Origin of the sequence: Streptomyces sp. NPDC001381 (assembly GCF_042895685.1) — a bacterium.
Lineage (GTDB): Bacteria > Actinomycetota > Actinomycetes > Streptomycetales > Streptomycetaceae > Streptomyces.
In genome coordinates this window covers 113360-225204 of sequence record NZ_JBIAWO010000008.1, presented here as the reverse complement: position 1 = coordinate 225204, position 111845 = coordinate 113360, and the positions used below count along the sequence as shown (strand labels likewise).

The following is a 111845-nucleotide window of genomic DNA, read 5'->3' as shown; positions in this document are numbered from 1 at the left end:
GGGGGGGTGCGGGGGGGGGTGGGGGGGCGGGTGTGGGGGGGGGGGTGGGGCCCCACACCGCGCCGCCCCGCCCCCCCCCCCCCCCGGGCCCCCCCGCCCCCCCCCCCCGGGGGGGGGGGGCCGCGGCTGGACCTGGTGGCGTACCCGTCGCCGAACTCCCCCGCGTCGATCACCGCAGTCACGGAGTTCCCCTCCCCCGCGCCCCCTCGTCCCCTCGCCCCCACCCCCTCACCGCGACGACGCGCGGGATCCGCGGCTAGCGCCCGCCCTCGTCGAGAAGCCCCGCGTCGTACGCGAGAAGGGCGATCTGCACACGGTTGTTGAGGCCGAGCCGGGCCAGGACGCGGGAGACGTGGGCCTTGACGGTGGCGACGCTCATGAAGAGCGTGGCGGCGATCTCGGCGTTGGTCAGGCCCCGGCCGACGGCGACGGCGACCTCGCGTTCGCGCTCCCCCAGGGCGGCGAGCAGCTCGCGCGCGCGGGTGCGCCGGGTGTCGGCGGCCGAGCCCGCCGCGTGATCCATCAGCTGCCGGGTGACGGCGGGCGACAGTACGGGGTCGCCCGCCGCGACCCTGCGCACCGCGTCCAGGATCTCGGCGGGCGGGGTGTCCTTGAGGACGAATCCGGCGGCGCCCGCGCGCAGGGCGCGCAGCACCTGCTCGTCGGCGTGGAAGGTGGTGAGGACCACGACCTGGGGGGCGTCCTGGCGGCGGCGCAGCCGCTCGGTGGCGGTCAGGCCGTCCACGGCCGGCATCCGGATGTCCATGAGGACGACGTCGGGGCGGGTGCGGTCGACGAGTGTCTCGGCCTCCGAGCCGTCGGCGGCCTCTCCGACGATCTCGATGTCGTCGGCGCCGCCCATCATGAGGGACAGACCGGCGCGCACCAGGGGATCGTCGTCGACGAGGAGGAGTCTGATCGCAGTCATGGCCTTACGTAATCACGGTCGGCGGCAAGGGAGTTGTCCGAGGGGCGGCAGGGGGTGCCGCCCGGCCGGCGGCTCGGGGGCCGGCCGCCGTCAGGCCGTCGCGGGCCACGGCAGCCACCCCCGCACCTCGAACCCCCCGTCGCCCCGGGGACCGTGCTCCAGCCGTCCGCCGGCCAGGGACGCCCGTTCGGTCAGGCCGATGAGTCCCTGGCCGGAGCCGGGGACGGGCGGGACGTCACCCTCGGGGGCGGGGTTGCGCACGATCACGGTGAGGCCCTCGCCGGGGCCGCCGGCGACGGTCACCCCGGCCTCGGCGCCGGGTGCGTGCTTGCGGGCGTTGGTGAGGCACTCCTGGGTGATGCGGTAGGCGGTGCGGCCGACGGAGGCGGGCACGGCGCCCGGGTCGGTGACGCGCAGGTCGAGGGTCACCTTCATGCCGGCCTCGCGGGACTCGGCGACCAGCGTGTCCAGGGCGGCCAGCGTCGGCTGCGGGCGGCCGTCGTCGGGTTCGCCGGCCCGCAGGACACCGATGATCTCGCGCAGGTCCTGAAGAGCCTCGTGGGCGCTCTCCCGGATGACCCCGGCCGCCCGCGCGATCTCCTCGCGGGGGGCGTCCGGGCGGAACTCCAGTGCGCCGGCGTGCACGCTGAGCAGGGTCAGCCGGTGCGCGAGCACGTCGTGCATCTCGCGCGCGATGGCCTCGCGGGCCAGCCGCTGCGCCTGCTCGGCCCGCAGCCGCGCCTCCGTCTCGGCCCGCCGGGCCCGGTCGCGCAGGCTGAGCATCAGCTGCCGCTTGGACCGCACGAACATGCCCCAGCCGATGACCGCGAGGGTGAGCAGCACGGTGAACAGCACGGCGGCCGGGTAGTCCAGGTCGGGTTCCGGGCGCAGCCAGAAGAACACGGGGACCAGTGCGAGGCCGGTGCCGCCGGTCCAGGCCACGTAGCGGAAGGGCCGGTGCACGGCGAGGGTGAACACGGCGACCAGGCCGGCCCCGCCCGCCGTGTTCGACAGGAAGCCGACGGGGATCATCGCCACGGCGAGCCCGAGCGGCCAGCGGCGGCGCAGCCAGACCGCGGCACAGGCGAGCGCGCCGAGGAACTGGTCGGCGACGGCGACCACGTGCGGGAGGTCGGGGTCGTCGCCGAGGCCGTCGGCGGCCACCAGACCGGTGACGACGGCCAGCAGGAAGCAGGTGAAGTCGACGGCCCAGTCGCGCGCGGTGCGCCGGGGCCGTCCGGACCGCTCGGTGTCCGGGTCGAGTCCGGCGGCCAGCGCGGACGGCAGCAGCCATCGGCGGCGCACGACCCCGGGCGCGGTGTGGAGCGCGTCCGGTGTCCGTACCGCGCCGTCGTCTGCCCTCATGACCGGTCAATCTACGCAGCGCGGGAGGGGGCCGTCGCGTCCCGGGCGGGATCGGCTGCCGACGGACCGGAACGACCTACGAAAGTGACGTCGCCGTCGACTTTCGGCCCCGCCCGGCCGGGCGGGGCCGAGCCTTCGGTCGGACGTGCCTCGCCCCGCGGCCGATGTGCGTGGGGGGTCCGCGGGGCGAGGGTCCTCATCATGAAGGAACTGCTGGAGGTACTCGGATTCCTCGCCCTCGTGCAGGGCGTGCTGGGCCTGGTGCACGAGTTCGCCCACTGGCGGGTGGGACTCGTGCAGCGGATCGGCTTCCTCGACGGCTACGAGGTCTACGCGAGCGTCGCACTGGTGGTGCTGGCGTTCGCGCTGTTCGCCGCCGCGGAGGGCCGGAAGTCCGGCTGAGCGCGGGCCGGACCTCCGGCCGGTCGCACCTTTCCTCGGTCGACCTGAACGTCGTGGGGGGACGACTCAGCAGTCGTAGTCGATCAGGTCGAAGGTGGCGTAGTGGTCGGCCGTGTAGTAGTCCTCGTCGGTCTGCCGGCCGGTGACGACACGGCGGGCGCCGCGCGTGGAGGAGCCCGGCGTCTTCACGGTGTACTCGTGGTAGTAGCCCGTGGACCGAGCGGGCAGGACGCCTTCCCGGTTCTGGAAGACGGCCCCGTCCTGCGAGTACGGGAACGGCCCGCCCTGCTCGATGAGGTCGAGCGTGTCGTACGCCTGGGAGGGCAGATCGCCGTAGCAGATGCTGCCGACCGCGGCGTGCGCCGTCGTGGCGGAGACGGTGCCGCCCACGAGCAGGGCGGACAGGACGGCGGCCGAGGCGCCGATGCGGGTGATCCGTGGGGGGAATCTCATGCCCTCATGATGACGCGCGTAGACCATGGCATGTCAATGACAAGTCCGAGGATTTTCCCGTCAAGTCCGTTGAGTTTTCGGGAATTTAACCCGCCGCTAGCCGTTGTCCGGGAGCTCGTACGAGCCGTAGCGCGGACGGCCTTCCAGGTCGTACGTCTGGAGGGAGACGCCGGCTGCGGTGACCCGGCCGCCCGTGTGACGGAAGGCGGTCGGCACGGCGCCGTCGGCGAAGAAGCGGCGGCCGGTGCCGAGCACCACAGGGAAGCTCAGCAGGTGGAGCGTGTCGACGAGGTCGAGGGCCAGCAGGGACTGGGCGAGAACGCCACTGCCGTGCATCTGGAGCTCGCCGTCGGTGCTCTCCTTCAGGGCGGTGACCTCCTTGGCGAGGTCACCGCCGACGACCGTGGTGCCGGCCCAGCCCGGGTCGGTGAGGGTCGTGGAGGCGACGTACTTCGGCAGCGCGTTCAGCCGGCCGGCGACCGGGTCGCCGGGGTCGGTCACCTTCGGCCAGTACGAGGCGAAGATGTCGTACGTCCGGCGGCCGAGGAGGAACGCGCCGGCCCGGTCGAAGACCTCGGTGATGAAGGCGCCGAAGTCGTCGTCGCCGTACGGAAAGCTCCAGCCGCCGTGCTCGAAGCCGTCGCGGGTGTCCTCCTGGGGACCGCCGGGCGCCTGGTAGACGCCGTCGAGGGTGACGAAGATCGTGGAGACGAGCTTGCCCATGGCGGGTGCCTGCTTTCTTGCGCGGGGTCCGTTGTCATCACCTCAGACCCCGTCGGCACCCGCAACTCATCGGTGCGCCCGCCTCAGCCTGCGTTCGTCGAGAACAGTCCGCCCGTCGGGCCCTGCTTGTCGCCGCCCTGGGCCTTCTTCAGGGCGTTGGCGAGGCTCTCGATGGTGAGCGACTGCAGGATGACCCGGCCGTGGCCCTCCAGGGTGGCCAGGGACAGACCCTCGCCGCCGAACACGGCGTTCATGATCCCCTGGCGGTTGAGGCCGCCGACCCGCTGGACGCCGTACCGGATGCCCTCCTCGAAGGCGACCACGCAGCCGGTGTCGACCTCGATGCGGCCGCCGAAGTCCGCCGGGTCGAGGTCGATGAAGTTGCCGGCGCCGGCGATGATCACCGTGCCGTGCCCGGTGAACTTCTCCAGGATGAAGCCCTCGCCGCCCTTCATGCCGGTGCGGCCGCCCTGGAAGGCGATGCCGAACTCGACGGTGGACTCCGCGGCCACGAAGGCGTCCTTCTCGGCGAACCACGCGCGCGTGCCGTCCAGCTCCAGGGCGCGCATCTCGCCCGGGAGCACGCCCGCGAAGCCGACCGTGCCCTCGCCGCCCTGCGCGGTGAAGTACTGGAACGCCAGCGACTCGCCCGCGAGGGCGCGCTGGCCGACCTGCATGGCGGTGCCCATGGCCTGGCGCAGCATGCCGCCCATGCCGCCGCCACCGCCCTGGGGCTGCCGGCCGCCGCCGTCCGACGGGCCGCCCAGCCGGGTCTCCATGGTCACGTTCGTCGTCTTGAACAGGAACTTCCCCGCCTCGCAGTACACGGTCTGGCCGGGGCCCAGGTTGACGACCGCCATCTGCATGGCGTTGCCGACGATTTCTTGCTGAAGGGTCACACGGGGAGAACGCGGGAGGTGGAGCGAAGAGTTCCGCCCGCCGGGCACGGGTCCGACGGGCCGGTCGCGGCTCGCCTAGGGGGTGTTTCGAAAGTCCTGTGCGGTGCCCGCGGTGTTCTTTCGAAACACCCCCTAGCCGCCCAGTTCCTGGTGGCGGGCCGCCAGCCTCCTCGCCCCTTCGTCCGTCAGGGAGCCGTGCAGACGCACGCGCGAGACGCCGCCGTCCGGGTAGATGTCCACGCGCGCGTGGGTTCCGACGGCCGGGGCGGGGAGGACGAAGCGGTGGTTGGTGTCGGGCTGGAGGCGGGTGCGCGGGAGGACCTCGGTCCACTCGCCCTCCTCGCCGTCCCGCACGGAGACCGAGGCCCAGCCCGCGCTGTTGCCCTTCAGGTACGCCGTGTCGATCTCCAGGGCGCGGATGCGGGACTGGGCCACCAGCCGGTAGCGGATCCAGTCGTTGCCCCGGTCACGGCGCCGGCGGGTCTCCCAGCCGTCGTCCATCTTGCGGGACCGGCCGGGCCGAAGGGTGTTCGACGGCGGTGAGTAGAAGCGGTTCGAGGCGTCCTCGGCCCGGCCGCCGTTCTCCAGGGCGACGACGTCGAAGGTGCCGAGCGCCTCCAGCCAGCGCGGGTCCGGCACGACCTCGCCGTACACGCGCAGACGGGCGATCCCGCCGTCGGGGTGCTGGTTGAGGCGCAGGTGGGTGAAGCGCTGTTCGACGGCTATGGAGAAACCGTTCGCCGCGTGACCGCCGACCGGGGTGCGCGGAACCAGCGTCGTCCACTTCACGTCGTCGCCCAGCAGTTCCTCAGGGGACGGGGTGCCCGGGACGGACGTGCCCTCGACCGAGACGGCCTGCGGGTAGTTGCCCCGGAAGTGGGCGGTGTCGACCACGATCCCGCGGATCACGCCGGGCGCACCGAGGCGGACCAGCGCCCAGTCGTGGTCGTCGGCGGCCGGCCAGGGGTGGTGGGCGGAGACCCCGCGGCGGCGGCGGGTCTCCCAGCCGTCCATGATCTTGCCCTTGTGCCCGAAGTGCTCGGGGTCGAACTCGGCGCGGTGGGGCAGCAGCAGGTTCTCGCGCTCGGCGAAGAACTCGTCGTTGGCGGCGATGACGGCGGCACCGAGCTGCCGGTCGGCGAGGTCGGCGTGGTGCGTGAACGGGAAGTCGGCGGTGCGGTAGTCCGCGTACGGGTCGCCGCCGCCGTAGGGGTTCGCGTCGCCGGTGAAGCCAGGTGTCGCTGCCACGGTGATCAGGTCTTCCTCTCGGGAGTCGGCCGGTGCGGGTGCGCGGGGATCAGGGGGTGCGCGTGAGGAGCGCGCCCTTCGGTCCGGTGAACTCGCCGTCCGCGACGATGCGTTCGCCGCGCAGCCAGGTGGACTTCACGACGCCGTGGAGGGTCCGGCCGGCGTAGGCGGTGACGCGGTTGCGGTGCTGGAGGGCCGCCGGGTCGACGGTGAAGGTCTCGTCGGGGGCCAGGACGGCGAAGTCGGCGTCGCGGCCCGCCGCGATGGCGCCCTTGCGGGCGTCGAGGCCGACGAGTCGCGCCGTGTGCGTGGACATCCAGCGGACCACGTCCTCCAGGCCGTGGCCACGCCTGCGGGCCTCCGTCCAGACCGCCGCCAGGCTCAGCTGGAGGCCGGAGATGCCGCCCCAGGCGGTGGCGAAGTCGCCGGTCTTCAGGTCCGCGGTCGACGGGGAGTGGTCGGTCACCACGCAGTCGATGGTGCCGTCGGCCAGCGCCTGCCAGAGCAGGTCCTGGTTGGCGGCCTCGCGGATGGGCGGGCAGCACTTGAACTCGCTGGCGCCGTCCGGGACCTCCTCGGCGGTGAGGGTGAGGTAGTGGGGGCAGGTCTCGACGGTGATGCGGACGCCCTCCGCCTTGGCCGCCGCGATCAGGGGCAGCGCGTCGCCGGAGGAGAGGTGCAGGACGTGCACGCGCGCGTGGAGCCGCTTCGCCTGGGCGACGAGCGCGGCGACGGCCGTGTCCTCGGCCCGGCGCGGACGGCTGGCGAGGAAGTCGGCGTACCGGGGGCCGCCCCGCTGCGGGGCGGCGTCGAGGTGGTGCGGGTCCTCGGCGTGCACGATCAGCAGCCCGTCGAAGCCGGCGATCTCCGCCAGTGACCGGGCCAGTCCGTCCTGGTCCAGGTGCGGGAACTCGTCCACGCCGGACGGGGAGAGGAACGCCTTGAAGCCGAAGACGCCGGCGTCGTGCAGCGGGCGCAGGTCCTTGACGTTGTCGGGCAGGGCGCCGCCCCAGAAGCCGACGTCGATGTGCGCCTTGCCGGCGGCGGCCTCCTGTTTCGTCCTCAGGTGCGCGACGGTCGTGGTCGGCGGAAGGGAGTTGAGGGGCATGTCGACGAGGGTGGTGATGCCGCCGGCCGCCGCCGCGCGCGTGGCGGTCCAGAAGCCCTCCCAGTGGGTCCGGCCGGGGTCGTTGACGTGCACATGGGTGTCGACCAGGCCGGGCAGCAGGACGTGATCACCGAGGTCCTCCAGCCGGGCGCCCGCGGGGACGGGGGCGTCGTGCGGCAGGACGGCGGTGATCCTCCCGGCGGACACGGCGACCGAGGCGGCGCGTGTCCCTTCGGGAGTGATGACGCGCGTCGAGCGCAGCACCAGTTCAGCGTCGGACACCCGGACCCCTCTCTCGCCGTTCACTTCCGCGCAACGGGATTCGCTGCCGTGAAACTTCCACGTAACGGAATTCAACGTTCTGTTGAAGGAGTCTCACTCTCCCGGCTGACGTCCGTCAAGGGCACACCCCCAAGGATGCGCCACCACCCGGCACTCTGGATGTTTCCACAGTGCGGAATCCGAATTCCGCAGATCAGAACGTAGCTACGTACAAGCGAGGAGTCAACCGACCCCCGGTAGGCTTCAGCTCTTCCCGCCGGTTTCGAAAGGAACGCGCCGTGCCGACGTCGAGCGCCAGCACCCCCGACTCCGCCAAGTCCGCAGGCGGCGGGGTCCAGTCCCTCGAGCGCGCCTTCGACCTGCTCGAGCGGATGGCGGACGCGGGCGGCGAGGTCGGCCTCAGCGAGCTGTCCGCGAGCAGCGGGCTGCCGCTGCCCACCATCCACCGCCTGATGCGCACCCTGGTGGCCTGCGGGTACGTCCGTCAGCAGGCCAACCGCCGCTACGCGCTGGGCCCGCGGCTGATCCGGCTCGGCGAGTCCGCGTCCCGCCTGCTGGGCACCTGGGCGCGGCCGTACCTGGCCCGGCTGGTCGAGGAGACCGGCGAGACGGCGAACATGGCGCTGCTCGACGGGGACGAGGTCGTGTACGTGGCGCAGGTGCCGTCCAAGCACTCGATGCGGATGTTCACCGAGGTGGGCCGACGGGTGCTGCCGCACTCCACGGGCGTGGGCAAGGCACTGCTCGCGGGCTTCCCGGACGCCGAGGTGCGCGCCCTGCTGGCGCGTACCGGCATGCCGGCCGCCACCGACAAGACCATCACCACGCCGGAGGGTTTCCTCGCGGCGCTGGCGGACGTGCGGCGCGCGGGCTACGCCGTCGACGACAACGAGCAGGAGATCGGGGTGCGCTGCCTCGCGGTCTCCGTCCCCGGCTCCCCCACCGCGGCGGCCATCTCCATCTCCGGCCCGGCCGGCCGTGTCACCGATACGGCGACGGAGAAGATCGTGCCCGTGCTCCAGCAGGTGGCGGACGAACTGTCGGAGGCCCTGACCAGCTCGGGTCCGGCGGCCTAGCCGGTCGCCCGCGAGGGCGGTACGACCCGAACGGACCCCGGCCCGAGGCGGAGACCGCCGCCGAACGGCCCGTCGGCCCGCCCGGCACCCCCGGACGACTCGGTCAGGCGGGGCACGCCCGCGGCGTGTGCTTCGGAGGGCCGCCCGCCCCGCGCGACGGCGAGTGGCGCCGGGTCCACGAACCGGTGCCCGACGACCGAGATCACGGACCACTCGGGGCGGGCCCGAGGCCGAGAGGCCTGCCGCCCCCGGAGATCATGGGCCGGCCCATGCCTCCGAGACCGGCCGTCGGCCTGCGACAGACATCCCGGAGACGAGACGACCCGCGGGCCCGAGGCCGGGAGTCGGCCGCTCCCGGCGCGCAACGAGCGGTGGAGAAGGGGGCCGCGGCGTGCGCGCGGGCGTATCTCAGCGGTGCGGCGGTTCGCCGAACAGGTCCACTGCCTCGCGCACCTGCGACAGCCCTCGTGCCAGTGCGCTGACCGAGCCGATCGCCCCCGCGATCAGCAGCAGGGAGCGGCGCAGACGCGGTGTCTCGGGCGTGCCCGCGGCGGCCATGGCGGCCAGGGCGGCCAGTTCCTCCTCCGCGATGTCCCGGTCCGGGAACTCCGCGGGGTGTGCGGCGAGTTCCCGCCGCAGACGGGACACGGCGGAGCGCAGCTCCACCACCCGCGGGTCCTTGTCGCTGCCGGTCACAGCCCTCTGCTCCACGCTCCGCAACACAGTCCTCCCCCTCGCACCCCGTTGTGCGCGTGCACGTTCCCGCGCCGGGCGTCGGCCGGGCGCCCGGTCGGCGCGGGCGCCCAGTTAACGCCACCTCGGCCCGTGCGCGCCAGTCCGCTGCGTCACCGAGTTGCTGCGCAGCGTGATCCGGTCACTGTCGGCGCCATGCGGTATGCAGGATCCATGACGCACAGGGAGGACGAGGTGATCGGCCTGCTGCTCGCGGCCGGCGGCGGACGGCGGCTCGGCGGGCGGCCGAAGGCGCTGCTGACGCACCGGGGACGGCCGCTGGTGGAGCACGCGGTGGGGGTGCTGCAGACGGCGGGCTGCACGCGCGTGCACGTGGTCCTGGGGGCCGCCGCCGACGCCGTACGGGAGCGGGCGCGGCTCGAGGGGTGCGTGGTCGTGGAGAACCCGGACTGGGAGGAGGGCATGGGCACCTCGCTGCGGGCCGGACTCGCCTCGCTCGCCGGGACGGGGGCGCGGGCGGCACTCGTTTCGCTGGTCGACCAGCCGGGCATCGGCCCGGAGGCGGCGGCCCGCACGCGCGCCGCCTTCGAGGACGAGGGGACGCTCGCGGCCGCCTCCTACGACGGTGTCCGCGGGCATCCCGTCCTGTTCGGCGCCGCCCACTGGGCGGGCGTCGCGGCGAGCGCGAGCGGCGACCAGGGGGCACGCGCCTATCTGAAGGCGCACGCGGCCGTGCTCACCCTCGTCGAGTGCGGCGACGTGGCCCGGCCCTACGACATCGACACGGAGGCCGATCTGAGACATCTGGAGTGAGGGAGCGGCAGCGCGCCCCCGCACCGCCGCCCGCGCCCCTCCCGCGCCCCCGCGCCCCCGCGCCTCCCCTGCGACTCCCCCGCGACTGCCTCGACCCCGGAGCATCTCGACATCAACAAAACATTGAACTTCCACGATGAGGAAACTAGTATCCAATTCCGCAAGGGCACCCGGTGCCACGCTCGCTGAAGGAAGTGACAGCTGATGTCCGCACCAGCGCCGTCCCCGCTGGCCATCGTCGACGCCGAGCCCCTGCCGCGGCAGGAGGAGGTCCTCACCGAGGCCGCCCTCGCCTTCGTGGCCGAGCTGCACCGCCGGTTCACCCCCCGGCGTGACGAACTCCTCGCCCGCCGCGCGGAGCGCCGCGCCGAGATCGCCCGCACCTCCTCGCTCGACTTCCTCCCGGAGACCGCCGCGATCCGCGCCGACGACTCCTGGCGGGTGGCCCCCTCCCCCGCGGCCCTGGACGACCGCCGGGTGGAGATCACCGGCCCCACCGACCGCAAGATGACCATCAACGCCCTCAACTCGGGCGCGAAGGTCTGGCTCGCGGACTTCGAGGACGCCTCGGCACCGACCTGGGAGAACGTGGTCCTCGGTCAGCTCAACCTCATCGACGCGTACACCCGCACCATCGACTTCACCGACCCGGGGTCCGGCAAGTCCTACGCCCTGCGCCCCGACGAGGAGCTGGCGACGGTCGTCATGCGGCCGCGCGGCTGGCACCTGAACGAGCGGCATCTGGTCGACGCCGACGGCACCCCCGTCCCGGGCGCCTTCGTCGACTTCGGCCTGTACTTCTTCCACAACGCCCGGCGGCTGCTGGAGCTCGGCAAGGGCCCGTACTTCTACCTCCCGAAGACGGAGTCGCACCTCGAGGCCCGCCTGTGGAACGACGTGTTCGTCTTCGCGCAGGACCACGTCGGCATCCCCCAGGGCACCGTCCGGGCGACCGTCCTGATCGAGACGATCACGGCCGCGTACGAGATGGAGGAGATCCTCTACGAACTCCGCGACCACGCCTCGGGGTTGAACGCGGGCCGCTGGGACTACCTGTTCTCCATCGTGAAGAACTTCCGTGACGGCGGCCCCCGTTTCGTGCTGCCGGACCGCAACGCCGTGACGATGACCGCCCCGTTCATGCGCGCGTACACCGAACTCCTCGTCCGCACCTGCCACAAGCGCGGCGCGCACGCCATCGGCGGCATGGCGGCGTTCATCCCCTCCCGGCGGGACGCGGAGGTCAACAAGGTCGCCTTCGAGAAGGTCCGCGCCGACAAGGACCGGGAGGCGGGCGACGGCTTCGACGGCTCCTGGGTCGCCCACCCCGACCTGGTCCCCATCGCGATGGAGTCCTTCGACAAGGTGCTCGGCGACCGGCCGAACCAGAAGGACCGCCTCCGCGAGGACGTCCACGTCGAGGCGGCCGACCTGATCGCCGTCGACTCGCTGGACGCCAGGCCGACGTACCAGGGACTCGTCAACGCCGTGCAGGTCGGCATCCGCTACATCGAGGCCTGGCTGCGCGGGCTCGGCGCCGTCGCCATCTTCAACCTGATGGAGGACGCGGCCACCGCCGAGATCTCCCGCTCGCAGATCTGGCAGTGGATCAACGCCGGCGTCGAGTTCGAGAACGGCGAGAAGGCGACCCCGGAACTGACCCGCAGGATCGCCGCCGAGGAGCTGCGGAACATCCGCGCCGAGCTGGGCGAGGAGGCGTTCGCCGCCGGCCACTGGCAGCAGGCCCACGACCTGCTGCTGGAGGTCGCGCTCGACGAGGACTACGCCGACTTCCTCACCCTGCCCGCCTACGAGCAGCTCAGGGGCTGACGCTCACTCAGGCCGGTCCGAGTGGCCCAGGGACTTCCCCGGGGCCACTCGGTCGCGTACGAGGCGCTTGACCGCCGTCGGTTCCGGGAAGCCCTGCTCGCGACGGTCCCAGACCACCTCGTCGCCCACCCGGACGACGAACACCCCGCCCCTGCCTGGCTTCAGCGACAGCTCCGTCAGCTCGGCCTCGAAGGTCGTGAGCAGCTCCTGCGCCAGCCAGGCGGCACGCGGCAGCCAGCGGCACTGGGTGCAGTACTCGATCTCGACCCGCCGCGGGTCGCGCGGGCCGGCCGCCGAAGAGGGCTCCGTCATCCGAGGTGCACCGACCAATCCTGTTCCGCGGCCGGCTTGCCGTGCAGGTCGGGGACCCGCTTGAGCCAGCTCGGCCGTCCTTGTTCCGTCCTCGCCGCGCGCCGGGCCTCCTCGGCGGCGAGCTCCTCCCGGCTGGGGAAGTCGGTGGGCAGCCAGGCCGCGGAGGCCCCCGCGCGCGCGTGGAGGTGGTCGACGTACATCTCGCGGACCGCGTCCGGCGTCGCGAACCCCTCCTCGCCGGCCAGCCACGCGTCCGGGACCTCGGCCACGATGTCCCGCAGCAGTTCCCGTGTCACCCTCGGCGCCAGTTCCGCGTCGGCGGCGCGCACGTCCGGGCCGTAGTGGCCGAGGGCGTGGTGGCGGAAGTCGTAGGCCCTGGCGGGGTCGGCGCCGTCCCAGCGGTGGTGGAAGACGAGCGCGGCGCCGTGGTCGATGAGCCACAGCCGCGGGGGCACGGTCCCGAGGGTGGGCCAGATCATCAGGTTGGAGCTGTGGACCGTGCGGTCGACGTTCACGGTCAGGGCGTCCAGCCAGACGATCCTTCCGGCCTCCAGCGGGTCCACCCGGAAGGACTTGGCCACCTCGGGCGTGAAGTCCTTCGCCCCCGGCAGATGGTCCATGCCGAGGTTGAGGCCCGCGCTCGCGCTGTGCAGGTCCCGCACCTCCTGGTGCGGCTCGTGGTCGGCGACGGCCGGGTCGAAGTGCACGAACACCAGCTCGGGGAACCTCAGTCCGAGGGCACGGGCCAGCTCGCCGACGATCACCTCGGCGACCAGCGCCTTGCGCCCCTGCGCGGAGCCGGTGAACTTCACGACGTACGTGCCCAGGTCGTCGGCCTCGACGACCCCGGGGACGGAGCCGCCGGACCGCAGCGGGTTCACGTATCGGACGGCAGTCACTTCGCGCAGCACACCGGCCAGCGTAATTCAGATCATGTACGTGCGGATCGCGCCCGGACGGATCACGCCGGGGCGTCCCGTCCGCGGGCCAGCGGGTTCGGCAGCGGCAGGTAGCGGGCGTCGGCGCCGTCCGCGCCGGTCCAGCGCAGCAGCAGGTTGGTCTTGCCGGGCAGGGTGGGCGCCGCGAGCAGACCGCGCACCTCGGGCAGGTCGTGGCGGGCCAGTTCGCGGCGGGCGGCCGGCCAGGGGTCGAAGCCGGGGTGCCGTTCGGCGAGGACGGCGGCGATCTCGGTGAGATGGTTGACGACCAGGCAGTACACCAGCCGCTCCCAGCCCGCGGCCCGCTCCACGTCCGCCGTGAGCTTCACGCCCTCGGCGTCCCGGAACACGGCCTGCACCGGCATGCCGTCCTCGTCGACGGCGACCAGTGTGTTCTGCAGATGCGCCTCCAGCACGACGCCGTGGTCGGCGAACACCGCGAGCACCGGAGGCACGACCACCCTCAGATACGCCTCCCACCAGACAGCCGGATCCACCGGACCCCCGGCCGCCGGACCCACCGGACCCCCGGCCGCCGCACCACCCGTCGAGCGGACCGCCATGCCACCCGTCGAGCGGCCCGCCGCGCCACTGGTCGCCCGGGCCGCCGCACCGCCCCCCGCCGGTCGCGCGGCCCCGCCGAGCGGGCCGGCCTCGTCGAACGGCCCGGCCCCGTGGAGCGGGCCGGCACCGCCGAGCGGGCTGCCCTCGAAGCCCTCCACCAGACCCGCGGCGAGCAGCGGGGTGGCGCCGGGCAGGACATGGCCGTCGAGGCCGTCGCGGACCAGGACGGCCAGTTCCTCGAACGCGAAGGACGCGGTGCGGTAGCCGCGGTCGCTGAGCCAGGCCGCCGGGCTGTCGAGCGCGGCGAAGGCCCGGGTGGCCGCCGCGTCGGTGCGGCGCAGTTTCAGCAGGTCGTGGCGCCACAGCCGGCGGACGTCGTTGGTGATGCGCACATCGAGGCTGAACTTGAGGAACAGATCGCGCCCGGGCGCGTACAGGGTGCGCACGGCCGCCGTCGGCCAGGCCGTGAAGCCCGCCGTGCCGAGCCGGACGAGACGGCCGTCGGCGAACGCCGGGGCCAGCGCCGGGGCCGCCAGGTCGAGCTGCCAGGGGTGGGCGGGCAGCAGCCGGTAGCCCGGCGGGGCCGCGCCCAGCGCGTCCAGCGCGGAGGTGTCGCCCTCCTCGACGACCAGGTCCTCGCGCACGCCCAGCAGAGCCGGCGGGAACGCGGCGTACGCCTCGGGGGCGTACGGCAGCCAGCCGGCGACCGGGCCGCCGCCGCGCGCCTTGGGGGCGGGGTGGTGCGGGTGGCCGGTGACGAGGGACTGCTCGGAGCGCCGGTAGCGGCCGGGGGGCGGGGTCGCACGCGCGCGTGCCGCGAGCAGCGCGGCGACCGCGTCCCTGCTGTCGATCATCTCGGCGGGCAGTTCGTGGTTGGACAGGCCGGTGTGGCGGCGCAACTCCTCCGCGACCAGCTTGACCAGTTCGGTGTGGCCGAGCGGCTGCCAGACGCCGGCCGAGCGGACCTCGGGCCCGGCGGGCCGCCGGGTGCCGCGCACCCGCAGCAGCCGGCCGGTGCCGGGCAGCCGGTACAGCGCCCGCCCGTCCGTCGCGGAGGCCCCCGGCAGCGGCTCGGCCACCTCCCGCAGGAGACAGTTGAGCAACGGCGCGACCGCGCGGGCGTCGGCCATGGCGTCGTCCACGGCTGCGTCGGCGGGCGCCGCGGTCTCGGCGGGCGGGGGGATGAGATCCACGCGATCCACTCGTTCCCTACGGTTTCTTCTGGGCGGAGACGATCAGTATCGCTGTCGTCACGGCCCCTCCGTGACTGACGTACCCGCACCCCGAGGAGCCCACCCGTGCACCGACCCCCCACCGCCGAGTCCGAGGTGGCGGCCGAACTGGCCGTGCTGCGCCCCGCTCTCGGACCCCGGTTCGCCGCCGCGCTGCCCGGCGCCCGGGCGGCCGTGCTGACCCGGCTGTGGCGGGCCCTCGCCCACGAACCGCTGCCCTGGATCGCCCGCCGCGAGTCCGGCCGGCAGGGTCTCACCCTGCGGCTGCCGGACGGCCGCCGGCTGCACGGCCCGCGGGCGGACCCGTACGCGACCGCGGGGTACGTGACCGAGGTACGGCTGGACCGGGTGGCGTACGACGATCCGGCGCGGCTGATGACGGAGCTCGCGGTGCCGCACGGCGGGGGTTTCGCCGCCGAACTCGGGCACAGCGCCGCCTCGCTGGCGCTCTCCCGGGCCGCGCAGGAGCCGGTGTCCCCGGACCAGGCGTGGCCGGTGCACGACTGGGAGTGGGAGCAGCGGGTCGTCGACGGGCACCCGTATCACCCCAACTGCCGTTCCCGGCCCGGCTTCTCGGTCGCCGAGCAGCTGGCGTACGGGCCGGAGCACCGCCCGTCGGTGCGGCTGGGGCTGCTTCCGGTGCCGGCCGGGGAGTGCCTGGTGTCGGGCGCGTGGCCCGAGGACCTGCGGGACGGGGACCGGCTGCTGATCCCGGTGCATCCGTGGCAGGCGGCGCACGTGCTCAAGCGGTCGTGCGAGCGGGGGGTGACGGCGCATCCGCTGATGTCGCTGCGCACGCTGGCGATTCCCGGCGGACCGCATGTGAAGACCGCGCTGAGTGCCCGGCTGACGTCCTCGGTGCGGGACATCTCCGTGGCGTCCGTCGCCTCCTCGGCGGCCCTGTCGGCCTTCGCGGAGACCCTCGCCGCGCGCACGGACGGCCTGCTGCACGTCACCCGCACCCTGGGCGCGGCGACCCCCGACTCGCCGGATCTGGCGGCGGTGCTGCGGGAGTCGCCCGCGGTGTACGCGGGCCCGGGCGAGCACGTGGTCCCGGTGGCCGCCCTCGCCGGCACCGGCCTGCCCGACTCCCCCGCATGGTCGGCCGGGTTCGCGCGGCTGGCCCTGACCGTCGGCCTGCGCCTGCTGGAGCTGGGGGTGGCCCTGGAGGCGCACGGTCAGAACCTCCTCGTCGTCCTGTCGGCGTCGGGCACCCCGCTGCGGCTGGTCTACCGCGACCTCGCCGACATCCGTGTCGCCCCGTCCCGTCTGGCCCGGCACGGCGTGCCGCTGCCGGACGGCCTGCCGGCGCGCATCCTCACGGACGACGTGACGGCACTGCGGCGCAAGCTGTACGGCTCCCTGGTCGCGGGATCGCTGGCGGCCACCACGGGGAGCCGTACGGCGCTGCGGGCGGCGCTGGAGACGGCCGTACGGGAGCTGCCGCGCACCGCCGATCTGGCGGCGCTGTGCGAGCGGCCGTTGCCGGCGAAGGCGCTGACGCTGATGCGGCTGTCACCCGGCGTGACCGGGGACCAGTGGGCCGAACTGCCCAACCCGCTGGCCCCGGACACGGACTGACGTCGCTTCGGGTGCTCCGGTCGGCCGGTTTCCTTGACCAGACGCTCGGCGCCGCCTTCTCCCTTGTCTGCCTCACCGGCGCTGTCCGCGACACGGGCACCGAATGCCGTCAATTGCCGCGGCCGCCCTCACTCCGGAACCGAGGGAAAGCCAACTGCGGCAGCGCGCCGACAAGTTGGCCGGGCCCGAAGAGCGGTGGAGCGCGGACAAGGTCAGTAGCGAAATATTGAGCACTGTTCGCCGCAATCCGGGTACGGCCGACATGGCAGGGAAACAGGGCACCCGACCTCAAGAGGCTTATTCCCGTCGGGAATCAATGAGCCCAGGGGGAAATTCGGGGCAGCAATTCACAGACTCAAGGGCTGGGGTATTCGCGAATACCCCAGCCCTCGCTGCTTGCTCGTCAAGCAGGGGCGGGCGCGACCGAGAGAGGACAGCCTGCCCCAATGGCGCGGTCCATCAAGAAGATCATTTCTGGACCGGCCGTGCCGGCGGACAGGACTTCGCCAATCGGTCGACACCTCACATGACGAGGAGCCCCGACTCCATGGCCCGAACAACCGCAAGAGTCCGATTTGGACAGTTGAGCTTGGCCAGAATGATGCCGACCGTGCGCTTGACCCCATGTTCAGACACACTCAGCGATCGAGCGACTTGTCGGTTGCTCAGCCCCTCGGCAATCAGGCGCAGCACCTGGTGTTCACGTGCCGTCAGTGAAATCATCGACGCGCGCTTCGAGGTGGTGTCATCACCGGCCTGGTCGGACGCGGTCACGGACCGTCGCGCCAGGGTCGCCGACACATGAAATCGTCCGGCCTGCACGTCGACGATCGCTTCACGCAGGGACACGGGGCAGAGATCTTCCCAGTCCAGGAAACCACTTGCATGGTCGGCCCACGATTGCTCGACAACGTCTGCCGAATCCACCAGGATCAGTACCCGCGTGTTCTGCATACGCAGCTTTTCAGCGATGTCGCCGGGTACGGACTCCAAAGCATTGATGTCCGAAATGACCAGCCGGCCGTTGCAGAAAGCCGAGAGATCTTCGGCATCCGTGACGGATTTAACCGTCAACTGGATGTCGAGCGAACGGAGCATTCCCTCGATACTGTATCGACGAATGCCGTCTTCGATGATCAGCGCTATCCCAGTCTGTGACGGGGATCGTCCAACCTGCAGGGAAGCTCGTCCGCCAGACATGGCAGGCGCCAAGTCGAGTGTCCGACTGCCATAGTTTTCGTGACTTTCACCACTAGAAATCGGTTGCCAAAATAACCTGTTCTTCACGCTGCCCATGCCAGCGATCCCCCGTTACCCATATCAGTGCCCCCCATTTCGTCACGTTGAAACCTGGAAGGTCCGCCCCCTGATAGATGAGCATGGCACGGAGTGACGGGAACTGTCCACCCCGGACTAGACACCACGCCCGGTCGACGAGGCATCTCTGAAGAAAAATTTCAAGTAAAAATTCCGCACAGGCCCGCGGAACTGTTTGCCGCGTTCGATGGCCCCGACCTGATCGCGTATGCCGGGTTCATCCCGGCGATCCGGTTGGCCGAGCGGTGCACGGGGACGAGTGTCCGGGAATGGTGGTCGACTTCGTACGCCGTACAGTCGAACTTCCGGAGGGCACAACCTGTCGTACGCGACGGGGCGTACTGATCTGTGAGGGCGGGGCTGCGATGTTTCGGTCGGTCCGCCCTCGGGCAACGGCCCGAAGCCCGACGCCGACTTCACCCCGCTGCGCGAAGGGGGTCTGAACATCGTCGGCTTGGACCAGGCCGCGTGATGCCGGCGGCGCCCGCGGTGACGACGCGGGCGCCGAGTCGTCAGGCGGGCTGGACGGTGATGGTGCAGAGGCGCTTGGTGGCCCGGGTCAGGGCTACGTACAAGTCCCGTTCCCCACCGGGGCGGGCTGTGATGATTTCCTCGGGGTTCACGACGACGACCCCGTCGAATTCCAGACCTCGTGCTTCGGACGCCGGCAGGATGCGTGCGCGGTGAGCGATGCCCTGGGCCGTCAGCTCGCTCACCCTGGTGTCCGCGCAGATCACCCCCAGAAGCTCGCCCGGGTGCGCGGTGCTCTGGGCGCGGAGTTCCTGGACGACGGCGGTGACCAACCCGTCCGAAGGTGTGGTCACGGTGCGGGGGCTCTCACCGCTTCGCAGCGACCGTGTGGGCTTCTGGTCCGGAGCGATCCGCGTGAGCAGGTCCCGGACGCTCTCCAGGATCTCCTGCGTGGTGCGGTAACTGACGGTCAGGTTGTGCAGTCTGAACCGCGGTCCGACGTGAGGGCTCAGTGCTTCCTTCCAGTCGCGTGCGGTCGCGACCGGGCCTGACTGGGCGAAGTCACCCACCAGCGTCATCGCCCTTGCCGGGCAGCGGCGGACGATCATCCGCCACTGCATGGCGGTCAGTTCCTGCGCCTCGTCGACGACGACGTGCCCGTACGTGCGCCGAGGGGGGCCGTCGACCAGGCTCGCCGCCTCGTCCAGCAACGGCACATCGGCATCGGTCCACGGGTCGTCCGGACCGCGCAGCAGAAGGGAACGCTCCTGATCGGTCAGGCGGGGCAGGCGCTCGGCGAGAGCGCCGGCGTCCGTCAGGAGCGCCTTCAGGAGGTCACCGGGTACCAGCCGCGGCCACAACGCCTCGACGGCTCGGTCGACGCCGGCGTCGTCGAGGAGATCGGCTCGGATGGCGTCCAGGTCCAGCTCGTGGACCGGCCCCGGGTCGGCCGCACCTTCGGCACGGCGCTGGGCGACTCCCGTGAACCGGTCGAGGTTCAGGCCCGTCATCCTTTCGGCATCGGCGTCGATCTGCTCCAGGAGGTCGCCCATGTCCCGTTGCATCGCGTCGGTGACGGCGTCGACCAGGAGCTCCTTGAACACCTGGCGCGCGGGGTTGTGCCCCGATACGGCTGCCAGGGCGGCATCGCGTGCCGTGGCGACTTCCTCGCCGGAAAGGTGAACGAGTTCCTGTCCGACCCTCACGGTGAAGTCACCGGCGGGGGCTTGGTGGACGCGCACCAGGCCGGCCAGGGCGTCGGCGAGGTCGGACCTTCCCTTGAGACGCGCCGTGTCGAACGGGCTGACCGTGTCCGTGGACACTCCGGCCAGTTCCTGGCAGGTCGCCAGAACGACGTCGTTCTCTCCGAGCGAGGGAAGGACCTGGGAGATGTAGTCGAGGAAGCGGGCGTTCGGGCCCACCACCAGGACACCCTCCTCCATGGCGCGCGGGAACGCGTACAGGACATAAGCCGCCCGGTGCAGGGCGACCACCGTCTTGCCGGTGCCGGGCCCGCCCTGTACCACGGTCACCCCGCGGTGGGCGGAGCGGACGATCTCGTCCTGCTCGGCCTGCAGGGTCGCGACGGCCGCGTGCATCCTGCCCGTACGCCGTGCCGACAGAGCCTCGGTCAACGGGCCGTCCCCCACGACGTCCTCGTCGGTCGGCGCGGTCCCGTCCAGCAGTTCGTCGCTCACCGAGACGACCGTGCGCTCCTCGAGGCGCAGGTGCCGGCGCCGCCGCAGGTCCATCGGGTGGACCGGTGTCGCCTCGTAGAAGGGCCGCGCCGCGTTCGCGCGCCAGTCCACGAGCAGAGGCAGGTCGTCCTCCTCCGTGTGCAGTCCGATCCGCCCGATGCGCAGGGCCGTGCCGTCCGTCCAGTCGATGCGCCCGAAGACCAGCCCCTTTTCGGCGCTCTCCAGCCGGCCGATTTCCTTGGCCAGACGCTCGGCGGCGTTTTCTCTCTCGTATGCCTCACCGGCGCTGTCCGCCGGGGCCTTCAGCACACTCGCCCGGTCTGCTCGCGCCTCCGAAAGCCGTTCGGCGAGCAGTTCGTACAAGGAGGAAACATAATCCCGCTCCAATTCAACCGCACGCACCGCGGGATCATTGGTTTTCGACAACAGGGGTCTCCTTCCTTATGGGCGAGCCCGCCCTTGGATGCCGGCGGCGATGTTTTGCCACGCGCGGAAAAATGGGGAAGATCAGGCGAGGCGAGCCGCGGGGGCCTCTTCGTGGTCCGGCTCCGGTGTCGGGCTCTTCTTCTTTCCGGCAGCAGGCGAGGTGATCAGCAGCACGGCTGCTCCGAGGAGTGCGATGGCCGCGATCCAGCCCGCGCCGACGTGCATGGCATGGATGAACGCGTTGTCGGCGGCCTGCGCAAGAGAGGGCCGGTGGATGGTGGTGGCGACATGGCGAGCCTGTTCGGCGGAGACGCGCGCCTGATCCTGCACCGGACCGGGTGCACCCTCCAGCGACGGTTCGATCGCGTGCCGGTACGTGATCGACATGATCGTGCCGCCTACTGCGATTCCGATCACGCTGCCGGTCTGTCGCACGGTGTTGGTGACGGCCGATCCGGCACCCGCCTGTTCCAACGGCAGGTCGCCGATCAATGCGGCCGTGACGGGGCCGATCACCATGCCGACCGAGAAACCCTGTATCAACAACAGGATCTCGATCCACACGAGAGGGGTGTCGAGTCCGAGCAACCCGTACCCGCCCATGGTCAGCGCAGCCACGGTCAGCGCCGGTACGGTGACGAGGCGCAGCGGCAGACGGCGGACCAGGCGCGCGGCGAGGGGCGCCCCCGCGAGCGCGCCGACCGCGGTCGGGATATTGGCCAGACCCGCCTTCATCGGCGAAAAGCCGAGCGCTCCTTGCAGGTAGAACGCGTTATAGAAGGTGATGGCGGCCACGCCGAAGAGGAGCAGTCCGAGCGCCACGTTGCCGCCACCGAACGTGCGTTGCGCGAACAGTCGCGGATCAAAGCTGGGTGCCTTGAGCCGGAGTTCGACGAGTACGAAAACGGCCAGCAGAGCCAGACCGACGACGATCGGCGCCCACACGTCGGTACGACCCCACTCCGCCACCTGCCCCGCCCGGATCAGCCCGTAGGCCAACGCCACGAGCCCACTGATCGACAGCAGCATTCCAGCAGGGTCCAGCGGTCGCCGGGTGGGGCTGCGGAAATTCGGAACCAGCACGGCGAGCCCGATCAGCGCCAATGCCGCGACCGGAACATTGATCAGGAAGACCGAGCCCCACCAGAAATGATCGAGCAGGGACCCCGCCAGCACCGGGCCGGCAGCCATTCCGACACCGGCCGACGTCGAGAAGATGCCGATCGCGGCAGCCCGCGCGGGGCCGGTGAAGGTCCACATGAGGATGGCCATCATGGCGGGCGTGATCAGCGCGCTGCCCACCCCCATCGCAGCTCGAGCTGCGATCAGCCGGCCCGCGTCGCTTGCGTACGCCGCCCACAGCGAGGACCCCGCGAAGATCACCAACCCGCTGGAGAACACGGTCCGGTGACCGAACCGATCGCCCAGCGCTCCTGCGGTGAACATCAATGTGGCGAAGGCCAGAGTGTACGCACCGGTCGCCCATTGCAGCTGACCGGGATCGGCCCCCAGACCACGGACCGGGTCCGCGAGGGTCTCCAGCGTGGTACTGAGGACGGTATTTTCAATCCAGATCAGCAGTGAACACAGCATAAGAATGGCAAGAATCAACTGCTGCCTGGACTTCGGCAGCGTTGGGGGCGCGGTCATGAACACCTTCGGATATCGACGGGCGGGACCTTGACCGAGTGGAATATAAGCAAGCCCCACAACACTGTCAAGCTCGGAGTTTCTTGCCAAGGCTATTGCGGCCGAACGAACTATATGCCTCTGCCGGATTTGCAGACTGAGCAATTTTGTGCCTCCGGCAGATTTGTGATTCGACGGAATTTACTTCCGGGGGGTTGCGGCTGAGTGGATTTCCTGCCTCCAGTGAGCTGTCGCACCGCGTCGCCCGTGGAATCAATGTCCGCCGAGCGCATCGAGCCAGCGCCGGAGGTGCGCGGCGGTCTCTGCCGCCCGTTCCTCGATGATCGAGAAGTGATCTGCCTCGATGTACTCGGCCGGTCCACGGTGTTGCCAGTCGGGGACGGGGGCGACGTCGCCGAAGCTGCTCAGCGTCACGGTGGCCCGCAGATCCAGCGTCGGCGCGGCGATCGGCTCGGCCTCGCGCTCGGCATATGTCCGCACGTAGCCGCCCATGGAGACCAGGCCGTGGTCGTCGACGGGGGTCAGCGCGTTGTCCCGGGACAGGATCTGCCCCAGCGCGTCGGTGAGCACGAGGCGGTTGAGTTCGTGCTCTTCCGGGGAGTAGGTGTCGATCATCGCGACGCCCGCGAGCTCGCCGCCGTCGGCTTCGATCCGCCGGGCGACCGCATGGGCGAGCGCACCACCGGCCGAATAGCCGATGAGCGCCACCGGGCCTCGCTCGAGTTCCGTCGCGACGGCCGCGGCGAGGCTCTCGATCGCCGCCGCCCATGTCGCCGGCAGGTCCTCGCCTGCGCGCATGCCGGGCAGCCGCAACGCACTGACCCGCCGCTCGCCGCCCAGTTCGCGGGCCAGGCGGGCGAACTGGTGCGGGCCCGATCCCGCCAGGAACGAGGGGATGCACACCAGTGCCGGTGCCGCGGCGCCGCGCGCCAGGAGCTGCGCGTCCGGGCGGTGTTCGGCGGCCTCGCCGACGGAGTACGTGGTCATCAGAGCCGAGCTCGCGGTCAGCAGGGGCATCGCCCCTTCCAGCTCGCCGCGGCGATGCGCCGCCGACACCAGGTCGGTGATCGTGCCGCGCACGCCGGCCGGTGTCCGCTCGGCCACGCCGGTGTCGGATTCCTCGATCAGCGATCGCACCAGTTTCGCCACGTCGGCGGCGGTCGGGTGGTCGAAGATCAGCGTCGACGGCAGCGTCAGCCCGGTCAGCTGGGCGAGCCGGTTGCGGAATTCGACGGCACCGAGGGAGTCGAAACCGAGCTCGGTGAACGGCGCGTCCGGATCGATCGCGTCGCCGGACAGGTGGCCGAGGACCGCAGAGGCGACGTTGCGCACCTCGCGCAGGATCGCACCGCCGCGGTCGGCGTCGGGCAGTGCGGCCAGCCGCCGCGCCAGGCTGACACCGGCACTCGCGGCGGCCGGGGGAACCCGGATCATGCCGCGCAGTACCGCGGGCAGTGTGCCGCCGCGCGCGAGGTCGGTGAGCGCCGCCGTGTCCAGCAGGGCCGTCGTCGGTGTCGCCCGGTCGGTGGCGAGCGCGTTGTCGAACAGCGCCATCCCGGACTCCGGGTCGATCGGGATCAGGCCCAGCCTGGCCCGGATCTGGCGGGCGTACTGCTCGGCGCCGTCCCCGCCGAGTATCCCTGCCATGCCGACGGTCCACAGTCCCCAGGCCAATGAGTGCGCGGGCAGGCCCCCGCTGCGCCGCACGCGCGCCAGCGCGTCCAGGACGCCGTTCGCTGCGGCGTAGTTGCCCTGCCCTTGTCCGCCGAGCAACGGTGCCGCGGACGAGAACAGCACGAACGCCGACAGATCCAGATCGCGGGTCAGCTCGTGCAGGTGCAGCGCCGCATCGACCTTCGGGGCCAGCACCCGGGTCGTCTGCGCGGCGGTGAGGGTGTCGAGCGTGCCGTCGTCCAGGACGCCCGCCGCGTGGATGACGGCGGTCAGCGGGGCGTCGGTGTCGATGTCGGCCAGCAGGACCTGGACCGCGGTGCGCTCGGTGACGTCGCACGCCACGACCCGGACGTGGGCGCCGAGGTCGGTCAGCTCGGCGACCAGTTCGGCGGCGCCGTCCGCGGCGGCACCGCGCCGCGATGCCAGCAGCAGCCGTCGTACGTCGTGCTCTGCGACCAGATGCCGGGCGACGATCGCGCCGATGCCGCCGGTGCCGCCGGTGATGAGCACCGTGCCGTGGCCGAACGGCGGCACGCCCGGTTCGGTGGTGGGCAGCTGCTGCAAGCGCGGTGCCAGGAGCCGGCCCTCGCGGACCGCCAGGTGCGGTTCGTCCTGGGCCAGGGCGTCGGCGAGCGACTTGATCGGCAGGCCGTCGCCGTCGTGGTCGATGAGCAGGAACCGGCCCGGGTGCTCGGACTGTGCGCTGCGCACCAGGCCCGCCACGGCGGCTCCGACCAGATCGGGTTCCTCGCCGGGCAGTCCGGCGGCCGTGTGCGTCACGATCGCGAGCCGGCCGGGGTGTTCGGCGGCCGTCCAGCCCTGCAACAGTGCGAGTGTCCTCAGCACGCCGGCGTGTATGTCCGCCGCGCCGGCACCGGTTCCGCGGGGCGCCGACCAGACCACCGTGTCGGGAACATCCCGCAGCACGGCGAGTTCCGCGAGATCGGCACAGCTCGTCGGGGGCTCAGGGGCCTCGACGGCCGCCGGGGCGCCGAGCACGACGATGCGCCCGGTGTCCGCCGTGGAGACGGCAGGCACGGCGACCCACTCGAGGTCGAACAACGGTGCCGCGCCGTGCAGCCGGGCCAGCGCCCGCCGCTCGATCGGGCGGGACCGCACCGACTCCACGCTCAGCACGAGGGCACCGGTCGCGTCGACCGCCTCCACACAGAAGGTGTCCGGTGCGACGCGGGCGATGCGGGCACGCAGGGCACCCACGCCGGACTGTGCCAGCTGGACACCGTCGAAGGCGAAAGGCAGCGTCACCCGGGCGTCGGTCCCGCCCCCGGCGAGCCGGCCGACAGCCGCGTGGAACACCGCGTCCAGCAGTGCCGGATGCAGTCCGAAGGCGGCGGCGCGCGCCGCGGTGTCGGCGTCGAGCGCCAGGTCGGCGAAGACTTCCTCCCCACGCGACCACGCGGCGCGCACACCCCGGAACACCGGGCCGTGCCCGAAGCCGAGGTCGCCGAGCGCGCGGTACACCTGCTGCCCGTCGACCGGATCGCCCGCAACCGGAGGCCACACCTGGGACCAGCCCGGCGCCGCGGCCGGCACGGCGGGCGTGAGCAGGCCACGGGCATGCTGCACCCAGGCGTCGGCGGCACGGGCGTGGATGGCCACGGTCCGGTGCCCGTCGGCGTCGGGTTCGCCCACGGCGAGCTGAATGTCCGCGGCACCGTCGGCGGGAAGAACCAGCGGCTCCGCGAGCACCAGTTCCGCCAGGCGCGGCACGCCGAGCCGGGCGCCGGCGGCCAGAGCCAGTTCCACGAATCCGGTACCGGGCATCAAGACCGTGCCGAAGACGGCGTGGTCGGCGAGCCATGGGTGCGTGCGCAGCGAGAGCCTGCCGGTGAACAGCCACTCGTCCTTGCCGGCGAGCTGCACCTGGGCGTGCAGCAGCGGATGGTCGGCGGAGTCGGCACCGGCGAGCGGCGCGGCGGCCTCCGCGGGCAGCAGCCAGAATCGTTCGTGCTGGAAGGGATAGGTGGGCAACGTGATCCGTGCCTGCCGTCGAGCTCCGAAGTAGGCCGCCCACCGCACCGGCCGGCCCGCGCAGTGCGCGGTGGCCAGCGCGGCGACGAGCTGCTCGGGTTCGGCGACTGTGCGACGGGACGCCGCGACTACCGATGCGCGCGCCGTGAGGTCTGTCGCCAGAGTGGCGCGGGTCATGGTCGTCAGCACCGCGTCCGGGCCCAGCTCGACGAACAGGCCCACACCCGAATCGAGCAGTGACCGCACCGCCGGGGCGAAGCGCACTGCCTCGCGCACCTGCCGTACCCAATACCCGGGCGTGCCCCCCGAGTCGTCGGCGAAGGCGCCGGTGACCGTGGAGCACAAAGGTATGCGTGGCTCGTGATACGTCAGGCCCGCGGCGATCTCCGCGAACTCGGTCAGCATCGGATCCATCAGGGCGGAGTGGAACGCGTGGCTCACCCGCAGCCTGCTGGTCTTGACGCCCTCGGCCACCAACCTCGACTCGAGCGCCGAGACCGCCTCGGTGTGTCCGGAGAAGACCACCGCGTCGGGAGCGTTCACCGCGGCCAGCGAGACCGCGGCGGCCGCCGGATCGGCGTCGACCGCCGCCAGCAGCTCCACGGCCCGCCCCTCCGGCACCGCGGCGGCCAGCATGCTGCCGCCTGCCGGCAGCGCCCCCATCAGCCTGCCCCGGGCCGCAACGAGTGTGCAGGCGTCCGACAACGACCACACACCGGCCACATACGCCGCGGCGAGCTCGCCGATCGAATGCCCGGCCACCACGTCCGGCGTCATGCCCAACGACTCGACGAGGCGATACATCGCCACCTCGAACGCGAACAACGCGGGCTGGGTGTACTCGGTGCGGTCCAGCAGAGTCTCGTCAGCCGCTCCGAACATCACATCCCGCAGCGAATGCCCCAGGTGCGCGTCGAATTCCGCGCACACCTCGTCGAGCGCGGCCGCGAAAGCCGGGAACGCCCGGTACAGCCCAGCGCCCATCCCGGTCCGCTGTGCGCCCTGACCGGTGAACAGGAACGCCGTCGTACCGGTCCGGCCGGCGCCGTCGGCGATGCCCGTTCCCGGCTCGTCGGCTGCCAGGCGTGCCAAGGCCGCCAGCAGCGTCTCCCGGTCCGAGCCCACGACGGCGGCGCGCTGCTCGAGCCGCGCGCGGTGCAGTGCCAGCGTCACCGCGACGTCGGTCAGGTCGAGCTCCGGACGCTCACTCAACGTGTCGTACAGACGGCGCGCCTGGGTCCGCAGGGCGGCGGGCGTCCGCGCGGACAGCAGCAGCGGCATGGCCGGCGGGCCCGGTGGATCGACCGGCAGCGGCGGGACCGCGGGCGCCTCTTCGAGGATCACGTGCGCGTTGGTCCCGCTGATCCCGAACGACGACACTCCCGCCCGGCGCGGGCGCTCCCCGGCCGGCCAGGGCTCGGCCTCGGTCAGGATCCGTACCGCGCCCGCCGACCACTCCACGTGCGGGGAAGGCTCGTCGACATGCAAGGTGGGCGGCAACGCCTCGTGCCGCAGCGCCTGCACCATCTTGATCACACCGCCGACACCGGCAGCCGCCTGCGCGTGCCCGATGTTCGACTTCAACGACCCGATCCGCAGCGGCTCGGTGCGGTCCTGTCCGTAGGCGTTGATCAGCGCCTGTGCCTCGATCGGGTCACCCAGCGTGGTGCCGGTGCCGTGCGCCTCCACCGCGTCCACCTCCGCCGCGGCCACCCCTGCGTTGACCAGTGCCTGCGCGATCACCCGCTCCTGGGACGGACCGTTCGGCGCGGTCAGGCCGTTGCTCGCGCCGTCCTGGTTGATGGCGCTGCCGCGGATCACGGCCAGTACCGGGCGCCCGTGTCGCTGCGCGTCGGACAGCCGCTCGAGGGCGAGCACGCCGACGCCCTCGGCCCACGAGACACCGTCCGCGGCACTCGAGAACGCCTTGCAGCGCCCATCCGGTGACAGCGCCCGCTGCCGGGAGAACTCCTGGAACAGCATCGGAGTCGACATGACCGTGACCCCGCTGGCCAGGACCAGCGACGTCTCGCCTGCGCGCAGTGCCTGCACCGCCAGATGCAGGGCCACCAGCGACGACGAACATGCCGTGTCCACCGTCACCGCGGGTCCTTCCAGACCGAGGGAGTAGGACACCCGGCCGGAGACGACGCTGCCGCCCGATCCGGTCGCCAGATAGCCTTCCGCGGCACCGTCGGCGGCCTCGCGCGCCGTGTAGCCGTAGTCCTGGTACATGACGCCCGCGTACACCCCGGTGTCGCTGCCCCGCAGTGAGGTCGGATCGATACCGGCGTCTTCGAGCGCTTCCCAGGACGCCTCGAGCAGCAGCCGCTGCTGCGGGTCCATCGCCGCTGCCTCACGGGGGCCGATGCCGAAGAAGGCGGCATCGAAATCACCCGCGGCCCGCAGGAATCCGCCTTCTCGGGTGTAGATCTTGCCGGGTTTGCCGGGGTCGGTGTCGTACAGGTGGTCGACGTCCCAGCCGCGGTCACCCGGGATCGGGGTGATCGCGTCGACGCGTCCGGCGATCAGTTCCCAGAGCTGGTCGGGATTCTCGACGCCGCCGGGATACCGGCAGCTCATGCCGACGATCGCGATCGGCTCGTCGGCCCTGGTCCTGGTCGAGGCGGGGCGCGACCGCATCGGCGCCGAACCGTCGACCCGGGTCCGCAGGAAGCCCGCGACGGCGGCGGCGGTCGGATAGTCGAACACCAGCGTGGACGGAAGCTGAACACCGGTGGCGGCGGTCACCTTGTTGCGGAACTCGACTCCGCCGAGCGAGTCGAAGCCCAGTTCCGTGAACGGCGTCTCGGGGTCGATGGCGTCGGCCGACTCGTGGCCGAGGACCGCGGCGGCGATCGTGCGGACCTCGTCGCTGATCAGCGTCTCCCACCGATCGGCGGGGGCGTCGAGCAACCGCTGGCGCAACGGGCTGTCGGCGATCCGGCGGCGCGACGGTACGTGGATCAGGCCGCGCAGCACCGCGGGAAGCGTGCCGAGCCGGCCGAGCGCGGTGAGGGCGGGTGTGTCGAGCAGCGCGGTCATCAGCATCGGTTCGCCGGTGGTCAACGCATCGTCGAACATCTGCATGCCGGTGTCCGGCTCGATCGGGGACAGACCGAGACGCGTGCGGATCTGACGTGTCAGATGTTCGGCACCCGGGTCGTTCAATGCCTCCGCCATGCCTCGCTTCCACAGCCCCCAGGCCAGCGAGTGCGCGGGCAGACCGGCGCTGCGGCGCACCTGGGCGAGCGCGTCCATCGCCGCGTTCGCGGCCGCGTAGTTGCCCTGGCCCTGCCCGCCGAGCAGCGGCCCGGCGGAGGAGAACAGCACGAACGCCGACAGGTCCATGTCGCGGGTGAGTTCGTGCAGATGCCAGGCGGCATCGGCCTTCGGGGCGAGCACCCGGTCCACCTGCCCGGCGGTCAGGGTCGCGACGGTACCGTCGTCGACCACGCCCGCGGTGTGCACGACAGCGGTCACCGGTTCGTGCGCGGGTACGGATTCCAGCAGCGCCGCGACTTCGGCGCGATCGCCGACATCGCAGGCGGTGACGCGTACGTCGGCGCCCAGCGCGGTCAGTTCGGTGACCAGCTCCGCGACACCCGGCGCGGCGGAGCCGCGGCGCGAGACGAGCAGCAGTCTGCGCACCCCGTGCCGGGTGACCAGGTGGCGTGCGGTGACGGCGCCCAGTCCGCCCGCGCCGCCGGTGATCAGGACCGTGCCGTCGCCGAAGGGCTCGCCGGTCGCTTCGACGGTGGTGGCACGGATCAGCCGCGGTGCCACCGTGGCGCCGTCGCGGATCGCGAGCTGTGGTTCGTCCGTGGCGACTGCGGCGGCGATCCGCTGGTGCAGGTCCGCGGGGTCGTTGTCGTCGAGGTCGACGTTCACGATGCGCCCCGGGTGTTCCGATTGCGCGCTGCGTACCAGGCCGCGGACGGCCGCTGCCGCGGGGTCCGGCGTCTCACCGGGCAGACCCGCTCCGTTGCGGGTCAGCACGATCAGCGTCGAGTCGGCGCAGCCCGGTTCGGCGAGCCAGTCGCGCAGCACCGCGAGGGCGTTGTGCACGGCGGTGCGGATGGTCGCGGGGACGTCGTCGCCGTCCGCCGGCGCCGTTTCGGGCGACCAGACGACAGCCGCGCCTGTGTGGCCCCCGCCTGCCGCGAACGCCGCGACATCCACGAACGTCTCGGCGCAGCCTGCGACGGGCCGCTCCAGTGCGACCAGGTGCCGGTCCGGCACCGCAGGCGCCGTCACCGGCGTCCAGTCGATCGTGTAGAGCGGGCTGCGGGCACCGGCGAGCGCGCTCGCGTCCGCGGGGCGGGCGAGCACGGCGTCGATCGACAGCACCGCGGCGCCGGTGGCGTCGCAGGCGTCGACGCGCACCTTCCCGGATCCCGAACGGATGACGCGGGCCCGGACCGCGGTGGCGCCGCGCCGGAACACACGGACGCCGCCGAAGGAGAACGGAAGCGGCAGCCTGCCGTCGGGGAGGTCGTCGGCGAGCACATCGATGGCGGCGTGGAAGGTCGCGTCCAGCAGCGCCGGATGGACCTCGAAGCCCGCCGCCCGGCCCGCTGTCGTCTCGTCCAGGATCACCTCGGCGAACACGTCGTCACCACTGGTCCAGGCGGCGCGCACGCCCTGGAAGCCCGGGCCGTAGCCGAATCCCAGGTCGGCGAGCCGGTCGTACAGACGCGTGCCGTCGATCGGCGTGCCGTCGGCCGGCGGCCAGTCGGGGTCGGTCCAGGCCGGCGTCACGCCGTCGGCGGGGGCGAGGGTGCCGGTGGCGTGCAGCGTCCAGTCCGGCTCGCCCGGGTGGGACGGCGCGGTGCCGGTGACGGCGCGCGAGTGGATCGACAGGCGTCGACGGCCGGTGTGGTCGGGCTCGGCCACCGAGACCTGCACGTCCACGGCAGCGGCACCGTCGAACAGCAGCGGCGTCTCCAGGACGAGTTCGTCCACGACGGGCAGTTCCAGGCGGCCGCCCGCGGCCAACGCGAGATCCACGAACCCGGTGCCGGGCAGAAGCACCGCTCCGAAGGCCGTGTGGTCGGCGATCCACGACTGGTCGGTGGTGGAAAGCCTGCCGCTGAACAGCCATTCGTCGCGGCCGGCGAGCGGCGCGGCGACGCGCAGCATCGGATGATCGAGCGCGGACAGGCCGGCACGTCCCATGTCACCGAGCGCATCGTCGTCGGGCTGCACCCAGTAGCGGCGATGCTGGAAGGCGTAGACAGGCAGGTCGAGGTGGGTGACCGGCCTTCCTGGTGAGAGCGGCTCCCAGTCGACGGTGACGCCCGAGCAGTGGGCGGCCGCGAGCAACCGCAGGAACTGGTCGGCCTCGTCGACGCCACGCCGTGACGCAGCGGCGACCAGCGAGCGGGACGCCACCTCGTCGATCAGTGTGTGGCGGGTCAGCGCCGCCAGCACCGCGTCCGGACCCACCTCGACGAACCGGCGCACGCCGGAGTCGACGAGTGACTGCACGGCCGGGGCGAACCGCACGGCCTCGCGCACCTGCCGCACCCAGTACTGCGGCGTCAGCAGTTCGGGACCGGCCGGCGCGCCGGACACCGTGGAGCACACGTCCATGCGTGGCGTCCGGTACGTCACCGATCCGGCGACCTGCTCGTACTCGGCGAGCATCGGCTCCATCAACGCCGAGTGGAAGGCGTGACTGACCGTCAGCCGGGTCGTCTTCACGCCCTCGTCCGCCAGCCGGTCCTCCAGTGCGGCGATCGCCGCCGTCTCTCCCGAGAACACCACCGCCGCAGGCGCGTTCACGGCCGCCAACGACACCGTCCCGGCCGCGAGGAGTTCCAGCGCCCGCTCCTCCGACACCGCGGCGGCGAGCATCGCTCCATCGGCCGGCAGCGCGCCCATCAGCCGGCCACGGGCGGCGACGAGCCGGCACGCGTCGGCCAGCGACCACACCTCGGCCACATAGGCCGCGGTCAGCTCACCGATCGAATGCCCGACCACCACGTCCGGGGTCACGCCGAACGACTCCAGGAGGCGATACAGCGCCACCTCGAACGCGAACAGCGCAGGCTGCGTGAACTCCGTCCGGTCGAGCAGGGCCATGCGCTCGGTGTCGCCGACGCCGTTCCCGGCACCACCGCTCTCGCCGAACATGACCTCGCGCAGCGACACCCCGAGCAGGGCGTCGAATTCCGCGCACACCTCGTCGAGGGCAGCGGAGAACTCGGGGAACGCGGCGTCCAGCCCGGCTCCCATGCCGATACGTTGGGCGCCCTGACCGGTGAACAGGAAAGCCGTCTCGCCGGTGGTGGCGGCACCTGACACGACATGCGGGGATGCCGAACCCGCGGCCAGGGCGGTGAGGCCGGCGAGCAGAGCGGCCCGGTCGGCGCCGAGCACCGCGCCGCGCCGGCCCAGCTGAGCGCGCGCGGTGGTCAGGACGGCGGCGACATCGGCGTCATCGGCCTCGGGGTGGTCGGCGAGCCAGGCCAGCAGCCGGCTCGCCTGTGCCTGGAGCGCGGTCTCCGACTTGGCCGACAGCAACCACGGTGCCGGCAGCGCCGGTAGGCCCGGCTCCGGCTGCTGTGCATCGGCATCCGGTCCGGTCACCGGATCGGCAGCACGGTCGCGCGGCGCCTCTTCGAGGATCACGTGAGCGTTGGTCCCGCTGATCCCGAAGGATGACACGCCCGTCCGACGCGGACGATCGAGCTCCGGCCACTGCCGAGCCTGCGTCAGCAGTTTCACCGTGCCCGCCGACCAGTCGACCTCGGGGGTCGGCTCGTCCACGTGCAACGTCGAGGGCATGACCCCCTCGCGCATCGCCATGACCATCTTGATCACGCCCGCGACACCCGCCGCGGCCTGCGTGTGACCGATGTTCGACTTGACCGAACCCAACCACAGCGGGTTGTCGTCCCCACGGGCCTGGCCGTAAGCGGACAGCAGCGCCCGCGCCTCGATCGGATCACCCAGTCGCGTACCCGTACCGTGCGCCTCCACGGCATCCACCTCGGACGCCGACAGCCGCGCGTCGGCCAGCGCGGCCCGTATGACCCGCTCCTGCGCAGGCCCGTTCGGCGCGGTCAGCTGGCTGCTCGCACCGTCCTGGTTCACCGCGGAGCCACGCATCACCGCCAGCACCCGGTGCCCGCTGCGCTCCGCGTCCGACAGCCGCTCCAGCACCAGCACGCCGACGCCCTCGGCCCAGCCCGTGCCGTCCGCCGACGACGAGAACGCCTTGCACCGCCCGTCCGGCGACAACCCGCGCTGCCGGGAGAACTCCACGAACGTGCCGGGTGTCGCCATCACCGTCACACCACCGGCGAGCGCCATCGAGCACTCGCCCTGACGCAGCGCCTGAGCGGCGAGATGGAGCGCGACGAGCGAGGACGAGCACGCGGTGTCGACCGTCACCGCCGGCCCCTCCAGGCCGAACGTGTAGGACAGACGACCCGACGCGACGCTGCCCGCGCTTCCGGTCAGCATGTAGCCCTCGAAGCCCTCGGGCGTGTTGGGGCGGGAGCCGTAGTCGTCGTACATGACGCCCATGTACACCCCGGTACGGGTGCCCCTGAGCTTGGTCGGGGCGATGCCCGCGTGTTCGAAAGCCTCCCAGCCGGTCTCCAGCAGCAACCGCTGCTGGGGGTCCATCGCCGCCGCCTCGCGAGGGCTGATGCCGAAGAACTCGGCGTCGAACCGGTCCGCCTCGTACAGGAAGCCGCCTTCGCGGATGTACGAGGTCCCGAGGTGGTCGGGGTCCGGGTGGTACAGGTTCTCCAGGTCCCAGCCGCGGCCGTCCGGGAAGGGACCGACCGCGTCACGTCCGGCGCTCAGCAGCTCCCACAGGTCGTCCGGGGAGGCGACACCGCCCGGGAGCCGGCAGGCCATGCCCACGATCGCGATCGGCTCGTGTGCGCGCTCCTCCAGGTCCTGCACACGCTGACGGCTCTCCCGCAGATCGACCGTGGCCCGCTTGAGGTAGTCGCGAAGTTTCTGCTCGTTGTTCATGTCTACCTGCCGAGTTCGTTGTCAAGTGCTGCGAAGAGTTCGTCGTCGGTCGCCAGGTCGAGGTCGGCGCCGTCGGGGCCGCCGTCCACCGTCCGAAGCAGGCCGCGCAGTCGCGCGGCGTACGTTCCTGCCGGTCCGTCGCCGTCCGACGGGCGGGCGGCCGAGAGCGCGGCCTCGAGTGCGTCCAGGGCCGCCTGGACCGGGTCTGCCGCTTCGCCGACCAGCTCGCCCCGCAGGTGTTCGGCGACGGCCTGAACGGTCGGGTGGTCGAAGACGAGCGTGCTGGGCAACCGCAGTTCGGTGACGGTGTTCAGCCTGTTGCGCAGTTCGACCGCGGTGAGGGAGTCGAAGCCCAGGTCCAGCAGTCCGCGCTCGACGTCGATCGTCCGCGGGGCCGGGTGGGCCAGGACGATGCCGACCTGTTCCCTGACGAGGTCGCGCAGCAGCTGCTGCTGCTCTTCCCCGTCCAGGCCCGTGAGCCGCTGTGCCAGCGGGATCTCCGCCGGAGCGGAGGCATGCCGGCCGGCGGGGCGCTCGGTGCGCACCAGGCCCCGGTACAGCTCGGGCAGTGCGTCCCCGAGGTTCCGCAGTGCCGCTAGGTCGAGTGCCACCGGTGCGAGCACCGGTCGGGTCACCGCCGCGGCGCCGGCTCGTGGCGCCTCGGCTCCGGCCAGGGCCGTGTCGAGGGCCGCGAGTGCTCGGTCGGCCGGCATCGGCAGGATCCCGTTGCGTGCGAGCCGGGCCCGGTCGGCACGGTCGAGGTCGTTCGCCATGCCGTCCTGCCACATACCCCAGGCGAGGGACACGGCGGGCAGGCCCTCGGCGCGCCGGTGTTCGGCGAGCGCGTCCAGGAAGGTGTTGCCGGCGGCGTAGTTGGCCTGTCCGGCGTTGCCCACCAGGCCGGCGACGGACGAGAAGAGGACGAAGTCCGTCAGCTCCAGTCCGGCGGTCAGCTCGTGCAGGTTCCAGGCGGCTGCCACCTTCGGCCGCAGGACCCGGGCGAGGCTCTCCGGGCTCGTGGCCTCCAGCGTGGCGTCCTCGACGACTCCGGCCACGTGCACGACCGCGGTGAGCGGGTGCTCCTCCGGGATCGAGGCGAGCAGCCCGGCCAGCGCGTCGCGGTCGGCCGCGTCGCATGCCGCGACCCGTACGTCCGCGCCGAGCGCCGTCAGTTCGGCGACCAGGTCCCGCGCCCCGCCTCGCCGGCTGGTGAGCAGCAGGCGACGGGCGCCGCGGGCGATCACCAGGTGGCGGGCGACCTGGGCTCCGAGGGCGCCGGTGCCACCGGTGATCAGCACCGTGTGCTCCGGGTCGAACGCGTCGTCGGCGTCCGGGGTCCGGACCGGGAACGGGACCTTGGCGAGCCGGGTCACGTAGGCGTGTCCCTCGTGCAGTTCGAGCTGCGGTCGGGGGTCGGCCAGGGCCGCGGCCAGCAGCTCGCGGTCGGCCGGCAGGCCGTCCGTGATCACGTGCTGGAAACGTCCCGGGTGTTCCGACGCGGCGGTCCGCATCAGCCCGGAGAGTGCGCTGTGCGCCAGTTCCCCGGTGCTGACCACGGCGAGCCGCGCTCCGGCCGGCACGTCGGCGGCGAGCCACTGCCGTAGTACCGCCAGCACCTCCTCCGTGACCCGGCCGGTCTCCTGCGGAGTGGCCGGGCGTACCGGAAGGACGACCACGTCGGGTGCGGGCGCGCCGTCCGCCGTCGAGGCGGCCAGGCCGGCGAGGTCGGCGTGGTGCTCGGCGGCGAGTCCGAGGCCGGCGCCGCCGAGGACCGCGATGGCCGTATCGCCACCGGCGGGGAGTTTCACCCCGGCCCGCTCCACCGCGTACACGTGCTGGTCGGAGGGGCGGGTCAGCGCGGTCCCCGCCGGCAGGGCCCGCAGAGCGAGCGATGCGACGTCGGCGACCGGCACGCCCGTCTCGTCGGCGATGCCGACCGCGACCGTTCCGTCCGGGCCGGGCGACAGCTTGACCCGCAGGGTGCCGGTCCGGACCCCGGTCAGCTGGACGCCGCCGAAGGAGAAGGGCAGCCGCAGCTCGGCCGGCTCCTCCAGGAGCAGCGCGTGCAGCGCGGCGTCGAACAGTGCCGGGTGCAAGGCGAATCCATCGGGGTCGACGGACAGCCGTACCTCGGCGTAGAGGTCCTCGCCCGAACGCCATGCCGCCTGGAGGCCCTGGAAGGCGGGGCCGTAGCCGTAGCCCTGGTCGGCGAGGCGGTCGTACAGGTCCTCGACCGGCTGGGGTTCGGCGCCGGCCGGAGGCCAGGACGCCAGGTCGGGTCCGGGGATGCCGGGAACGGCGGCCACCACGGTTCCGGTGGCGTGCCGGTTCCAGACGCCGCCTTCCTGGTCCCCGCGCGAGTGGACGGCGACGGGCCTGCGGCCGTCCGAGTCGGGGCCGCCGACGGTGATCTGGAGCTGGAGCGCACCCTCGTCAGGAAGGACCAGGGGTGCCTGGAGGGCGAGTTCCTCCAGCCGCTCGCAGCCGAGTGCGGCGCCCGCGTGGAGCGCGAGCTCCACCAGGGCCGTGCCCGGGACCAGCAGGGTGCCGGCGACGGCATGGTCGGCGAACCAGGGGTGGCTGCGGGCCGAGATCCGTCCGGTGAACAGGAGACCGTCGGAGTCGGCGAGCGGAACCGCGGCCCCGAGCAGCGGGTGCCGTGCGGAGTCGAGTCCGGCCGAGGTGACGTCACCGCCGCCGGGCCCCTCCGCGAGCCAGTAGCGCCGGCGCTGGAAGGGGTAGGTCGGCAGGTCCGGGGCCGGTCCGGCACTCTCGCCGAACAGGGCGCGCCAGTCCACCGGCACGCCCCGTACGTGGGCGTGGGCGATTGCGGTGACGGCGGTGTGCGGCTCGGGGCGCCCGCCGCGCACCACGGGGACCAGGAGCGATCCCGCGTCGAGGAAGTCCTGCCCCAACGCGCTGAGCACACCGTCCGGGCCGAGCTCCAGGAAGGTCCGTACACCTTCGGCCTCCAGGGCGCGTGCCGCGTCCAGGAACCGCACCGGCCGGCGGACGTGCCGGACCCAGTACTCGGGCGTGGTCAGTTCTTCGGCGCCGGCCAACTGCCCCGTCAGGGTGGAGACGATCGGGATGGTGGGCGCGGTGAACGTGAGCCCCTTCGCGACCGTCTGGAATTCGTCCAGCATCGCGTCCATGTGCGGGGAGTGGAAGGCATGGCTCACGCGCAGCCGCTTGGTCTTGCGTCCCTGGGCGGAGAGTTCGGCCCCTATGGCCTCGACGGCTTCCGCGTCGCCCGAGAGCACCACGGAGGTGGGGCCGTTGACGGCGGCGATGTCCAGCAGGTCCTCCCGTCCGGCGAGCAGCGGCAGCACCTCCTGCTCCGCGGCCTGCACGGCGAGCATCGCGCCGCCGCCGGGCAGTGCCTGCATCAGCCGGCCGCGGGCCGCGACGAGCTGCGCCGCGTCCGCAAGTGAGAGAACGCCGGCGACGTGCGCGGCGGCCAGCTCACCGACGGAGTGGCCCGCGAGGAAGTCCGGCCGTACGCCCCAGCTTTCGAGGAGGCGGAAAAGCGCGACCTCGGTTGCGAACAGGGCTGCCTGTGTGAAGCCGGTCTGGTCCAGCCGCGCCGGGTCCGCACCGAAGAGGACGTCGAGCAGCGGCGTTTCCAGCCATGGGTCGAGCTCTGCGCATACGGCGTCCAGGGCCTCGGCGTAGGCGGGGTAGGCGGAGTACAGCTCCCGGCCCATGCCGAGTCGCTGGCTGCCCTGACCGGTGAAGAGGAAGGCCGTACGGCCGTCCACGGGTGTGCCCCGCACGGTCGGTGCCGCGCATCCGTCGACCGCTTCGGCAGCGGTGGAGGCCACCACCACGGCGCGGTGCGGCAGTCCGGCTCGTCCGACGGCCAAGGTCAGGCCCGTCGATGCCAGGTCCTGCCGCGCGGTGCCGGCGAGGGCCGCACCCACCTGGTCGGCCTGCGCCAGCAGGGCCGCGTCGTTGTGCGCGGACAGCAGCAGCGGGACGACCGGCATCGGCTCGGCCGGCGGGACCGTCCCCTCGGCCGGCGGCTGCTCCACGATGACGTGGGCATTGGTACCGCTGATGCCGAAGGAGGACACGCCTGCCCGGCGCGGCCGCTCGGACTCGGGCCACGGCACCGCCTCGGTGAGCAGTTCCACCTCGCCGGCGGTCCAGTCCACGTGCGGGCTGGGCTCGTCGATGTGGAGGCTCTTGGGGAGCACTCCGTGCTGCATCGCCATGACCATCTTGATGACGCCGGCCACGCCGGCGGCGGCCTGGGAGTGTCCGATGTTGGACTTCAGAGAGCCCATCAGGAGGGGCGACGTACGCTCCTGCCCGTAGGTGGCGAGCACGGCCCGGGCCTCGATCGGGTCGCCCAGCGTGGTGCCGGTGCCGTGGGCCTCCAGCGCGTCGACGTCCGCGGTGGTCAGGCCCGCGTTGGTCAGGGCCTGGCGGATCACCCGCTCCTGGGAGAGGCCGTTGGGGGCGGTGAGGCCGTTGCTCGCACCGTCCTGGTTGACGGCGGTCGCGCGGATCACGCCGAGGATCCGGCGGCCGTTGCGCCGGGCGTCGGAGAGCCGCTCCAGCAGGAGGATTCCGGCGCCTTCGGCCCAGGCCGCGCCGTCCGCCTGGGCGGAGAAGGACTTGCACCGGCCGTCCGGTGCCAGGCCGCGCTGTCGGCTGAACTCGACGAACAGGGTGGGCGCGGCCAGTACGGTCACACCGCCGGCCAGGGCCAGGCCGCATTCGCCGTTCCGCAGCGCCTGCGCGGCGAGGTGGACGGAGACGAGCGAGGAGGAGCAGGCGGTGTCGACGGTGATCGCCGGTCCCTGCAGGCCGAAGGTGTAGGCGACGCGGCCGGAGGCGACACTGACCGTGCTGCCGACCGCCAGGTAGCCCTCCAGGGCCTCGGGGGCGTCCTTCAGGCGTGCCGCGTAGTCGTTGGCCATCACACCGGCGAACACACCGGTCTGGCTGCCCTTGAGAGAGGTCGGGTCGATGCCCGCGCGCTCGAAGGCCTCCCAGCAGATTTCCAGCAGCAGGCGCTGCTGCGGGTCGATGGCGGTGGCCTCCCGGGCGCTCACCCCGAAGAGTTCGGGGTCGAACTGCGGAGCCTCGTAGAGGAATCCGCCGTGCCGGGTGTACGAGGTGCCCACGTGGTCGGGGTCCGCGTCGAACAGGCCGTCCAGGTCCCAGCCTCGGTCGTCCGGGAACGGGCCGATGGCGTCCCGCTCGTCGGACAGCAGCGCCCACAACTCCTCCGGGGAGCTGACCTCGCCCGGGTAGCGGCACGCCATCGCGACGATCGCGATCGGCTCGTCGGAGGCGCCGGCGACCGGTTCTGCCTCGGCCACCGCGACGGCCGGGCCGAGCAGTTCGGTCCGCAGGAAGCCGGCCAGCTCGACCGTGCTCGGGTAGTCGAACACCAGCGTCGCCGGCAGCTTCAGACCTGCGGCCGCGTTCAGCCGGTTGCGCAGTTCCACCGCCTTGAGCGAGTCGAAGCCCAGTTCGTTGAAGGCCCGGTCGGGCGCGACCTGGTCGCCGTCGGTGTGCCCCAGGACGGAGGCCACCACGCCGCGGACCAGTTCCAGCAGCACACGCTCCTGGTCCTGGGGGGCCAGGGGTGCCAGGCGTTCCTGGAGGGAGTTCCCGCCCGCCTGCTCGCCGACGGCGGCGCGCCGTGCCGGGCGCACCAGGCCGTGGAAGAGCGGGGGCAGGGTGCCGTCCTCGCTCTGTGCCCGCAGTCCTGTGTAGTCGAGCAGCGCCGGAACGAGCACCGGCCGACGGGTCGCGAGGGCCGCGTCGAACAGCGCCAGCCCCTGCTCGCTGCCGATGGGGGCGATGCCGCCCCGGGACATGCGGGCGAGGTCGGCGTCGGTCAGGTGACCGGTCATCCCGCTGCCCTCGGCCCACAGGCCCCAGGCCAGCGACGTACCGGGCAGACCCAGGGCCTGGCGGTGGAGCGCGAGGGCGTCCAGATAGGTGTTGGCCGCAGCGTAGTTGGCCTGTCCCGCGGTGCCGACCGTACCGGCCAGCGAGGAGAACAGGACGAACGCGTCCAGTTCCAGGTCGGCCGTCAGCTCGTGCAGGTGCCGGGCGGCATCGACCTTGGGGCGCAGTACGGTGTCGAGCTGCTCGGCCGTGAGGGCGTGCAGCGTGCCGTCGTCGAGGACGCCGGCGGTGTGCAGGACCGCGGTGAGCGGGTGCTCCGAGGGGATCGCGTCCAGCATCGCGGCGACCGCCCTGCGGTCGGCCGTGTCACAGGCGACCACGGACACGTCGGCTCCGTGGGCCGTGAGTTCGGCCTCCAGCGCCGGCATGCCCGCCGCGTCCCGGCCGCGGCGGCTCGCCAGCAGCAGGTGCCGTACGCCGTGTTCGGCGACGAGGTGGCGGGCGAACAGCCGGCCCAGGGTGCCGCTGGCGCCCGTGACGAGCACGGTGCCCTCGGGGTTCAGGGCGGGCGCGGTGTCGCCCGCCGTGGGCGACTTGACCAGCCGCGGTACGAGCAGTGCCCCGTCGCGCAGGCTCACCTGCGCGTCCGGTACGGCCAGCGCACGGCCGAGCTCGGCCTCGGAGACGTCCCAGTCCGTCAGGTCCAGCAGGCCGAACCGGTCGGGGTTCTCAGCCATGGCGGTACGCACCAGCCCCCAGACGGGAGCCGAGCCGAGTCCGGCCTCCGTGCGGGCGGTGGTCGCGTCATGGGTCGCGAAGACCAGGCGCGAGTCGGCGAACCGCTCCTCGGCGAGCCACTCCTGGGCCAGCCGCAGAGCCCGGTGTGCCACGGCACCGGGACCGTCCTCGCCGGGGAAGGGGACCACGACGAGCGGTGGGGTTCCGACCACGCCGGCGAGGTCCGAGTAGCTGCCCAGAGGGGCGGGCAGACCGTGGCCGGAGTCATCGAGGACGGCCCACCCGGCGGCCTCGGGGGCCTCCGGGGCGGTCGTCCACTCCACCTGGAGCAGCGGCCGGCGGGGGGTGCCCGAGCCGGCCAGCTGTGCGGGGTCCACGGCCCGCAGGCCGAGCGTCCTCACCGACGCGATCGGCGCACCGCTCGCGTCGGTGAGGGACAGGGCGGCACCCGAGCCCTCCGGGGTGATCCGTACGCGCAGCGCGCCGGCGTTCACCGCGTGCAGCCGGACGCCGGTCCAGGCGAACGGCAGCGCCAGGCGGCCGTCCTCCGCGAGCGCCAGCGGGTGCAGCGCGGCGTCGAGGAGGGCCGGGTGGATCCCGAACTCGCCCGGGGGGACGTCCTTCGGGAGCGCGACCTCGGCGAACATCTCCCGGCCGGCGCGCCACAGCGCCCGCAGGCCCTGGAAGGCAGGTCCGTACTGGAAGCCCCGCTCGGCGAGCGTGTCGTACGCCGCCGTCAGGTCGACCGGCTCGGCGCCGGCCGGTGGCCAGGCGGTGTCGGCCGGTACGGCCGCACGTCCTTCCGCGTGACCCAGTACGCCGGTGGCGTGCAGGGTCCACGGGTGGATCGCGGCGTCGTCGGACTCGGGTTCCGGGCGGGAGTGGACCGACAGCGCGCGCCGGCCCTCCTCGTCCGGAGCGTCGACCACGGCCTGGAGCTGTACTCCGCCGCGGCCGGCCAGCACCAGCGGTGCCTGGAGGGTCAGCTCGTCGAGCTGGTCGAGGCCCGTGTGGTCGCCCGCCCGGATGGCGAGGTCCACGAAGGCGGTACCGGGGAGCAGCACGGTGCCGGCCACGGCGTGGTCCGCCAGCCAGGGCTGCGTGTTCAGGGCGATCCTGCTGCTGAGGACCAGCTTGTCCTGGTCGGCCGTCCAGAGCGCGGCGCCGATGAGCGGGTGCCGCTCGGCGGTCATGCCGAGCCCGGCCGCGTCCCCGGCCGTCGCCGGGCCCTCCAGCCAGTGGCGCCGGCGCTGGAAGGGGTAGGTCGGCAGGTCGACGACCGCGCCGGGTCCGCCGGCCACGGCAGTCCAGTCGAGGGGGGCGCCCGAGACGTGGGCCTGCGCCGCGGAGGCGAGGAAGTCGTCGAGTCCGCCCTCGTCGCGGTGGAGCGAGGGCACGGTGACGGCACCGTCGTACGACGTGTCGTCGATCGTCTCCTGGAGCGCGACGGTCAGCACCGGGTGGGCGCTGGCCTCGATGAAGACGCGGTGGCCCTGGTCGAGCAGGGTCCGGGTGGCCCCCTCCAGCTGGACGGTCCGGCGGAGGTTGCGGAACCAGTACGAGCCGTCGAGTTCCGTGCCGTTCAGCGGCTGCCCGGTGACGGTGGAGAGGAAGGGCACCTCGACGGCGCGCGGGGTGAGCGAGGACAGGGCGTCGAGAAGCTCGTCCCGCAGGCTTTCGACGTGCGCGGAGTGGGAGGCGTAGTCGACCGGGATGCGCTTGGCGCGCAGGCTGTTGTCCTTGCAGTGGGCGACCAGTTCCTCGAGAGCGGTCACCTCTCCGGCGACCACCACGGAACGCGGGCCGTTGTGTGCGGCGATGTCGATCGCGCCGTCCCAGCGGGCGATGAGCTCGCGGACCTCGTCCGCCGGCAGAGCCACCGACACCATCCCGCCCGTACCCGCCAGCTTCACGATCGCCCGGCTGCGCAACGCCACGACCCTCGCCGCGTCCTCCAGCGACAGCGCCCCCGACACCACGGCCGCCGCGATCTCACCCTGCGAGTGACCGACCACCGCATCCGGCTCGACACCCACCGAACGCCACAGAGCCGCCAGCGACACCATCACCGCCCACAACGCCGGCTGCACCACATCCACCCGGTCGAAACCGGGCGCACCCTCCGCACCACGCAGGACGTCCAGCAGCGACCAGTGCGTGAACGGCGCCAGCGCCCGCTCACACTCCACCAGCCGGGCGGCGAACACCGGAGAGGAGTCCACGAGTTCCAGAGCCATGCCCTGCCACTGCGAACCCTGCCCCGGGAACACGAACACCGTCCTGCCCGAGCCCGTGACCGCGCCCTGCACCAGGTTCGGCGCGGACCCGCCCGTGGCCAGCGCCTCGAGACCCGCCAACAGCTCGTCCCGGCCGGTGCCGGAAACCGTCGCCCGGAAGGGGAGGTGCGGGACCCGGGTCGCGAGAGCCGAAGCCACCCGCGCCGGGTCGGCGACCTCCGAGGCCAGCAGCTCGCGCACCTGGCCGGCACGCGCCGCCAGGGCCGCCTCGCTCTTCGCCGAGACCACCAGCGGAAGCGCCGCCACCACCGGCTCACCCGCCACGACCGGCTCCGGGCCCTGCTCCAGGACCACATGCGCGTTCGTACCGCTGATACCGAACGAGGACACGGCCGCGCGCCGCGGACGCGCCACCTCCGGCCACGGCCGACGTTCGGTGACCAGCTCCACCGCACCCGTGGACCAGTCGACGTGCGGTGTCGGCTCGTCCACGTGCAGCGTCGGCGGAAGCTCTCCGTTACGCATCGCCATCAGCATCTTGATGATGCCCGCGACACCCGCGGCAGCCTGCGTGTGACCGATGTTCGACTTGATCGATCCCAGACGCAGCGGCTCTTCGCGGTCCTGGCCGTAGGTGGTCAGCAGCGCGTTGGCCTCGATCGGGTCACCGAGCCGGGTACCGGTGCCGTGCGCCTCGACCGCGTCCACCTCGTGCGGAGCGAGGCGGGCGTTGGCGAGGGCCTGGCGGATGACGCGTTCCTGCGAGGGTCCGTTGGGGGCGGTGAGGCCGTTGCTCGCACCGTCCTGGTTGACCGCGGAACCACGGATCACACCAAGGACGTTGTGTCCGAGCCGTTGAGCGTCCGACAGCCGCTCCAGCACCAGCATGCCCGCGCCCTCGGCCCAGCCCGTGCCGTCCGCCGAAGCCGCGAACGACTTGCAGGTCCCGTCCGGCGACAGACCACGCTGACGCGAGAACTCGACGAAGGTCGTCGGCGTGGACATCACGGTGACACCGCCGGCGAGTGCCATCGAGCACTCGCCCTGGCGCAGCGCCTGAGCGGCCAGGTGCACCGCTACCAGCGACGAGGAACACGCCGTGTCCAGCGTCACCGCCGGCCCCTCGAATCCGAACGTGTAAGCCACACGGCCCGACAGGACACTCGAGATCGTGCCCGTCAGCAAATGCCCCTCGAAGCCCTCCGGAGCACTCCCCAGCCGCGACCCGTAGTCGTTGTACATCACACCGGCGTAGACACCGGTCGAGGAACCGCGCAGCGAGGCGGGGTCGACTCCCGCACGCTCCAGCGCCTCCCAGGCGACCTCCAGCAGCACCCGCTGCTGCGGGTCGGTCGCGATCGCCTCACGCGGACTCAGACCGAAGAACTCGGCATCGAACTCGGCGGCCTCGTAGAGGAATCCACCCCTGCGCGTGTACGACTTGCCGGTCTTCTCGGGGTCCGGGTCGAAGAGGCCCTCCACGTCCCAGCCGCGGTCGGACGGGAACTCGTCGATCGCGTCCCGGCCCTCCGCCACGAGCCGCCACAGGTCCTCCGGCGAGGAGACCCCGCCCGGGTAGCGGCAGCCCATGCCGACCACGGCGATCGGCTCGTCCAGTCCCGGGGCGTGGGCGGCCACCGACGGGACGACGGCCGTTCCGGTCGCATCGAGCCGGTCCAGCAGGAAGTCCGCCACCGCCTGGGGCGACGGGTGGTCGAACACGAGGGTGGTGGGCAGGCGCAGCCCGGTCACCGAGTTGAGCCGGTTGCGCAGTTCGACACCCGTGAGGGAGTCGAAGCCGATGTCCATGAAGGCCTTGGCCGGATCGATGCCGGCGTCGGCCCCGTGCCCGAGGACCAGCCCCACGGTCTCCCGTACGGTCCGGAGCACGGCCTGCGCCCGCTCCTCCGCGGCCAGCGCGATCAGCCGCTGCACCCACGACGAGTCGGCGCCGCGGGCGGCGCCGGCCGCCTGCCGGCGGGGGACGCGGACCAGACCGGTGAACAGCCCGGGGAGCGTGTTCTCCGCGGCCCGGGTGCGCAGGGCGCCCAGGTCGAGTTCAGCGGGGACCAGCAGCGGCTCCGCCGAGGCGAGCGCCGCGTCGAACAGGTCGAGACCCAGTTCCGGGGTCAGCGGGACGATTCCGCTCCGCTTCCACCGCGCCACGTCGGCGTCGGCGAGGGTTCCGGCCATGCCGTCGGCGCTGTCCCACAGGCTCCACGCGAGGGACGTGGCGGGCAGGTTCCGGGCGCGGCGGTGCTGCGCGAGGGCGTCGAGGAAGGTGTTCGCGGCCGCGTAGTTGGCTTGGCCGGCGTTGCCCATGAGACCCGCGATGGACGAGAACACGACGAACGAGGCGAGGCCGTGGGACTCGGTGAGGCGGTGGAGGTTCCAGGCCGCGTCCACCTTCGGACGCATCACCCGCTCCAGCTGACCGGCCGACAGCGAGGCGACCGTCGTGTCGTCCAGGACACCCGCCGTATGCACCACGCCCGTCAGCGGACGCTCGACCGCCACCTCGTCCAGCAGACCCGCCAGCGCGTCGTGGTCCGACACGTCACAGGCCACCACCCGAGCCCGCGCGCCCAACTCGGCCAGCTCCGCCACGAACTCGGCGGCCCCTGGGGTCTCACCACCGCGACGCGACACCAGCAGCAGGTGCCGCGCACCGTGATGCGTCACCAGCCGGCGCGCCACCAGACGGCCCAGCGTACCCAGAGCACCGGTCACCAGGACGGTGCCCTCCGGATCCAGATCCTCCACCGCACCCGCCACGACACCTTCGGCGCGCGTGAGACGCGGCACGAACAGCTCGCCGCCCCGCACCGCCACCTCAGGCTCGCCCGATGCCAACACGGCAGGCAGCAGCTCCAGACCGCCCTCGTCCACGTGGGCGAGGACCAGTCGGTCGGGCTGCTCGGTCTGCGCGGTACGGATCAGGCCCACGAGCGGGGCCGTGTGCAGGGCGCCGTCCGGGACGACGAGCACGAGGCGGCTGTCCGCGAACTGCGGGGCGGCCAGCCATTCGCGCACCGCCTCCAGCCCGCGCGCCGCCGTGGCGTGGGTCTGGTCGAGTACGCCACCGGTGGTGTCGTCGACGAGTTCCTGCTCGCCGATCACCACGAACTCCGGTACGGCAGATCCTGCGTCGACCGCGGCGCCGAGCGCGGCGAGGTCGGCGTAGGGCGCCTCGCCCAGCCGGACCCACCGCCGGCCGGCGGCCGGCTCGGCCGCCGGGACGGGTTCCCAGGCCACCCGGTACAGGGACTCCACGGCCGGGCCGGCAAGGGCGAGCTGATCGCGGGCGACCGGCCGCAGGGCGACCGACTCGACGGCCGCCACCGGAGCGCCGGCGCCGTCGGCGAGAGCGAGACGGGCCGTGTCCTGACCGGTACGGGTCCAGCGGACGCGCAACACCGTGGCACCGACCGCGTGCAGCACGAAGCCCGAGAAGGAGAACGGCAGACGGATCGTGCCGTCGTCCGGCGCCGGGGCCGCGTCCTCCAGCACGAGCACGAGCGGGTGCAGGACCGCGTCGAGGACGGCGGGATGCACGCCGAAGCGCGCGGCTTCGGTGTGGAGCTGGTCGGGCAGGGCGACCTCGGCGAAGAGGTCGTCACCGGCGCGCCAGGCGGCGCGCAGGCCGTGGAAGGCCGGCCCGTAGCCGTAGCCCAGGTCGTCGAGGCGGTCGTAGACGCCGTCCAGCGGAATGGGGGTGCCACCGGCCGGGGGCCACTGGTCCAGGGAAACGCCCGGCGAGGGGACGGCGGACGTGAGCAGGCCGGCCGCGTGGGCGGTCCACCGCTCTTCGCCGGTCCGCGAGTACACGGTGAACCGGCGATCGCCGCGCGCGTCGGCCCGGTCGACGGTCAGCCGCAGCTGAGCACCCGTCTTCTCCGTGAGGATCAGGGGTGTCTGGAGGGTGAGTTCCTCGACGGTGGTGTACCCCAGCTGGTCGGCCACGGCGCCCGCGAGCTCCAGGAACGCCGTCCCCGGAACCAGGACCGTCCCACCGATCGTGTGATCGGCCAGCCACGGATGCGAAGACAACGACACCGAAGCCGAGAACTGCACCGCATCACCGTCGGGCTCCGTGATCACCGCAGCCAGCAGCGGATGATCCACAGCCGTCAGACCCAGACCGGCCGCGTCACCGGAACGCGGCGCATCCAGCCAGAAACGCTCACGCTGGAAGGCGTACGTCGGCAGCTCCACCACACCGGAACCCGGCAGGAACCGCTCCCAGGCCACACCCCCGCCCTGTGCGTGCACAGCGCCCAGGGCGGCGAGGAGGGAACGCCTCTCGGCACGGTCCTTGCGCAGCACCGGAACCACGACGACGCCCTCGGTGTCGGCCAGGCACTCGCCCGTCAGCCCCGCGAGCGTCCCGTCGGGACCCAGCTCCACGAACGCCGTCACACCAAGACCGGCCAGCGTGGCGATGCCGTCGGCGAAACGGACCGCCGAACGGGCCTGTACGGCCCAGTACTCGGCAGTGAACTCCTCGACCACCTCACCGGTGACATTCGAAACGACCGGGATCCGGGGAGCCGAATGGGTCAGGGTCCGGGCGACCTCGGTGAGCTCCGCCAGCATTCCGTCCAGGTGCGCGGAGTGGAAAGCGTGGCTCACCTTCAGCCGCGTCGCCTTCACACCCTCCCCGCGAGCCAGCTCCAGGACGTCGAGCACCGCCGTCTCGTCACCCGAGATCACGGTGCCGGCAGGGCTGTTGAACCCGGCCACGTCCACACCGGAACGACCCTCGAGCCACCCGACGACGCGCGCTTCACCCGCGTTCAGGGCAACCATCGCCCCACCCTCGGCCACACCCTCCATCAGACGCGCCCGCGCACACACCAGACGCGCGGCGTCCTCGAGCGACAGCACACCCGCCACATGGGCCGCCGCCAGCTCACCCACCGAATGACCCACCAGATAGTCCGGGGTCACCCCGTAGTGAGACAGCAGACGGAACAGGGCCACCTCGACCGCGAACAACGCAGGCTGAGTGAACAGCGTCCGATGAAGCAGCTCCGGCTCGCCCTCGATCACCCCGGCGAGCGAACGGTCCAAGTGCACGTCCAACGCCCCGACGACCTCGTCGAACGCAGCCGCGAACACCGGCTCCGCCGCATACAGCTCACGGCCCATGCCCACACGCTGACTGCCCTGCCCGGAGAACAGGAACGCCACCGAACCGGCCGAGACGGCCTCGCCCGGGGTCAGCGCCCGCAGAGCGTCGAGGAGTTCTTCACGGGTCTCCCCCACGACCACCGCACGGTGATCGAAACGGGCACGCGACACGGCCAGCGAGCGGCCCACGGCCACGACGTCCAGCTCTGGCCGCTCCTCCAGGAACGACACCAGCCGATCCGCCTGCTCCGACAGAGCGGCCCTCGACCTGCCCGACACCACCCACGGCACCGGCCCCGGCACCGACGGCTCCGCCACCGGAGCTTCGGTCTCCGTGACCTGCTCGACGATGAGGTGGGCGTTGGTACCGCTGATGCCGAAGGACGAGATGCCCGCCCGGCGCGGACGATCGAGCTCCGGCCACCGCTGGGCCCGCGTCAGCAGCTCCACCGCGCCGGCCGACCAATCGACGTGCGCGGTCGGCTGGTCCACGTGCAGCGTCGCCGGGAGAACCCCGTGACGCATGGCCATGACCATCTTGATCACGCCCGCGACGCCCGCCGCGGCCTGCGTGTGACCGATGTTCGACTTCAGCGAGCCGAGTCGGAGCGGCTCTTCCCGGTCCTGGCCGTAGGTGGCCAGCAGCGCCTGCGCCTCGATCGGGTCGCCGAGCTTGGTGCCCGTGCCGTGCGCCTCCACGGCGTCCACCTCGGACGCCGACAGGCGGGCGTTGGCCAGCGCGGCGCGGATGACCCGCTCCTGCGAAGGCCCGTTCGGGGCCGCCAGACCGTTGCTCGCACCGTCCTGGTTCACGGCGGAACCACGGATCACCGCGAGCACCCGATGCCCGTTGCGCTGCGCGTCCGACAGCCGCTCCAGCACCAGCAGACCCACGCCCTCGGCCCAGCCCGTGCCGTCCGCCGACGACGAGAACGCCTTGCACCGCCCGTCCGGCGACAGCCCGCGCTGCCGGGAGAACTCCACGAACATGCCGGGCGTGGCCATGACGGACACGCCTCCGGCGATGGCCACGGAGGACTCGCCCTGGCGCAGCGACTGCGCGGCGAGGTGGAGCGCGACGAGCGAGGACGAGCAGGCGGTGTCGACCGTCACCGCCGGGCCCTCGAGACCGAAGGTGTAGGCCAGCCGGCCCGAGGCCACACTGGCGGTGTTGCCCGTCAGCAGGTAGCCGTCGTGTCCGCCGGACGGCTCGTGCAGCCGCGGCCCGTACTCCTGGGCCGTCGCGCCCACGTACACACCGGTGCGGGTGCCGCGCAGCGCGGCGGGGTCGATGCCCGCCTGCTCGAAGGCCTCCCAGGCCGTCTCCAGCAGCAGCCGCTGCTGGGGCTCCATCGCCGCCGCCTCGCGGGGACTGATGCCGAAGAACTCGGCATCGAACCGGTCCGCATCGTGCAGGAAACCCCCTTGGGTGGCGTAGGTCGTGCCGGTGCTGTCCGGATCGGGGGTGAAGAGCGCATCGAGGTCCCAGCCCCGGTTGGTCGGGAATCCGCCGACCGCGTCGGCCTCGCCGCTGACCAGACGCCACAGATCCTCGGGAGAGGCGACCCCTCCCGGCAGCCGGCAGGCCATGCCCACGATCGCGATCGGCTCGTCAAGGGCTGTGGCCTCGTACTCGTCGTCCTCCTGGCCCTGGTCCAGGCCGAGGAGCCGACCCCTGAGGTGTTCGGCGAGTACGGCCGGGGTCGGGTGGTTGAAGAGGAGGCCGGAGGGCAGCGACAGCCCGGTGGCCCTGTTCAGCGCGTTCCGAAGCTCGACGGACGAGACGGAGTCGAAGCCCAGGTCCTTGAAGGTCGTGTCGATGTCCACGTCGCGCGCCGATCCGTGGCCGAGCACTGCTGCCACGTGCGCACGCACCAGCTCCAGGTCATCGCCGCGCGGCGCGGACCGCTTCGGACCGCTCCGTTGTGCCGCGGCGGTCCGGACCTGGACCGGTCCGGTCGCCGGACCTTCCAGCCAGAAGCGCTCACGCTGGAAGGCGTACGTGGGCAGATCCACCAGACCCGAACCGGGCAGGATGCGCTCCCAGTCCACCTCCACACCGTTGGCGTGCGCCTCTGCGACCGAGGTCAGGAAACGGTCCTGTCCACCGTCGTCGCGCCGCAGCGATCCGACGACGACGGTGCCGCCGACGCCGGCCTCGTCGGCCGTGTCGCCGAGGGCCGAGGTGAGCACCGGGTGGGCACTGACCTCGATGAAGACGTGATGCCCGTCGCCGAGCAGAGCACGGGTGGCCTCTTCCAACCGGACGGTCTGGCGGAGGTTGCGGAACCAGTACCCGCCGTCCAGCTCCTCACCGTTCAGCGGCTGCCCGGTGACGGTGGAGAAGAACCTGATGTCACCGGTACGCGGCGTGACGTCGGCCAACAGCTCCCGCAGCTCGTCCTTCAGCAGGTCCACGTGGGCGGAGTGAGAGGCGTAGTCGACCGCGACGGTGCGGGCGCGGTATCCGTTGGCCTCACTGTGAGCGACGAGGTCGGCCAGGGCTTCCGGGTCGCCGGAGACGACCGTGCTCACGGGGCCGTTGTGTGCGGCGATGTCGATCGCGCCGTCCCAGCGGGCGATGAGCTCGCGGACCTCGTCCGCCGGCAGAGCCACCGACACCATCCCGCCCGTACCCGCCAGCTTCACGATCGCCCGGCTGCGCAACGCCACGACCTTCGCCGCGTCCTCCAGCGACAGCGCCCCCGACACCACGGCCGCCGCGATCTCACCCTGCGAGTGACCGACCACCGCATCCGGCTCGACACCCACCGAACGCCACAGAGCCGCCAGCGACACCATCACCGCCCACAACGCCGGCTGCACCACATCCACCCGGTCGAAACCGGGCGCACCCTCCACACCACGCAGGACGTCCAGCAGCGACCAGTGCGTGAACGGCGCCAGCGCCCGCTCACACTCCACCAGCCGGGCGGCGAACACCGGAGAGGAGTCGACGAGTTCCAGAGCCATGCCCTGCCACTGCGAACCCTGCCCCGGGAACACGAACACCGTCCCGCCCGCACCACCCGGCACCGCACGACCCGTCACCACACCAGCCGCGGGCACACCCGCGGCCAACGCCCGCACACCCGCCAGCAGTTCCTCGCGCGTCTCCCCCACAACCACCGCACGGTGATCGGAACGAACACGCGACACCGCGAGCGAGCGACCCACCGCCGCGGCATCCAGCCCCGGCCGCTCCTCCAGGAACGACACGAGCCGCCCTGCCTGACAGGCCACGGCCTCAGCCGACTTGCCCGACACCACCCACGGCACCACACCCGAGCCGGACGCGGCGCCGGGCGACTCCTGCGCCGCGGCCGACTCGGTGCGCCAGTCCGACAGCACGACGTGGCAGTTCGTGCCGCCCACGCCGAAGGAGCTGACACCCGCGTAGAGCGGCTCGTCCGGCCGCGGCCATGCCTCGACCCCGCGCTGTACGGCGAGCTTCAACTCGTCGAACGGAATGTCCGGGTTGGGGGTTTCGAAGTTCAGGCTCGGCACGAGCTCGCGGTGACGGATGCAGAGCGCCGCTTTCAGCAGGCCGACGACGCCTGCGGCACCCTCGAGGTGTCCGACGTTGGTCTTCACCGATCCGACCCGCAGCTCGGCTCCGTCCACGCGGCCGTCACCGAGCACCGCGCCCAGAGCCGACGCCTCGATCGGGTCGCCCAGTACGGTACCCGTGCCGTGCAGTTCGACGTACTGCACCTGTTCCGCGGACACGTTGGCACGCTGGTACGCCTGCCGCAGGACATCCTGCTGGCCGGACGGACTCGGGACGGTGAGACCCTCGGTGGTCCCGTCGTTGTTCATCGCGCTGCCGTGCAGCACGCAGTAGACCGGGTCGCCGTCCGCTACGGCGGCGTGCAGCGGCTTGAGCACGACGAACGCGCCGCCCTCACCGCGTACATATCCGTTCGCCCTCGCGTCGAAAGTGAAACTGAGGCCGTCCGGTGACAGTGCGCCGAACCGCTCGGCGCTGGTGGTGCTGTCCGGCACCAGGTTGAGGTTGACACCGCCGGCGATGGCCATGGTGGACTCGCCGCGGCGCAGGCTCTCGACTGCCAGGTGCACGGCGACCAGTGAGGAGGACTGGCCGGTGTCCACGGCCGCACTCGGTCCGTGCAGACCCAGGGTGTAGGAGATCCGGTTGGCAATGACGCCGCGGTTGAGACCGGTCAGGGTGTGGCGGGTGATGCCTCCGCCCCCGTGCTGCCGCGTGAGGGCGGCGTAGTCGTCGGCGATGACGCCGACGAAGACGCCGGTCCGGCTGTCGGCAAGATCGGACGGGAGGATCCTGGCGTCCTCCAGTGCCTCCCAGGCGAGCTCGAGCATCAGCCGCTGCTGCGGATCCATCGACGACGCCTCACGCGGACTGATGCCGAAGAAGCCCGCGTCAAAGCCGCTGACGTCCTCGAGATAGCCCCCCGGCCGAGAGGGCAGTTCGGGGCGGCCTGCCGGGGGCGCGCCGATCGCACTGCGGCCGTCGCGCAGCAGCTGCCACAATTGCGCGGGGTTCTCCGCGTGCGGCAGTCGGCAGGACATACCGACGATGGCGATCGCCTCGGTCGATATCGACGTGTCAGCTTGGAATTCAACCATGGTCGAGTACGCCCTACCTATTGTTACGTACGATGCCTGAGCGGGGGCGTAGCACCCGCAGCCGCGCCGCGGGTGCTACGCCGATGTGATTCGGTTTCGTTTGCGGTTACGAGCCGACGGCCGGCTCGTATTTCGAGACGAGCATCCGTTTGAGAACTTTTCCGCTGGTTCCCAAGGGGAGAGCGTCGGTGAACTCGACTCGCCGCGGGTACTTGTATGCGGCGAGACGCTTTTTGCCCCATTCGATGATCTCGTCATCCGATCCAGCGGTGACGTCCTCCGGCCGGGCAGGCACGACGATCGCCCAGACCTCCTCACCGAGCTCAGGGTGGGGAACACCGATGACCGCCACCTGCGCCACGGCCGGATGCCCGACGAGGATCTCCTCGATTTCGCGCGGATAGACGTTGTAGCCGCCGCGAAGAATCAAGTCCTTCTTACGGCCCACGACAGAAAGGTAGCCGTCGCCGTCCAGCCTGCCGAGATCGCCGGTGAGGAACCAGCCGTCGGTCAGAACCTCGGCGGTGACATCCGGGCGACCCAGATATCCGGCCATGACGTTCGGACCGCGCACCACGATCTCGCCCACCTCACCGGCCGGCAGGAGATCGATCCCGTCGGCATGCGGCCGGGCTATACCGACAGTGATGCCGGTGATCGGAACACCGACTGTTCCGGATCGAAAAGTCACGCCCGGATAGTGATATGCGACGCTGCAGGAGGTCTCGGTCATCCCGTAGCCCTCGTACACAGGACAGCCGAACGCGCTTCGGACCTCTTCGAGGGTCTTGACCGGAAGCGCCGATCCCCCGCTGTACACGCGGTCGAGTCGAGGAACCTGCTCTCCCTGGGCCACGGCGTCGAGCAATTTGGCATACATGGTGGGCACGCCCATGAACACCGTGCACCGGTGTTCCGTCATCAGCGCGAGGGCCTCCCGCCCGGAGAACCTCGGCATCATGACGATGGATATGCCGGCGCGGAAGCCGGTCAGCATGCCGCAGATCTGACCGAAGCCGTGCGACAGCGGCAAACACCCGAGCAATACGTCGTCACTCCGGAACATGTACGGAGTGGTGACCATCCTCTCGACGTTGTACAGAATGTTCCGGTGGGTGAGCATCACCCCTTTCGGCTCACCCGTCGTACCGGACGTGTAGAACACAACCGCGACATCGTCGGGCTCCCGCACCGCACAATCGTCGACGGGCGCCGTGCCCTGCGCCGCGTTCTCCAGGTCGACAGTGCCCGCGGGGCCCGGGCCGACGGTGAGGAGCACCGTGCCGAGCGGCTCCGCCGCCTCTCTCGCCCGGGCGAGCAAGGAGGTGGCGCACACCAGAAAACGGGCGTCGGCATCGGTCAGTACGTGATCGATCTCCGACGCGGTCGACATGACATTCAGCGGGACCGCGACGGCACCGGCCGCCAGCACGCCGAAGTACACGACGGGAAACTGCGGGGTGTCGACCAGGAGCATGGCGACCCGGTCTCCTGGCCGTACCCCGTTGGCTCGCAGCGCCGCGGCGTAGCGACGTGCCTGTTCCCACAGCCACCCGTAGGTGACGTGCTCGGACTCGTGGATCACGGCCGAGTGGTCGGGTCGCCGCGCCGCCGTGTCGGCGAGCACACCTGCAACGGACATGGTCATCCGGCGGTGCGGGCGCCGCGACCGCGGAGTTCGGACGTGGACCAGTCCCGGGCACTCGCGGTCGGGATGTCCAGTTCCTTCCAGATCCCCTGAAGGGCGTCGGCGAAGGTCTCGACGTCCTTGTGATCGTGCACGGCGGACGGAGCGATCCGCAGAATCTCCTCGCCCTCGGACACGCTGGGGGCGTTGATGGACTGGACGTAGATCCCGTGCTGCTCGAACAGCAGCCGGGACGCCCGCTTGCACAGATCGTCATCGCCGACGAAGGCCGCGACGATATGGGAGTCCGTCGAGATGAACGGGATGTCGGCCGCGGTGAGAAGGCTGTGCAGAAGCCGCGCGTTCTCCGAGAGAGTCTTTCGCTCGACATCGGAGGACCGCAGGTACTGAACCGACGCCAGCGCAGCGGCCGCGACCGCCGGCGGCGGCGAGGTGGTGAAGACGAACGAGCGCGAATAGGTCCGCACCGCGTCCACGAGGGCCGCCGGTCCCGCGATGTAGCCGCCGACCGTCCCGTACCCCTTCGCCAAGGTACCCATCACGACCGTGAACCGGTCGGCGATGCCTTCCCGCGCGGCGATGCCGGCGCCCTGCGGGCCGTACATGCCGACCGCGTGAACCTCGTCGATGAAGGTCGTGGCACCGTACTTGTCCGCGATGTCGGCGATCTCGGCGAGCGGCGCGACGTTGCCCGACATGGAATAGACCGATTCCACGACGATGAGCTTCGGGCAGTCGGCGGGAGCGGCCGCGATCAGTTCTTCCAGGTGGGCGACGTCGTTGTGCCTGAAGATGTGCTTCTTCGCGCCGCTGTGCCGGAGACCGTCGATGATCGAGGCGTGGTTCTTCGCATCGGAAAACACGACGGTGTCTTTCGGCAGCCCCGCCAGCACGGTGAGGGATCCCTCGTTGGCCGTGTATCCCGAGGTGAAAAGGAGAGCGGATTCCTTGCCGTGCAGATCCGCCAGCTCATTTTCGAGAAGGACGTGATAGTGGTTGGTTCCACCGATGTTCCGGGAACCTCCGGAGCCTACGCCATGGGTATCTATCGCGGCTTGCATGGCCGCGATGGCCTGACGATTCTGGCCCATTCCCAGATAGTCGTTGCTGCACCAGACGCTTACTTCCGAATCCACCCCGTCGCGCCGCGCAGTGGCCATGGGGTAATCACCGGAACGACGGCCGATCTCCAGGAACTCACGCTTGCTTCCAGCAAGATCGTCAGCGGATGTCCCACTCAGGTATGATGCCAGGTGAACGTTCATTCACTCGCCTTCTCGACGTAGCGGTTGGATTGACCTGCGAACCGAAAGGTCCACGCTAGGAATATTGCGACCTCAGAAGCACCTTGTCGGGCTTGCCGTTGCTGTTCATCGGCAGAGCACTCAGGACGTGTATCTTCTCGGGAACGTGAATCGGAGAAAGCGTCTCAGCAATCCTCGCGCGAATGCTTTCCACTTCGACCACCTCAGCCGGATCGCATTCGATTGCGGCGTGGATGTGATCGCTTCCGTCCTCGTCCTGCACGCCGTAGACGGCGGCGTGCAGGACACCCGGATGGGAAAGAATTTCCGCCTCGAGAACGATGGGATGTACCTTGACGCCGCCGACCTTGATGACGTGGGCCACCCGACCCAGAAGAGTCAGATAGCCTCGCTCGTCGAGACGACCGATATCTCCGGTGAAATACCAGCCGTCACGAAGAACGTGCGCAGTCAGTTCCGGGTTGCCGTTGTAGCCGTCCATCATCTGAGGCGAGCGGACACGAACCTCGCCGATCTCCCCCACCGCCAACTGCGCGCCCGAATTCGAGTTGCAGACGACGACCTCCACCTCAGGGAAGGGCCGACCGACAGTGGCCGCGAGTTCCGGGTCGCCGTGCTCCTGAGGCGTCAGGATCGTGATCCGACCGCTCTCACTCGTGGCATATCCCTGCGCCAGAGCAGGACCGAAAAGCTGAAAAGCCTGTGCAATTCTCGCGGGCGCCGCGGGGCTGCCGCCGTAGACGATCCGCTTCAGCGAAGACAGGCCCGCAGCTTCCACGGCGGCAGTGTCACGGATTCCTCGCCCGGCCAGATGGTCGATGAGCTGGAACACGTGATTCGTTGCCATGAACGTCCACGAGACCTCCTTCTCCGCGGAGACGGTGTCCACGAATTCCTCGGCATCGAAGCTCTCATGGAGATAGAGCGCTCCGCCCAGGGCGAAGACTGCGTCCACCATCGCGGCAACGCCATGACTCAGAGGGGTGGACACCAGGATCGACGCGCAGTCGTATTCACGACCGACGCCCATCCACGCACGCATCGTGGCTTCCCACGCGCGGCCCGACAACCGGATGCCCTTGGGCCGGCCGGTGCTGCCACTCGTGAAGCCGATGAAGGCCAGCGCCTCCGGATCCCATGACACGGCGTCCGGGGCATCGGCGCCATCGACCCGGCCGGCCTCACTGCGTTCCCCGTCCTGAACTCGCGTCACGGGGATCCCGCCACCGTCAGCGAGCTCTGTCGCGCGTTCCGAACTCTCGGCATCGGCATAGACGGTCACGGCTTCGGTTTCGCGCAGGATTTGGATCTGGTGATCCAACGGAAGGACCGTTGTCCGGGTACCAGGATTAGTGGTTCGCAGATAGCACACGGCGCCGCCGAGCAGATGGGTCGCGTACCGCACGGTGAGCATCTCAGGACTGTTGGGTGCGACGAGGATCGCCACCACATCCCCCTTGCCCACTCCGCGGTTGCGCAGCGCGAGGAATGTTTCCGTCACGGACCGGATCAGATCGCCACCAGAGAAGGCTTCGCCACGCCAATGAACGACATCCCGATTCGGCGTGGCAGCGAGCAGCGACAGGATCTCCGAGACATAACTGCGACTTGCGCTCCACCAATGCTCAGGCAGGCTCATGGGACCTTCCTTCAAACGTGCCAACTATCACGACGTCATCCAATTGGGCGTTCAATCTTGACCATGCGAGTGAAGTAGGCGGTAGATCGTTCGACTGGCTACAACGGAGTGTCGGAAGGCATCCCGATCGGGGTAGCCGTTCGGGGCACGCCACCCAGGGCGTCGGCGTCATCGATGGGGTGACCGTGTGCGGGGTGGGCGTCCACACGGTGCCCCGCGCCACTCCCGGCCATGGGCTGTGGACCCCGTTTTGTGGCGGGACACCCCTGATCAATAGGATCCGCCGATGATCAGAACACAACGGCTGGCGGCGGGCGTCTGCGCCCTGCTCGCCGCGCTCACCGCCGGGCTCGCGTTCCCGGCCGGGGCGGTCGCCGACGAGACCACCGCCCTCGCGCCCAAGGTCGACCTGGTCCTCGACGTCAGCGGCTCGATGCGGACGAAGGACATCGACGGCGGGACGCGCATGGCCGCGGCCAAGCAGGCGTTCAACGAGGTGCTGGACGCGACCCCGGAGAACGTCCTCCTCGGCATCCGCACCCTCGGCGCCGACTACCCCGGCGACGACCAGAAGACGGGCTGCAAGGACACCGCGCAGCTCTACCCGGTCGGCCCGCTGGACCGCACCGAGGCCAAGACGGCGGTGGCGACCCTGTCCCCCACCGGCTGGACCCCGATCGGGCCCGCCCTGCTGAAGGCGGCCGACGACCTCGACGGCGGCACCGGCTCCAAGCGGATCGTGCTGATCAGCGACGGCGAGGACACCTGCGCGCCGCTCGACCCGTGCGAGGTGGCCCGGGAGATAGCCGCCAAGGGCATCGGCCTGACCATCGACACCCTCGGCCTGGTGCCCAACACGAAGATGCGGCAGCAGCTGAGCTGCATCGCCGAGGCGACCGGCGGGACGTACACCTCGGTCGAGCACACGGAGGAACTCACCGACAAGGTCAACCAGTTGGTGGACCGTGCGGCCGACCCGGTGGTGACGCCGGTCGCCACGGACGGTGCGGACTCCTGCGCGAAGGCGCCCACCCTCAAGTCGGGCCTGTACACCGACCGCGAGGAGTTCGGCCAGGAGCGCTGGTACCGGGTGGACGTCGAGCCGGGCCAGGAGCTGCGGGCTTCGGTGAGCGTGGCGGCGGACCGGACGATGAACCCCGACTACGGGGTGCTGCTGAGGGCGGTCACGGTGCACGGCCGGGAGATCGTGCGCGGCGAGTCGGCGGGCAACGGCCGCACCGACGTCATCTCGACCGGACTGCGCTACCCGAAGGCGGAGAGCGACGACGAGGAGGCACCGGCCGAGACCGTCTGCCTCCAGGTGACGAACGCGTTCTCGGCGGCCTCCGGGGTGAAGACCACGCCCGGCATGCCCGTGGAGCTGACCGTGGACGTGGTCGACGGTCCGTCACAGGCGAGCGACGTGGCCTCCTTCGGCCTCGGGCGCAGCTGGTGGCTGCTCGGCCTCCTGGTGCTGGTGGGCTTCCTCGCGGGTCTGGTCTGGGGCTGGCTGTCGCGCTGGCGTGTCGCGGTCTGGAGGACCAACTGATGCGGATCACACGAGTGTTGAGCACGGCGCTGCTGGCGCTGGGCCTTGCGGCCGGACCGGCCGCCGCCGACTCCTCGCCCTCCGCGAGCCCGTCCGGGGACAGCTCCGCGCCGACCTCCGCGGGCACGTCGTTCCGTACGGCGGTGGAGGTCGAGCAGGGGCGGACGGCGACGGCGAGCGCCTCCACGGGTGACTATCTGTACTGGTCGTTCCCGGCCGACACCGGCCAGCGGCCCACCGTCAGGACGACGGTGAAGCTGCCCGGCGCGCACGCGGCGCAGACGTGGCAGATCGACGTGTACGACGGCCTGCGGCGCCGTCAGGCCTGCCAGTACGGCGCCCAGACCCGCACCGCCGCCCAGGGCGCCTCCTCCGTGGAGCTGGCCTGTGTGCTGCGCACGGTCCGCGCCTGGTCCGAGCCGTGGGCGAACGACCCCCTGCCGGGCACGTACTACGTCCGGCTGACGGTCACCGGCCTCGGCGCCGCCGACCTGGGTCAGCCGGTGAGCGCGGAACTGCGGGTGGACTCCAAGGACATCGGCGGCTCGGCGGCGGTGGACGGCTCGCTGGCGAAGCCGCTCGTCCCCGGGATCGCGGTCACGTCGGAGGCGGAGGACGACGACACGTCGGCGTCGGCCGTGCTGTCGAGCATCGAGCCGGACGACGGCTGGGCGTCCGGCTGGTGGTCCGACCGCTGGGTGTGGAGCGCGATCGGCGCGGTGCTGGCGGCGCTGGCCGGGATCGGCGGTTACACGCTGACGCGCGGTTCCGGACGGCCGCGGCAGGTGCCACCGGGCGCCTGACCTTTCCCGACACCCCGTCACAAGGCCCATCACCGTACGGTGGTGGGCCTTGTGCGCGGGTCACGCCTCGCGCAGCGCCTTCGCGAGCGTCCCGTCGCCGCTGACGTCGATCCGCCCGGCGCGCACCGCGTCCACCACGCTCAACTCCCCCCGGGACAGGGCCGCGCTGGTGCCGGCGTCCAGTGCGAGCCGCGCGTCGGGTTCCCGGGGGGCGGGGCCGTCGCCGTAGACCGGGCCGTCCTGCGCGCCGGCGAAGACATGGAAGTGCCCTTCGTCCAGGCGGACTTCGACGAGGCCCTCGCCCTCCAGCGCGCGCAGCAGGGGCAGCGCGAACCAGTGGGCGCGGACGGCGTCGGTGGGGCGGCGCTCGCCGAGCTCGCCCTCGCCCCACTTGCCCAGCGCCTGCAGCACCGGCATCAGCTCCCGGCCGCGTGCGGTGAGTTCGTAGACGTAGGCCGCGCCCGGCGGAGGCAGCCGCCGCCGGGTGGTCAGCCCGTCCCGCTCCATGTCCCTCAGCCGCCCGGCGAGTACGTCCGTGCTGACGCCCGGCAGGTCGGCGTGCAGGTCCGTGTAACGGCGCGGGCCCGCGAGCAGTTCCCGGACGATCAGCAGGGTCCAGCGGTCCCCGACGGCGTCGAGCGCGCGAGCGGCGGAGCAGTACTGGTCGTAGCTTCGACGAGGTGACATGCGACGCAGTCTAGACATGTCGTTGGACTTTCCAAGCTGGAACTTGGTAAAACCAAGCAACACCACAACCGGAGGGGCGAGCGCGCATGGAGTTCCGGCAGTCGAACAAGCTCAGCGAGGTCTGCTACGAGATCCGCGGGCCGGTGGTCGAGCATGCGAACGCGCTGGAGAAGGCGGGCCACAGCGTGCTGCGCCTGAACACCGGCAACCCCGCGCTCTTCGGCTTCGAGGCCCCGGAGGAGATCCTCCAGGACATGATCCGGATGCTGCCGCAGGCGCACGGCTACACCGACTCGCGCGGCATCCTCTCCGCCCGCCGTGCCGTGGCCCAGCGCTACCAGACCCTGGGCCTCGAGGTCGGCGTGGACGACGTCTTCCTCGGCAACGGCATCTCCGAGCTGATCTCGATGGCCGTGCAGGCCCTGGTCGAGGACGGCGACGAGATCCTGATCCCCGCCCCCGACTTCCCCCTCTGGACGGCGGTGACCACCCTCGCGGGCGGCAAGGCGGTGCACTACCTCTGCGACGAGCAGGCGGACTGGTACCCCGACCTGGACGACATGGCGTCGAAGATCACGGACCGCACCAAGGCCGTCGTGATCATCAACCCGAACAATCCCACGGGCGCGGTGTACCCGAAGGAGATCGTCGAGGGCATCCTCGACCTGGCCCGCCGGCACGGTCTGATGGTCTTCGCCGACGAGATCTACGACCAGATCCTGTACGACGACGCCGTGCACCACTCGGCCGCCGCGCTCGCCCCCGACCTGGTGGTCCTGACGTTCTGCGGGCTGTCGAAGACGTACCGGGTGGCCGGCTTCCGCTCCGGCTGGCTGGTCGTGACCGGCCCGAAGCAGCACGCGAAGGACTACCTGGAGGGGCTCACCATGCTGGCCTCCATGCGGCTGTGCGCCAACGCTCCCGCCCAGTACGCCATCCAGGCCGCGCTCGGCGGCCGCCAGTCCATCCGGGACCTCACCGCACCGGGCGGCAGGCTCCACGAGCAGCGCGACGTGGCCTGGGAGAAGCTCAACGAGATCCCCGGCGTGTCCTGCGTGAAGCCCAGGGGCGCGCTGTACGCGTTCCCGCGCATCGACCCCAGGGTGCACCCGATCCACGACGACGAGAAGTTCGTCCTGGACCTGCTGCTGCGGGAGAAGATCCAGGTCGTCCAGGGCACCGGATTCAACTGGCCCGCCCCCGACCACTTCCGCATCCTCACCCTCCCCCACGCGGACGACCTGGAGGCGGCGATCGGGCGCATCGGGCGATTCCTGAGCGGATACCGGCAGTAGCCGTTCCTAGCCTGGGCCCATGGGTGATCTCTTCCTGGTCCGGCACGGTGAGACCGAGTGGTCGCGCTCCGGGCGGCACACCGGGTGGACGGACGTCCCGCTCACCGAGAACGGCCGGGCCCAGGCGCGGCGGCTGGTGCCGCTGATCCGCTCGCACCGCGTCGGGGCCGCGTTCGTCAGCCCGCTGCAACGGGCGCGGGAGACGGCGGAGCTGATCGGGCTGCACGGCATCCGGGTAGACGCCGACCTCGGGGAATGGGACTACGGCGGCTACGAGGGCGTCACCACCGTCGAGATCCTGCGCACCCGGCCCGGCTGGTTCCTGTTCACGGACGGAGTCGCGCCCGGGCCGCCGGACCACCCCGGGGAGACGCCCGAGCAGGTCGGGGAGCGGGCAGACCGGGTGCTGGCCAAGGTCGACGCCGCGCTCGCCGACACCGAGGGGTGTGTGGTGCTGGTGGCGCACGGCCACCTCCTGCGGGTGCTGACCGCGCGGTGGCTCGGCCTGCCCGCCTCGGCGGGAGCGCTGTTCCAGCTCGCCACGGGCACCCTGTGCCGGCTGGGCACCGAACACGGACGGCCGGTGATCGCCGCCTGGAATGTCAGACCCGGGTCGTAGCCTTCGAGTGGGCCGGCACCACTCGGAGGGGAGCACGCCGTGACACGACCGCCCACCGCCGCGCAGCGGCGGGTGATCGACGCCGCCGAACCCGTCACCGGGCGGCTCAGGGGCACGGAGGCGCAGCTCGCGGCGCTGGTGAAGCGGGGGCTCGCGTTCCGCCATCCGCGGCCGCCGCACGACCACTTCCTGACGCCGGCGGGGCACCGGATACGGGAGGCGGAGGCGCGGGCGGAGCCGGAGGCCGCGCCCGCGCCTCCGCCTCCCGGGGAGAAGAGCGGCGCCGGTGTGTTCGCCGCGCGGGTCGGCGGCGAGGAGGACGCCGGCGCGGGCGGGCCCGCCCGCGCGCGTGAGGTGCACAGTGCCTGGCAGGGGCTGCTGGAGCTGCGCCGGATGACCAATCCGGACGGAGCCGTGGACCGGCCGTGCGGCTGGGAGCGCACGCACCTCGTACGGGCCGCCGCGCTGGCCCTGGAAGCGGCGGGCCACCGTCCGGCGGGCCCGGACACGGCGGCCGGCGGGCCGGGCACCGGGACCTCGGGGGCGGGACGTGCGGGCTCCGGTCCCTGCACCGGCGGTTACCGGGTGCGGGCGACGCCGCAGCCGGAGGCGGTCGCCGTGCGCGGGCCGGACGACGCGACGCTGCGGGCCTGTGCGGCGACACTGGAGAAGGCGGGCTGGCAGGTGGGCGAGCACACCGACCCCCGGACCAGAGCGCGCTATCTGCTGGCTTCCCCACGCCGGGTGTGAGGACATGCCAGGATCGGTGCCCGGGGCATCGTTCCCTCGTCGTCGAGAAGGGGAAGCAGTGAGCGAGCCGTTTTCCGTCCGGGTCACCGTCCGCGGGTACGAGACCGACGTGCAGGGCCACGTCAACCAGAGCGTGTACATCAACTACGCGGAGCACGCCCGCTGGTCGCTGCTGCACGCGGCGGGCATCACCCAGAGCGGCCTGAACGCCCGCGGGGTGGGCCCCGTCGCCCTGGAGACGACCATCCGCTACCGACGCGAGCTGGTCGCCGGCGACGAGGTCGACGTGACGTGCGTCTTCGAGTGGGGTGGCGGCAAGACGTTCCGGATCGAGCAGACCATCAAAAAGACGGACGGCACGGTCGCGGCCGAGCTGACGGCGACCGGCGGACTGCTGGACCTCAAGGAGCGGCGGATGGTGGCGAACCCTCAGGACTGGTTCAAGGAACTGGCCTCGGACCCCGGCCTGTTCGGGCTGTAGTCGCACCGCCTCGGTCGCGCGGAGGCCGAATTCGGATGCGGAGGGCACCGCGGACCTGCGATGCTGCGGCCCCATGGCCGCCCGACGCACCCGACCCAGCCTCTACGTCTCCGTGGACATCGAGGCCGACGGACCGATCCCCGGACCGTACTCCCTGCTGAGCCTGGGCGCGGCGGTGGCCGGCCGGCAGGACGCCGACGGGTTCACCGCGGCCGACCCCGCCCGGCACACCTTCTACCGCGAGCTGCGGCCGATCAGCGAGGACTTCGTCCCCGAGGCACTGGCCGTGAGCGGCCTCGACCGGCGGCGGCTGGCCAGGGAGGGGCTCGAACCCGCCCTGGCGCTGGCGCAGTTCAGCCGCTGGGTGCGCGAGGTCAGCGGCGACGCCCAGCCGGTCATGTGCGGCTACCCGGCGTCGTACGACTGGATGTTCCTCTACTGGTACCTGATCCGCTTCACCGGCGAGAGCCCGTTCGGCCACTCGGGCTGTCTGGACATGAAGACGCTGTACGCCGGCAAGGCGGGCGTCCCGCTGCGGGCGGTCGGAAAGCGCTCGATGCCGCCCGAGCTGCTGCCCGGCCGCCGCCACACGCACCACGCCCTCGACGACGCGGTGGAGCAGGCCGAACTGTTCGCCAACCTCATGCGGTGGCCGGGTCCCGGATCGGGCTGACCCCGGTCAGGGCCGTCGGGCCTCACCGGGGCACGCGTGTCCGGTGCGTGCCCCGGTGACGGTCGCCACGAGCCCCGCCGGGGTCATGGCTCCGGCCGAGGGCCGTCCCCCTCGGCCGGAGGTCCGGGCGGTCAGCTCGGTCCGGCGATCCGGGCGAGCCGCCGGGCCTCCTCCCGCGTCGAGCGTGCGATCGCGTCCTCGTCCGCGGTCAGCAGGCGGCCGTCCCGCACGATCTGACGGCCGTTCACGAAGGAGGCGGTGACCGGGGCGGCCGCGCCGAAGACCAGGGCGGTGACCGGGTCGGCGATGGAGGCGTGGGCGAGGGTGTCCAGCCGCCACAGCACCAGGTCGGCGAGCTTGCCCGGCTCCAGCGAGCCGATCTCGCGGGCCCGCCCCAGGACCTGGGCGCCGCCGAAGGTGCCCAGCCGCAGTGCCTGACGGGCGTTCAGGGCGGCCTCGCGGTGGGCGCCGAGGCGGTTGACGAGCAGCGCGTTGCGCAGTTCGGTGTGCAGCTCGCCGGACTCGTTGGACGCCGTGCCGTCCACGCCGAGGCCGACCGGGACACCGGCGGCCAGCATGTCGGGGACGCGGGCGATGCCGGCGGCCAGACGGGCGTTGGAGGACGGGCAGTGGGCGACGCCCGTCCTCGTCCGGGCGAAGGCCTCGATGTCGGAGTCGCTCATGTGGACGCAGTGCGCCATCCACACGTCCTCGCCGAGCCAGCCGGTGGACTCGAAGTAGTCGGTCGGGCCCATGCCGAACAGCTCGTGGCAGAACTTCTCCTCCTCCACCGTCTCCGAGCCGTGGGTGTGCAGGCGCACCCCGAGCCGACGCGCCAGCTCCGCGCCCTCCCGCATGAGTGCGGTGGAGACGGAGAACGGCGAGCAGGGGGCGACGGCCACCTGGGTCATCGCGTCGAAGGAGCTGTCGTGGTGCCGCCCGACGGTCTCCTCGGTGGCGGCGAGCGCGTCCTCGAGGCTCTCCACGGCGAAGTCCGGCGGCAGACCGCCGTCCTTCTCGCCGCGGTCCATCGAGCCACGGGCCAGGGTGAAGCGGACGCCCATGTCGCGGGCGGCGCCGATGATCGCGCCGGAGAGGTCACCGGCCCCCTCGGGGAAGACGTAGTGGTGGTCCATGGCGGTGGTGACACCGCCCCGGGCCATCATCGCGAGCGAGCCCTGGGCGGCCGCCCGGACCATGGGTTCGTCGATGCGCGCCCAGGTCGGGTAGAGCGCCACGAGCCAGTCGAAGAGGTTGTGGTCGGTGGCCAGGCCCCGGGTGATCCACTGGTAGAAGTGGTGGTGGGTGTTGACCAGGCCGGGGGTGACCAGGTGCCCGGTGGCGTCGACGCGCCGGACGACGTCCTGGAGTCCCTCCGGCGCCGTGCCCGCGCCGACCGCCTCGATGCGGTTGCCGGCGAGGACGACGTACCCGTGGGCGTACTCGGTGTCCCGCGCGTCCACGGTCGCGATCGCCGCGTTCTCGATGACGATGCGCTGGGTCATGGTGGGTCCTTCGCTTTCGTGTCCGCGTCAGAGGTTGCTGAGGTCGACCGGGATCCTCGCCTCGCAGCCGTCCCGCAGGATGGTGGCCTCGATCAGCCCGTAGGGGCGGTCGGCGGCGTAGTAGACGGCCCCGTCGGGGGTGGCGTTCTTCAGCCCGAACGGCTCCAGGTCGACGAGGAAGTGGTGCTTGTTGGGGAGTGAGAAGCGGACCTCGTCGATCTCGCCGCGGTGGTCGATGATCCGCGAACCCATCTGGTACAGCGTCTGCTGCAGCGACAGGGAGTACGTCTCGGCGAACGCCTGGAGCGTGTGCCTCCGCGTCTGCGCGTAGGACTCGTCCCAGTCGGGCGTCTCCTGGGCGTCGTCGGTCCAGTTGAAGCGCCAGCGGCCGGAGACCTGCGTGGCCAGGATGCGGTCGTACGCCTCGGGGAGCGTCGTGTACTTGTCCTTGACGTAGCCCCAGAACTCGGAGTCGGTGGAGTTCATCACGACCAGGTCCTTGAGACCGGAGATCACCTCCCACGACGTGCCGTCGAAGGTGATCTGCGCCAGGCGGGTCTCCTGCCCCGCGCGGACGAACGAGTGCGCGCCCTCCCCGGAGTGCTCGATGCGCTCCCAGGCGTACTCCTCGATGCGGATGCGGGCCCGGTGGATGGCGTCCTGGCTGGTGACGAAGTGCCGGGCGAGGTGGATGCCGAACTGCTCGGCGGACTCGATGCCGTGCTCCTTGGCGAACGCGTACACCGTGTTCTTGGTGGTGTCGGTCGGCAGCACGCTGGCGTTGGAGCCGGAGTAGTGGACCTCGTCCATGTCGCCGCCCAGCGACACCGACACGTTGAGGTCCTTGATGTGGTGGGTGGCGCCGTCCCGCGTGATCTTCACGACTCGGTTCTCGGCCTTGCCGTACTGGTTCTGTCCCAGGATGGGCATGGAGCTAGCTCCCTCGGTATACGGAGTAGCCGAACGGGTTGAGCAGCAGCGGTACGTGGTAGTGCTCGCCCGGCAGGACGGCGAACGTGACCGCCACCTCCGGGAAGAACACCCCGGGACCGCTGTCCCGGTTCGCGGGGGCGTCCTGCCGCGCCTCGGCTCGCCTGTTCTCGAAGTACGCCTCGACCGCGAAGTCGAGCCGGACGTGGGTGGTCCCCTCCGGCAGCGCCGGGAGGTCCCTGCACCGGCCGTCCGCGTCGGTCGCCGAACCGCCCAGCGGCCGCCAGTCCGCCTCCCGGCCGGGGCGGGCCGCGAGCCGGACGGCGACGCCCGGGGCGGGGCGGCCGACGCTGGTGTCCAGGATGTGGGTGGACACGGAAGCGGTGGTGCTGGTGTGCATGCTGCTCTCAGTCCTCTTCGACGAGCCGGGCCAGACGGATACGGTTGATCTTGCCGAGCTCGGTGCGGACGATCTCCCGTTCCCGCTCCGGCGCGTTGCCGAGTCGTTCCCGGACGGCGTCGCGCATCTGCTCGCCGGTGCGGCCGGTGGCGCAGATCAGGAAGACATGACCGAACTTCTCCTGGTAGGCCAGGTTGAGTTCGAGCATCTCCGCCCTGAGCTCCTCGGAGGCGCCGGCCATGCCGCGCTGCTCGCGGGCCGAGGCCGGGTCGCCGGGCCGGGGACGGCCGATCGGCGGATGCCCGGCCATCGCCTCGTCCAGGTCGGCCTCGGTCAGCCCGGCCAGGGCGGTGTCTCCGGCGGTGTACAGCTCGTCGGCGGTGGCGTACGGACGGGCCGCGAGCAGCCGGTTCGCCCAGGTGGTGGAGGCGCACGCGTCGAGGAGGGCGGCGAGGGCCGCGGACTCCTCGAGCTGGTTGAACCGGGCCAGGCCCGGGGGCGGGGAAGTGGAAGTCACGGGAGCCTCCGTGGCCGCGGGAACGGCCGTCATGCCGAACGGACTGCGCCCAGCTAACGCCTCCCCGCGACACCGCGTCAACACTTTGTTGAAAATTCCGGGTTACGAAGCCCCGGCCGGCCCCGCCCGCGCCCCGGGGGGCCGATCAGGCCTCTTTCTCCCGGTTGAGATAGTTGTAGACCGTGAAGCGGCTCACCCCGAGCGCGCTCGCCACGGTCTCCACGCCGTGCCGCACGGAGAAGGCGCCGCGCGCCTCGAGTATCCGGACGACCTCCTGCTTGGCCTTGCGGTCCAGATCGGCGAGCGGCTTGCCCTTCTTGCGCTCCATGGCGGCCAGGATGTGGTCCAGGGAGTCGGCGAGCTGGGGCAGGCGCACGGCGACGACGTCGGCGCCCTCCCAGGCGAGGACCACGTCGTCGGGTCCGGCCTCGTCGGGCGGGACCATCTCGCCGCCCATCGCGTCGACCAGCGGCTTCACGGCCGCGATGAAGGGCTCGTCGCCTGTGCCGGTCACGCCCCCTCCCCCTTGCCGCCGTCGCCGACGACGTTGACCTGGAGGGAGATCCGGGTGGCGCCCGCGCCGAGTGACTTGCGCAGCAGGGCGTCCACGGCGGCGAGCACCTCGTCCGCGCGCCCCTCCGCGGTGTTGCCGAACGGCCCGACGTCGACCGAGTCCAGGTCGGCCGCCTCGATCACCTCACGGGCGACCAGTGCGTGCGGGGGCGCCTCGTCGAGGTCGAAGGGCTCGGTGGTGAACTCCACTTTCAGTCGCATCGCGCCCCACACCTCTCCGACCCGCGCAGCGTCACGGCCCTCGACGGGAGGGCGAGCCGGGCACCCGGCACCCGGGACCCCGACCTTACCCCGCCGCCCTTGACAAGCCGCGACCGCCGACTGCAATCTTCCAACAGGCAGAAAATAACTTCCACATTACGGAAGTAATGAGCGCACTCGGCGCGGAAGGGAGCGCGGCGCCCCATGGGATTCGAAGACCGCCGCTTCGACGTCAACCTGTCGATCCTCTTCACGGAACTCCCGCTCCTGGAGCGCCCGGCGGCCGCCGCCGCGGCCGGCTTCACCGCGGTCGAGCTGTGGTGGCCGTGGCCCGACACGCCCACGCCCGAGCGGTCCGCGCTGCACGCCCTGAAGCGCGCGATCGAGGACGCGGGCGTACGGCTCACGGGCCTGAACTTCTACGCCGGACAGCTGCCCGGCCCGGACCGCGGCGCCCTGTCGCTGCCCGGCGAGGAGTCGCGGCGGTTCCGCGCCAACGTCGACGTGGCCGCCGACTTCGCCGGGTCCCTGGGCTGCACGGCGCTCAACGCCCTCTACGGCAACCGCGTCGACGGGGTCGACCCGGCCGAGCAGGACGCGCTGGCGCTGGAGAATCTGGTGCTCGCGGCCCGGGCCGCCGACCGGATCGGCGCGGCCTTGCTGATCGAGGCGCTGAACACGGCCGAGTCGCCGCGGTATCCCCTGGTGAGCGCGCCCGCGGCGGTCGAGATGGCCGACCGGGTCGACGCGGCGACGGGACTCGGCAACGCGAAGTTCCTGATGGACCTCTACCACCTGTCGATGAACGGCGAGGACCTGCCGCGGGTGATCGAGACCTACGCGGCGAGGACCGGCCACGTCCAGATCGCCGACAACCCCGGCCGCGGCGCGCCCGGCACGGGCTCACTGCCGCTGGAGTACCTGCTCGACCGGCTGCGCAAGGCCGGATACGACGGCTGGGTCGGCCTGGAGTACGAGCCGGGCGACCGTCCGAGCGCCGAGGCCTTCGACTGGCTGCCCCGCCGACCCCCGTACCGAGAGGCACCCCGATGACCCACGCACGTCCCAGGATCGCCTGGATAGGCCTCGGCATCATGGGCTCCCCCATGTCCGAGAACCTGCTCGAGGCGGGCTACGACGTCACCGGCCACACCCTGGAGCAGGCCAAGCTGGACCGGCTGGCCGCCGCCGGCGGCACCCCGGCCGGGTCCGTCGCGGAGGCGGTCGCCGGCGCCGACGTGATCATCACGATGGTGCCCGCCTCCCCGCAGGTCGAGGCGATCGCGTACGGCCCGGACGGCATCCTGGACAACGCCCGCTCCGGCGCCCTGCTGATCGACATGTCCTCGATCACCCCGCAGACCTCGATCGACCTGGCGAGGGCGGCCCGGGACAAGGGCCTCAGGGTCCTGGACGCGCCGGTGTCCGGCGGTGAGGCCGGGGCCGTCGAGGCCGTGCTGTCCATCATGGTCGGCGGCGAGCAGGCCGACTTCGACGCCGCCAGGCCGCTCTTCGAGGTGCTCGGCAGGACCGTCGTCCGGTGCGGGCCGCACGGCTCCGGCCAGACGGTGAAGGCCGCCAACCAGCTCGTCGTCGCCCTGAACATCCAGGCGTGCGCCGAGGCCGTGGTCTTCCTGGAGAAGTCGGGCGTGGACCTCGAAGCCGCGCTGGACGTCCTCGGCGGCGGTCTGGCGGGCTCGACGGTCCTGGCACGGAAGAGGGACAACTTCCTCCGGCGCGACTTCGCGCCGGGCTTCCGCATCGACCTGCACCACAAGGACCTGGGCATCGTCACCGACGCCGCCCGCGCCGTCGGCGCCGCCCTGCCGGCCGGTGCCGTGGTGGCCCAGCTGGTCGCGTCCCTGCGCGCCCAGGGCGACGGCGGCCTGGACCACTCCGCGCTGCTGCGGGCGGTGGAGCGCCTCTCGGGCGCCCGGGTCTGACCCCCGATACCCCGGGCGGCGCCGTCGCCGACACATGTTCGGTCGCGCCCGGAGCGACGGCGCCGCCCGGCCCCGCGACCTGCTGAACGGCCCCCAGGGCCGGGCGGCCCCCGGTCGCCTCGCCGGCGGAGGAGCGCCGTGTGCGCCCCTCGGCATGCGGACGGGGCCCGGCGGCAGGACGCTGAAGGCATGGCACATCCAACGGAGCATCCGCACGTCGTGGTGCATCCGCCGGCTCTCGACGGATCCCGCCGGGTCACCGAGGGCGACGAGACCCTGGGCATCGCCACGCACGCGGACGACGTCAGCGAGATCCTGCGGCTGGCCGACCTGTACGTGACCGACCTCGCGGAGAGCGACTTCATCGAGTGGCAGGGGGGCGGGCCGGACGACTGGCCGGGGCTGTCGGAGCAGCACGGACAGCAGGAGACGTAGGCGGGGTACGCCAACCTCAAATCAACCTCTGAACATGGTTCAGCAGGCTTCGACCGGGGCCGGGTCAGGGCACATTGTGGTCACGCGGGGCCCGTCGGCACGGGGGCGGCGGGCCCCGCCACAGGGGGTCGCCATGGCAGTGGACGGATCGGTCCGGCTTCAGCCGTACGAGATCGCACTGCTGCGCGGCGGCCCTCGGGCCGCCGTCACGGTGGCCGTCGTCGACCTGCATCTGCGGGGCGTCGTAGAGGCGGGCCGGCCCGGCAGACTGCGGACCTCGGGAGCGTCCCCCGAGGCTGCCGGGCAGGGCCCGCCTCCCCGATGCGGGGAGAGCGGCCTGCCGCCCCTCGCCGAGGCGGTCCGCGCGGAACTGGTCCGGCCCGCCGGCCCGGCGGAATTGATGAACCGGCCGCCGGTGCGCCGGGCCCTCGCCGATCTGTCGGCCGCTCTGCGGTCCGCCCGTCTGCTGCGGGCCCTCCCTCCGCACCGGAGCCGGGCCGGGCGGCGGGCACTGGAGACCCTGCTCGCCGCTCACCCGCTTCCGGCGGGCAGGAAGGGCGTCGCGGCGGACGAGACGGTGCTGGCCGTGGCCCTGCACGGCGAGGCGGCGCTGAGTCTGCTCGTGCCGCGGTTCGCACTGCGGGCGGGGCTGGTCCCCCGCGCCGAGGTGACCGACCGGGGGTTCCACCGCGGCGCTCCGCGCGGGGGCGGCACGGGCGGATACTTCCACTGCGGTGGAGCCGCCTCCTGCGGCGGCTCGTACTGAACGCGTCGAAGGGGCGGCCCGTCCCCGGACGGACCGCCCCGCGCGGTGTCAGACCTTCAGCGCCCTGACCGACGTCGGCGCGTGCCACGGTTCGGTGGCGACGTCCTCGAACTCCACGACGGCGCCGATGTCGTTGGTGACGCTCATCGAGATGTCGGTGACGCGTTCCAGGACCGCCTCGACGACGACCGGCACCCGGAACTCGGCGGCGAGCTTCTTGGCCTCCTCGAAGGCGGCGCCGAGGGCGTTCGGGTCGGTCACCCGGATCGCCTTGCAGCCGAGGCCTTCGGCGACCTTGACGTGGTCGACGCCGTATCCGCCCGGTTCCGGCGCGTTGACGTTCTCGAAGTCCAGCCGGACCTGGAAGTCGATGCCGAACGCCCGCTGCGCCTGGCGGATCAGGCCCAGGTAGGAGTTGTTGACGAGGACATGGATGTACGGGATCTTGTGCTGCGCGCCGACCGCCAGTTCCTCGATCATGAACTGGAAGTCGTAGTCGCCGGAGAGGGCGACGACCTGCGCCCGCGGGTCGGCCGTGGCCACGCCGAGCGCCGCCGGGATCGTCCAGCCCAGCGGACCCGCCTGGCCGCAGTTGATCCAGTGGCGGGGCCGGTGGACGTGCAGCAGCTGGGCGCCGGCGATCTGCGAGAGGCCGATGGCGGTGACGTACCGGGTCTCGGGGCCGAAGGCCTTGTTCATCTCCTCGTACACCCGCTGCGGCTTGATCGGGACGTCGTCGAAGTGCGTACGGCGCTGGAGGGTGGCCCGCCTGTCCTGGGCGGCCGCCGCCCAGGCGGAACGGTCGGGGAGCCCGCCGTCCGCCGTACGCTCCCTGGCCACCTCGACGAACAGTTCCAGGGCCGCCTCGGCGTCCGAGGCGATGCCGTAGTCGGGGGCGAAGATCCTGCCGATCTGGGTGGGCTCGATGTCGACGTGCACGAAGGTGCGGCCCTTCGTGTAGACGTCGAGGCGGCCGGTGTGGCGGTTGGCCCAGCGGTTGCCGATACCGAGGACGAAGTCGGACTCCAGGAAGGTGGCGTTGCCGTAGCGGTGCGAGGTCTGCACGCCGACCATGCCGGCGTTCAGCTCGTGGCCGTCGGGGATCGCGCCCCAGCCCATCAGGGTCGGGACGACCGGAGTTCCCGTCAGCTCGGCGAACTCCACGAGGAGGCGGCAGGCGTCGGCGCCGATGACACCGCCGCCCGCCACGATCAGCGGGCGCTCGGCGGCGGTCAGCATGCCGAACGCCTTCTCGATCTGGGCGCGGGTCGCGACGGGCTTGTGGACGGGCAGGGGCGCGTACGTGTCCGGGTCGAACTCGATCTCCGTCAGCTGGACGTCGACCGGCAGGTCGATCAGCACCGGGCCCGGCCGGCCCGAGCGCATCAGATGGAACGCCTGCTGGAAGACACCGGGAACCTGGGCGGCCTCCAGGACGGTGACCGCCATCTTCGTCACCGGCCTGGCGATCGAGGCGATGTCGACGGCCTGGAAGTCCTCCTTGTGGATCACGGCGGTCGGCGCCTGGCCCGTGATGCACAGGATCGGGACGGAGTCGCCGAGGGCGGAGTACAGACCGGTGATCATGTCGGTGCCGGCCGGGCCGGACGTGCCGACGCAGACCCCGATGTTGCCCGGACGGGTGCGGGTGTAGCCCTCGGCCATGTGCGAGGCGCCCTCGACATGGCGGGCGAGGGTGTGGTGGATGCCGCCGGAGGCCTTGAGTGCCGCGTAGAACGGGTTGATCGCCGCGCCGGGCACTCCGAACGCGGCGCTGACGCCCTCGCGCCTGAGGATCTCAACTGCCGCGCGGGCAGCGGTCATTCGAGCCATCGAGTACTCCTGCTCCGACTGTCGGATTCGCTCTCCCGGCGCGCCCCGCGGTGAGAACTGCTTCTCTGTACTTCCGACTTCCGTCTTCCGCATTACGGAAAATTCTTTCTGCTATCTGGAAGAAATGTAAGAGGGTGCGCGAAGGTCGTCAAGAGACGGACAAGCGGGGGCCGAAGGAGGACGATGGGGGCCATGTCCGAGAGCGTGCCGGTGCGCTGCCCGGCCTGCCGGCGCGAGTGCCGCTACACCGCGCCGTCCTACCTGTGCGCGTGCGGCGCACCCGTGGCGCCCCCGCTCGACCCGGGCGCGGTGCCCACGGCCGTCGTGCACCGGACCTGGGACGAGGACTGGGTCACCCTGCGCTGCGGGAGCTGCGGCCGCCACAACCAGTGGCCGCACCCGGAGCTCGGCTGCCCCTGCGGGACCGTGCTGCGGCTCCCGGTGGCCGGGCCGCCGGCTCGCGCTTGCGAGCCGGAAGCGTCCGCGAAGCCGCTCACGGGCACGGCACCGGCAGAGCCACCGGCACCCTCCCCGGCGCCGGCCCCCGCACCGACCGCCGGCCGCCCCGCGTTCCGGTCCGTGGCCGTCCGTACCGCGCTGGACGCCGTCACCGCCGCCGCGCTCTATCTGCGCTGGCTCGGCTACGGCGACGTCCGCAGGGCCGACCAGCGCCCCACCTCCGGCATCGGTCTCGCGGCCCGCGGGCTGCTGGCGCAGGTGGACCCGAGTGTGCGCCCGGCGGCACTGCGGGACGTGGAGTGCCTGTGGCTGACGGCGATGACCCACTCCACGGACTGCGCGTACTTCTCCCTCGCCGGGTACGGCGACGAGGCCCGCGCCGGTGCCGAGCGGCTACGGGTCCCGTTGTTCGTACTGGACCTCACGGGCATCCCGCGGCCGGTGAACGCGGCGGCCGCCGCCCTCGACGCCGAGGGCGCCGTGGACCGTCAGGCGTGACGCGGGTGCGCCCGGCCGGCGGATGAGGCGGGCACACCGATCATGAGCAGGGTCACGTCGTCGTCATGGGCGGCCGGGTCCGGGATGAGGGCGCCGATCAGCCGGGCCGCCGCCCGGTCGAGGAGCGCGGGGTCCGCGGGGGCGTCCTTCAGCACGACGTCGAGGGTGTCCGTGAGCACGTCGATCTGGGCGTCGATGTCGGTGCCGGGCCGTTCGATCAGCCCGTCGGTGTAGAGCACGAGGGTGCTGCCCGGCGGCAGCGGGTGGGTCGTCTCCTCGAACGGCACCGGGGCGCCGTGCGGGCCGTTGACGCCCAGCGGCACGGCGACCGGAGCCCGCAACCGGCCGGCGGGTCCGTCGGGGGGCCGGACGATGACGGGCGGGTGCCCGGCCGAGCACAGGGTGACCTCGTACGCTTCCTGGTCGATCACCAGGTAGACGCAGGTGACGAGCTGGTCCGCCAGGTCCGCGACGAACACGTCCAGCCCGGCCATGAGCCGGCGGGGCGTCACGCCCGTGCGGGCCAGCGCGTGCGAGGCGGCACGCAGCTGCCCCATGACGGCCGCCGCCTCCAGCCCCCGCCCCATCACGTCGCCGATGACGACGCCGGTGCGGCGGCCGCCGAGCGGGATGACGTCGAACCAGTCGCCGCCGACCCCCGGGTCCTGGACGGAGGCCAGGTACCGGTGGGCGCTGGGCAGGTACGGGAGGAGGGGCGGCTCGCCCATGAGGCTGTGCTGGAGGGTGTAGGCGATGCGCCGCTGCTGCTCGTAGCGCTCGGCGTGTTCGGCCTCGGCCCGTCTGCGGTCGGTGATGTCCCGGACGGTCAGGAACACGAGGGTCTCCTCCTCGGCCCGCAGGCTGCTGACGCTCACCTCGACGGGGAACTCACCGCCGTCGCACCGCAGCCCGTACAGGTTCCTGTCCAGGACCGTCGGCTTCGGCTCCGGCAGTCGCAGGTAGGCGTCGAGCAGGGCACCGTGCCGCCGGCGCCGGGCGGCGGGCACCAGGTCGACGACACCGGTGCCGACGAGGCCGGCCGGCGTATATCCGAACAGTCGTTCTACCTGCGTGTTGGCCATGACGATGACGCCACGGCCGTCCGTGATCAGCGTGGCGTCGGGGGCGGACTCCAGCAGCGCGACGAACCGCCGATGGGCCCGCCGGACCTCACGCTCGGCCGCGACCCGTTCGGTGACGTCGATGACCACACCGCACACGGCGTAGGGCCTGCCGTTCCCGTCGTTGAGCGGGAACAGGCTGCTGAGGACGTCCCGGGGACCTCCCGGAAGGTCGAAGATCTCCTCCTGCCTCTGCACGGGGGTGCCGGCCGCCAGCATGGCGAGGTCGGCGGCCCGCGCCTGACGGGCGAGGCCGGGCGGCATGACGTCCTGGTCGCGGCGGCCCAGCACGCTTTCGCGGGACAGCCCCGTGTTCTCCTCGAACGTCGTGTTGACCGCAAGGAAGCGTCCGTCCAGGTCCTTGATGAAGACCACGGCGGGCGTGTGGTCCATGAAGGCCTGCAGCAGTTCGTTCTGCCGCACCTGCCACTCGGCACGGGCGTGCGCCACCTCGACACGGCGGCCCACGGCCAGGGTGGTGAAGACGAGTCCGGTGAACACCGCCACGTGCCCGAACACCAGCAGCGCGGTGCCCAGCCGCGACCCGAACAGTCCCGCGTCCTCGCCCGCCAGGACGCCCCAGCCCAGCAGCGGTGGCACGACCACCACGGTGGCGAGCAGCCAACGGCCCAGCGCGCCCGTGGTGCCCGCGTTCAGCAGCAGTCCCGCGGGACCTTCGCCCGGCCGGGCGAGGAAGGCGGCCGTGCCCAGCAGCACCAGAGCGAGCGCGGTGTGCAGGGCCATGCCCGTGTAGGCACCGAACCGCTCCAGCTCGGGCACCGCGTAGGCGGCCCCGTACAGCCGCAGCATGCCGAGGGCCCCGACGGCCAGGGCGGGGACCTGGCTGACCCAGGCGGGAACGCGGGTCGAACTGGCGCACAACGCCGCGAGGGCCCCGAGCGTCAGTGCCGCGGCGGTGTTGGGGGCCATCCGTCCGGGCGTTCCCGTCGCCATCGCGGCGGTGTCGTCGACGAAGAGGAGCTCGTCGATGCCCAGGCGCGTCCCGCTCGCGTACTCCACGAGGGTGAGCCCGCCGATCACGAGGGCCAGGGCGGCCGCCGCACGGGCCGCGACGACCGCCCGCGGACGGACCCGGCCGGCGCCCACCACGCACAGGGAGAGGCCCAGCGCCACGACGGCCACGGCGGTGTTCGGTTTCATGGCCACCGGATCACCGGGCAGCACGCTCTTCAGCGCGTCGACGCCGAGGATCCAGCCGGACAGGCTCACCGCGCCCAGCACGGCGGCCAGCAGGGCCGCGGTCCTGGCCGCCGCGCGGGCGGCGGCCAGGACGGGCGCGTGGAACGGCAGGCCCTCGGCCCGCACCGCTCCCCGTGGGCCAGGCAGCTCGGGCGCCTGCGGCTCTGTGGTCACCGCGTTCTCATCCTTGTCGACCAGCATTGTTCGGCACTTTTCAGCTTAAGTGCGGTGAAAGGTACATGTCCGGGCGGGCGGACGTCCGGACGCCTCCCCGTCCAGGACGCGCGATCGCGGCCGAAGAACGGTAGAAGTGGTGTGGAGGGGGTCGACGCGGCGAGACCGGTCGCTTCGGACGACCCGGCCCCGGTGTCGTTCACCCGGGCCGTGGTGTCCCCCAGGCAGAACGGGCGATGATCGACATGCACGATGCCACCCCGCTCGACAGCGACTCCGGCGCCCAGGATCCGGCGGCGACGGCCACGGCCGTCATCGACGCCCGGGGGATGGTGACGGGGTGGAGCACGGGTGCCGAGCGCCTGCTCGGCTACCCCCGTCAGGAGGCGGTCGGGAGCCCCGTCGCCCGCCTGCTCGGCGCGGACGCGAGCGGCGAGGGAGGCTTTCGCGCGGCTCTCGGCGGGAGGAGCGCGACGGCCCTGCTCCGGCACCGGGACGGCCGGCGCGTGGAGGTGCGGCTGCGGGCGTATCCGTGGCTGGACGGCGAAGGCAACGCTCAGCAACTCGTCGTGGCGACGCCGCCGGAGCGTCCGCGTCCCGGCCCGGCGGCACCGCCCGGGCACCCGGGCATCGACCCGGCCACCGGTCAGGAGGCGTTCGCGCAGTGCCATCTGCCCGTGATGGTGTACGACGCCGGGCTTCGGGCCGTACGGGCGAGCGCCGGCGCCGAACGCGAGCTCGGCATGCGCGAGGAGCAGATGAGCGGCCGGCGGGTCACCGATCTCCTGCCGCCCCACATCTGCCACGCGGTCGAGGACGGCATGAGCCGCGTGTTCGCGACCGGCGAGACCGAACAGTTCCTCGTGCGGGGCAGGTCGCGGCCCGAAGCCCCCGAGAGGGTCTGGTCCATCACCGTGTCCCCGCTCCGGAGCCCGGCCGGGCAGGTGCGGCACCTGGAGCTGTCCGCACTCGACGTCACCGAGCAGCACCTGGCCCGGGAGCGGCTCGCGCTGCTCAACGACGTCAGCGCGCAGGTGGGCAGCACCCTGGACGTGATGCGCACGGCCCAGGAGATGGCCGACGCGACGGTGGGCCGGCTCGCCGACTTCGTCACCATCGACCTGCTGGACTCCCTGTTCCGCGGCGTCGAGCCGACGCCTTCCCCGACGGGCGCCGTCACCCTGCGCCGGGCGGCGCAGCAGTCCGTCCTGCCCGGCGTGCCCGAGGCGTTGATCCGCCCCGGCGACGCGGACGACTACCCCGAGTCGACGCCCCCCGCCCGCTGTCTGGCCACGGGCAGATCCTCGCTGCACCGCACGACGGACGAAGCGGTGAGGGCCTGGCGGCAGGCCGACCCCGGGCGGGCGGAAGTGGTCAGGGTGTTCGGAATCCACTCGGTGATGGCCATTCCGCTGCGCGCCCGCGGCATCACCCTCGGCGTGGCGGTCCTCGTCCGGCACCGGCGCGAGGAGCCCTTCACCCACGACGACCTGCTGCTGGCCGAGGAGATCGCCGCGCGAGCCGCCGTGGCCGTGGACAACGCCCGCCGCTACACCCTCGAACGTGACACCGCGCTGGCCCTGCAACGCAGCCTGCTCCCCCGCCGGCCCGCCGCCCAGCATGCGGTCGAGGTGGCTCATCGCTATCTGCCGGCCCGTACCCGGGCGGGACTCGGGGGCGACTGGTTCGACGTGATCCCCCTGTCGGGCGCCAGGGTCGCGCTCGTCGTGGGGGACGTGGTGGGCCACGGGCTGCGGGCCTCGGCCACCATGGGACGCCTGCGGACCGCGGTGCGCACCCTGGCCGACGTGGACCTTCCCGCCGACGAACTCCTCACCCAGCTCGACGACCTGGTCACCCACGTGGCGGCCGAGGAGGAGGCCCCCGGGGCGCACGAGCCCGATCTCGAGGTCTCCACCGACGTCGTCGCCACATGCCTGTACGTGGTCTACGATCCCGTCTCGCGCCGGTGCACGGCCGCCACCGCGGGCCATCCGCCGCCCGCCGTCGTCACGCCCGACGGGACGGTGGACTTCGCCGGCGTTCCTCCCGGCCCTCCGCTGGGTGTGGGCGGGCTGCCCTTCGAGACCCTGGAGTGGGAACTGCCCGCGGGCAGCATCCTCGCGCTGTACACCGACGGCCTCGTCCAGGGCGAGGAGCACGACCTGGGCGGCGGCCTGGCGCTGCTGCGCCGGCGCCTGGAGCGGCCCGCCCGGTCGCTGGAGGCCACCTGCGACGATCTGGTCCGGACGCTGCTCCCCGCGCAGCCCCCGGACGACATCGCCCTGCTCCTGGCCCGCACCCGGGCCCTCGACGCGCGCCACGTCGCCTCCTGGGACCTGCCCTCCGACCCCGCCGCGGTGGCCGACGCCCGTGCGGAGGTGCTGGCCCGGCTGACCGCGTGGCAGCTGGGCGAGGTGGCCTTCACGGCCGAACTGGTGGTGAGCGAACTCGTCACGAACGCGATCCGTTACGGGCAGCCGCCCGTACGGCTGCGGCTGATCCGCGAGGCCGCGCTCATCTGCGAGGTGTCCGACAGCAGCAGCACCGCGCCGCACATGCGACGGGCCCGCACCTTCGACGAGGGCGGCCGCGGTCTGCTGCTCGTCGCCCAGTTCGCGCAGCGCTGGGGCGCACGCCATCACGCCGACGGGAAGACCATCTGGGCGGAGATCGAACTTCCCGGCCCCCGGGCGTGAACGTCTCCCGGGGGCCGGCGGGGTGGGGGGAATCAGCCCTCGCGGACATCACCGGAGAGCGCCGGCACGGGCGTCCTCAAGCGCCGTACCTCTCCCGCAGCTCGATCTTGCGCACCTTCCCGGAGACCGTCATCGGGAACTCCTCCAGCACCTGGAGCCTGCTGGGGATCTTGTAGTGCGCGAGCCGCCCCTCGCAGTGGGCGCGCAGTTCCTCCAGCGTGAGCGGGTCCGCGGCGTCGCGCGGGATCACACAGGCGAGGACCTCCTCGCCGTACCGCTCGTGCGGGACGCCGACGACCTGGACGTCCTGGATCTTGGGGTGGCCGTGGAGGAACTCCTCGATCTCGCGCGGGTAGACGTTCTCCCCGCCCCGGATGATCATGTCCTTGATGCGGCCGACGATCTCCAGGTATCCGTCCTCGCGCATCACCGCCAGGTCCCCGGTGTGCATCCAGCGTCCCGCGTCGATCGCCTCGGCGGTCTTCTCCGGCTCGTTCCAGTAGCCGAGCATCACGCTGTAGCCGCGGGTGCACAGCTCGCCCGCGGCGCCCCGCGGCCGGGTCACCCCGGTCACCGGGTCGACGATCTTCACCTCGATGTGCGGCAGCACCCGCCCGACCGTGCCCGTACGGTGCTCCAGGTCGTCGTCGCGGCGGGTCTGGGTGGAGACCGGCGAGGTCTCGGTCATGCCGTAACAGATCGACACCTCGGCCATGTTCATCTCGGCGACGACCCGCTTCATCACCTCCACCGGGCAGGGCGAGCCCGCCATGATGCCGGTCCGCAGGGAGGAGAGGTCGTACGTCGCGAAGTCCGGCAGGTTCAGCTCCGCGATGAACATGGTCGGCACGCCGTACAGGGACGTGCACCGCTCCTGCTGCACCGCCTCCAGCGTGGCCCTCGGGTCGAAGGAGGGGGCCGGGATCACCACGCAGGCGCCGTGGGAGGTGGCCGCGAGGTTGCCCATCACCATGCCGAAACAGTGGTAGAAGGGCACCGGGACGCAGATCCGGTCCTGCTCGCTGTAGGCGATCATCTCGCCCACGAAGTAGCCGTTGTTGAGGATGTTGTGGTGGGAGAGGGTCGCGCCCTTGGGGAAGCCCGTGGTGCCCGAGGTGTACTGGATGTTGATCGGGTCGTCACAGGACAACTCGGCCGCGCGCAGCCGCAGTTCCTCCCGCAGTCCGGGGGTGGCGCGCGCGACCAGCGCGTCCCAGCTCGGGTCGCCGATGAACACGGTCTCCCGCAACCGGGGGCAGGAGCCCCGCACTTGGGCGACCATCGCCCGGTAGTCGCTGGTCTTGTGACCGGTCGAGGCGAACAGGACGGAGATCCCGGCCTGGCCCAGGACGTACTCCACCTCGTGGGTGCGGTACGCCGGGTTGATGTTCACCATGATCGCGCCGATGCGGGCGGTGGCGTACTGGACGAGCACCCACTCGGCGCAGTTGACGGCCCAGATGCCCACCCGGTCGCCCTTGGCGACCCCGCTCGCGAGCAGCGCGCCCGCCAACCGGTCGACGTCCGCGACGAGTTCGGCGTACGTCCAGCGCCTGCCGGACGGTACGTCGACGAGCGCCTCGCGGTCGGGCCAGAGCCCCGCCGCCCGGTCCAGGTTGGTGCCGATGGTGTCGCCGAGCAGCGGGGTCTCGCTCGTGCCGTGCGTGTAGGAGTTCACCGGAGCGATCACCGGAAGTCCTCCTCGCGGTACTCGTCCGCCGAGCCCGCCGCCGTGGCCTCGCGCAGCTCGATCCGGCGGATCTTGCCGGAGACGGTCTTGGGCAGCGGGGCGAACTCCAGCCGCCGGATCCGCTTGTACGGGGCCAGGACCTGGCGGGAGTGCTCGAACAGCACCTTCGCCGTGTCGGCGTCCGGCTCCCAGCCCCGCGCCAGCACCACGTACGCCTTGGGCACCGCGAGGCGCAGCTCGTCCGGTGCGGGCACCACGGCGGCCTCGGCCACCGCCTCGTGCTCCAGCAGCGCGCTCTCCAGCTCGAACGGGCTGATCTTGTAGTCGGAGGCCTTGAAGACGTCGTCGGCGCGGCCGACGTAGGTGAGGTAGCCGTCCTCGTCGCGGGCGCCGATGTCGCCGGTGCGGTAGTAGCCGCCGGCCATCGCCTCCGCCGTACGGTCGGCGTCCCCGTGGTAGCCGGCCATCAGCCCCACCGGCCGCACCGACAGGTCCAGCGCGATCTCCCCCTCCCGCGCGCCCGGGGCGCCCGAGACCGGGTCCAGCAGCTCCACCCGGTACCCCGGGCTCGGCCGCCCCATCGAACCGCTCTTCAGCGGCTGCCCGGGGCTGTTGGAGACCTGCACGGCCGTCTCCGTCTGCCCGAAGCCGTCCCGGATGGTCACCCCCCACGCCCGCCGGACCTGCTCGATCACCTCGGGGTTCAGCGGCTCCCCCGCCGCGACGACCTCCCGCGGCGGGACGCGCAGCTGGGTCAGGTCGGCCTGGATGAGCATCCGCCACACCGTCGGCGGCGCGCAGAAGGAGGTGACGCCCGCCCGGTCCATCTCCGACATCAGCCGGCCCGCGTCGAAGCGCGTGTAGTTGTGGATGAACACGGTCGCCTCCGCGTTCCACGGCGCGAACAGGTTCGACCAGGCGTGCTTGGCCCAGCCCGGCGAGGAGATGTTCAGATGCACGTCCCCCGGCCTCAGCCCGATCCAGTACATCGTCGCCAGGTGCCCGACCGGGTACGACGTGTGGGTGTGCTCGACCAGCTTGGGACGGGCGGTCGTGCCGGAGGTGAAGTACAGCATCAGGGGGTCGTCGGCGAGGGTGGGGCCGTCGGGGGTGAAGCCGGCGGGCGCGTCGCGGGCGTCCTCGTAGCGCTGCCAGCCCTCGGGCGCCCCGCCCACCGCGATCCGGGTGTAGTCGCCGGGGACCTCCGCGAACTTGCCGGCGTCCTCGGACCGCACGAGGACGTGCCGGACCCGGCCGCGCTCCACGCGGTCGCGCAGGTCGGCGGGGCCGAGCAGCGGGGTGGCGGGGATGACCACGGCGCGCAGCTTCATCGCGGCCAGGGCGGTCTCCCACAGCTCGGCCTGGTTGCCGAGCATGACGAGGATCCGGTCCTCGGCGGCCACGCCGCGCTCGCGCAGCCAGTTCGCGACGCGGTCGGAGCGCTCGGAGAGCTCGGCGAAGGTCAGCCGGGTCTGCGAGCCGTCCTCCTCCACGATGTGCAGCGCCGTGCGCTCGTTCCCGTCGGCGATGACGTCGAACCAGTCGAGGGCCCAGTTGAAGTGGGCGGGGCGGGGCCACTCGAAGCCCTCGTAGGCGGCCGTGTAGTCCTCACGGTGTTCCAGCAGGAAGTCCCGGGCTCTGCGGAACAGCTCCGTCGCCGTCGTCATCTGCGTCCTCCTCGGTGCCGGACCATTGCCGGGCGGCTCTCTGACATCGTGTAATCCGTGATGCAGGTCTCACTACCCCCGAACGGGGGGAGTGCGGGCACCCGGCCACCGGAAAGGGCGAGGACGTGGCAGCAGATCCTGCCGGGACGGCGGAGATTCGCGGTGCGCTGGCGCGGCTGCGGCGTGCGACGGGGCTGCCGGTCGTCTTCGGCGGCCTGGTGGAGCCGGGGCGGGCCCGGATGCGGATCAGCGAGTTCAGCGGCGCGGCCACCCTCGCGCTCAGCGGGCTCACGGTGACCTCCGGCAACGGCCTCGGCGGCAAGGCGGTCGCGCTGGGCCGCCCGTGCGCGGTGACCGACTACTCCCTCTCCCGGCAGATCAGCCACGAGTACGACGCGGCCGTCGCCGAGGAGGGTCTGCGCTCGGTGCTGGCGATCCCGGTGGTGGTGCGGCGCCGGGTGCGCGGTGTGCTGTACGGCGCCCTGCGCACCGCGCAGCCGCTGGGCGACCGGACGCTGAACGCGGCCGTGGACGTGGCACGGGACGTGGAGCAGGCGCTGGTCGTCGAGGACGAGGCGCGCGGCCTGCTGTCGGCGGGGCGGCCGCGGCCCGACCGCGAACCCGGCCCCGGGCCCGGCTGGGAGCAGGTGCGCGAGGCGCACGCCGCCCTGCGGGCGCTGGCCCCGCGGATCGGGGATCCGGCGTTGCGCGCGGAGCTGCTGGAGGCCTGCGGCAGGCTGGCCCCGGCTCCCGCGCAGCCGCAGGTCACGCTGGCGCCGCGGGAGCTGGACGTGCTGGCGTGCGTGGCGGCGGGGGCGACGAACGCGGTGGCGGCCGAGCGGCTGGGCCTGCGCCCGGAGACCGTCAAGGGGTACCTGCGGTCGGCGATGCGCAGGCTGGGCGCGCACACCCGCGGGGAGGCGGTGGCGGCGGCCCGCCGGGCGGGATTGCTGCCGTGAGCGGACGCGAGACTGTTCCTGTCGGTAACACGACCGTGGAAAAGTACTCGCACGCCCGTCGCGACGCCCGCCGCGGCACCGGGCGCGGCGGGCGGAGGGACCGCTCGGATCCAGCCAGGGAGGGGCCGCCACGACAACTAGCCATTCATCCGCCGCCGCAATGAATTTGCCTATGCATCAGGTTGTTATATCCCTCACCACGCCGTCCCTCCGAATTTCAAAGAGACATTGCCTAGAATTTGGCCCGGACACGACACTTGGAGGGGAGCGGTGACCGTGCGACGGGACTTCAAGGAGCCTGCCAGATGCCGCCCCGACCTGGTCATCGGCAGGGAGGAGCTGTTCGGCTCGGCCCGTGACCAGCTGGTCCGCGGCGGCAGTGTGCTGCTCCACGGCCCCGCCGGAATAGGAAAGTCGACCGTGCTGCGGGCATTGGCCGCGGATTACGGCGACGCGGCGCGCACCGTGTTGCGCTGCTCGGCGACCGAGTCCGAATCCCACCTCCCCTTCCTGGCCCTGGCCGACCTGTTCGGTCTGGTCCTGGACGAGATCTCGGACAAGCTGCCGACGGCCCAGCGCACGGCCCTGGAGTCGGCGCTCACCGGCCGCGGCGAGTCGACCCTGCAGCGCGACGGTCTCGCCCTGCGCCTCGCCGTGCTGTCCGCCCTGCGCGCGCTGGCCGCCTCCGGCCCCGTCCTGCTCGTCGCCGACGACCTCCAGTGGCTGGACTCGGCCAGCGCGGAGCTCCTCGGCTTCGCCGCCCGCCGCCTCGGCGACACCCCCGTGCAGCTGCTGTGCGCGGTCCGCACCGAGGGCCAGGAGTACGACCGCCATCTACGCGCGTCCCCGCCGGACACCCTCGCCGTCCGGCTGAACCCGCTCTCCCGCGCCCAGGTCTCGGTGCTGCTCGACCACCGCGGCTACACGGACCTGCCCCGCTCCACGGTCCGGGAGATCCACCGCACCAGCGGCGGCAACCCGCTGTTCGCCCTGGAGCTCGGCCGCGCCCTCGGCGAGAACCCGACCCCGCCGCGCCCCGGCGAGCCGCTGCCGGTGCCGACCTCGCTGCGCGCCCTGGTGCTCAGCCGTCTCGACATGCTCTCCGACGAGGCCCGCCGCACCCTGCTGGTGGCCAGCGCGGGCGCCCGCCCCACGCTGGCCCTGCTGCACGCGGCCGGCCGGGAGAACGCCGAGGCCGAGACCGCCCAGGCCGCCGAGCTCGGACTGCTGGCGACCGAGCCCGAGGGTCCCGCCGTACGGTTCGCGCATCCGCTGATCTCGGCGGCGCTGTACGCGGAGGCGCCCGCCCAGGAGCGGCGGGCCGCGCACGCCGCGCTGTCCACCGCGGCCTCCGACCCGATCGAACGGGCCCGCAACCTCGCCCTGGCGACCACCGGAACCGACCCGGAGGTGGCCGCCCGGCTCGCCGAGGCCGCGGCCCTCGCCCGCGACCGCGGCGCCCCGTCCGTCGCCGCCGCGCTCGGGCTGCTCGCCGCCCGGCACACCCCGCCGGACGGCACCCCCGCGCCGGACGAGCACCGTCTGCAGGCCGCCGAGGACGCGATCACCGCCGGTGAGGTGGACCTCGCCCGGGACATCGCGCGCGAGGTGCTGACCCGGGCCACCGTGCCCGCCGACCGGATCCGCGCCTGGGAGGTGGTCATCGAGGCCGCCGGGCAGGCCCTCGGCGACGTCGACGCCGTCTTCCCGCAGGCCCTCGCCGACGCCGGTGACGACCCCCGGCTGCTCGCCCTGGTCCACTACCACCTCGCCTGGCGCAAGCTGATCGTCGAGGGCGACTTCTCCGAGGCCCGCCAGGAGGCCGCGCACGCGGCGGAGCTGGCCGCGCGCGGCGGCGACCGGCGCACCGAGCTGATGGCGCTCTCCTTCCAGGCCTCCACCGAGACCCTGATGGGCCATCCGAACGCGCCCACCACCATCAAGCGGGCTCTGAAGGAGCCTCAGGACCCGTACGTGGCATGCCATCACAACGGTGTCGGGGCGGCCCGGTTCCGCTGGCTGCTGATGAGCGACCAGCTGCCGGAGGCCCGGGCCACCATCACCGCGCTGCTGCGTGAGGTGCGCCGGCGCGGCATGGTCGAGAGCGAGGTGCACTTCCAGCGCTTCCTCGCCGAGACCGAACTGCGCTCCGGGCACTGCGGGCGCGCCCTCGACCTGGCCCGGGAGAGCCTGCGGCTGGCCCGCGACTCCGGCATCGGGCTCGGCGCCTCCGCGATGCTCGCCTCCCTCGCCGAGGCCTCCGGCGGTGACGTGGACCGGGCCCTGGCCCTCGCCCGGGAGGCGGCGGAACGCGCCGAGGAGGACGGCGACCAGATGTACCTCTCGCGGGCGCTGGCCGCGCAGGGCCACGCCCAGCTGGTGGCCGGGGACGCCGCGGGCGCGGTCGGCTCGCTGCGCCGGGTGCGGGAGCTGGAGGTGGGCCTGCGCATCACCGACCCCGCGCGCGGCCGCTGGCACGGCGACCTCGCCGAGGCCCTGGTCCGGGTCGGCGAACCCGGCGAGGCGCAGGACGTCATCGACGTCGCCCGTGCGCACGCGCTGCGGCTCGGCCGGGAGAGCGTGCTCGCCGTTCTGGACCGGGCGGAGGCCCTCGTGCGGGCGGCGCACGGCGACCAGGAGGGGGCGCTGGCCCGGCTGACGTCCGTTCAGGACCGGCTGGCCAAACTGGGGTACGGCCTGGAGGAGGCGCGGGCCGCGTTCGCGCTGGCCCGGCTGCGCACCGGACGGCCCGGTCCGACGTCGTACGACGAGGCGGCGCGGCTGTTCCGGCGGTGCCGGGCGCTGCCCTGGCTGCGGCAGGTCGACGCGGCGGCCGCCGAGGGTGCCGCCGAGCCGGCCCGGGCCGCCGCGCAGGCTCCCGCGTCCGACGCCCTGGAGGGCCTGGCGTCGATGGAGCGTCAGGTCGCCGCGCTGGTCATGGAGGGCGCGACCAACAGGGAGATCGCCGCACGGCTGTTCATCAGCGTGAAGACGGTCGAGGCGACCCTCACCCGTGTCTACCGCAAGCTGGGGATCCGCTCCCGGGTGGACATCGTCCGCCTGGCGGCGGGGCGCCACGCGAAGTGAGCCAAGCGGGGGTTAACTGCCGTACGCGGGTTGACGGAGGGCCCGCCGCGGGGTGACCGAGGGTTTTCCCTGCCCCAACGCCCCTAGGGGGTTCCCTCATTGGGAGGTGGGTGTTCCCGCACCTAGCGTTTGGGATGTGCCGCTCGCCCGGGCACACGGGGGTCGGTCCCGCGACCCCCGTGCACGACCCCCCACACCCGCGCGACCCCCCACCGGCAAATCCCCCACGAGGAGACGCATGTTCGGGCTCAACCGTGCCAAGAAGGCCGCGGCCGTCGTCGCGGCCACCGCTGCCGCGGCGGCGACGGCTCTGCTCAGCGCCCCCACCGCTGTCGCAGCGCCGCAGCCCATCGTCGGCGGCACGACGACCACCACGACCTCCTACCCGTTCATGATGCAGATCACGGACGCCTCGCAGAACCAGTTCTGCGGTGGCACCCTCGTCTCGGCGACCAAGGTGGTCACGGCGGCCCACTGCATGGTCGGCGAGACCACCAGCAGTGTGAGAGTCGTCGGCGGACGCACCTACCTGAACGGCACGAACGGCACGGTCAGCCGGGTGAGCAAGATCTGGATCAACCCGGACTACACGGACGCCACCAACGGTGACGACGTGGCCGTCCTGACCCTGGCGACCTCGATGCCGTACACCACGGCGTCGTACGTCTCCTCGTCCCAGACCAGCGTGTACGCGGCCGGCACCACGGCCCGCATCCTCGGCTGGGGCACCACCTCGGAGAACGGCAGCTCCTCCAACCAGCTGCGGACCGCGACCGTCCCGATCGTGTCCGACTCCAGCTGCAAGAGCTCCTACGGTTCGGACTTCGTCCAGACCGACATGGTTTGCGCCGGATACACGTCCGGTGGCGTAGACACCTGCCAGGGCGACAGCGGCGGTCCCCTGCTCATCGGGGGCGTCCTGGCAGGGATCACTTCCTGGGGCGAGGGATGCGCGGAGGCCGGTTACCCGGGTGTGTACACCCGGCTGACCACCTTCTCCTCCCTCGTGACCGCGCAGGTCAACTCGTAGTGACCGCGTGACCCGTCAGAAGTCCTGAGCACCCCTCAGGTGAAGAACCAGGGGGCGCTGCGAGCCTCCACGAGCGGCCCGCAGCGCCCCCTTTCCATGTCCCGCGGCCGTCCGGCGGCATCCGCCCCCGGGCGGCCTCACGGCGTCTGCCGCCGTACGACGGCGCCGAACCGGATGTCGTACGACGCGCCCGGGTGCATCACGCGCAGCATCCGCTCCCCCTCCGCGGCCACGTCCTCCCGCCGCTCCTCGGTGAGGCGGTCGAAGGGCTCGACGACGAGAGCGTCCTCCTCCAGTTTCCACACGCCCGCCAGGAAGCCGTCGACGAGGAGGGTGCGGTGGGCCTGGTTGCCCTGCCAGGCGCGGCCCCGGTACGCGGGCGGCACGACCCGGGTGCGGTCGGCGTGGGAGAGGAGGAGGTTGTCGAACTCCGGCAGGAAGCGCGGTGGCGCCGGCGTCCCGGGGTCGGGGCGCGGGGCGTCGGGGAGGTCGAAGAGTTCGGTGCCGTGCTCGTCCCGGAAGGTGAGGAGTCCGGGGCGCAGGCGCTCGAAGGCCTCGCGCAGCCGGGTGAGCCCGGCCCAGGTCTGCATGTCCCGCACGGAGGCCGGTCCGAAGGCGGCGAGGTAGCGCAGGACGACGGCGTCCGGGGCGGGGGCCGGTTCCGCGGGCCGGCCGAGCCAGTGCTCGGCGGTGGTCAGGGCGACCTGTCCGCTCCTGCCCCACAGCCCGCGCGGGGTGACCTGGACCAGGGGCAGTCGGCACCGCGCGGCCACGGCCAGGGACTGCGGGTCGGCGTCGGGCCACTCGGCGGACAGGGCCTCGCGCAGCTGCTTCATGGTGCGCGGCTCGGCCTCCACGAGGTCCCGGGCCAGGGCGGCGAGCCGGTCGAGGTCGACGCCGGCGAGCCCGGCGCGGAAGTGCGTCAGCTCACGGTCACGGGCGGGCTGCACGAGCGGCCGCAGGACGAGGCAGTCGTCGGCGGTGTGGGTGTGGATGGTGGAGCGCATGGTGACGATCCGGACCGCCTCGCGGTCCGCCATCAGCGCCGACAACCGCTCGGGCGCGAAGCCGTCGAGGCGGGCGGCGAGCGCGTAGTAGGGCGGTCTGACGTTCTGGGCCTGCAGTCCCAGCAGGTGCTCCACCGCCGCCTTCACCGGCAGCGCGGCGGGCCGGAGGAGCAGCTGCCGGTCGAGGGTCGCGCGGTTGAGGGCGCGGGGGGAGAGCACGGGGCCGCCCGCGGACGTCGTCTTCGTCATGGACGGCAACCTAGCGAGTGACCAGGTCGTGTCCTCGCGAAGTCCCGCCGTTCGCCCGCAGGGCGGGCCTCGCGGCGTCGTGGGGGCCCCTCCCGCGCGAGCGAAGCCGGGCGTGGGGGAGCGTGCTCCCGGCGTGCCGGGCGGACGGCCTCGTACCGGGTGTACCCGGGCTTTCGCCCGGTGCGGCGAGAGCACGTGCCGGGCGTCGCGAGGCAGGCGGGACCTTGCGGACACGACCCAGGACAGGATCCGTCCGCCACGGCACGGGGCCCTCGGTGAGGCGGCCGCCCCGGAGGCGGTGGGGCCGGGATGTCCCGCGCCGTGATCACACGGACGTAGGCTCGGAGCACGAGACCGAGAGGCAGCCGCGATGCCCGATCACCCCCGTTCCCGGAAGTCCGTCTGGCGCCGCACCGCGCCCCCGCCGGAGCAGGCCCGCCCCGGCACCCCGGCACCGGCACCGGAGCCGGCCGGGACCGGCGAGGTCGCGAGCGTCGTCCAGGCGGTGCTGTACCGCGACGGCGTCCGCGTCTACACCCCGTCCGGCCTCGCGGAGACCTACCGTGCGCTGCGCGAGCGGCCGGACGGTATGGCGTGGATCGGCCTGGCCCGCCCCACCGAGGCCGAACTGCACTCCCTGGCCGCCGAGTTCGACCTGCATCCGCTCGCCGTCGAGGACGCGAAGGAGGCCCACCAGCGCCCCAAGCTGGAGCGTTACGGCGACACGCTCTTCGTCGTGCTGCGCGCCGCCCGCTACCTCGACGCCCCCGAGGAGATCGACTTCGGCGAGCTGCACGTGTTCGTCGGGCCCGACTTCGTCATCACCGTCCGCCACGGGGCGGCACCGGACCTGTCGGCGGTCCGCCGCCGCATGGAGGACAGCCCGGACCTGCTGAAGCTCGGCCCGGAGGCGGTCCTGTACGCCATCCTCGACGCGGTCGTCGACGGCTACCTGCCGGTCGTCTCGGGTGTCCAGAACGACATCGACGAGATCGAGACGGAGGTCTTCCGCGGGGACCCCGAGGTCTCCCGCCGCATCTACGAACTCTCCCGCGAGATGGTCGAGTTCCAGCGGGCCACCCGCCCCCTGGTGGGCATGCTGCACGGTCTGATGGCCGGTTTCTCCAAGTACGGCACGGACGAGGAACTCCAGCGCTACCTGCGCGACGTCGCCGACCACGTCACCCACACCAGCGAACGCGTCGACGGTTTCCGCCAGGCCCTCACCGAGATCCTCACCGTGAACGCGACCCTGGTCACCCAGCAGCAGAACGCGGAGATGCGGGCGCTGGCGGAGGCGGGGTTCCAGCAGAACGAGGAGATCAAGAAGATCTCGTCCTGGGCGGCGATCCTGTTCGCTCCGACGCTGGTCGGGACGATCTACGGGATGAACTTCGTACACATGCCCGAGTTGCACTGGGTGTTCGGATACCCCTTCGCCATCGCCCTCATGGCCGTGGTGTGCACCAGCCTGTACTTCATCTTCAAGCGGCGGGACTGGCTCTGAGCACGACCGGGAGGTGAGGGTGCCGGGGGTCGCGAGCAGCGGCCGCGGGCACCCGGCCCCGGGCGGGGCGATCACGAACGGGTGGATCCAGCCGAAAAAAAGCTTGAGCACAAATTACACACAATCCTCTCTTCATACCGGCCCCGATGGTCTAGATTGACCATGCTTCAGCTGAGGCGACCAGTAATCATCTATAGGTCCGGTGCTGCGGAACGCCAGCAGTCGCGTCTCCGACGCCGGGCGTGGGGGTGATCAGTTCGTGGAGCCCGGGGGGGCCTTGGGTGCGGGGAGCATCCGAGGTTGTGACGGGTTCCGGCACTCCTCACATGTCGGGCAGGACGTACGAGTCCATTGCCGCCGGGGCGGGTTCTTCGAGCAGCCCTGAAACAGCCGGGATGTCATGCGCGGGAGGCGGGGGCCTGCCGCAGGGAGGAACAGCGCGGCGCGGGGGGCGGGGGCCTCCCGAGGGGAGGAACAGTACGGGAGGGGCGGGGGCCTCCCGAGGGGAGGAACAGTGTTGGGCGAACACGTCGAACCACTGGGGAACCTGGGGGGTTCTGTGCGGCAAGGGGGACTGGTCAGCACGTTTCCGTCGGCGCGCGAGCAGCAGGTGAAGGGCGCCGTCGGCCGGCCCGTGATCGACTGGGAGCAGCGGTACCGACGCGCCGTGATCACCAGCGACACCGTGGCGACCGCCGTCGTGGTGGCGGGGATCGGCAACTTCTTCGGGGCCCGGGACGCGGCCAACTGGCATGAGAAGTGGGGCATTCTCGCGTTCGGCACCGAGCTGCTGGTGCTGGGGGCGCTCGCGGTGAGCCGGTCGTGGGCTCCGGCCGTGCTCGGCCAGGGCGCCGAGGAGTTCCGCCGGCTGGGACGCTCGCTGTTCACGGCGACCGTCGTCCTGGCCCTCGGCGGGATCGCCCTCACCTCGCGCAACATCAAGCTCTGGATCTTCGTGGCGATCCCCGCGATCGCGGTCGTCACCATGACCGTGCGGTATCTGCTGCGGCTCTCACTGCACAAACAGCGCAAGGACGGACTGTGTCTGCGACCGGTGCTCGCCGCCGGGAGCCCGGACACCGTGCACGACCTGATCACCCGTACCCGCAAGTTCCCGCACCTGGGCTGGCGGGTGGACGCGGTGTGCACGACGGACGGTCCCGGGCTCGACGGTGACCTGCTGGACGGAGTACCGGTCGTCGGCCGGCTGGCGGACGTCGCCAAGCACGTCCACGGCGACGGCTACCGTGTCGTCGCGGTCACACCGGACCCGCACTGGTCACCGGAGCGGCTGCAACGGCTGGCCTGGAACCTCGAAGGCACCGACACCGAGATGGTCGTGGCGCCCGTGCTGATGGAGGTGGCCGGCCCGCGGCTGCACGTCGACGCGGTGCTCGGGATCCCGTTGCTGCGGGTCAGCATGCCGACCTTCACCGGGGGCCGCCGGGCGGTCAAAGGGGTCGTCGACCGGACGGGCGCGGCGGTCCTGCTGATGCTGTTCGCGCCGCTGATGGTGCTGGTCGGGCTGCTCGTCCTGGTGGACAGCCGGGGTGGGGCGTTCTACCGCCAGCGCAGGGTCGGCAAGGACGGCCGCGAGTTCACCATGCTCAAGTTCCGCACCATGGTCGCCGGGGCCGACCGGGCACGTGCCGAGCTGGCCGACCGCAACGAGGGCGCCGGCCCGCTGTTCAAGCTGCGCCGGGATCCGCGGGTGACCCGGGTGGGATCGGTGCTGCGCCGGTACTCGCTCGACGAACTCCCGCAGCTTTTCAACGTGCTCACCGGATCGATGTCGCTCGTCGGTCCGCGGCCTCCGCTGCCGGAGGAGTGCGCCTCGTACGGCCCGGACATCCGGCGGCGGCTGCTGGTCAAGCCCGGACTCACCGGCCTGTGGCAGATCAGCGGACGCAGCGACCTGTCGTGGGAGGAGGCGGTCCGGCTGGACCTGCGGTACGTCGAGGACTGGTCGCTCGCCCTGGACACAGTGATCTTGTGGAAGACGCTGCGTGCGGTGCTCTACGGGCAGGGCGCCTACTGATGCGCGGGGGGCGTCGCCCGGCCGGGCGCGCGGACCGCAGGCCACAAGGCCTGCCTGGGGGGAGGAACGGGTCATGAGAGTCAGCGTTTTCGGGCTCGGCTACGTGGGCTGCGTGTCGGCCGCGTGCCTGGCCAGCATGGGTCACGAGGTCATCGGGGTGGACGTGAACCAGGTGAAGGTCGACCTGGTCAACGCCGGCAAGGCCCCGGTGGTCGAGGAACGGATCGGCGAACTCGTCGCCGACGTCGTGCGGACCGGGGCGCTGCGTGCCACCGGCGACGTCCGCGAGGCGATCATGGACAGCGAGGTGTCGCTGGTCTGCGTGGGCACGCCGTCGGAGCCCAACGGCAGCCTGTGCACCACGTACTTGGAGCGGGTCACCGAGCAGATCGGCGCCGCGCTGGCCGAACGGGGCGGGCGGCACACCGTCGTGTTCCGCAGCACCATGCTCCCGGGCACCTGCCTGAACCTGCTGGTGCCGATCCTGGAGAAGTACGTCGGCGGCACGGCCGGGGTGGACGTCGGGGTCGCGGTCAACCCGGAGTTCCTGCGCGAGGGCACCAGCGTGCGGGACTTCTTCGACCCGCCCAAGACCGTCATCGGCGAACTCGATCCGGCGAGCGGCGACGCGGTGATGGCGCTGTACGAGGGCCTGCCCGGAGAGGTGTTCCGGGTGCCGGTCCCGACGGCCGAGGCGATCAAGTACGCGGACAACGCGTTCCACGGCCTCAAGATCGGCTTCGCGAACGAGCTGGGCGCGGTGTGCCAGGCGCTCGGGGTGGACTCGCACCAGGTGATGGACGTGTTCCTGGCCGACCGCAAACTGAACATCAGCCCCGCCTACCTGCGGCCCGGCTTCGCCTTCGGCGGCTCCTGCCTGCCCAAGGACCTGCGCAGCCTGGTCCACGCGGCGCAGCGGGCCGACGTCTCGGTGCCCATCCTCGCCCATGTGCTGTCCTCCAACTCCGACCATCTGCAGCGCGCGGTGGACCTGGTCGAGCGCACCGGCAAGCGCCGGGTGGGCCTGTTCGGGCTGTCCTTCAAACCCGGCACCGACGACCTGCGCGAGAGCCCGCTCGTCGAACTGGCGGAAAGGCTCTTCGGCAAGGGGTACGACCTGCGGATCCATGACGCCAACGTCAGCCTCTCCCGGCTGATCGGCGCGAACCGCGAGTACATCGAGACCCGGCTGCCGCACCTCGCGCAACTGCTCGCGGATTCCGTCGAGGAGGTGCTCGAGCACGCCGAGGTGTGCCTGGTCGGAACCAGGGATCCGGCCGTGCTGTCGGCGCTGCCCCACGGGGACGGCCCGGTGATCGTCGACCTCGTCCGCCTTCCCGACGCCGAGGCGCGCCGGGCCGAACCGGGATACATGGGCCTTGCTTGGTGACACTGCCGGCGGCGACGGTTCGGGCCGGCGCGCGCTGATCCTGGTGGAGAACCTGTCGGTGCCGTTCGACCGGCGGGTGTGGCAGGAGTGCACGACGCTGCGCGACGCGGGCTGGGAGGTGCACGTCATCTGTCCCCGGGGGAACAAGCGGGACACGGAGCCGGAGGCGGTGGTCGACGGGGTGCGGATCCACCGCTACCCGTTGCGCGCGGCCACCGGAGGACCGGCCGGCTACCTGCGGGAGTACGGATCGGCGCTGTGGCACACGGCCCGGCTGGCCCGCAAGGTCGGCCCGGTCGACGTGGTCCACGCCTGCAACCCGCCCGACCTGCTGTTCCTGCCGGCGCTGTGGCTGAAGCGGCGCGGCGCGCGGTTCGTCTTCGACCAGCACGACCTGGTGCCCGAGCTGTACCTCTCCCGGTTCGGCCGCGGCAAGGACGTGCTCTACCGCGCCGTGTGCGCGCTGGAACGGCTGACCTACCGGGCGGCGGACGTCGTGCTCGCCACGAACGAGAGCTACCGGGACGTCGCGGTGCGCCGTGGCGGCCGGCGGCCGCAGGACGTGTTCGTGGTGCGCAGCGCGCCCGACACCGAACGGTTCCACCCCGTGCCGCCCGAGCCGGAGCTGAAGCGCGGCAAGCCTCATCTGCTGTGCTATCTCGGCGTGATGGGCCCGCAGGACGGCGTCGACTACGCCCTGCGGGCGCTCGCGAAGCTGCGCGACGAGTTCGGGCGGACCGACTGGCACGCGGTGTTCGTCGGCGCCGGCGACACCTTCGACGCGATGGTGGAGCTCTCCCGGCGGCTCGGGCTCGCGGACCAGGTGCAGTTCACCGGGCGCATCCCGGACGCCGACCTGGTGCGCTACCTGTCCACCGCGGACGTGTGCCTCTCCCCCGACCCGCGCAATCCGCTCAACGACGTGTCGACCATGAACAAGGTCCTGGAGTACATGGTGATGGGCCGGCCGATCGTCTCGTTCGACCTCCGGGAGGCGCGCGTCTCCGCCGGTGACGCCGCCGTCTACGCGTCCGCGAACGACGAGGCCGAGTTCGCCGGGCTCGTCGCGCTGCTGCTGGACGACCCGGAGAAGCGGGCCCGGATGGGAAAGACCGGCCAGGAGCGGATCGGCGGGCCGCTCTCCTGGCGGAACTCCCAGCGCTCGCTGCTCGCCGCCTACGCCGCTGCCTGCCGCGACCGGACTCCGGCGCCGGCGCGCGACCCGGACCCGGCAGGGGAAGGTCGCACCATTGAGCGATGACACGATACGCCTGGTCACGATCGGGCGGATTATCCGTCGGCGCTGGCGGCTGCTCACCCTCCTCGCCCTGGTGGGTGCGCTCGTCGGCTACGGCGCCTCCCTGCTCTTCCCGCCGCGCTACACGACCTCGGCGTCGGTGCTGCTGCCGGGGACGTGGGAGGAGCGCGAGCTGCTGACCCAGACGGAGGTGGCGACCAGTTCGGTGGTGGTCGACCGCGCGGCCGCCAAGCTCGGCTGGACCGGGGTGAGCGGCAGCGACCTGCGGGATCAGGTCAGCGCCAAGGCAACCGACGGGAACATCATCAAGATCTCCGGCACGGCCGACACCCCGGAGCGCGCACAGCGGCTCTCCGACCAGGTGGCCAAGGAGTTCGTCTCCTACGCCACACGGATCGCGAGCGAGAGCGCCGACCCCGGGGCGGCGGCGGAGCTCGACGCGCTTCAGCAGTCGGTCGAGGACACCAGCCGCCGCATCAGCGAGCTGGCCGACGCGGCCGATCCCGGGCAGACCGTGGAGAGCGTGCAGACCCGCACCGAGCTGGAGAAGCTGCGCACCGCGCTGCGGGAGGCCATCAACACGCTGGAGCAGGCCGACCCGTCCGACGACGAGGCGAAGAACATGGTCGTCATGGGGTCGGCGGCCCGGCCCACCGGCGAGGCACCGCCGACACGGACGCAGCTCATCGCCGGCGGCGCGCTGCTGTTCTTCCTGTTCGCCGTCATCGGGCATCTCACCGCCGCGCGGATGAGCCGCCGCCTGCGCGGGGAACCGGAGATCGCCGAGGCGCTGGGCTCGGCGCTGCTGGGTACCGTCGACGTACCCGTCGAGCGGCCCACGCACCGGCCGGAGGGCCGCGGCCCGCGGGCCTGGGTCCGCCGGCTGCTGGGCCTCGACGTCCGCTGGGACATCCCGGCCCCGCAGACGTCCGGCGACGAGGCCAGCAGGCAGATCCGCTACCGGCGGGTGTGCTCACGTCTCCGGGACCAGCTGCCGGCCCCGCGACGGCTGCTGGTCGTCTTCCCCGAGGGGGACGACATCGCCCGCCGGGCCGCCGAGCAGCTCGTCGTCGAGGCCGGGAGCGATCCGCCGGCGCGGGCGGTGGCGGTTCCGGTGTCCCGGCCGATGGTGCCGGACAGCGGCTACGAGTCCGGTGCCCTGGTCGTGCTCAGCGCCGGCAGCTGGACCGCGGCGGAGCTGGCCGGCATCGCCGAGGCGTGTGCGGACGCCCGGCACGCGGTCGTCGGCGTCGTCGTCGCCGGCCCGGTCCGTGCGACGCGGCCGGCCGGCCGCCGTCGGCAGGCCGCCGCACCGGCGCTCGCGGAGTTCGACGGCGAGCTGGACGACGCGACGGGGGTCACAGGGTGACGACGAGTACGGCCCCGGAGCCGTCGGCCGCCGCTCCGCTGCTGGATCTGCAGGCCCTGGTGGCGGCGGTGCGCAGACGGCGCCGCCTCTGGTGCTCCCTCGCGCTGCTGGGGCTGCTCGTCGGCGCGGCGGCGGCGTTCCTGCTGCCGCGGCCGCCGACCGCGGTGACCAAGGTGCTGGTCGCGCACGAGGAGGACCAGCCGAACGACCCCGGAACGCTGATCCGTACCGACGTCGCGCTGCTGCAGACCACACGGATCGCCGAAAAGGCCCTGAAGTCCCTCAAGTCCCGGGAAGAGGCCGAGGACTTCATGCAGGACTACAGCGGTACCGGTGTGACCAACAACGTGCTGCTGATCACCGTGACCGGTGACACCGACGCGGAAGCGGTGGCCCGCGCCAAGGCGTTGGCCGACGCGTTCGTCACGGACCACGTGCGGCGGATACGGGAGGCCGCGGACGCCGAGTCCAAGGCCCTGCTCGACCAGCGTGACCAGCTGAAGGGCCAACTGGCCCGGGTCAACAAGGCGATCGGGGACGGAACGCAGGCGAGCGGGCCGGAGTCGTCGGCGGACCTGGAGTCGCTCTACGCCCGCCGGGCCGAACTCACCTCGCAGATCACCGATTTCAGCCAGCGCGCCGCGGAGGCGAGCATCGGCACGCCCCGGCTCGTCGCCGGCACGCAGATCGTGGACGCCCCGCACACGGTGCGGCACTCCCTGCCCAGGGCCGCCGCCACCGACGCCGGGATCGGGCTCTTCCTCGGGCTCTTCCTCGGGCTCGCGGTGGCCGCGGTCGGCGCGGTGGTGGCGGACCGTCCCGTGCTGCGCCGGGAGATCGCCGCGAACCTCGGCGCCTCGGTCATCGCGGAGCTGCCCCACCGGTCGGCCGGGCGATGGCAGCGCCGCCGGGTCCGGGCGGCACGCGAACGGCTCACCACGTCCCTGGCCCGGGCCGTGCGCGGCTCCGCGGAACCCGTGTCGCTGCTGGAACTGGGCTGTGCGCGCCACACGAGCGTGATCGCCCTGGACCTCGCCAGGGCCCTGGCGGCGGAGGGGCCGGTGGTCGTCGTCGACGGTCTGCCCGGCCGGCAGCTCGCCGGCCGCCGCCCGAAGCCGGGGGACCCGGCCGTGGTCACCGGCGAGGACGCCGCGGCCGGGCCGCACCAGGAGCGCCGGCTCGGCGTCGGGTCGGTGGCGCCCGGCACGGCGTGGACCGACCTCCAGTACCTCGGCACACGGACCGTGCTCGTCGTGCGCGCCGGACACGGCAACGGCGCATGGCTGCACACCGTGGCGCGGCAACTCGCGGACCAGCACATTCCGGTGATCGGTGTGGTGCTGATCGACCCCGATCCGCGGGACCGGACCGACGGCACGCTGTGGGACGGGCCGCACACGGCGCTGCGCGGCCGGAGCGAGCGGCCGGCCCGGCAGAACGACGGGGGTACCTCCCAGGCCGTTCAGGCGGTGGAGGGCCGGCGATGGACGGAGCGGCTGCCGATGTGGGCGGCGCGAGTCCCGGACAGCGACCAGGAGGCGCGGTAGCACATGTGTGGCATCGCAGGCACGTACCGATGGCCGGACGGGAAGGTCGTCACCGACCGGCTCACCGATGCCCTCGCCCACCGCGGTCCGGACGGGGCGGGCCGGTACGGCCACGCCGCCGGTGACGGCGAAGTGCATCTCGGGCACCGTCGGCTGGCCATCATCGACCTGTCCGAGACCGGCGCCCAGCCGATGGTCTCCGGCGGCCTCGTCCTGACGTACAACGGCGAGCTGTACAACGCGCCCGAGCTGCGTGCCGAGCTGGCCGCGGCCGGGGTGCGGTTCCGCGGCACCTCCGACACCGAGGTGCTGCTGGAGGCCTGGCGGCGCTGGGGCACGGACTGCCTGCCCCGGCTGCGCGGCATGTTCGCGTTCGGGATCTTCGACGAGCGGACCGGTGAGCTGGTGCTCGCGCGCGACCAGCTCGGCATCAAGCCGCTGTTCCTGCTCCGGCGCGGCGAGGGTCTGATGTTCGCCTCCGAGCTGAAGGCGCTCGCCGCCGTGAGCGGCGGGTCGCTGGAGGTGGACCACGCGGCGCTGGTGGCCTCGCTGCTGTACTACTGGGTGCCGGACTCACGGTGCGCGTACCGCGAGGCGGAGAAGCTGCCGCCGGGGAGCTGGCTGCGGTGCCGGCCGGACGGCCGGACGGAGCGGGGCCGGTTCTGGAACCTGCGGGACGTCGCCGCCGAGGGCAGGGAGCGGGCCCGCAGCGGCGAGCTGCCGGATGTCGCCGCCGTCGTCGAGGAGTCGACCCGGCGTCATCTGCTCTCCGACGTGCCCGTGGCGACCTTCCTCTCCGGCGGGCTGGACTCCAGCTATCTGACCGCGCTGGCGGCCCGCGACCGGCCCGGGATCTCCGCCTACACGATCGGGTTCCGCGCCGAGGACGCCCGGTTCGAGGCGATGCCGGACGACCTGCGCCATGCCCGGCAGGTGGCCGGACAGTTCGGCGTCGACCTGCACGAGATCGAGATCGCTCCGAACGTCCTCGACCTGCTGCCGCAGATGACACACCATCTGGACGAGCCGATCGGCGACCCCGCCGCGATCAACACGTTCCTGATCTGCTCGGCCGCCCGGGAGGCCGGGGTCAAGGTGATGCTCTCGGGGATGGGCGCCGACGAGCTGTTCGCCGGGTACCGCAAGCACCTGGCCAACCTGCTGGCGCTGCGCTACCAGCGCGTGCCGCGGCCCCTGCGGAGCGCCCTGTCCGGGGCCGTGGACCGGCTGCCGGTCGCGACGAGCCGCCGGGGCTACCGGTCGGTGCGCTTCGCGAAGCGGTTCCTCTCCTTCGCCGATCTGCCGGAGGAGACCGCGTTCCGGCGCAGCTACACCATGTACGACCGCGGTGAGCTGCTCGACCTGATCGACCCGGACCTGGCCGGGACGGTGGACGACGTGCTGACCGAGCACGCCGACGTCTACCGGGACAACGACCTCGACGACTTCGTCAACCGCATGTGCCTGGGCGACGCCCGGATGTTCCTGCCGGGCCTGAACCTCGCCTACACGGACCGGTCGAGCATGGCCGCCTCGACCGAGGTGCGGGTGCCGTACGTGGACGTCGAGGTGGTCAGGGCGGCGTTCGCCGTGCCCGGCAACCGCAAGATCGTCGGACGGCAGGGCAAGGCCGTCCTCAAGGAGGCGGCCACCTCGGTCCTGCCCCGCGAGATCGTGTACCGGCCCAAGGGCCTGTTCAGCGCCCCGCTGCGGGCCTGGATGAGCCGGGATCTGGCACCGCTGGTGCGCGAGGTCGTCAACGAGGGCGAGCTCGTCCGTTCCGGGCTCCTGCGCCGTGACGCGCTGGCGCGCATGGTCGCCGCGGACGCCGCCGGGCAGCAGGACTTCTCCAAGCATCTGTGGCATGTGCTGACCCTCGAGTACTGGTATCGCGGCGCGACCTCCGGGTCCGGCCGGAACGCTCCCTGAACGGCGTAGAGACAAGAGGACTTCGGGTGAAACAGGTCGTACAGAACTACAAGAGCGGTGAGCTGGCGCTGCTGGACGTGCCGGTGCCCGGGTGCAAGCCGGGCGGTGTGCTGGTCCGCACCGCCTACTCGCTGATATCCACCGGGACCGAGCTGATGAAGGTGTCCGAGGCCGGCATGTCGATGCTCGGCAAGGCCCGCTCCCGGCCCGACCAGGTGGCCAAGGTCGTGCAGAGCGTGGCCACCAACGGGGTGCCCGCCACCTACCGCAAGGTGATGGGCAAGCTGGACTCCTACACACCGCTGGGCTACTCGCTGTGCGGGGTGGTCGAGCAGGTCGGCGACGGCGTGGACGACGTGAAGGTCGGCGACCTCGTGGCCTGCGCCGGCAACGAGCACGCGTTGCACGCCGAGCTCAACTGGGTGCCGAAGAACCTCTACGCCCCGGTGCCGGACGGCCTCGCGCCGCGGCACGCGGCCTTCGGCACCGTCGGGTCGATCGCGCTGCAGGGCGTCCGCCAGGGCGAGTCGGCGCTCGGCGAGGTGGCGCTGGTCATCGGCCTCGGGCTGATCGGGCAGCTGGTGGTGCAGCTGCTGGCCGCCTCGGGGGTCCGTGTCGTCGGGGCCGACCCCGACCCGGCGCGCTGCGAGCTCGCCGAGCGTCTGGGCGCGGCGGCCTGCGGCGATCCCGCCTCGGCGGCCGTGGAGACCGCCGTCGCCGAACTCACCGGCGGTCACGGCGTGGACCAGGTGTACCTGGCCGCCGGCGGCGGCAGCAACCAGCCCGTCGAGCTGGCCGCCCGGCTGAGCCGGGACCGCGGCCGGGTCGTCGACATCGGCAAGTGCCGCCTGGACCTGCCGTGGAACGCGTACTACGAGAAGGAGCTCGACGTCCGCTTCTCCCGCTCCTACGGCCCCGGGCGCTACGACCCGGAGTACGAACTGGAGGGGCGTGACTACCCGATCGGCTACGTGCGCTGGACCGAGCGCCGCAACCTGGCGTGCTTCCTCGACCTCGTCGCCCTCGGCCGCGTCGACGTGGAGCCCCTGGTCTCGCACGTCGCCGACTTCGCCGACGCGGTCGAGACGTATCAGAGTCTGAAGGACGGCGGCCTGAAGGCGGTGGCCGTGCTGTTCCGGTACCCCGGGCGGAAAGAGGAAGCGGGGGAGGGAACCGAGGAGGCGGAGGCCCCGGCGGTGGCCGTGCCCGCGGTGCGGCGCAGCGGCACGGCGCCGGCCCGGGGCCGGGCCGCCGGGACGCCGGTGCGGCTGGCGTTCGTCGGCGCGGGCAACTACGCGACGTCGATGCTGCTGCCGCACCTGGCACAGCGCGACGGCGTCGAACTGTCCACGGTCGTCACCACGACGGCGCTGTCCGCGGCCAACGCGCAGCGGAAGTTCGGCTTCGCCGAGGCGACCACCGATCTCGACGCCGTGCTCGGCGACACGTCCGTCGACGCGGTGTTCGTGGTCACCCGGCACAGCTCGCACGCCGAACTGACCCGGAGGGCGCTGCTGGCCGGCAAGGCGGTGTTCGTGGAGAAGCCGCTGGCGCTGACCGAGGACGAGCTGGCCGGGGTGCTCGCGGCGGTGGAGGAGTCCGGCAACGACCGGCTGCAGGTGGGCTTCAACCGCCGGTTCGCGCCGCTGCTGCAGGAGGCCAGGAAGCGGTTCGGCGCCCGGACCGGGCCGGCGAGCCTGCGCTACCTGGTCAACGCGGGCCGGCTGGACCACGGCAGCTGGTACCTCCGGCAGGGCACCGAGGGCTCGCGGTTCGCCGGCGAGGGCGGCCACTTCATCGACACGGCGAGCTGGCTGCTCGATGCCGACCCGGTCTCGGTGTACGCGGTCGCCGCGTCCGGCAACGACGACCTCCAGGTCGTGCTGCGCTACCCGGACGGGTCCACGGCCACCATCAGCTACGTCACCACGGGCGCCGCCGGCTTCCCCAAGGAGACGCTGGACCTGGTCGCCGACGGCAAGGTGCTCCGGCTCGACGACTTCGTCCGCGCCGCCGTCTACGACGGCCGCCGGAAGCAGTGGGTCGGTTCGCGGCTGCCCAAGGCCCGGGACAAGGGACAGTCCGCCGAACTGGCCGCGTTCGTCAAGGCCGTGCGGACCGGCGGCCCGATGCCGGTGCCGCTGGAGTCGCTGGTAGCCACCACGGCGGCCACCCTCGCCGTGCAGGCCGGCCTGGCCGCCGGCGCGCCGGTGACCCTGGCGGGGGCGCGATGACCGCGAGCTCGGGGAGCCCGGCCTGGTACCTGCGGCGGCTGTCCCGGATGGGGCCGCGGGAGGTCGGCGGCCGGGTGGGCGACGCGGTGCGCAGGCGGCGGTGGCGGTCCGCGCCGCCGGACGGTCCGAGCGTGACCGGCGCCCGCTTCACCGCCGTCCTGCCCGCGGGGACGATCGCCGCGGTGGCACCGGACGCCGCGAAGCGTCTCGTCGCCGAGGCGGACCGGCTGATGGCCGGGCACGCCGCGTACTTCGGGGTGGACCGCGACGACCTGGCCGACCCGGACTGGTGGTACGACCCGAAGACCGGGCGCCGGGCCCCGCAGGGCTACGCCTTCGACGTGCCGTACCGGGACGAGGACGCGGTCGGGGACGTCAAGCAGATCTGGGAGCTGTCCCGGCATCAGTACCTCACCGTGCTCGCCGCCGCCTACGCGGTCACCGGGGACGAGCGGTACGCCGAGCGAGTGGCGGAGCACCTGCGGTCCTGGTGGGCGGGCAACGCGCCGCTGCGCGGAGTGCACTGGACCAGCGGCATCGAGCTGGGGATCCGGCTGCTGTCCTGGGTGTGGATCCGCCGGCTGCTCGACGGCTGGCCGGGCGCGGCCGCCCTGTTCGAGGGCAACCCGGTGGCGGTGAACCAGATCTGGCACCACCAGCGCTGGCTGGCCGCCTTCCCCAGCCGCGGATCGTCGGCGAACAACCACGTCGTCGCCGAGGCCGCCGGGCAGTTCGCCGCTGCCTGCGCGTTCGGGTGGTTCCCCTCCTCGGCGCGCTGGCGGGCCGAAGCGCTGCGGTCGCTGGAACGGCAGCTGCGCGCCAACACCTTCCTCTCCGGCCTCAACCGCGAGCTGGCCACGGAGTACCACGGACTGGTGCTGGAGCTCGGCCTGGCCGCGCTGGCCGAGGCGGACGCCGCCGGTGTGCCGGTCCCCGCGACGGTCCGGCCGGTGCTGCTGCGGATGACCGACGCGCTCGCGGCCGTCGTGGACAGCCGGCTGCGGCCGCCGCGGCAGGGGGACGCGGACGACGGGCACGGTCTGGTCGTGGACGGCGCGGGCACCGACCGCTGGGCCTCGCTGCTGGCCACCGGGGACGCCGTGTTCGGCCGGCTCGCCTGGTGGCCGGAGGTGACCGGCACCGATGTGCGCACCCCGCTGCTGGCCGCGCTCATCCGGCCGTACGCGAAAGCCGGAACCGCGCCGGCCGTGTCCCGCCCGGCGGACCGGCCGGCCCATTTCGCCGACGCGGGCATGACCATCCTGCGGAGTCCGGAGGACAGGGCGGAGATCTGGTGCCGCTGCGACGGTGGTCCGCACGGCTTCCTGTCCATCGCCGCGCACGCCCACGCGGACGCGCTGTCCGTGGAGGTCCGGCACGACGGGGTCGACGTGCTCGCCGACCCGGGGACGTACTGCTACCACGGTCAGCCCGAGTGGCGGCGGTACTTCCGGTCGACCCTCGGCCACAACACCCTTCGGCTGGACGGCGCCGACCAGTCCGTCTCCGGCGGCCCGTTCCTGTGGACCCGGCATGCCCGCAGCCGCGTCCTGGTCGCGGACACGTCCGGCGCCTCCGACGGGGGGACGGCCCGCTGGTGCGCCGAGCACGACGGGTACCGGCCCTCGGTGCACCGCCGCCGGGTGGAACTGACGCCCGCGAGCCGGGAGCTGAGGGTGGTCGACGATGTGCGCGGCCCGCGCCGGGCCGTGCAGCTGGCGTTCCACCTCGGCCCGGCGATCACCGCGGACCTGGTGGGGAACCGGGCCGTGCTCACCTGGGCCCGGGACGGCGAGGACCGCTCCGCGGCGCTCGACCTGCCCGGGCAGCTGAGCTGGCGGGCGCATCGCGGCGAGAGCGACCCGCCACTGGGCTGGTACTCCGCCGGCTTCGGCCGCAAGGAACCCACCACCACGCTGATCGGCACCGGCTTCGCCGACGGCACGGAGGGGTTCACCACCGTACTCAGGTTCCACGGCTAGGAGGGTGTGTGGGGAGCAAGTGGCGGCACCGGGCATGGCCGGCCGCACCGCTGGCGCTGGTCCTGCTGGCGGCGACCGGCTGTGACAGCGCGCCGGGCCCGCGGCCGGGGCCGACCGCCGCGCCGTCCGCGGCCGTGGCCCGGGTGTGCGCCGAGCCCGCGGCCGGGCCGGCCAAGGCACCGGCGGGCGCGGTGACGGTCGACCCGGCGGTGCCCGGCGACCTGGCCGCGAAGACCGAGAGCAGCCCCCCGCACACCACCTTCTGGCTTCGGCCGGGCAAGCACACGCTCATGTCGGACCGCTACGACCAGGTGATCCCCAAGGAGGGGGACGTCTACCTCGGAGCGCCGGGCGCGGTGCTCGACGGCCGCAAGAGCAACCAGTACGCGTTCGGCGGCACGGCCCGCGACGTCACGATCCGTCATCTGACCGTGCAGCGGTTCGTCGCGCCCCGGGACGAGGGCGTGGTCAACCACGACTCGGCCGACGGGTGGGTGATCGAGCACGCGACGATCCAGGACAACTCCGGCGCCGGGCTGATGGCCGGCGCCCGCCAGCAGGTCCGCGCGAGCTGTCTGCGCGACAACGGCCAGTACGGCATGAACGCCTACAAGGCCGCCGACGGCATCCGGGGCCTGGTGGTCGAGGGCAACGAGATCGTGGGCAACAACACGGACGACTGGGAGCGGCGGCGGCCGGACTGCGGGTGCAGCGGTGGCGTCAAGTTCTGGGCCGTCGACGGCGCCGACGTACGCGGCAACTGGGTGCACGACAACCGTGGAGCCGGGTTGTGGGCGGACACCAACAACAACGACTTCCTCATCGAGGACAACCTCGTCGAGGACAACGACGGGGCCGCGCTGATCTACGAGATCAGCTACAACGCGGTCATCCGGAAGAACACGATCCGGCGGAACAACTGGGTCGAGGCCCGCGGTGACGCCGCCGACGGCGACAGCTTCCCGTTCGCGACCGTCTACCTCTCCGAGTCCGGCGGCGAACCGCGGATCCGGGCCCGCACGGACAAGATCGAGATCTACCGGAACGTGATGGAGAACAACTGGTCCGGGATCACCCTCTGGGAGAACGCCGACCGGTTCTGCAACAGCCCGGCCAACACCTCGTCCGGCGACTGCACGTTGCTGGTGAAGAACACCGACCGCTGCGCGCAGCCGGCGATCGCCAGGGCACCGCTCTACTCCGACTGCCGGTGGAAGACCCAGCGGGTGGACATCCACGACAACCGCTTCGTGCTGGACAAGTCCGTCGTCGACTGCACGGTGAAGTGCGACCGGATGGCGGTGCTGTCCAACTACGGCACCTATCCGGACTGGTCGCCGTACCAGGGCGAGCGGGTGGCCGAGGCGATCACCGGCGGGCAGCACAACCGCTGGCACCACAACGTCTACGTCGGACCGTGGACCTTCGTCGTCCACGACGCGAGCCGGACGGTCGGCTTCAAGCAGTGGCGGGCCACGCCGTACCGGCAGGACGCGGGCAGCACCTTCCGTGCCAAGGGCGGTGGTTGAGATGAGGTCCGCGGACACCGGCACGGACCACACGTCGAAGATCGTCGGGACGGTCTGGGGGCTGCTCGTCCTCAACACCCTCGGCTCCGCCGGGGCGAGGACCATCGTCCCGCTGCCCCGCTCCCTCATCCAGATGGTCACCATGGGCTCACTGGTCGCCGCGTTCGCGCTGGCGCTCGTGGTCAACCCCCGGGTGCGCATCCGGGCCAGCGCCTACGTGTTCCTGCTCACCCTGCTGCTGGTGCCGAGCCTGATCTCCAGCGTGGACCAGGGGGCCGGGTTCGGCGCGCTCTTCCGCTGCGCCCGGCTGGCTCTCTTCATCGGCACGCTGTGGCTGCTCAGCCGCTGGTGGGACGGGAGCACGACGTTCGTCCGGCACCACATCCGGATGTACTTCGCGGTGCTCGGGTCGGTGGCCGCCGGCCTGGTCGTCTCACCGGGCGCCGCCCTGCCCGACCTCTACGGCGGGCGGCTGGTCGGCGCGCTGTGGCCGCTCACCCCGCCGCAGATCGGACAGTACGCCGCGGTGATCATCGGGCTCACGGTGCTGCTCCTGCTGGGCCGCCGGACCGACCGGAGAAGCGCGGCGGTGGTCGTCGTGCCCTCCCTGGTCCTGCTCGCGCTGACCCACACCCGGACGGCCACGCTCGGCCTGATCGTCGCGCTGGTGCTGGCGATCACCTCCCTCGTCCTGACCAGCGCCGCCGCCCGCAGGGTCTTCGCCTGGGCGGTGCTGTGCGCCGCGGTGGCCGCGGTGGGCTTCAGCTCCGCGCTCCAGGCGTGGTTCCTGCGCGGGCAGAGCCAGGAGAACTTCGCCAGCCTCACCGGCCGGGCCAAGGTCTGGCACGCCCTGCTGGCGGCACCCCGGACGACCTCGGAGCAGCTGTTCGGCACGGGCCTGGGCGACAAGTCGTTCGGCGGGCTGCCGATCGACAACAGCTGGCTGGCCGTCTACAACGAGCAGGGCATGACCGGCATCGCCCTGGTGGCGGCGGTCATCATCGTGCTGGGCGGCGTCGCGTTGCTGCGGCCGCCGTCGCTGTCGAGGGCCTGCGCGATCTTCCTGATCAGCTACTGCGCGATCGCGTCGTACACCGAGGCCGGACTGGGCGACGCCTCGCCGTATCTGCTGCACCTGGCCGTGGCCGCCTCGCTGCTGGCGGCACCCGCCGCGGCCGCTGCCCCCTCGACGCCCGAAGTCCCTCGACGGCCCGTCCCGCGATGGGCCCGGAGATCGGAGGTGGCCTGAGCATGCACATCCTCGTGGTGCACAACCGCTACGCCTCGGCGCAGCCGAGCGGGGAGAACAAGGTGGTCGACCAGGAGGTGGCGCTGCTGCGCGAGGCCGGCCACCGGGTCGAGGTGTTCGAGCGGCGCAGCGACGACATCGCCGCCCGGTCCCTGCCGGGCAAGGTCGCGGTTCCGCTGCTGGTGCCGTGGAACCCGCGGGTCCGCGCGGAGCTCGCCGCCCGGCTGCGCGCCGAGCGGCCGGACGTGGTGCACGTCCACAACGTCTTCCCGCTCCTGTCGCCGGCGGTGCTGGCGGCCTGCGCCGACGCCGGCGTGCCCGCCGTCGCCACGCTGCACAACTACACCCAGGTCTGTCCGCCGGGCACGCTGCAGCGGGACGGCCGGCCGTGCACCGAGTGCGTCGGGTCCACACCGCTGCCCGCCGTCCGGCACGGCTGCTACCGGAACTCCCGGCTGGCGACGGTGCCGCTCGCGGTCAGCCTGTCGGTCAACCGCCGGCGGTGGTGGTCCGGCGTGGAGCGGTTCTTCTGCATCTCCGCGGCGCAGCGCGACGTCCTGGTGCGGTCCGGCATGCCGGCCGAGCGGCTGGCGGTGAAGCACAACTTCGTGCCCGAGCCGGGCGACCGCCGAGCGGGCGCCGGCGAGCATCTGCTCTATCTCGGCCGGCTCGCGGAGGCCAAGGGCGTGCGGCTGCTCATGGCCGCGTGGGACGAGATCGCCGCCGCCGGCGGGGTGGGCGTGCCGCTGGTGATCGCCGGCACGGGGCCGCTGGAGCGTGCCGTGACCGCCTGGGCGGCGGGCCGCGACGACGTGCGGTACGTCGGCCTACTGGACCCGGCGGAGTGCCGGAAGGCCGTCGCGCGGTCGGTCGCCGTGGTGGCTCCCTCGACGTGGCTGGAGGCGTTCGGCCTGGTGGTCGTGGAGGCGATGGCGGCCGGGGTCCCGACCGTGGCCGCCGGTCACGGCGCCTTCGTCGAACTCGTCGAGGACGGGGTGACCGGGCTGCTGCACCGGCCGGGCGAGGCCGCCTCGCTCGCGGCCTGCATACGCCGGATCGCGGGCGAGCCGGCCCGCAACCGGGAGATGGGCCAGGCGGCCCGGCGCCGTTACGAGCGGGGTTTCAGCCCGGCCGTCGGCCTGGAGCGCCTGGTGGAGGGGTACCGCACCGCGATCGCGGGTCGGTCAGCACTGGCTGGCGGCGGGGACACCCGCGCGAGCAGGGGGGATGGGGACAGCAGATGACACGATGCCGACTCTGCGGCTCGGAAGCGATGGCGAGCGTCGTCGATCTCGGGGCGACGCCACCGTGCGAGAGCTTTCTCGCCGCGGACCAACTGGACCGGCCGGAACCGGCGTACCCGCTGCACCTGCGGGTCTGCACCGACTGCTGGCTGGCGCAGATCCCGCCGCTGATCACACCGGAGGAGACGTTCAAGGAGTACGCGTACTTCTCCTCCTACTCGACCTCCTGGGTGGAGCACGCGCGCACGTTCGTCGACGGCGCCGTGCAGCGCCTCGGTCTCGGCTCCGACGCCTTCGTGGTCGAGGTCGCGAGCAACGACGGGTACCTGCTGAGGCACGTGGTGGACCGCGGGATCCGCTGCCTCGGCATCGAGCCGTCGGTGAACGTCGGCGCCGCGGCGCGGGAGGCGGGAGTGCCCACGCTCACGGAGTTCCTGTCCCCGGACACCGGCTCGGCGGTCCGCGCCGAGCACGGCCCGGCGGACCTGGTCGTGGCCAACAACGTGTACGCGCACATCCCCGACGTGGTCGGGTTCACCCGGGGACTGCGCGCCCTGGTCGCCGACGACGGCTGGGTCTCCGTCGAGGTGCAGCACCTGCTGACCCTGATCGAGGAGAACCAGTACGACACGATCTACCACGAGCACTTCCAGTACTACACGGTCGCGTCCGCGATCCGGGCGCTGGCCAGCGGCGGACTCACGCTCGTGGACGTCGAACTGCTGCCCACGCACGGCGGCTCCATCCGGCTGTGGGCCCGGCCGGCCGAGGCGGCCGGCGAGCCGACCCGGCGGGTGGCCGACGTGCTGGACCGGGAGAAGTCCGCCGGGCTGCAGGAGCTGTCCGGGTACACCGAGTTCTCCGCCCGGGTGGCCAAGGTGCGCCGGGACCTCCTCAAGTTCCTGATCGAGGCGGCCGAGCGGGGCGAGACGGTCGTCGGCTACGGCGCCCCGGGCAAGGGCAACACCCTGCTCAACCACTGCGGCATCCGGCCCGACCTGCTGCCGTACACGGTCGACCGCAACCCCTACAAGCACGGCAGGTTCACCCCCGGCACCCGCATCCCGGTCCTGCCGCCCGAGCGGATCGCCGCCGACAGACCGGACTACGTCCTCGTCCTCCCGTGGAACCTGCGGGCCGAGCTGGTCGAGCAGCTGTCCTTCGTGCACGAGTGGGGCGGCCGGCTGGTCTTCCCGATCCCGGAACTGAGCATCGTCGAGGTCGCGTCCCGAGAGGTCACAGCATGAAGGTCGTACTGTTCTGCGGCGGTTACGGGATGCGGATGCGCAACGGCAGCTCCGACGACGTGCCCAAGCCGATGGCGATGGTCGGCCCGCGGCCGCTGATCTGGCACGTCATGCGCTACTACGCGCACTTCGGGCACACGGAGTTCATCCTGTGCCTCGGGTACGGGGCCCACCACATCAAGGACTTCTTCCTCAACTACGAGGAGACGACGTCCAACGACTTCGTACTGCGGGGCGGCCGGACCGAACTGCTGTCGACCGACATCTCGGACTGGACGATCACGTTCGCGCAGACCGGCATCGAGTCACCGATCGGGGAGCGGCTGCGCCGGGTGCGGCACCACCTGGACGGCGACGAGATGTTCCTCGCCAACTACGCCGACGTCCTCACCGACGCCCCGCTGCCCGAGATGATCGAGAACTTCGCCCGGCGGGACGCCGGTGCGTCGATGATGGTGGTGCCGCCGCAGTCCTCGTTCCACTGCGTGGACCTGGGCGAGGACGGCCTGGTGGGGGGCATCACCGCGGTGAGCGACATGCCGCTGTGGGAGAACGGCGGTTACTTCGTGCTCCGCCAGGAGGTCTTCGACCACATCCCTCAGGGCGGGGACCTGGTCGCCGACGGATGCGCCCAACTGGCCAAGCGGGGAAGGCTGGTGGCGCACCAGCACCGCGGGTTCTGGAAGCCGACCGACACCGTGAAGGAGCGGGCCGCGCTCGACGACGCCTACGCCCGCGGCGACCGCCCGTGGGCCGTGTGGGAACGGGACGGCGCGGGGTCGAACGCCGGGGTGAGCGCGTGATCCAGCTCAGCGCCGGGCGCCTGGACCGGCTGGTCGCGGTGGGCGCGCACTGCGACGACATCGCCATCGGCGCCGGCGGCACGCTGCTGACGCTGTGCCGCGCGCGGCCGGGCATCCGTGTCGACGCGCTGGTGCTCTCCGGCGGTGGCACCGACCGGGAGCAGGAGGAGCGGGCCGCGCTCGCCGCCTTCTGCCCGGACGCCGACCTGCGGCTGACCGTCCACAAACTGCCGGACGGACGGCTGCCCGCGCACTGGGACGAGGCCAAGGCCGCGGTCGAGGAGCTGCGCGCGCAGACCGAGCCCGGTCTGGTGCTGGCGCCGCGTACCGACGACGCGCACCAGGACCACCGCGGTCTGGCGAAGCTGGTGACCACCGCGTTCCGCGACCACCTCGTGCTCGGCTACGAGATCGTCAAGTGGGACGGCGACCTCGGCCGTCCGGCCGCGTACCAGCCGCTGTCGACGGAGATCGCCGAACAGAAGGTGCGGCTGCTGCAGGAGCACTACCCCTCGCAGCGGCACCGCCCCTGGTACGACCGGGAGGCCTTCCTCGGCCTGGCGAGGATCCGCGGCATCGAATGCCACGCGCGCTACGCCGAGGCGTTCGCCGTCACCAAACTCACTCTCAACCTGGGGGGTTGAACCTTGCGCGTACTACTGACCGGACACCAGGGCTATCTGGGCACCGTGATGGCCCCGGTCCTCGCGGCCGCCGGGCACGAGGTCGTCGGCCTGGACGCCGGCCTGTTCGCCGACTGCGTCCTCGGCCCGACGCCGGCCGACCCGCCCGGGCCGCGCGTCGACCTGCGCGACGTCACGGCCGAGCACGTGGCCGGGGTCGACGCCGTGATCCATCTGGCCGCGCTGTCCAACGACCCGCTGGGGTCGCTGGCGCCGGAACTCACCTACGACATCAACCACCACGCGTCCGTGCGGCTGGCCCGGCTGGCCCGCGAGGCCGGGGTGCGGCGCTTCCTGTACGCGTCGACGTGCTCGGTCTACGGCGCCGCCGGCGGCGACGAGCTGGTGGCCGAGGACGCCCCGCTGCGGCCGGTGACGCCGTACGCGGAGTCCAAGGTGCGGGTGGAGGACGACCTGCACGAACTCGCCGACGGCGACTTCAGCCCGGTGTACATGCGCAACGCCACCGCCTTCGGCTACTCCCCCCGGCTGCGCGCCGACATCGTGCTGAACAACCTGGTGGGCCACGCCCTCCTGTCCGGCGAGGTCCTCGTCCTCTCCGACGGCACCCCCTGGCGCCCGCTGGTGCACGCCGCCGACATCGCCCGCGCCTTCACGGCCGCGCTGACCGCGCCCGGGGAAGCGGTGCACGACCGGGCGTTCAACATCGGCAGCGAGATCAACAACGTCACGGTCGCCGAGATCGCCGGGCAGGTCGCCGAGGCGGTGTCCGGCGCGAAGGTGGTGATCACCGGGGAGAACGGCGCCGATCCGCGGTCGTACCGGGTGGACTTCTCCCGGTTCCGCGCCGCGGTCCCCGGCTTCGACTGCGAGTGGACGGTGAAGCAGGGCGCGCTGGAACTCGCCGACGCCTACCGGAAGTTCGGGCTGACCAAGGAGGACTTCGACCGGCGCTTCACCCGGCTCGCCGTGCTGCGCGCGGCGTCCGAGGCCGGCGCGGTCGACGACACCCTGCGGTGGCGCCGATGACCGACCTTGGCGAAGAGATGTACGCCCTGGTGGAGCGGATGTACCCGCTGTGCCGGAGCATCACCGGCGACGGGGTGCGCGCCACCCTGGACATCGTCGGCGAGTACGTCCCGCTCCAGGTGCACGAGGTGCCGACCGGGACCCGGGTGCTCGACTGGACGGTGCCGCAGGAGTGGAACATCCGGGACGCGTACGTCGCCGACACCGCCGGCAACCGGGTCGTCGACTTCGCCGCGTC

At 72.3% G+C, this 111845-nt stretch carries 68 protein-coding genes and 1 pseudogene (1 of these 69 cut by a window edge); 38 read left to right on the top strand and 31 right to left on the bottom strand.

What is annotated here, in order from left to right:
* Window positions 1–256: 256 nt before the first annotated feature.
* Together ACFY2L_RS30405 and ACFY2L_RS30400 are read right to left on the bottom strand one after the other, a co-directional pair.
* Window positions 257–928, bottom strand: a complete 672-nt coding sequence (locus ACFY2L_RS30405; RefSeq protein WP_390823982.1) for a response regulator — start codon at window positions 926–928, stop codon at window positions 257–259.
* A 90-nt stretch (window positions 929–1018) separates the two neighbouring features.
* Entirely contained in the window at window positions 1019–2293 is a 1275-nt protein-coding gene (locus tag ACFY2L_RS30400) for a histidine kinase (protein ID WP_390823981.1), read from the bottom strand.
* Window positions 2294–2494: 201 nt separating this feature from the next.
* Between ACFY2L_RS30400 and ACFY2L_RS30395 the strand changes: the two genes are divergently transcribed.
* A complete protein-coding gene (locus ACFY2L_RS30395; protein ID WP_390658873.1) occupies window positions 2495–2695 on the top strand; it encodes a hypothetical protein in 201 nt (66 codons plus the stop codon).
* A gap of 66 nt (window positions 2696–2761) precedes the next feature.
* Here ACFY2L_RS30395 and ACFY2L_RS30390 read toward each other — a convergent pair whose 3' ends face one another.
* The 5 genes from ACFY2L_RS30390 to allB all read right to left on the bottom strand — a co-directional run bounded on the left by ACFY2L_RS30390 (window position 2762) and on the right by allB (window position 7408).
* Window positions 2762–3148 (bottom strand): ribonuclease domain-containing protein, encoded by a 387-nt coding sequence (locus tag ACFY2L_RS30390; RefSeq protein ID WP_390658874.1) that lies wholly within the window; start codon window positions 3146–3148, stop codon window positions 2762–2764.
* A gap of 96 nt (window positions 3149–3244) precedes the next feature.
* The gene (locus ACFY2L_RS30385; protein WP_390658875.1) at window positions 3245–3871 is read right to left on the bottom strand and encodes a dihydrofolate reductase family protein; all 627 of its coding nucleotides are present in this window, start codon (window positions 3869–3871) and stop codon (window positions 3245–3247) included.
* Between the two features lie 83 nt (window positions 3872–3954).
* Window positions 3955–4770, bottom strand: coding sequence for an AIM24 family protein (locus ACFY2L_RS30380; RefSeq protein ID WP_390658876.1), 816 nt, complete (start codon window positions 4768–4770; stop codon window positions 3955–3957).
* A gap of 132 nt (window positions 4771–4902) precedes the next feature.
* Window positions 4903–6018, bottom strand: a complete 1116-nt coding sequence (alc, locus tag ACFY2L_RS30375; protein WP_390823980.1) for an allantoicase — start codon at window positions 6016–6018, stop codon at window positions 4903–4905.
* Window positions 6019–6067: 49 nt separating this feature from the next.
* Window positions 6068–7408: an allantoinase AllB gene (gene allB, locus ACFY2L_RS30370; RefSeq protein ID WP_390658878.1), complete on the bottom strand. Its 1341-nt coding sequence runs from the start codon at window positions 7406–7408 to the stop codon at window positions 6068–6070.
* Between the two features lie 278 nt (window positions 7409–7686).
* Here allB and ACFY2L_RS30365 point away from each other — a divergent pair, with 278 nt between their 5' ends.
* The gene (locus ACFY2L_RS30365; RefSeq protein ID WP_390823979.1) at window positions 7687–8484 is read left to right on the top strand and encodes an IclR family transcriptional regulator; all 798 of its coding nucleotides are present in this window, start codon (window positions 7687–7689) and stop codon (window positions 8482–8484) included.
* Between the two features lie 408 nt (window positions 8485–8892).
* On the opposite strand, the gene ACFY2L_RS30360 is transcribed toward ACFY2L_RS30365, so the two are convergent.
* Window positions 8893–9180 (bottom strand): DUF5955 family protein, encoded by a 288-nt coding sequence (locus ACFY2L_RS30360; RefSeq protein ID WP_390823978.1) that lies wholly within the window; start codon window positions 9178–9180, stop codon window positions 8893–8895.
* 210 nt (window positions 9181–9390) lie between these two features.
* On the opposite strand from ACFY2L_RS30360, the gene ACFY2L_RS30355 reads away from it, so the two are divergent.
* On the top strand, window positions 9391–9990 hold the full coding sequence (locus ACFY2L_RS30355; protein WP_390823977.1) for an NTP transferase domain-containing protein: 600 nt from the start codon (window positions 9391–9393) through the stop codon (window positions 9988–9990).
* A gap of 204 nt (window positions 9991–10194) precedes the next feature.
* On the top strand, window positions 10195–11820 hold the full coding sequence (gene aceB / locus ACFY2L_RS30350; RefSeq protein WP_390658882.1) for a malate synthase A: 1626 nt from the start codon (window positions 10195–10197) through the stop codon (window positions 11818–11820).
* Window positions 11821–11823: 3 nt separating this feature from the next.
* On the opposite strand, the gene ACFY2L_RS30345 is transcribed toward aceB, so the two are convergent.
* From ACFY2L_RS30345 to ACFY2L_RS30335, 3 genes are read right to left on the bottom strand one after another with little or no spacing between them, the layout of a single operon-like run.
* On the bottom strand, window positions 11824–12132 hold the full coding sequence (locus ACFY2L_RS30345) for a SelT/SelW/SelH family protein (RefSeq protein WP_390658883.1): 309 nt from the start codon (window positions 12130–12132) through the stop codon (window positions 11824–11826).
* The gene (locus tag ACFY2L_RS30340) at window positions 12129–13043 is read right to left on the bottom strand and encodes a HipA family kinase (protein ID WP_390658884.1); all 915 of its coding nucleotides are present in this window, start codon (window positions 13041–13043) and stop codon (window positions 12129–12131) included. The genes ACFY2L_RS30345 and ACFY2L_RS30340 overlap by 4 nt, the downstream gene beginning before the upstream one ends.
* 50 nt (window positions 13044–13093) lie before the next feature.
* On the bottom strand, window positions 13094–14836 hold the full coding sequence (locus tag ACFY2L_RS30335) for an IucA/IucC family protein (RefSeq protein ID WP_390658885.1): 1743 nt from the start codon (window positions 14834–14836) through the stop codon (window positions 13094–13096).
* Between the two features lie 96 nt (window positions 14837–14932).
* Here ACFY2L_RS30335 and ACFY2L_RS30330 point away from each other — a divergent pair, with 96 nt between their 5' ends.
* Complete coding sequence (locus ACFY2L_RS30330; RefSeq protein ID WP_390823976.1) at window positions 14933–16447, top strand: IucA/IucC family protein; 1515 nt, start codon at window positions 14933–14935, stop codon at window positions 16445–16447.
* A 522-nt stretch (window positions 16448–16969) separates the two neighbouring features.
* Here the strand turns inward: ACFY2L_RS30330 and ACFY2L_RS30325 are convergent.
* The 8 genes and pseudogenes from ACFY2L_RS30325 to ACFY2L_RS30290 all read right to left on the bottom strand — a co-directional run bounded on the left by ACFY2L_RS30325 (window position 16970) and on the right by ACFY2L_RS30290 (window position 56808).
* A complete protein-coding gene (locus ACFY2L_RS30325; RefSeq protein WP_390658887.1) occupies window positions 16970–17743 on the bottom strand; it encodes a response regulator transcription factor in 774 nt (257 codons plus the stop codon).
* 533 nt (window positions 17744–18276) lie between these two features.
* A complete protein-coding gene (locus ACFY2L_RS30320) occupies window positions 18277–20295 on the bottom strand; it encodes a HelD family protein (protein WP_390823975.1) in 2019 nt (672 codons plus the stop codon).
* 144 nt (window positions 20296–20439) lie between these two features.
* Window positions 20440–22008, bottom strand: a complete 1569-nt coding sequence (locus tag ACFY2L_RS30315; RefSeq protein WP_390658889.1) for an MFS transporter — start codon at window positions 22006–22008, stop codon at window positions 20440–20442.
* A 252-nt stretch (window positions 22009–22260) separates the two neighbouring features.
* Window positions 22261–33669 (bottom strand): annotated as a pseudogene (locus ACFY2L_RS30310) (type I polyketide synthase); the annotation flags it as partial.
* Window positions 33670–33671: 2 nt separating this feature from the next.
* Entirely contained in the window at window positions 33672–52256 is an 18585-nt protein-coding gene (locus ACFY2L_RS30305; protein WP_390823974.1) for an SDR family NAD(P)-dependent oxidoreductase, read from the bottom strand.
* 106 nt (window positions 52257–52362) lie between these two features.
* Window positions 52363–53883 carry a long-chain fatty acid--CoA ligase gene (locus ACFY2L_RS30300; RefSeq protein WP_390658891.1) on the bottom strand — a complete coding sequence of 507 codons (1521 nt, stop codon included), beginning with the start codon at window positions 53881–53883 and terminating at the stop codon, window positions 52363–52365.
* A 17-nt stretch (window positions 53884–53900) separates the two neighbouring features.
* A complete protein-coding gene (gene hemA, locus ACFY2L_RS30295) occupies window positions 53901–55169 on the bottom strand; it encodes a 5-aminolevulinate synthase (protein WP_390823973.1) in 1269 nt (422 codons plus the stop codon).
* A 55-nt stretch (window positions 55170–55224) separates the two neighbouring features.
* Window positions 55225–56808, bottom strand: coding sequence for a class I adenylate-forming enzyme family protein (locus tag ACFY2L_RS30290; RefSeq protein WP_390658893.1), 1584 nt, complete (start codon window positions 56806–56808; stop codon window positions 55225–55227).
* 286 nt (window positions 56809–57094) lie between these two features.
* Here ACFY2L_RS30290 and ACFY2L_RS30285 point away from each other — a divergent pair, with 286 nt between their 5' ends.
* Window positions 57095–58357: a VWA domain-containing protein gene (locus tag ACFY2L_RS30285; RefSeq protein ID WP_390823972.1), complete on the top strand. Its 1263-nt coding sequence runs from the start codon at window positions 57095–57097 to the stop codon at window positions 58355–58357.
* A complete protein-coding gene (locus tag ACFY2L_RS30280; RefSeq protein ID WP_390658895.1) occupies window positions 58357–59160 on the top strand; it encodes a hypothetical protein in 804 nt (267 codons plus the stop codon). Before ACFY2L_RS30285 ends, ACFY2L_RS30280 begins: the two co-directional genes overlap by 1 nt.
* Before the next feature lie 60 nt (window positions 59161–59220).
* Here ACFY2L_RS30280 and ACFY2L_RS30275 read toward each other — a convergent pair whose 3' ends face one another.
* Window positions 59221–59847: a winged helix-turn-helix transcriptional regulator gene (locus ACFY2L_RS30275; RefSeq protein WP_390823971.1), complete on the bottom strand. Its 627-nt coding sequence runs from the start codon at window positions 59845–59847 to the stop codon at window positions 59221–59223.
* 86 nt (window positions 59848–59933) lie between these two features.
* Here ACFY2L_RS30275 and ACFY2L_RS30270 point away from each other — a divergent pair, with 86 nt between their 5' ends.
* From ACFY2L_RS30270 to ACFY2L_RS30250, 5 genes are all read left to right on the top strand, one after another.
* The gene (locus ACFY2L_RS30270) at window positions 59934–61142 is read left to right on the top strand and encodes a pyridoxal phosphate-dependent aminotransferase (protein ID WP_390823970.1); all 1209 of its coding nucleotides are present in this window, start codon (window positions 59934–59936) and stop codon (window positions 61140–61142) included.
* Window positions 61143–61161: 19 nt separating this feature from the next.
* Complete coding sequence (locus ACFY2L_RS30265; RefSeq protein ID WP_390658898.1) at window positions 61162–61761, top strand: histidine phosphatase family protein; 600 nt, start codon at window positions 61162–61164, stop codon at window positions 61759–61761.
* 39 nt (window positions 61762–61800) lie between these two features.
* The gene (locus ACFY2L_RS30260) at window positions 61801–62511 is read left to right on the top strand and encodes a hypothetical protein (RefSeq protein ID WP_390823969.1); all 711 of its coding nucleotides are present in this window, start codon (window positions 61801–61803) and stop codon (window positions 62509–62511) included.
* Window positions 62512–62569: 58 nt separating this feature from the next.
* Window positions 62570–62992, top strand: a complete 423-nt coding sequence (locus ACFY2L_RS30255; protein WP_390658900.1) for an acyl-CoA thioesterase — start codon at window positions 62570–62572, stop codon at window positions 62990–62992.
* A gap of 73 nt (window positions 62993–63065) precedes the next feature.
* On the top strand, window positions 63066–63665 hold the full coding sequence (locus ACFY2L_RS30250; RefSeq protein WP_390658901.1) for an exonuclease: 600 nt from the start codon (window positions 63066–63068) through the stop codon (window positions 63663–63665).
* Window positions 63666–63796: 131 nt separating this feature from the next.
* Here the strand turns inward: ACFY2L_RS30250 and ACFY2L_RS30245 are convergent, their stop codons facing one another.
* From ACFY2L_RS30245 to ACFY2L_RS30220, 6 genes are all read right to left on the bottom strand, one after another.
* A complete protein-coding gene (locus ACFY2L_RS30245; protein WP_390658902.1) occupies window positions 63797–65170 on the bottom strand; it encodes an 8-oxoguanine deaminase in 1374 nt (457 codons plus the stop codon).
* Window positions 65171–65197: 27 nt separating this feature from the next.
* Window positions 65198–66100 carry a factor-independent urate hydroxylase gene (gene pucL / locus ACFY2L_RS30240; protein WP_390823968.1) on the bottom strand — a complete coding sequence of 301 codons (903 nt, stop codon included), beginning with the start codon at window positions 66098–66100 and terminating at the stop codon, window positions 65198–65200.
* A gap of 4 nt (window positions 66101–66104) precedes the next feature.
* The gene (gene uraH, locus ACFY2L_RS30235; protein ID WP_390823967.1) at window positions 66105–66500 is read right to left on the bottom strand and encodes a hydroxyisourate hydrolase; all 396 of its coding nucleotides are present in this window, start codon (window positions 66498–66500) and stop codon (window positions 66105–66107) included.
* 7 nt (window positions 66501–66507) lie between these two features.
* Complete coding sequence (uraD, locus tag ACFY2L_RS30230; RefSeq protein WP_390658905.1) at window positions 66508–67017, bottom strand: 2-oxo-4-hydroxy-4-carboxy-5-ureidoimidazoline decarboxylase; 510 nt, start codon at window positions 67015–67017, stop codon at window positions 66508–66510.
* A gap of 145 nt (window positions 67018–67162) precedes the next feature.
* Window positions 67163–67531 (bottom strand): helix-turn-helix domain-containing protein, encoded by a 369-nt coding sequence (locus ACFY2L_RS30225; protein ID WP_390658906.1) that lies wholly within the window; start codon window positions 67529–67531, stop codon window positions 67163–67165.
* Window positions 67528–67791 carry a hypothetical protein gene (locus ACFY2L_RS30220; RefSeq protein ID WP_390658907.1) on the bottom strand — a complete coding sequence of 88 codons (264 nt, stop codon included), beginning with the start codon at window positions 67789–67791 and terminating at the stop codon, window positions 67528–67530. Before ACFY2L_RS30220 ends, ACFY2L_RS30225 begins: the two co-directional genes overlap by 4 nt.
* Before the next feature lie 204 nt (window positions 67792–67995).
* Between ACFY2L_RS30220 and ACFY2L_RS30215 the strand changes: the two genes are divergently transcribed.
* The 4 genes from ACFY2L_RS30215 (at window position 67996) to ACFY2L_RS30200 (ending at window position 70935) form a co-directional block, all read left to right on the top strand.
* Complete coding sequence (locus tag ACFY2L_RS30215; RefSeq protein WP_390823966.1) at window positions 67996–68844, top strand: TIM barrel protein; 849 nt, start codon at window positions 67996–67998, stop codon at window positions 68842–68844.
* Window positions 68841–69734 (top strand): 2-hydroxy-3-oxopropionate reductase, encoded by an 894-nt coding sequence (locus tag ACFY2L_RS30210; protein WP_390658909.1) that lies wholly within the window; start codon window positions 68841–68843, stop codon window positions 69732–69734. The genes ACFY2L_RS30215 and ACFY2L_RS30210 overlap by 4 nt, the downstream gene beginning before the upstream one ends.
* Window positions 69735–69923: 189 nt before the next feature.
* The gene (locus tag ACFY2L_RS30205) at window positions 69924–70169 is read left to right on the top strand and encodes a hypothetical protein (RefSeq protein ID WP_390658910.1); all 246 of its coding nucleotides are present in this window, start codon (window positions 69924–69926) and stop codon (window positions 70167–70169) included.
* Window positions 70170–70302: 133 nt separating this feature from the next.
* The gene (locus ACFY2L_RS30200) at window positions 70303–70935 is read left to right on the top strand and encodes a TIGR04222 domain-containing membrane protein (RefSeq protein WP_390658911.1); all 633 of its coding nucleotides are present in this window, start codon (window positions 70303–70305) and stop codon (window positions 70933–70935) included.
* Window positions 70936–70983: 48 nt separating this feature from the next.
* On the opposite strand, the gene gcl is transcribed toward ACFY2L_RS30200, so the two are convergent.
* Complete coding sequence (gene gcl / locus ACFY2L_RS30195) at window positions 70984–72768, bottom strand: glyoxylate carboligase (RefSeq protein WP_390658912.1); 1785 nt, start codon at window positions 72766–72768, stop codon at window positions 70984–70986.
* Window positions 72769–72951: 183 nt separating this feature from the next.
* Here gcl and ACFY2L_RS30190 point away from each other — a divergent pair, with 183 nt between their 5' ends.
* Entirely contained in the window at window positions 72952–73725 is a 774-nt protein-coding gene (locus ACFY2L_RS30190; RefSeq protein ID WP_390823965.1) for a hypothetical protein, read from the top strand.
* Here ACFY2L_RS30190 and ACFY2L_RS30185 read toward each other — a convergent pair.
* Window positions 73716–76220, bottom strand: coding sequence for a PAS domain S-box protein (locus ACFY2L_RS30185; protein ID WP_390658914.1), 2505 nt, complete (start codon window positions 76218–76220; stop codon window positions 73716–73718). The two genes, ACFY2L_RS30190 and ACFY2L_RS30185, sit on opposite strands and share 10 nt — an antisense overlap.
* A 236-nt stretch (window positions 76221–76456) precedes the next feature.
* Here ACFY2L_RS30185 and ACFY2L_RS30180 point away from each other — a divergent pair, with 236 nt between their 5' ends.
* A complete protein-coding gene (locus ACFY2L_RS30180; protein ID WP_390823964.1) occupies window positions 76457–78919 on the top strand; it encodes a SpoIIE family protein phosphatase in 2463 nt (820 codons plus the stop codon).
* A gap of 76 nt (window positions 78920–78995) precedes the next feature.
* Here the strand turns inward: ACFY2L_RS30180 and ACFY2L_RS30175 are convergent, their stop codons facing one another.
* Together ACFY2L_RS30175 and ACFY2L_RS30170 are read right to left on the bottom strand one after the other, a co-directional pair.
* The gene (locus ACFY2L_RS30175; RefSeq protein ID WP_390658996.1) at window positions 78996–80597 is read right to left on the bottom strand and encodes an AMP-binding protein; all 1602 of its coding nucleotides are present in this window, start codon (window positions 80595–80597) and stop codon (window positions 78996–78998) included.
* An 8-nt stretch (window positions 80598–80605) separates the two neighbouring features.
* Window positions 80606–82276: an AMP-binding protein gene (locus tag ACFY2L_RS30170; protein ID WP_390823963.1), complete on the bottom strand. Its 1671-nt coding sequence runs from the start codon at window positions 82274–82276 to the stop codon at window positions 80606–80608.
* Between the two features lie 125 nt (window positions 82277–82401).
* On the opposite strand from ACFY2L_RS30170, the gene ACFY2L_RS30165 reads away from it, so the two are divergent.
* The 3 genes from ACFY2L_RS30165 to ACFY2L_RS30155 all read left to right on the top strand — a co-directional run bounded on the left by ACFY2L_RS30165 (window position 82402) and on the right by ACFY2L_RS30155 (window position 87352).
* Window positions 82402–83235: a response regulator transcription factor gene (locus ACFY2L_RS30165; RefSeq protein ID WP_390658917.1), complete on the top strand. Its 834-nt coding sequence runs from the start codon at window positions 82402–82404 to the stop codon at window positions 83233–83235.
* 270 nt (window positions 83236–83505) lie between these two features.
* Window positions 83506–86322: an ATP-binding protein gene (locus ACFY2L_RS30160; protein ID WP_390658918.1), complete on the top strand. Its 2817-nt coding sequence runs from the start codon at window positions 83506–83508 to the stop codon at window positions 86320–86322.
* A 238-nt stretch (window positions 86323–86560) separates the two neighbouring features.
* Window positions 86561–87352 carry a S1 family peptidase gene (locus ACFY2L_RS30155; RefSeq protein WP_390658919.1) on the top strand — a complete coding sequence of 264 codons (792 nt, stop codon included), beginning with the start codon at window positions 86561–86563 and terminating at the stop codon, window positions 87350–87352.
* Between the two features lie 137 nt (window positions 87353–87489).
* On the opposite strand, the gene ACFY2L_RS30150 is transcribed toward ACFY2L_RS30155, so the two are convergent.
* Window positions 87490–88608, bottom strand: a complete 1119-nt coding sequence (locus ACFY2L_RS30150; protein ID WP_390823962.1) for a winged helix DNA-binding domain-containing protein — start codon at window positions 88606–88608, stop codon at window positions 87490–87492.
* A 370-nt stretch (window positions 88609–88978) separates the two neighbouring features.
* Between ACFY2L_RS30150 and ACFY2L_RS30145 the strand changes: the two genes are divergently transcribed.
* The 17 genes from ACFY2L_RS30145 to ACFY2L_RS30065 form a co-directional block, all read left to right on the top strand.
* The gene (locus ACFY2L_RS30145; RefSeq protein WP_390658921.1) at window positions 88979–90115 is read left to right on the top strand and encodes a magnesium and cobalt transport protein CorA; all 1137 of its coding nucleotides are present in this window, start codon (window positions 88979–88981) and stop codon (window positions 90113–90115) included.
* A gap of 559 nt (window positions 90116–90674) precedes the next feature.
* The gene (locus tag ACFY2L_RS30140; protein WP_390658922.1) at window positions 90675–92153 is read left to right on the top strand and encodes a sugar transferase; all 1479 of its coding nucleotides are present in this window, start codon (window positions 90675–90677) and stop codon (window positions 92151–92153) included.
* A gap of 73 nt (window positions 92154–92226) precedes the next feature.
* Complete coding sequence (locus tag ACFY2L_RS30135) at window positions 92227–93543, top strand: nucleotide sugar dehydrogenase (protein WP_390658923.1); 1317 nt, start codon at window positions 92227–92229, stop codon at window positions 93541–93543.
* Entirely contained in the window at window positions 93533–94804 is a 1272-nt protein-coding gene (locus ACFY2L_RS30130) for a glycosyltransferase family 4 protein (RefSeq protein WP_390658924.1), read from the top strand. The genes ACFY2L_RS30135 and ACFY2L_RS30130 overlap by 11 nt, the downstream gene beginning before the upstream one ends.
* Window positions 94794–96170: a Wzz/FepE/Etk N-terminal domain-containing protein gene (locus tag ACFY2L_RS30125; protein ID WP_390823961.1), complete on the top strand. Its 1377-nt coding sequence runs from the start codon at window positions 94794–94796 to the stop codon at window positions 96168–96170. Before ACFY2L_RS30130 ends, ACFY2L_RS30125 begins: the two co-directional genes overlap by 11 nt.
* Entirely contained in the window at window positions 96167–97717 is a 1551-nt protein-coding gene (locus ACFY2L_RS30120; RefSeq protein ID WP_390823960.1) for a Wzz/FepE/Etk N-terminal domain-containing protein, read from the top strand. The genes ACFY2L_RS30125 and ACFY2L_RS30120 overlap by 4 nt, the downstream gene beginning before the upstream one ends.
* A gap of 3 nt (window positions 97718–97720) precedes the next feature.
* Complete coding sequence (gene asnB / locus ACFY2L_RS30115; RefSeq protein WP_390823959.1) at window positions 97721–99646, top strand: asparagine synthase (glutamine-hydrolyzing); 1926 nt, start codon at window positions 97721–97723, stop codon at window positions 99644–99646.
* A 26-nt stretch (window positions 99647–99672) separates the two neighbouring features.
* Complete coding sequence (locus tag ACFY2L_RS30110; protein WP_390658928.1) at window positions 99673–101880, top strand: bi-domain-containing oxidoreductase; 2208 nt, start codon at window positions 99673–99675, stop codon at window positions 101878–101880.
* On the top strand, window positions 101877–103862 hold the full coding sequence (locus tag ACFY2L_RS30105) for an alginate lyase family protein (protein ID WP_390823958.1): 1986 nt from the start codon (window positions 101877–101879) through the stop codon (window positions 103860–103862). The genes ACFY2L_RS30110 and ACFY2L_RS30105 overlap by 4 nt, the downstream gene beginning before the upstream one ends.
* Window positions 103863–103870: 8 nt before the next feature.
* On the top strand, window positions 103871–105391 hold the full coding sequence (locus tag ACFY2L_RS30100) for a right-handed parallel beta-helix repeat-containing protein (protein ID WP_390658930.1): 1521 nt from the start codon (window positions 103871–103873) through the stop codon (window positions 105389–105391).
* Window position 105392: 1 nt separating this feature from the next.
* A complete protein-coding gene (locus ACFY2L_RS30095) occupies window positions 105393–106640 on the top strand; it encodes an O-antigen ligase domain-containing protein (protein ID WP_390658931.1) in 1248 nt (415 codons plus the stop codon).
* A 2-nt stretch (window positions 106641–106642) separates the two neighbouring features.
* A complete protein-coding gene (locus ACFY2L_RS30090; protein WP_390823957.1) occupies window positions 106643–107884 on the top strand; it encodes a glycosyltransferase in 1242 nt (413 codons plus the stop codon).
* Complete coding sequence (locus ACFY2L_RS30085) at window positions 107881–109131, top strand: methyltransferase domain-containing protein (RefSeq protein ID WP_390658933.1); 1251 nt, start codon at window positions 107881–107883, stop codon at window positions 109129–109131. Before ACFY2L_RS30090 ends, ACFY2L_RS30085 begins: the two co-directional genes overlap by 4 nt.
* Window positions 109128–109934 (top strand): glucose-1-phosphate cytidylyltransferase, encoded by an 807-nt coding sequence (locus ACFY2L_RS30080; RefSeq protein ID WP_390658934.1) that lies wholly within the window; start codon window positions 109128–109130, stop codon window positions 109932–109934. The genes ACFY2L_RS30085 and ACFY2L_RS30080 overlap by 4 nt, the downstream gene beginning before the upstream one ends.
* Window positions 109931–110578 (top strand): PIG-L deacetylase family protein, encoded by a 648-nt coding sequence (locus tag ACFY2L_RS30075; RefSeq protein WP_390823956.1) that lies wholly within the window; start codon window positions 109931–109933, stop codon window positions 110576–110578. Before ACFY2L_RS30080 ends, ACFY2L_RS30075 begins: the two co-directional genes overlap by 4 nt.
* A 3-nt stretch (window positions 110579–110581) precedes the next feature.
* Entirely contained in the window at window positions 110582–111607 is a 1026-nt protein-coding gene (locus ACFY2L_RS30070; protein ID WP_390658936.1) for an NAD-dependent epimerase/dehydratase family protein, read from the top strand.
* Window positions 111595–111845: the start of a DUF4910 domain-containing protein gene (locus ACFY2L_RS30065; RefSeq protein WP_390823955.1), read on the top strand. Its footprint extends 1033 nt past the window's final position; the window shows 251 of its 1284 coding nt (coding positions 1–251); it begins with the start codon at window positions 111595–111597; its stop codon lies off the right edge, out of view. Before ACFY2L_RS30070 ends, ACFY2L_RS30065 begins: the two co-directional genes overlap by 13 nt.

Coding starts and splice junctions, on each gene's coding strand:
- ACFY2L_RS30405 (WP_390823982.1), bottom strand. CDS start 928: ATGACTGCGATCAGACTCCTCCTCGTCGACGACGATCCCCTGGTGCGC.
- ACFY2L_RS30400 (WP_390823981.1), bottom strand. CDS start 2,293: ATGAGGGCAGACGACGGCGCGGTACGGACACCGGACGCGCTCCACACC.
- ACFY2L_RS30395 (WP_390658873.1), top strand. CDS start 2,495: ATGAAGGAACTGCTGGAGGTACTCGGATTCCTCGCCCTCGTGCAGGGC.
- ACFY2L_RS30390 (WP_390658874.1), bottom strand. CDS start 3,148: ATGAGATTCCCCCCACGGATCACCCGCATCGGCGCCTCGGCCGCCGTC.
- ACFY2L_RS30385 (WP_390658875.1), bottom strand. CDS start 3,871: ATGGGCAAGCTCGTCTCCACGATCTTCGTCACCCTCGACGGCGTCTAC.
- ACFY2L_RS30355 (WP_390823977.1), top strand. CDS start 9,391: ATGACGCACAGGGAGGACGAGGTGATCGGCCTGCTGCTCGCGGCCGGC.
- aceB (WP_390658882.1), top strand. CDS start 10,195: ATGTCCGCACCAGCGCCGTCCCCGCTGGCCATCGTCGACGCCGAGCCC.
- ACFY2L_RS30345 (WP_390658883.1), bottom strand. CDS start 12,132: ATGACGGAGCCCTCTTCGGCGGCCGGCCCGCGCGACCCGCGGCGGGTC.
- ACFY2L_RS30325 (WP_390658887.1), bottom strand. CDS start 17,743: ATGGGCAGCGTGAAGAACAGGTTATTTTGGCAACCGATTTCTAGTGGT.
- ACFY2L_RS30315 (WP_390658889.1), bottom strand. CDS start 22,008: ATGACCGCGCCCCCAACGCTGCCGAAGTCCAGGCAGCAGTTGATTCTT.
- ACFY2L_RS30305 (WP_390823974.1), bottom strand. CDS start 52,256: ATGGTTGAATTCCAAGCTGACACGTCGATATCGACCGAGGCGATCGCC.
- hemA (WP_390823973.1), bottom strand. CDS start 55,169: ATGAACGTTCACCTGGCATCATACCTGAGTGGGACATCCGCTGACGAT.
- ACFY2L_RS30290 (WP_390658893.1), bottom strand. CDS start 56,808: ATGAGCCTGCCTGAGCATTGGTGGAGCGCAAGTCGCAGTTATGTCTCG.
- ACFY2L_RS30285 (WP_390823972.1), top strand. CDS start 57,095: ATGATCAGAACACAACGGCTGGCGGCGGGCGTCTGCGCCCTGCTCGCC.
- ACFY2L_RS30280 (WP_390658895.1), top strand. CDS start 58,357: ATGCGGATCACACGAGTGTTGAGCACGGCGCTGCTGGCGCTGGGCCTT.
- ACFY2L_RS30275 (WP_390823971.1), bottom strand. CDS start 59,847: ATGTCACCTCGTCGAAGCTACGACCAGTACTGCTCCGCCGCTCGCGCG.
- ACFY2L_RS30270 (WP_390823970.1), top strand. CDS start 59,934: ATGGAGTTCCGGCAGTCGAACAAGCTCAGCGAGGTCTGCTACGAGATC.
- ACFY2L_RS30265 (WP_390658898.1), top strand. CDS start 61,162: ATGGGTGATCTCTTCCTGGTCCGGCACGGTGAGACCGAGTGGTCGCGC.
- ACFY2L_RS30250 (WP_390658901.1), top strand. CDS start 63,066: ATGGCCGCCCGACGCACCCGACCCAGCCTCTACGTCTCCGTGGACATC.
- ACFY2L_RS30245 (WP_390658902.1), bottom strand. CDS start 65,170: ATGACCCAGCGCATCGTCATCGAGAACGCGGCGATCGCGACCGTGGAC.
- pucL (WP_390823968.1), bottom strand. CDS start 66,100: ATGCCCATCCTGGGACAGAACCAGTACGGCAAGGCCGAGAACCGAGTC.
- uraH (WP_390823967.1), bottom strand. CDS start 66,500: ATGCACACCAGCACCACCGCTTCCGTGTCCACCCACATCCTGGACACC.
- ACFY2L_RS30220 (WP_390658907.1), bottom strand. CDS start 67,791: ATGCGACTGAAAGTGGAGTTCACCACCGAGCCCTTCGACCTCGACGAG.
- ACFY2L_RS30215 (WP_390823966.1), top strand. CDS start 67,996: ATGGGATTCGAAGACCGCCGCTTCGACGTCAACCTGTCGATCCTCTTC.
- ACFY2L_RS30210 (WP_390658909.1), top strand. CDS start 68,841: ATGACCCACGCACGTCCCAGGATCGCCTGGATAGGCCTCGGCATCATG.
- ACFY2L_RS30205 (WP_390658910.1), top strand. CDS start 69,924: ATGGCACATCCAACGGAGCATCCGCACGTCGTGGTGCATCCGCCGGCT.
- ACFY2L_RS30200 (WP_390658911.1), top strand. CDS start 70,303: ATGGCAGTGGACGGATCGGTCCGGCTTCAGCCGTACGAGATCGCACTG.
- gcl (WP_390658912.1), bottom strand. CDS start 72,768: ATGGCTCGAATGACCGCTGCCCGCGCGGCAGTTGAGATCCTCAGGCGC.
- ACFY2L_RS30190 (WP_390823965.1), top strand. CDS start 72,952: ATGGGGGCCATGTCCGAGAGCGTGCCGGTGCGCTGCCCGGCCTGCCGG.
- ACFY2L_RS30180 (WP_390823964.1), top strand. CDS start 76,457: ATGATCGACATGCACGATGCCACCCCGCTCGACAGCGACTCCGGCGCC.
- ACFY2L_RS30170 (WP_390823963.1), bottom strand. CDS start 82,276: ATGACGACGGCGACGGAGCTGTTCCGCAGAGCCCGGGACTTCCTGCTG.
- ACFY2L_RS30155 (WP_390658919.1), top strand. CDS start 86,561: ATGTTCGGGCTCAACCGTGCCAAGAAGGCCGCGGCCGTCGTCGCGGCC.
- ACFY2L_RS30150 (WP_390823962.1), bottom strand. CDS start 88,608: ATGACGAAGACGACGTCCGCGGGCGGCCCCGTGCTCTCCCCCCGCGCC.
- ACFY2L_RS30145 (WP_390658921.1), top strand. CDS start 88,979: ATGCCCGATCACCCCCGTTCCCGGAAGTCCGTCTGGCGCCGCACCGCG.
- ACFY2L_RS30135 (WP_390658923.1), top strand. CDS start 92,227: ATGAGAGTCAGCGTTTTCGGGCTCGGCTACGTGGGCTGCGTGTCGGCC.
- asnB (WP_390823959.1), top strand. CDS start 97,721: ATGTGTGGCATCGCAGGCACGTACCGATGGCCGGACGGGAAGGTCGTC.
- ACFY2L_RS30105 (WP_390823958.1), top strand. CDS start 101,877: ATGACCGCGAGCTCGGGGAGCCCGGCCTGGTACCTGCGGCGGCTGTCC.
- ACFY2L_RS30095 (WP_390658931.1), top strand. CDS start 105,393: ATGAGGTCCGCGGACACCGGCACGGACCACACGTCGAAGATCGTCGGG.
- ACFY2L_RS30090 (WP_390823957.1), top strand. CDS start 106,643: ATGCACATCCTCGTGGTGCACAACCGCTACGCCTCGGCGCAGCCGAGC.
- ACFY2L_RS30085 (WP_390658933.1), top strand. CDS start 107,881: ATGACACGATGCCGACTCTGCGGCTCGGAAGCGATGGCGAGCGTCGTC.
- ACFY2L_RS30080 (WP_390658934.1), top strand. CDS start 109,128: ATGAAGGTCGTACTGTTCTGCGGCGGTTACGGGATGCGGATGCGCAAC.